Annotated in this window: 103 protein-coding genes, 5 tRNA genes and 1 pseudogene (2 of these 109 running past the window's edge); 55 read left to right on the forward strand and 54 right to left on the reverse strand. The window is 54.1% G+C overall.

What is annotated here, in order from left to right; genetic code table 11:
• The 5 genes from AC6I8T_RS06850 to AC6I8T_RS06870 all read left to right on the forward strand — a co-directional run.
• Nucleotides 1–2,950: the 3' portion of a DNA translocase FtsK 4TM domain-containing protein gene (locus AC6I8T_RS06850; RefSeq protein WP_497833625.1), read on the forward strand. 419 nt of this gene lie to the left of the window's left edge; 2,950 of the gene's 3,369 nt are visible here — the last part of the coding sequence; the start codon falls outside the window, past its left edge; its stop codon occupies nt 2,948–2,950.
• A 175-nt stretch (nt 2,951–3,125) separates the two neighbouring features.
• Nucleotides 3,126–3,737, forward strand: a complete 612-nt coding sequence (gene lolA / locus AC6I8T_RS06855) for an outer membrane lipoprotein periplasmic chaperone LolA (RefSeq protein WP_497833626.1) — start codon at nt 3,126–3,128, stop codon at nt 3,735–3,737.
• A gap of 7 nt (nt 3,738–3,744) precedes the next feature.
• Nucleotides 3,745–5,094: a replication-associated recombination protein A gene (locus AC6I8T_RS06860; protein WP_497833627.1), complete on the forward strand. Its 1,350-nt coding sequence runs from the start codon at nt 3,745–3,747 to the stop codon at nt 5,092–5,094.
• A 93-nt stretch (nt 5,095–5,187) separates the two neighbouring features.
• The gene (gene serS, locus AC6I8T_RS06865) at nt 5,188–6,480 is read left to right on the forward strand and encodes a serine--tRNA ligase (protein ID WP_208725121.1); all 1,293 of its coding nucleotides are present in this window, start codon (nt 5,188–5,190) and stop codon (nt 6,478–6,480) included.
• 313 nt (nt 6,481–6,793) lie between these two features.
• Nucleotides 6,794–7,945, forward strand: coding sequence for an MFS transporter (locus AC6I8T_RS06870; RefSeq protein ID WP_036624587.1), 1,152 nt, complete (start codon nt 6,794–6,796; stop codon nt 7,943–7,945).
• Between the two features lie 70 nt (nt 7,946–8,015).
• Here AC6I8T_RS06870 and pflA read toward each other — a convergent pair whose 3' ends face one another.
• The 4 genes from pflA to ycaO form a co-directional block, all read right to left on the reverse strand.
• On the reverse strand, nt 8,016–8,756 hold the full coding sequence (gene pflA / locus AC6I8T_RS06875) for a pyruvate formate lyase 1-activating protein (RefSeq protein WP_021182597.1): 741 nt from the start codon (nt 8,754–8,756) through the stop codon (nt 8,016–8,018).
• 155 nt (nt 8,757–8,911) lie between these two features.
• Nucleotides 8,912–11,197 carry a formate C-acetyltransferase gene (pflB, locus tag AC6I8T_RS06880; protein ID WP_021182598.1) on the reverse strand — a complete coding sequence of 762 codons (2,286 nt, stop codon included), beginning with the start codon at nt 11,195–11,197 and terminating at the stop codon, nt 8,912–8,914.
• Nucleotides 11,198–11,270: 73 nt separating this feature from the next.
• A complete protein-coding gene (focA, locus tag AC6I8T_RS06885) occupies nt 11,271–12,131 on the reverse strand; it encodes a formate transporter FocA (protein WP_021182599.1) in 861 nt (286 codons plus the stop codon).
• Between the two features lie 352 nt (nt 12,132–12,483).
• A complete protein-coding gene (gene ycaO, locus AC6I8T_RS06890; RefSeq protein ID WP_415174073.1) occupies nt 12,484–14,247 on the reverse strand; it encodes a 30S ribosomal protein S12 methylthiotransferase accessory factor YcaO in 1,764 nt (587 codons plus the stop codon).
• A gap of 314 nt (nt 14,248–14,561) precedes the next feature.
• Here ycaO and serC point away from each other — a divergent pair, with 314 nt between their 5' ends.
• The 12 genes from serC to AC6I8T_RS06950 all read left to right on the forward strand — a co-directional run bounded on the left by serC (nt 14,562) and on the right by AC6I8T_RS06950 (nt 28,551).
• Nucleotides 14,562–15,647: a 3-phosphoserine/phosphohydroxythreonine transaminase gene (gene serC, locus AC6I8T_RS06895; protein WP_021182601.1), complete on the forward strand. Its 1,086-nt coding sequence runs from the start codon at nt 14,562–14,564 to the stop codon at nt 15,645–15,647.
• Between the two features lie 83 nt (nt 15,648–15,730).
• Entirely contained in the window at nt 15,731–17,017 is a 1,287-nt protein-coding gene (gene aroA, locus AC6I8T_RS06900) for a 3-phosphoshikimate 1-carboxyvinyltransferase (protein ID WP_208725123.1), read from the forward strand.
• A gap of 199 nt (nt 17,018–17,216) precedes the next feature.
• Nucleotides 17,217–17,897: a (d)CMP kinase gene (cmk, locus tag AC6I8T_RS06905; RefSeq protein ID WP_021182603.1), complete on the forward strand. Its 681-nt coding sequence runs from the start codon at nt 17,217–17,219 to the stop codon at nt 17,895–17,897.
• A gap of 123 nt (nt 17,898–18,020) precedes the next feature.
• A complete protein-coding gene (gene rpsA, locus AC6I8T_RS06910; protein WP_021182604.1) occupies nt 18,021–19,694 on the forward strand; it encodes a 30S ribosomal protein S1 in 1,674 nt (557 codons plus the stop codon).
• Between the two features lie 86 nt (nt 19,695–19,780).
• Complete coding sequence (gene ihfB, locus AC6I8T_RS06915) at nt 19,781–20,065, forward strand: integration host factor subunit beta (RefSeq protein ID WP_013508512.1); 285 nt, start codon at nt 19,781–19,783, stop codon at nt 20,063–20,065.
• A 195-nt stretch (nt 20,066–20,260) separates the two neighbouring features.
• Nucleotides 20,261–22,519 (forward strand): DNA internalization-related competence protein ComEC/Rec2, encoded by a 2,259-nt coding sequence (locus tag AC6I8T_RS06920; RefSeq protein WP_208725124.1) that lies wholly within the window; start codon nt 20,261–20,263, stop codon nt 22,517–22,519.
• 34 nt (nt 22,520–22,553) lie between these two features.
• Nucleotides 22,554–24,302: a lipid A ABC transporter ATP-binding protein/permease MsbA gene (msbA, locus tag AC6I8T_RS06925; RefSeq protein WP_021182607.1), complete on the forward strand. Its 1,749-nt coding sequence runs from the start codon at nt 22,554–22,556 to the stop codon at nt 24,300–24,302.
• Nucleotides 24,299–25,300, forward strand: coding sequence for a tetraacyldisaccharide 4'-kinase (lpxK, locus tag AC6I8T_RS06930; protein ID WP_208725125.1), 1,002 nt, complete (start codon nt 24,299–24,301; stop codon nt 25,298–25,300). The genes msbA and lpxK overlap by 4 nt, the downstream gene beginning before the upstream one ends.
• A 21-nt stretch (nt 25,301–25,321) precedes the next feature.
• The gene (locus AC6I8T_RS06935; RefSeq protein ID WP_497833628.1) at nt 25,322–26,539 is read left to right on the forward strand and encodes a winged helix-turn-helix domain-containing protein; all 1,218 of its coding nucleotides are present in this window, start codon (nt 25,322–25,324) and stop codon (nt 26,537–26,539) included.
• Nucleotides 26,540–26,616: 77 nt separating this feature from the next.
• Nucleotides 26,617–26,799, forward strand: a complete 183-nt coding sequence (locus AC6I8T_RS06940; RefSeq protein ID WP_013508517.1) for a Trm112 family protein — start codon at nt 26,617–26,619, stop codon at nt 26,797–26,799.
• The gene (gene kdsB / locus AC6I8T_RS06945) at nt 26,796–27,545 is read left to right on the forward strand and encodes a 3-deoxy-manno-octulosonate cytidylyltransferase (protein ID WP_208725127.1); all 750 of its coding nucleotides are present in this window, start codon (nt 26,796–26,798) and stop codon (nt 27,543–27,545) included. Before AC6I8T_RS06940 ends, kdsB begins: the two co-directional genes overlap by 4 nt.
• Nucleotides 27,546–27,657: 112 nt before the next feature.
• Complete coding sequence (locus tag AC6I8T_RS06950) at nt 27,658–28,551, forward strand: YcbJ family phosphotransferase (RefSeq protein WP_497833629.1); 894 nt, start codon at nt 27,658–27,660, stop codon at nt 28,549–28,551.
• Here the strand turns inward: AC6I8T_RS06950 and elyC are convergent.
• Nucleotides 28,531–29,316, reverse strand: coding sequence for an envelope biogenesis factor ElyC (gene elyC / locus AC6I8T_RS06955; RefSeq protein WP_208725129.1), 786 nt, complete (start codon nt 29,314–29,316; stop codon nt 28,531–28,533). The two genes, AC6I8T_RS06950 and elyC, sit on opposite strands and share 21 nt — an antisense overlap.
• A 124-nt stretch (nt 29,317–29,440) precedes the next feature.
• On the opposite strand from elyC, the gene cmoM reads away from it, so the two are divergent.
• The 7 genes from cmoM (at nt 29,441) to AC6I8T_RS06990 (ending at nt 40,081) form a co-directional block, all read left to right on the forward strand.
• Nucleotides 29,441–30,211 (forward strand): tRNA uridine 5-oxyacetic acid(34) methyltransferase CmoM, encoded by a 771-nt coding sequence (cmoM, locus tag AC6I8T_RS06960; protein ID WP_497833630.1) that lies wholly within the window; start codon nt 29,441–29,443, stop codon nt 30,209–30,211.
• A gap of 11 nt (nt 30,212–30,222) precedes the next feature.
• Complete coding sequence (gene mukF, locus AC6I8T_RS06965; protein ID WP_021182614.1) at nt 30,223–31,545, forward strand: chromosome partition protein MukF; 1,323 nt, start codon at nt 30,223–30,225, stop codon at nt 31,543–31,545.
• Nucleotides 31,526–32,245: a chromosome partition protein MukE gene (gene mukE / locus AC6I8T_RS06970; RefSeq protein WP_021182615.1), complete on the forward strand. Its 720-nt coding sequence runs from the start codon at nt 31,526–31,528 to the stop codon at nt 32,243–32,245. Before mukF ends, mukE begins: the two co-directional genes overlap by 20 nt.
• On the forward strand, nt 32,242–36,708 hold the full coding sequence (mukB, locus tag AC6I8T_RS06975) for a chromosome partition protein MukB (protein ID WP_208725130.1): 4,467 nt from the start codon (nt 32,242–32,244) through the stop codon (nt 36,706–36,708). Before mukE ends, mukB begins: the two co-directional genes overlap by 4 nt.
• Before the next feature lie 156 nt (nt 36,709–36,864).
• On the forward strand, nt 36,865–38,673 hold the full coding sequence (ldtD, locus tag AC6I8T_RS06980; protein WP_497833631.1) for a L,D-transpeptidase: 1,809 nt from the start codon (nt 36,865–36,867) through the stop codon (nt 38,671–38,673).
• A 189-nt stretch (nt 38,674–38,862) separates the two neighbouring features.
• On the forward strand, nt 38,863–39,414 hold the full coding sequence (gene mepK, locus AC6I8T_RS06985) for a peptidoglycan L,D-endopeptidase MepK (RefSeq protein WP_021182618.1): 552 nt from the start codon (nt 38,863–38,865) through the stop codon (nt 39,412–39,414).
• Nucleotides 39,415–39,451: 37 nt separating this feature from the next.
• A complete protein-coding gene (locus tag AC6I8T_RS06990) occupies nt 39,452–40,081 on the forward strand; it encodes an MBL fold metallo-hydrolase (RefSeq protein ID WP_021182619.1) in 630 nt (209 codons plus the stop codon).
• Nucleotides 40,082–40,166: 85 nt separating this feature from the next.
• Here AC6I8T_RS06990 and AC6I8T_RS06995 read toward each other — a convergent pair whose 3' ends face one another.
• From AC6I8T_RS06995 to pncB, 4 genes are all read right to left on the reverse strand, one after another.
• On the reverse strand, nt 40,167–41,357 hold the full coding sequence (locus AC6I8T_RS06995; RefSeq protein WP_021182620.1) for an amino acid aminotransferase: 1,191 nt from the start codon (nt 41,355–41,357) through the stop codon (nt 40,167–40,169).
• Between the two features lie 200 nt (nt 41,358–41,557).
• Entirely contained in the window at nt 41,558–42,637 is a 1,080-nt protein-coding gene (gene ompF / locus AC6I8T_RS07000; RefSeq protein ID WP_302474906.1) for a porin OmpF, read from the reverse strand.
• Nucleotides 42,638–42,937: 300 nt separating this feature from the next.
• Nucleotides 42,938–44,338, reverse strand: coding sequence for an asparagine--tRNA ligase (gene asnS / locus AC6I8T_RS07005; protein WP_021182622.1), 1,401 nt, complete (start codon nt 44,336–44,338; stop codon nt 42,938–42,940).
• 159 nt (nt 44,339–44,497) lie between these two features.
• On the reverse strand, nt 44,498–45,718 hold the full coding sequence (gene pncB / locus AC6I8T_RS07010; protein WP_021182623.1) for a nicotinate phosphoribosyltransferase: 1,221 nt from the start codon (nt 45,716–45,718) through the stop codon (nt 44,498–44,500).
• Nucleotides 45,719–45,949: 231 nt separating this feature from the next.
• On the opposite strand from pncB, the gene pepN reads away from it, so the two are divergent.
• Entirely contained in the window at nt 45,950–48,565 is a 2,616-nt protein-coding gene (gene pepN, locus AC6I8T_RS07015; RefSeq protein ID WP_497833632.1) for an aminopeptidase N, read from the forward strand.
• A 41-nt stretch (nt 48,566–48,606) separates the two neighbouring features.
• On the opposite strand, the gene ssuB is transcribed toward pepN, so the two are convergent.
• The 5 genes from ssuB to ssuE are packed head-to-tail and all read right to left on the reverse strand — an operon-like array spanning nt 48,607 to nt 52,862.
• Nucleotides 48,607–49,398, reverse strand: a complete 792-nt coding sequence (gene ssuB, locus AC6I8T_RS07020) for an aliphatic sulfonates ABC transporter ATP-binding protein (RefSeq protein ID WP_208725134.1) — start codon at nt 49,396–49,398, stop codon at nt 48,607–48,609.
• Nucleotides 49,395–50,180, reverse strand: a complete 786-nt coding sequence (gene ssuC / locus AC6I8T_RS07025; RefSeq protein ID WP_208725135.1) for an aliphatic sulfonate ABC transporter permease SsuC — start codon at nt 50,178–50,180, stop codon at nt 49,395–49,397. The genes ssuB and ssuC overlap by 4 nt, the downstream gene beginning before the upstream one ends.
• A gap of 10 nt (nt 50,181–50,190) precedes the next feature.
• Nucleotides 50,191–51,336: an FMNH2-dependent alkanesulfonate monooxygenase gene (ssuD, locus tag AC6I8T_RS07030; RefSeq protein WP_208725136.1), complete on the reverse strand. Its 1,146-nt coding sequence runs from the start codon at nt 51,334–51,336 to the stop codon at nt 50,191–50,193.
• Nucleotides 51,337–51,346: 10 nt separating this feature from the next.
• Entirely contained in the window at nt 51,347–52,300 is a 954-nt protein-coding gene (locus tag AC6I8T_RS07035; protein ID WP_208725137.1) for a sulfonate ABC transporter substrate-binding protein, read from the reverse strand.
• Nucleotides 52,301–52,310: 10 nt separating this feature from the next.
• Nucleotides 52,311–52,862, reverse strand: a complete 552-nt coding sequence (gene ssuE, locus AC6I8T_RS07040; RefSeq protein WP_021182629.1) for an NADPH-dependent FMN reductase — start codon at nt 52,860–52,862, stop codon at nt 52,311–52,313.
• 747 nt (nt 52,863–53,609) lie between these two features.
• Between ssuE and AC6I8T_RS07045 the strand changes: the two genes are divergently transcribed.
• From AC6I8T_RS07045 to AC6I8T_RS07060, 4 genes are all read left to right on the forward strand, one after another.
• The gene (locus tag AC6I8T_RS07045) at nt 53,610–54,617 is read left to right on the forward strand and encodes a glycosyltransferase family 2 protein (protein WP_497833633.1); all 1,008 of its coding nucleotides are present in this window, start codon (nt 53,610–53,612) and stop codon (nt 54,615–54,617) included.
• Between the two features lie 58 nt (nt 54,618–54,675).
• The gene (locus tag AC6I8T_RS07050) at nt 54,676–55,980 is read left to right on the forward strand and encodes a flippase (RefSeq protein WP_021182631.1); all 1,305 of its coding nucleotides are present in this window, start codon (nt 54,676–54,678) and stop codon (nt 55,978–55,980) included.
• 131 nt (nt 55,981–56,111) lie between these two features.
• Nucleotides 56,112–57,122, forward strand: a complete 1,011-nt coding sequence (pyrD, locus tag AC6I8T_RS07055) for a quinone-dependent dihydroorotate dehydrogenase (protein WP_208725140.1) — start codon at nt 56,112–56,114, stop codon at nt 57,120–57,122.
• Between the two features lie 152 nt (nt 57,123–57,274).
• Nucleotides 57,275–57,817: a cell division protein ZapC gene (locus tag AC6I8T_RS07060; protein ID WP_021182633.1), complete on the forward strand. Its 543-nt coding sequence runs from the start codon at nt 57,275–57,277 to the stop codon at nt 57,815–57,817.
• Nucleotides 57,818–57,821: 4 nt separating this feature from the next.
• On the opposite strand, the gene AC6I8T_RS07065 is transcribed toward AC6I8T_RS07060, so the two are convergent.
• Nucleotides 57,822–58,931, reverse strand: a complete 1,110-nt coding sequence (locus AC6I8T_RS07065) for a YcbX family protein (RefSeq protein ID WP_497833634.1) — start codon at nt 58,929–58,931, stop codon at nt 57,822–57,824.
• Between the two features lie 109 nt (nt 58,932–59,040).
• Here AC6I8T_RS07065 and rlmKL point away from each other — a divergent pair, with 109 nt between their 5' ends.
• From rlmKL to rmf, 6 genes are all read left to right on the forward strand, one after another.
• The gene (gene rlmKL / locus AC6I8T_RS07070; protein WP_208725142.1) at nt 59,041–61,152 is read left to right on the forward strand and encodes a bifunctional 23S rRNA (guanine(2069)-N(7))-methyltransferase RlmK/23S rRNA (guanine(2445)-N(2))-methyltransferase RlmL; all 2,112 of its coding nucleotides are present in this window, start codon (nt 59,041–59,043) and stop codon (nt 61,150–61,152) included.
• Between the two features lie 5 nt (nt 61,153–61,157).
• Complete coding sequence (locus AC6I8T_RS07075; protein ID WP_208725143.1) at nt 61,158–63,071, forward strand: ABC transporter ATP-binding protein; 1,914 nt, start codon at nt 61,158–61,160, stop codon at nt 63,069–63,071.
• A 17-nt stretch (nt 63,072–63,088) separates the two neighbouring features.
• Nucleotides 63,089–64,372 (forward strand): membrane integrity-associated transporter subunit PqiA, encoded by a 1,284-nt coding sequence (gene pqiA / locus AC6I8T_RS07080; protein WP_497833635.1) that lies wholly within the window; start codon nt 63,089–63,091, stop codon nt 64,370–64,372.
• Nucleotides 64,344–65,987: an intermembrane transport protein PqiB gene (gene pqiB, locus AC6I8T_RS07085; protein WP_021182638.1), complete on the forward strand. Its 1,644-nt coding sequence runs from the start codon at nt 64,344–64,346 to the stop codon at nt 65,985–65,987. Before pqiA ends, pqiB begins: the two co-directional genes overlap by 29 nt.
• Nucleotides 65,984–66,550, forward strand: a complete 567-nt coding sequence (gene pqiC, locus AC6I8T_RS07090; RefSeq protein ID WP_021182639.1) for a membrane integrity-associated transporter subunit PqiC — start codon at nt 65,984–65,986, stop codon at nt 66,548–66,550. Before pqiB ends, pqiC begins: the two co-directional genes overlap by 4 nt.
• Before the next feature lie 277 nt (nt 66,551–66,827).
• Nucleotides 66,828–66,995: a ribosome modulation factor gene (rmf, locus tag AC6I8T_RS07095; protein ID WP_013508548.1), complete on the forward strand. Its 168-nt coding sequence runs from the start codon at nt 66,828–66,830 to the stop codon at nt 66,993–66,995.
• Nucleotides 66,996–67,103: 108 nt separating this feature from the next.
• On the opposite strand, the gene fabA is transcribed toward rmf, so the two are convergent.
• Both fabA and AC6I8T_RS07105 read right to left on the reverse strand, forming a co-directional pair.
• The gene (gene fabA, locus AC6I8T_RS07100; protein ID WP_021182640.1) at nt 67,104–67,622 is read right to left on the reverse strand and encodes a bifunctional 3-hydroxydecanoyl-ACP dehydratase/trans-2-decenoyl-ACP isomerase; all 519 of its coding nucleotides are present in this window, start codon (nt 67,620–67,622) and stop codon (nt 67,104–67,106) included.
• Nucleotides 67,623–67,688: 66 nt separating this feature from the next.
• Nucleotides 67,689–69,547 (reverse strand): annotated as a pseudogene (locus AC6I8T_RS07105) (AAA family ATPase).
• A 53-nt stretch (nt 69,548–69,600) separates the two neighbouring features.
• Between AC6I8T_RS07105 and matP the strand changes: the two are divergent.
• Nucleotides 69,601–70,068: a macrodomain Ter protein MatP gene (gene matP, locus AC6I8T_RS07110; RefSeq protein ID WP_208725147.1), complete on the forward strand. Its 468-nt coding sequence runs from the start codon at nt 69,601–69,603 to the stop codon at nt 70,066–70,068.
• Between the two features lie 67 nt (nt 70,069–70,135).
• On the opposite strand, the gene ompA is transcribed toward matP, so the two are convergent.
• Together ompA and sulA are read right to left on the reverse strand one after the other, a co-directional pair.
• The gene (ompA, locus tag AC6I8T_RS07115; protein ID WP_208725148.1) at nt 70,136–71,206 is read right to left on the reverse strand and encodes a porin OmpA; all 1,071 of its coding nucleotides are present in this window, start codon (nt 71,204–71,206) and stop codon (nt 70,136–70,138) included.
• 349 nt (nt 71,207–71,555) lie between these two features.
• The gene (gene sulA / locus AC6I8T_RS07120) at nt 71,556–72,047 is read right to left on the reverse strand and encodes an SOS-induced cell division inhibitor SulA (RefSeq protein WP_208725149.1); all 492 of its coding nucleotides are present in this window, start codon (nt 72,045–72,047) and stop codon (nt 71,556–71,558) included.
• A gap of 223 nt (nt 72,048–72,270) precedes the next feature.
• On the opposite strand from sulA, the gene AC6I8T_RS07125 reads away from it, so the two are divergent.
• On the forward strand, nt 72,271–72,870 hold the full coding sequence (locus tag AC6I8T_RS07125) for a TfoX/Sxy family DNA transformation protein (RefSeq protein WP_021182645.1): 600 nt from the start codon (nt 72,271–72,273) through the stop codon (nt 72,868–72,870).
• Between the two features lie 7 nt (nt 72,871–72,877).
• Here the strand turns inward: AC6I8T_RS07125 and yccS are convergent, their stop codons facing one another.
• Both yccS and AC6I8T_RS07135 read right to left on the reverse strand, forming a co-directional pair.
• Complete coding sequence (gene yccS / locus AC6I8T_RS07130; protein ID WP_208725150.1) at nt 72,878–75,016, reverse strand: YccS family putative transporter; 2,139 nt, start codon at nt 75,014–75,016, stop codon at nt 72,878–72,880.
• Nucleotides 75,017–75,025: 9 nt separating this feature from the next.
• The gene (locus AC6I8T_RS07135) at nt 75,026–75,469 is read right to left on the reverse strand and encodes a YccF domain-containing protein (RefSeq protein WP_021182647.1); all 444 of its coding nucleotides are present in this window, start codon (nt 75,467–75,469) and stop codon (nt 75,026–75,028) included.
• A 123-nt stretch (nt 75,470–75,592) separates the two neighbouring features.
• Between AC6I8T_RS07135 and helD the strand changes: the two genes are divergently transcribed.
• Nucleotides 75,593–77,647 carry a DNA helicase IV gene (gene helD / locus AC6I8T_RS07140; RefSeq protein WP_497833636.1) on the forward strand — a complete coding sequence of 685 codons (2,055 nt, stop codon included), beginning with the start codon at nt 75,593–75,595 and terminating at the stop codon, nt 77,645–77,647.
• 4 nt (nt 77,648–77,651) lie between these two features.
• Here helD and mgsA read toward each other — a convergent pair whose 3' ends face one another.
• Complete coding sequence (gene mgsA / locus AC6I8T_RS07145; protein WP_021182649.1) at nt 77,652–78,113, reverse strand: methylglyoxal synthase; 462 nt, start codon at nt 78,111–78,113, stop codon at nt 77,652–77,654.
• 68 nt (nt 78,114–78,181) lie between these two features.
• Nucleotides 78,182–78,820 (reverse strand): YccT family protein, encoded by a 639-nt coding sequence (locus AC6I8T_RS07150; RefSeq protein WP_208725152.1) that lies wholly within the window; start codon nt 78,818–78,820, stop codon nt 78,182–78,184.
• Nucleotides 78,821–78,996: 176 nt separating this feature from the next.
• Here AC6I8T_RS07150 and AC6I8T_RS07155 point away from each other — a divergent pair, with 176 nt between their 5' ends.
• Entirely contained in the window at nt 78,997–79,419 is a 423-nt protein-coding gene (locus AC6I8T_RS07155) for a CoA-binding protein (protein WP_208725153.1), read from the forward strand.
• Nucleotides 79,420–79,451: 32 nt separating this feature from the next.
• Here AC6I8T_RS07155 and hspQ read toward each other — a convergent pair whose 3' ends face one another.
• Together hspQ and rlmI are read right to left on the reverse strand one after the other, a co-directional pair.
• Nucleotides 79,452–79,769: a heat shock protein HspQ gene (gene hspQ, locus AC6I8T_RS07160; RefSeq protein WP_021182652.1), complete on the reverse strand. Its 318-nt coding sequence runs from the start codon at nt 79,767–79,769 to the stop codon at nt 79,452–79,454.
• Between the two features lie 59 nt (nt 79,770–79,828).
• Nucleotides 79,829–81,019: a 23S rRNA (cytosine(1962)-C(5))-methyltransferase RlmI gene (gene rlmI / locus AC6I8T_RS07165; protein WP_497833637.1), complete on the reverse strand. Its 1,191-nt coding sequence runs from the start codon at nt 81,017–81,019 to the stop codon at nt 79,829–79,831.
• 85 nt (nt 81,020–81,104) lie between these two features.
• Between rlmI and yccX the strand changes: the two genes are divergently transcribed.
• On the forward strand, nt 81,105–81,383 hold the full coding sequence (gene yccX, locus AC6I8T_RS07170; protein ID WP_208725154.1) for an acylphosphatase: 279 nt from the start codon (nt 81,105–81,107) through the stop codon (nt 81,381–81,383).
• Here the strand turns inward: yccX and tusE are convergent, their stop codons facing one another.
• Nucleotides 81,384–81,710, reverse strand: coding sequence for a sulfurtransferase TusE (gene tusE / locus AC6I8T_RS07175; protein WP_021182655.1), 327 nt, complete (start codon nt 81,708–81,710; stop codon nt 81,384–81,386).
• Between the two features lie 100 nt (nt 81,711–81,810).
• On the reverse strand, nt 81,811–82,467 hold the full coding sequence (yccA, locus tag AC6I8T_RS07180) for an FtsH protease modulator YccA (protein ID WP_021182656.1): 657 nt from the start codon (nt 82,465–82,467) through the stop codon (nt 81,811–81,813).
• A gap of 224 nt (nt 82,468–82,691) precedes the next feature.
• Here yccA and AC6I8T_RS07185 point away from each other — a divergent pair.
• From AC6I8T_RS07185 to agp, 3 genes are all read left to right on the forward strand, one after another.
• Nucleotides 82,692–82,779: transfer RNA gene (locus tag AC6I8T_RS07185), tRNA-Ser, on the forward strand.
• A 35-nt stretch (nt 82,780–82,814) separates the two neighbouring features.
• Nucleotides 82,815–82,902: transfer RNA gene (locus AC6I8T_RS07190), tRNA-Ser, on the forward strand.
• A 256-nt stretch (nt 82,903–83,158) separates the two neighbouring features.
• Nucleotides 83,159–84,760 (forward strand): bifunctional glucose-1-phosphatase/inositol phosphatase, encoded by a 1,602-nt coding sequence (agp, locus tag AC6I8T_RS07195; RefSeq protein WP_497833638.1) that lies wholly within the window; start codon nt 83,159–83,161, stop codon nt 84,758–84,760.
• Between the two features lie 50 nt (nt 84,761–84,810).
• Here agp and AC6I8T_RS07200 read toward each other — a convergent pair whose 3' ends face one another.
• From AC6I8T_RS07200 to wrbA, 3 genes are read right to left on the reverse strand one after another with little or no spacing between them, the layout of a single operon-like run.
• Nucleotides 84,811–86,184 carry an NAD-dependent succinate-semialdehyde dehydrogenase gene (locus tag AC6I8T_RS07200; protein ID WP_208725156.1) on the reverse strand — a complete coding sequence of 458 codons (1,374 nt, stop codon included), beginning with the start codon at nt 86,182–86,184 and terminating at the stop codon, nt 84,811–84,813.
• Nucleotides 86,185–86,239: 55 nt separating this feature from the next.
• Entirely contained in the window at nt 86,240–86,470 is a 231-nt protein-coding gene (locus tag AC6I8T_RS07205) for a YccJ family protein (RefSeq protein ID WP_013508568.1), read from the reverse strand.
• A gap of 20 nt (nt 86,471–86,490) precedes the next feature.
• Nucleotides 86,491–87,090, reverse strand: a complete 600-nt coding sequence (gene wrbA / locus AC6I8T_RS07210) for an NAD(P)H:quinone oxidoreductase (protein WP_497833639.1) — start codon at nt 87,088–87,090, stop codon at nt 86,491–86,493.
• A gap of 314 nt (nt 87,091–87,404) precedes the next feature.
• Here wrbA and AC6I8T_RS07215 point away from each other — a divergent pair, with 314 nt between their 5' ends.
• Nucleotides 87,405–87,569, forward strand: coding sequence for a con-10 family general stress protein (locus AC6I8T_RS07215; RefSeq protein WP_013508570.1), 165 nt, complete (start codon nt 87,405–87,407; stop codon nt 87,567–87,569).
• 110 nt (nt 87,570–87,679) lie between these two features.
• A complete protein-coding gene (locus AC6I8T_RS07220; RefSeq protein ID WP_208725158.1) occupies nt 87,680–88,603 on the forward strand; it encodes a DMT family transporter in 924 nt (307 codons plus the stop codon).
• On the opposite strand, the gene rutG is transcribed toward AC6I8T_RS07220, so the two are convergent.
• The 6 genes from rutG to rutA are packed head-to-tail and all read right to left on the reverse strand — an operon-like array spanning nt 88,600 to nt 93,528.
• Nucleotides 88,600–89,928, reverse strand: a complete 1,329-nt coding sequence (gene rutG, locus AC6I8T_RS07225; protein ID WP_021182661.1) for a pyrimidine utilization transport protein G — start codon at nt 89,926–89,928, stop codon at nt 88,600–88,602. The two genes, AC6I8T_RS07220 and rutG, sit on opposite strands and share 4 nt — an antisense overlap.
• A gap of 45 nt (nt 89,929–89,973) precedes the next feature.
• A complete protein-coding gene (rutF, locus tag AC6I8T_RS07230) occupies nt 89,974–90,498 on the reverse strand; it encodes an NADH-dependent FMN reductase RutF (protein WP_208725159.1) in 525 nt (174 codons plus the stop codon).
• The gene (gene rutD / locus AC6I8T_RS07235; protein ID WP_208725160.1) at nt 90,485–91,282 is read right to left on the reverse strand and encodes a pyrimidine utilization protein D; all 798 of its coding nucleotides are present in this window, start codon (nt 91,280–91,282) and stop codon (nt 90,485–90,487) included. Before rutD ends, rutF begins: the two co-directional genes overlap by 14 nt.
• Entirely contained in the window at nt 91,282–91,677 is a 396-nt protein-coding gene (gene rutC, locus AC6I8T_RS07240) for a pyrimidine utilization protein C (protein ID WP_021182664.1), read from the reverse strand. Before rutC ends, rutD begins: the two co-directional genes overlap by 1 nt.
• Nucleotides 91,678–91,726: 49 nt before the next feature.
• Complete coding sequence (gene rutB, locus AC6I8T_RS07245; RefSeq protein WP_021182665.1) at nt 91,727–92,437, reverse strand: pyrimidine utilization protein B; 711 nt, start codon at nt 92,435–92,437, stop codon at nt 91,727–91,729.
• Nucleotides 92,437–93,528 (reverse strand): pyrimidine utilization protein A, encoded by a 1,092-nt coding sequence (gene rutA / locus AC6I8T_RS07250; protein ID WP_021182666.1) that lies wholly within the window; start codon nt 93,526–93,528, stop codon nt 92,437–92,439. The genes rutB and rutA overlap by 1 nt, the downstream gene beginning before the upstream one ends.
• A 306-nt stretch (nt 93,529–93,834) precedes the next feature.
• Between rutA and rutR the strand changes: the two genes are divergently transcribed.
• Nucleotides 93,835–94,470 (forward strand): HTH-type transcriptional regulator RutR, encoded by a 636-nt coding sequence (rutR, locus tag AC6I8T_RS07255; protein WP_021182667.1) that lies wholly within the window; start codon nt 93,835–93,837, stop codon nt 94,468–94,470.
• An 82-nt stretch (nt 94,471–94,552) separates the two neighbouring features.
• On the opposite strand, the gene cycA is transcribed toward rutR, so the two are convergent.
• Nucleotides 94,553–95,944: a D-serine/D-alanine/glycine transporter gene (gene cycA, locus AC6I8T_RS07260; protein ID WP_497833640.1), complete on the reverse strand. Its 1,392-nt coding sequence runs from the start codon at nt 95,942–95,944 to the stop codon at nt 94,553–94,555.
• 285 nt (nt 95,945–96,229) lie between these two features.
• On the opposite strand from cycA, the gene AC6I8T_RS07265 reads away from it, so the two are divergent.
• Entirely contained in the window at nt 96,230–96,928 is a 699-nt protein-coding gene (locus AC6I8T_RS07265) for an extensin-like domain-containing protein (RefSeq protein ID WP_208725161.1), read from the forward strand.
• Between the two features lie 2 nt (nt 96,929–96,930).
• Here the strand turns inward: AC6I8T_RS07265 and AC6I8T_RS07270 are convergent, their stop codons facing one another.
• Nucleotides 96,931–97,605 carry a DUF4396 domain-containing protein gene (locus AC6I8T_RS07270; RefSeq protein WP_021182670.1) on the reverse strand — a complete coding sequence of 225 codons (675 nt, stop codon included), beginning with the start codon at nt 97,603–97,605 and terminating at the stop codon, nt 96,931–96,933.
• A 564-nt stretch (nt 97,606–98,169) separates the two neighbouring features.
• Between AC6I8T_RS07270 and AC6I8T_RS07275 the strand changes: the two genes are divergently transcribed.
• Both AC6I8T_RS07275 and AC6I8T_RS07280 read left to right on the forward strand, forming a co-directional pair.
• Nucleotides 98,170–98,892: an autoinducer binding domain-containing protein gene (locus AC6I8T_RS07275; RefSeq protein WP_021182671.1), complete on the forward strand. Its 723-nt coding sequence runs from the start codon at nt 98,170–98,172 to the stop codon at nt 98,890–98,892.
• 124 nt (nt 98,893–99,016) lie between these two features.
• Nucleotides 99,017–99,628 (forward strand): acyl-homoserine-lactone synthase, encoded by a 612-nt coding sequence (locus tag AC6I8T_RS07280; protein WP_497834280.1) that lies wholly within the window; start codon nt 99,017–99,019, stop codon nt 99,626–99,628.
• 33 nt (nt 99,629–99,661) lie between these two features.
• Here AC6I8T_RS07280 and AC6I8T_RS07285 read toward each other — a convergent pair whose 3' ends face one another.
• Nucleotides 99,662–99,886 (reverse strand): DUF2594 family protein, encoded by a 225-nt coding sequence (locus AC6I8T_RS07285; protein ID WP_013508585.1) that lies wholly within the window; start codon nt 99,884–99,886, stop codon nt 99,662–99,664.
• A 429-nt stretch (nt 99,887–100,315) separates the two neighbouring features.
• On the opposite strand from AC6I8T_RS07285, the gene uvrY reads away from it, so the two are divergent.
• The 6 genes from uvrY to AC6I8T_RS07315 all read left to right on the forward strand — a co-directional run bounded on the left by uvrY (nt 100,316) and on the right by AC6I8T_RS07315 (nt 103,860).
• Nucleotides 100,316–100,975 (forward strand): UvrY/SirA/GacA family response regulator transcription factor, encoded by a 660-nt coding sequence (uvrY, locus tag AC6I8T_RS07290; RefSeq protein ID WP_013508586.1) that lies wholly within the window; start codon nt 100,316–100,318, stop codon nt 100,973–100,975.
• Entirely contained in the window at nt 100,968–102,800 is a 1,833-nt protein-coding gene (gene uvrC, locus AC6I8T_RS07295; protein ID WP_021182673.1) for an excinuclease ABC subunit UvrC, read from the forward strand. Before uvrY ends, uvrC begins: the two co-directional genes overlap by 8 nt.
• 68 nt (nt 102,801–102,868) lie before the next feature.
• Nucleotides 102,869–103,417 (forward strand): CDP-diacylglycerol--glycerol-3-phosphate 3-phosphatidyltransferase, encoded by a 549-nt coding sequence (gene pgsA / locus AC6I8T_RS07300; RefSeq protein WP_208725162.1) that lies wholly within the window; start codon nt 102,869–102,871, stop codon nt 103,415–103,417.
• Between the two features lie 150 nt (nt 103,418–103,567).
• Nucleotides 103,568–103,643 (forward strand) — tRNA-Gly (locus tag AC6I8T_RS07305).
• A 45-nt stretch (nt 103,644–103,688) separates the two neighbouring features.
• Nucleotides 103,689–103,762, forward strand: a tRNA-Cys gene (locus tag AC6I8T_RS07310).
• A gap of 11 nt (nt 103,763–103,773) precedes the next feature.
• Nucleotides 103,774–103,860: transfer RNA gene (locus AC6I8T_RS07315), tRNA-Leu, on the forward strand.
• Nucleotides 103,861–104,071: 211 nt separating this feature from the next.
• On the opposite strand, the gene AC6I8T_RS07320 is transcribed toward AC6I8T_RS07315, so the two are convergent.
• The 15 genes from AC6I8T_RS07320 to AC6I8T_RS07390 all read right to left on the reverse strand — a co-directional run.
• Complete coding sequence (locus AC6I8T_RS07320) at nt 104,072–104,290, reverse strand: ogr/Delta-like zinc finger family protein (protein WP_497833641.1); 219 nt, start codon at nt 104,288–104,290, stop codon at nt 104,072–104,074.
• A gap of 82 nt (nt 104,291–104,372) precedes the next feature.
• Nucleotides 104,373–105,533 carry a phage late control D family protein gene (locus AC6I8T_RS07325; protein ID WP_497833642.1) on the reverse strand — a complete coding sequence of 387 codons (1,161 nt, stop codon included), beginning with the start codon at nt 105,531–105,533 and terminating at the stop codon, nt 104,373–104,375.
• Complete coding sequence (locus AC6I8T_RS07330; RefSeq protein WP_497833643.1) at nt 105,530–106,036, reverse strand: phage tail protein; 507 nt, start codon at nt 106,034–106,036, stop codon at nt 105,530–105,532. The genes AC6I8T_RS07325 and AC6I8T_RS07330 overlap by 4 nt, the downstream gene beginning before the upstream one ends.
• A gap of 3 nt (nt 106,037–106,039) precedes the next feature.
• Nucleotides 106,040–108,502 carry a phage tail tape measure protein gene (locus tag AC6I8T_RS07335; RefSeq protein ID WP_497833644.1) on the reverse strand — a complete coding sequence of 821 codons (2,463 nt, stop codon included), beginning with the start codon at nt 108,500–108,502 and terminating at the stop codon, nt 106,040–106,042.
• Nucleotides 108,492–108,617 carry a GpE family phage tail protein gene (locus tag AC6I8T_RS07340; RefSeq protein ID WP_497833645.1) on the reverse strand — a complete coding sequence of 42 codons (126 nt, stop codon included), beginning with the start codon at nt 108,615–108,617 and terminating at the stop codon, nt 108,492–108,494. The genes AC6I8T_RS07335 and AC6I8T_RS07340 overlap by 11 nt, the downstream gene beginning before the upstream one ends.
• Nucleotides 108,618–108,649: 32 nt before the next feature.
• Entirely contained in the window at nt 108,650–108,928 is a 279-nt protein-coding gene (locus tag AC6I8T_RS07345) for a phage tail assembly protein (RefSeq protein WP_497833646.1), read from the reverse strand.
• Nucleotides 108,929–108,987: 59 nt separating this feature from the next.
• A complete protein-coding gene (locus AC6I8T_RS07350) occupies nt 108,988–109,497 on the reverse strand; it encodes a phage major tail tube protein (protein WP_497833647.1) in 510 nt (169 codons plus the stop codon).
• A gap of 12 nt (nt 109,498–109,509) precedes the next feature.
• Nucleotides 109,510–110,679 carry a phage tail sheath protein gene (locus AC6I8T_RS07355; RefSeq protein WP_497833648.1) on the reverse strand — a complete coding sequence of 390 codons (1,170 nt, stop codon included), beginning with the start codon at nt 110,677–110,679 and terminating at the stop codon, nt 109,510–109,512.
• A gap of 106 nt (nt 110,680–110,785) precedes the next feature.
• Nucleotides 110,786–110,965, reverse strand: coding sequence for a hypothetical protein (locus AC6I8T_RS07360; protein ID WP_497833649.1), 180 nt, complete (start codon nt 110,963–110,965; stop codon nt 110,786–110,788).
• The gene (locus tag AC6I8T_RS07365; protein WP_497833650.1) at nt 110,962–112,527 is read right to left on the reverse strand and encodes a phage tail protein; all 1,566 of its coding nucleotides are present in this window, start codon (nt 112,525–112,527) and stop codon (nt 110,962–110,964) included. Before AC6I8T_RS07365 ends, AC6I8T_RS07360 begins: the two co-directional genes overlap by 4 nt.
• On the reverse strand, nt 112,524–113,132 hold the full coding sequence (locus tag AC6I8T_RS07370; RefSeq protein WP_497833651.1) for a phage tail protein I: 609 nt from the start codon (nt 113,130–113,132) through the stop codon (nt 112,524–112,526). Before AC6I8T_RS07370 ends, AC6I8T_RS07365 begins: the two co-directional genes overlap by 4 nt.
• Nucleotides 113,125–114,033 carry a baseplate assembly protein gene (locus AC6I8T_RS07375; protein ID WP_497833652.1) on the reverse strand — a complete coding sequence of 303 codons (909 nt, stop codon included), beginning with the start codon at nt 114,031–114,033 and terminating at the stop codon, nt 113,125–113,127. The genes AC6I8T_RS07370 and AC6I8T_RS07375 overlap by 8 nt, the downstream gene beginning before the upstream one ends.
• 4 nt (nt 114,034–114,037) lie before the next feature.
• The gene (locus AC6I8T_RS07380; protein WP_497833653.1) at nt 114,038–114,388 is read right to left on the reverse strand and encodes a GPW/gp25 family protein; all 351 of its coding nucleotides are present in this window, start codon (nt 114,386–114,388) and stop codon (nt 114,038–114,040) included.
• Nucleotides 114,385–114,975, reverse strand: coding sequence for a phage baseplate assembly protein V (locus AC6I8T_RS07385; protein ID WP_497833654.1), 591 nt, complete (start codon nt 114,973–114,975; stop codon nt 114,385–114,387). The genes AC6I8T_RS07380 and AC6I8T_RS07385 overlap by 4 nt, the downstream gene beginning before the upstream one ends.
• Nucleotides 114,976–115,050: 75 nt before the next feature.
• On the reverse strand, nt 115,051–115,343 hold the 3' portion of the coding sequence (locus AC6I8T_RS07390) for a hypothetical protein (RefSeq protein ID WP_497833655.1). 517 nt of this gene lie beyond the right edge of the window; the window shows 293 of its 810 coding nt (coding positions 518–810); its start codon lies beyond the right edge, outside the window — the gene reads right to left on this strand; the stop codon is at nt 115,051–115,053.

Consider the following 115,343-nt stretch of genomic DNA (forward strand, 5'->3'; position numbering starts at 1 on the left):
CGCCTCCGGTGGTGTGATCGGCAGTCTGATCAGCAACGCGATGGCACCCTGGTTCAGCTCCGCAGGTGGCACTTTAACGCTGCTGTGCGTCTGGGCGGCGGGGATTACCCTCTACACCGGTTGGTCATGGTTAACGATTGCCGAAAGAATCGGCGGTGTTGTGATGGGCGTGCTGACATTTGCCAGCAATCGCTCCCGCCAGGATGAACCCTGGCAGGAAGAAGATGAATACGAGGACGAGCAGGAGCCGGCCGATGAGGCGGTACCCGCATTGCGTGCGGCTGCATCTGATGACGATGATGTGCTGCTGGCAAAACCGCGTAAGGTGAATGAGGCACCGCTTGATGCTGCTGGGGATGATCCCCTGTTGGCGAAAGCCAGTGCCGCTACGGCAGCAGCGATTGCGGTGAGCAGCGAAGCGGCTCGCCAGGAACCCGTAGTACAACCGACAACGTCGCCAGCGGTTGTGCCCGCAGCGCCGCAGCCGGTGGTGCAATCGGTCCAGCCTGCGGCTACGGTTCCTCCTGCTCCGACAACACCGGTGGTGGCTGAAACTCCCGCCGCGCCGCCGTTATACCGTTTTGAAGTGCCGGCGGAAACCTCGCCGTTCTCACCGGTCGACGAGGACGATGGCCCGAGGATGGGGAACTGGCAGGATGCTACGCAGGCACCCTCCGCGCTCAATACCACCGCCAGTGTGGCGCTGGCCGCCGGAGCGGCAAAAGTTGCTGCTTCCAGTGCGCCTTATACGCCAGCTTTCGATGTGGTGCCGGAGCGTGATTACAATCCGCAAGTTAAGCAGGGTATTGGCCCGGAGCTGCCTCGTCCGAACCCGGTGAAATTACCTACGCGCCGTGAGCTGGCTTCTTATGGCATCAAGCTTCCGTCACAGCGGATGGCTGAAGAGAAAGCTAAAGAGTCAGAACAGCAGGCTACCGCCGCGCTGGATCCTGTCGCGGCTCAAGATGCTGCGGCGTTACAGGAAGCGCAATTGCGTGACGCTTTTCAGTCTCAACAGCAGCAGCGTTATGGCGAAAGTTGGCACACGGATGCGGAAGACGAAGATGCGTTGCAGCAGGCACAACTGGCGCGTCAGTTTGCTGAACAGCAGCAACAGCGTTACCGTGCAGAAAAAGAAGCTGAAGCGGATGACGGGCCGGTATTTAATCTCGACACATCGTCGGCCTTTGATTTCTCACCGATGAAAGATCTGGTGGATGACAGCCCGAGTGAACCGTTATTCACCATTGCGGCCACGCCAGAACCTGAAGCTCCTGCACCTGCACAGTGGCAGCAGCCGGTTGCGCCGCAGCCGGAGGTGATGCCCTCCTTCGATGAAGAGAGCAGCCCGTGGTCAGCCGCTGAAGAAGCGGAACCGGTTGAGGAAGAGAAACCGGCCAAATCGGTACACGATAGCCTGTTCCATCCCTTCCTGGTGCGCCATGAACAGCCGCTGGAGCGTCCATCCACGCCTTTGCCAACGCTGGATCTGCTGACGCCACCACCCTCGGAAGAAGAGCCGGTAGATATGTTCGCGCTGGAGCAAACGGCGCGATTGGTGGAAGCGCGCCTTGCTGATTACCGCGTGAAGGCGGAGGTCGTCGGTATCTCGCCGGGGCCGGTCATCACCCGCTTTGAGTTGGACCTCGCGCCAGGCGTCAAAGCCGCGCGTATTTCCAACCTGTCGCGTGACCTGGCCCGCTCGTTGTCGGCGGTGGCGGTACGTGTGGTAGAGGTGATTCCGGGCAAACCTTATGTTGGTCTGGAACTGCCGAACAAGCATCGTCAGACGGTCTACCTGCGTGAAGTGCTGGATTGTGCCAAATTCCGCGACAATCCTTCCCCACTTGCAGTGGTGCTGGGTAAAGATATTGCCGGTCAGCCGGTGGTGGCCGACCTGGCAAAAATGCCGCACTTACTGGTGGCGGGTACCACCGGCTCGGGTAAATCGGTCGGCGTGAACGCTATGATCATCAGCATGCTGTACAAAGCCACGCCGGAAGAAGTGCGCTTTATCATGATCGACCCGAAAATGTTGGAGCTTTCGGTGTATGAAGGCATTCCGCACCTGCTGACAGAAGTAGTGACCGACATGAAAGATGCGGCGAATGCGCTGCGCTGGAGTGTGGGTGAGATGGAGCGTCGTTATAAGCTGATGTCTGCGCTTGGCGTGCGTAACCTTGCCGGTTACAACGAAAAAGTGGAACAGGCTGAGGCGATGGGCCGTCCGATTCCTGATCCATTCTGGAAGCCTGGTGACAGTATGGACACCACGCCACCAGTGCTGGAAAAACTGCCTTACATCGTGGTGATGGTAGATGAATTTGCCGACCTGATGATGGCGGTAGGCAAGAAAGTGGAAGAACTGATTGCCCGTCTGGCGCAGAAGGCGCGTGCGGCAGGTATCCATCTGGTGCTGGCGACCCAGCGTCCGTCAGTGGATGTGATTACCGGGTTAATCAAAGCTAACATCCCGACACGTATCGCCTTTACGGTATCGAGTAAAATCGACTCGCGTACCATTCTTGACCAGGGCGGTGCGGAATCGCTGCTCGGCATGGGTGATATGTTATATATGCCGCCCAACTCGTCGATGCCAATGCGTGTACATGGCGCATTTGTTCGCGATCAGGAGGTTCATGCGGTGGTGCAGGACTGGAAAGCGCGTGGTCGCCCACAGTATATCGATAGCATCACGGCAGGCGAGGAGAACGAAGGCGGTGCCGCCGGTCTGGAAGGCGATGAAGAGCTGGATCCGCTGTTCGACCAGGCGGTGGCTTTTGTGGTGGATAAGCGTCGTGCATCGATTTCTGGTGTGCAACGCCAGTTCCGTATCGGTTATAACCGCGCCGCGCGCATCATTGAACAGATGGAAGCGCAGGGGATTGTGTCTGAACCTGGACATAATGGTAACCGTGAGGTGCTGTCGCCACCGCCGCATGAGATGTAACTGCTTACTCTCCAACAGTTAATCCCGGGCCAGTATTTACTGGCCCATTGTTTATCTGGCAGTCGATCCCCATATCAACGGGAGCTTTCGGCTTTTTCTCCTGTCGAAGAGACAGTGCGGCAACTACGTTTAATGCAGTAAGTGTCGGGAAACAATGAATAAGGAATCGAATCAGATGAAATTACGCGTGATTGCCTGCGGTCTGCTGGCCTCTTTTCTTTCCGCTTCCGTGCTGGCTGATGCTTCCAGCAATTTGCAGCAGCGTCTGAATAAAGTGAATAGCTTCCATGCCAGCTTTAGCCAGAAAGTGACCGATGGTAGCGGAGCGAACGTGCAAGATGGTGAAGGTGAGTTGTGGGTAAAACGTCCCAGCTTGTTTAACTGGCATATGACGGCACCGGACGAAAGCGTGATCATTTCCGATGGTAAAACCCTGTGGTTTTACAATCCGTTTGTCGAGCAGGTTAGCGCCAGTTGGCTGAAAAATGCCACCAGCAACACCCCGTTTATGTTGATCGCCCGTAACCAGCCGAGCGACTGGAAGCAGTACAACATCAAACAGCAGGGCGATAATTTTGAGCTGACGCCAAAAAGTAGCGACGGCAATCTCAAGCAGTTCACCATCACGGTCACGCCATCTGGCACCATCAATCAATTCAGTGCGATTGAACAGGATGGACAGCGCAGCAGCTATCAGCTGAAAAGTCAGACCAATGGGGCAATTAGCCCGGATAAATTCACCTTTACGCCGCCGAAAGGGGTAACGGTAGACGATCAACGTCAGTGAGGTCACGGTGAGTAATCTTTCCCTGGATTTCTCCTCCAGCAATGAGTTTCAGCCACTGGCCGCACGTATGCGGCCAGTGACGCTGGCACAATACATCGGTCAGCAACATCTGCTGGCAGCAGGTAAACCGTTGCCCCGCGCGATTGAGGCGGGGCATCTGCATTCGATGATTTTGTGGGGGCCGCCAGGGACAGGGAAAACCACCCTGGCCGAGATCATCGCCCATTATGGCAAAGCCGATGTTGAGCGCATCTCCGCTGTGACATCCGGCGTGAAAGAGATCCGTGAAGCGATTGAACGCGCCCGGCAAAATCGCCAGGTTGGGCGTCGCACCATTTTATTTGTGGATGAGGTGCACCGCTTTAACAAAAGCCAGCAAGATGCGTTTTTGCCGCATATTGAGGATGGCACCATCACCTTTATAGGTGCTACCACCGAAAACCCCTCGTTTGAACTGAATTCAGCGTTGTTGTCACGGGCGCGCGTCTACCTGCTGAAATCATTAACCACTGCGGATATTGAGCAGGTTTTACAGCAGGCGATGCAGGACAGCGCGCGCGGTTACGGTAATAGCGACATTTTATTGCCTGATAATACGCGCCGCATGATTGCTGAGTTGGTGAACGGTGACGCTCGCCGCGCGCTGAATACGCTGGAAATGATGGCAGATATAGCGGAAACCAACGGCGCTGGCCAGCGTGAGTTGACGCCGCAGTTGCTGAATGAGGTTTCCGGGGAGCGCGCCGCGCGTTTTGATAACAAAGGCGATCGCTTCTATGACCTGATTTCAGCCTTGCATAAGTCGGTAAGGGGGTCGGCACCGGATGCCGCCCTTTACTGGTATGCGCGTATTATCACTGCCGGTGGCGATCCACTGTATGTGGCGCGTCGTCTGTTAGCCATCGCCTCGGAAGACGTTGGCAATGCCGACCCGCGTGGTATGCAGGTGGCGATTGCGGCCTGGGATTGCTTTACACGCGTCGGGCCAGCCGAAGGGGAACGCGCCATTGCTCAGGCGATTGTGTATCTCGCCAGTGCGCCGAAAAGTAATGCCCTTTACACCGCTTTCAAAGCGGCAATGCGTGACGCACGCGAATTTCCGGATTATGACGTCCCCGAACATCTGCGCAACGCGCCGACCAAATTGATGAAAGAGATGGGGCTGGGCAAGGAGTATCGCTACGCGCATGACGAGCCGAATGCATTTGCCGCTGGTGAAGTCTACTTTCCGCCAGAAATGGCACAAACACGCTACTATCATCCCACCAATCGTGGTCTTGAAGGGAAAATTGGCGAAAAACTCGCCTGGCTGGCTGAACAGGATCAAAATAGCCCGATAAAACGCTACCGCTCCTAAAGGCGTTACGGTAAGGTGATCCAGGAATTCAATGCATTCCAGAGGGATGCATCACTTCATTCGTTCAATCAACCTTAATTACACAGGATAAGCATGCTCGATCCCAATCTGCTGCGTAACGAGCCAGACGCAGTCGCAGAAAAACTGGCACGCCGGGGATTTAAACTGGATGTGGAAACGCTGCGCTCCCATGAAGAGCGTCGTAAAGTATTGCAGGTAGAAACCGAAAATCTGCAGGCTGAGCGTAACTCCCGATCCAAATCCATCGGTCAGGCTAAAGCCCGTGGGGAAGATATCGAGCCGCTGCGTCTGGAAGTGAACGCGCTGGGCGAACGCCTGGATGCCGCGAAAGCAGAACTGGATGCCCTGCAGAACGAAATTCGTGATTTTGCTCTGGCGCTGCCCAATCTGCCCGCCGATGAAGTTCCGCTGGGTAAAGATGACACGGAAAACCTCGAAGTTGCGCGCTGGGGTGAACCTCGTCAGTTCGATTTTGAGGTGAAAGATCACGTCTCATTGGGTGAGCAGGCGAAAGGTTTAGACTTCGCGTCTGCGGTCAAACTGACCGGCTCACGCTTTGTGGTGATGCAGGGGCAAATTGCTCGCCTGCATCGCGCCCTGAGCCAGTTCATGATTGATCTGCACAGCCAGCAACACGGTTATCTTGAAACCTACGTGCCTTATCTGGTGAATCATGACACGCTGTATGGTACCGGCCAGTTGCCTAAATTTGGTGAAGATCTTTTCCACACCAAGCCGCTGGATGAAGAAGCGGGCAGCAGCAACTATGCGCTGATTCCGACCGCAGAAGTGCCGCTGACTAACCTGGTGCGTGATGAGATCGTCGAAGAAGAAAACCTGCCGATCAAACTCACTGCACACACGCCATGCTTCCGTTCAGAAGCGGGCTCTTACGGTCGTGATACGCGCGGTTTAATCCGTATGCATCAGTTCGACAAAGTGGAGATGGTGCAGATTGTTGCACCGGAAACCTCCATGCAGGCACTGGAAGAATTGGTTGGTCACGCGGAGAAGGTGCTGCAACTGCTTAACCTGCCGTACCGTAAAGTGCTGCTGTGCACCGGCGATATGGGCTTTGGCTCAACCAAGACCTATGACCTTGAGGTCTGGTTACCGGCGCAAAATACCTACCGTGAAATCTCCTCTTGCTCCAACATGTGGGATTTCCAGGCGCGTCGCATGCAGGCACGCTGCCGTAGCAAGACTGAGAAGAAACCACGTCTGGTCCATACGCTGAATGGTTCTGGCCTGGCGGTTGGCCGTACGCTGGTTGCCGTGCTGGAAAACTACCAGCAGGCAGATGGTCGTATTGAAGTGCCTGAAGTTCTGCGTCCGTATATGGGCGGTATTGAATTTATTGGTTAATCTCCCGCTGTTTTTAAAAACCCGGCAATGCCGGGTTTTTTATTTCCCAAATAAAAAACTGATTTAATCTTTACCCGGAATTAATCAGAAATAAACGTTATCGTCATCTGAGAAGCCTGATCGTCTAAAAATCCACAAATTCATAGAGATAGCGAGACGGTTAAGAAAGTTCTTTCGTACTCTAACTAACTGAAGATAAAAAAATTAAATTGGTTAGCAGCAAAAAATGCGGCGGTGTTTTTTTGCACATTGACTTTAAAATAGCAACTGGCAAACTGCGCGCAATTCTCTCTATTCCTTTGGTTTTTTCCCTATGTCAACCTGGTCGCGCCCCGTCCTGCTGCTGCTTTGCGGTTTGCTGCTCCTGACGGTGTCTATCGCTGTGCTTAATACGCTGGTGCCGTTATGGCTGACGCATGATCAACTGCCAACCTGGCAGGTGGGTATGGTCAGTTCATCATATTATACCGGTAACCTTGCAGGCACTTTGCTGGCAGGCTGGTTGATTACCCACTACGGTTTTAATCGTTGCTACTATCTGGCGACGATCCTGTTTGCCGTGGCAACCGTGGGGATGGCGCTGCTGGGTGGATTTTACAGCTGGACACTGCTGCGTTTTATCGCCGGTGTCGGTTGCGCACTGATGTGGGTAGTGGTGGAAAGCGCTTTGCTTTGTAGCGGCACCGTGCGCAATCGCGGCCAGTTACTTGCTGCTTACATGATTATTTATTATCTCGGCACCGTGGCCGGGCAACTGCTGGTCAGCCGTGTTTCAACCGAATTGTTGCATGTTATTCCGTGGGTAACGGCCCTGGTGCTCTGTGCGGTGTTACCAGTGGTGTTTGTTCGCGTGAATGCCGGTCATGCCAGCGAAGATGCGTCGCCAGGACGTATCTGGCCGATGATGCGCCGTCGCAGTTCCCGTCTGGGTATTAACGGCTGCATTATCTCCGGGATTCTGTTGGGTTCACTGTATGGCTTAATGCCGCTTTATCTGGCGCATCAGGGTATGAGCGATGCCACGGTAGGTTACTGGATGGCGCTGCTGGTCAGTTCCGGTATCGTTGGGCAGTGGCCGGTGGGGCGTCTGGCCGATCGCTTTGGCCGTTTGTTGGTGCTGCGTGTCCAGGTGTTTGTCATCATCCTCGGAGCGATTGCGATGCTGAGTGATGCGGCAATGGCCCCGGCCTTATTCGTACTGGGACTGGCTGGGTTTACGCTCTATCCGGTGGCGATGTCCTGGGCGTGTGAAACGGTGGCACATCACGAACTGGTGGCGATGAATCAGGCACTGCTGTTCAGCTACACCCTGGGCAGTCTGGTTGGACCGGGCACCACGGCGATGTTGATGCAGAGCTACTCAGATCGTCTGTTGTTTGTGATGATTGCGGGTGTGGCGCTGGTTTATCTGGTGATGCTGCTGCGCAAAGCCGACCATCACGCCACACCTGTGGCGCACGCGTAGAGCGTGTCTGCACACCTCCGTACCCGCGCGATAAATCGCGCCGCTATGGAGGTGTGTTGGTCCGGCAGGGTTAATACATCACCTGATGACCATATCCAGCCAGAATGTTCTTCACCCGTTCCATCGTTTCTTTCGTCGGTGGCTTCACACCTTCCAGCTTGTACTCTTCACCCATCGCAATCCATTTATGCTTACCTAATTCGTGGTAAGGCAATAATTCAATCTTCTCGATGTTGTCCATGTCCTGGGTGAATTCACCCAGGCGATGTACCGAATCATCATCGTCGGAATAGCCGGGCACCACGACATAGCGAATCCAGGTGCGAACACCTTTCTTCTGCAAATAGCGGGCAAAGTCCATGGTACGGTGATTCGAGACACCGACCAGAATCTGGTGGATATCATCATTGATCTGTTTGAGATCGAGCATCACCAGGTCAGTGACTTCAAGCAGTTCATCAATAACCGGATCGTAACGTCGCACAAAACCATTGGTATCGAGGCAAGTATGGATACCCTCGGCGCGGCAGGCGCGGAACCAGTCGCGTACGAACTCTGCCTGGAGAATCGCTTCGCCGCCGGAAGCTGTCACGCCACCGCCAGAGGCATTCATAAAATGGCGGTACGACAGCACATCTTTCATTAAATCTTCTACCGTCACCTCTTTGCCGCCGTGGGTATCCCAGGTATCACGGTTGTGACAATAGAGGCAGCGCATCAGGCAGCCCTGGAAGAAGGTGATAAAGCGGATTCCCGGGCCGTCAACGGTGCCGCAGGATTCGAAGGAGTGAATACGACCGATGGTTGACATTGCGATGAGTTCTCCAATTTGGCCTGGTATCAGGCGGCACAATCTGTGTTGTGCTCTGAGGTTTAAGTCGGTTTTGCCAGAGAGCCTCGGTTAGCCTTCTGGCAAAACGACCTGGAGAAAAGGCTCCCGTAGGAGCCTTTTTTTAGCGGGACGAATTACAGGGACTTGGTGAAAGTACGGGTAATCACATCCTGTTGCTGCTCTTTAGTCAGCGAGTTAAAACGCACGGCGTAACCGGAAACACGGATGGTCAACTGCGGATATTTTTCCGGGTGATCCATCGCATCCAACAGCATTTCACGGTTCATCACGTTAACGTTCAGATGCTGACCGCCCTCGATATTGTTGGCTTCATGGTGGAAGTAGCCATCCATCAGGCCCGCGAGGTTGGTTTTACGTACGTTATCATCTTTACCCAGCGCGTTCGGTACGATAGAGAAGGTATAAGAGATACCATCTTTGGCGTAGGCGAACGGCAGTTTAGCAACCGAGGTCAGTGAGGCAACCGCACCTTTCTGGTCACGTCCGTGCATCGGGTTAGCACCCGGTCCGAACGGTGCACCTGCGCGACGGCCATCCGGGGTATTACCGGTTTTCTTACCATAAACCACGTTAGAGGTAATGGTCAGCACTGACTGAGTCGGAACAGCATTGCGATAGGTCGCCAGTTTCTGAATTTTTTTCATGAAACGTTCAACCAGGTCACAGGCCATATCATCGACGCGAGCGTCGTTGTTACCAAACTGCGGGTATTCACCTTCGATCTCGAAATCAATCGCCAGGCCATCCGCATCGCGCACCGGTTTCACTTTGGCATACTTGATAGCCGAGAGTGAGTCAGCAGCTACAGACAGACCGGCGATACCACAAGCCATAGTACGGTAAACGTCACGGTCATGCAGAGCCATCAGCGACGCTTCATAGCTGTATTTATCATGCATGTAGTGGATAACGTTCAGGGCGGTGACATACTGTTTTGCCAGCCAGTCCATGAAGTGGTCCATACGCGCCATGACGGTTTCGAAGTTCAGTACGTCATCAGTGATCGGCGCTTCTTTCGGGCCAACCTGCATTTTCAGTTTTTCGTCAACGCCACCGTTGATTGCGTACAGCAGGGTTTTCGCCAGGTTAGCGCGGGCACCGAAGAACTGCATTTGTTTACCGATCACCATCGGGCTAACACAACAAGCGATGGCATAGTCATCGTTGTTGAAGTCAGGACGCATCAGGTCATCGTTTTCATATTGCAGTGATGAAGTATCGATGGAGACTTTTGCCGCATATTTTTTAAAGTTAATCGGCAGTTTTTCTGACCACAGGATGGTCATGTTTGGTTCCGGTGATGGACCCATGGTGTACAGCGTGTTCAGGAAACGGAAGGTGCTTTTGGTGACCAGAGTACGACCGTCGACGCCCATACCTGCCAGGGACTCAGTTGCCCAGATCGGGTCGCCAGAGAACAGCTCATCATATTCCGGCGTACGCAGGAAGCGCACCATACGCAGTTTCATGACCAGGTGGTCAATCAGTTCTTGCGCTTCGGCTTCATTCAGCTTGCCTGCTTTGATATCACGTTCGATGTAAACATCAAGGAAGGTAGACACGCGACCAAACGACATCGCCGCACCATTCTGTGATTTAACCGCAGCCAGGTAGCCGTAGTAAGTCCACTGCACCGCTTCCTGCGCCGTGGTGGCAGGCAGAGAGATATCGTGACCATATTTAGCCGCCATCTCTTTGATCTGTCCCAGCGCACGGTGCTGTTCAGAAATCTCTTCACGCAGACGGATAGTGGCTTCCAGATTGACGCCGTTTTCCATGTCGCTTTGCAGTGAATTGAACTGCGCAACTTTGTCTTTCATCAGGTAGTCGATGCCATACAGCGCAACGCGACGATAGTCACCAATGATACGACCACGACCATAAGCATCTGGCAGACCGGTCAGTACACCGGATTTACGGCAACGCAGGATGTCAGGGGTATAGACATCAAACACGCCCTGGTTATGGGTTTTACGGTAATCAGTGAAAACTTTTTTCAGTGAGGCATCCAGCTCACGGCCATAAACCTTACAGGAGCCTTCCACCATTTTGATACCGCCAAACGGGATGATGGCGCGTTTCAACGGGGCTTCAGTTTGCAGACCAACGATTTTTTCCAGTGACTTGTTGATGTAACCGGCATCGTGTGAAGTGATGGTAGAAGCAAGGTCGGTATCGAAGTCAACCGGAGCGTGAGTACGGTTTTCAATCTTGATGCCTTCCAGCACGTTATCCCACAATTTAGTGGTTGCCGGGGTTGCACCCGCGAGGAATGACTCGTCGCCTTCATAAGGGGTGTAATTTTTCTGGATGAAATCGCGTACGTTGACACCGTTCTGCCATTCGCCCGCGTTAAATCCTTCCCAGGCTGCCGCCAATTTTTCATTCAGTTCGGTCATGATATACCTGCCTTTATTTAGGGAAACTTTCACGTTTGGCACGCGATCAGGCGTGCCCGTACTCAATACTTAATTAATGTACCGGGTCATCACCGCGCAGGTAGATAACCCAGTAGGTCAATCCGACTAACAGGCCACCACCAATGATGTTGCCGATGGTGACAGGAATAAGGTTGTCGACAATAAAGTTACCGACACTGAGCGCCTGGAATTGTGAGGCACTGGCTCCGGCCATTTGCCAGAACTCCGGGCTGGCGAAGTCGCGAATCATGATCGCCATCGGAATCAAAAACATGTTAGCGATACTGTGCTCAAAGCCGCTGGCAACAAACATAGCGACAGGCAGAATCATCGCCACCATTTTGTCGAGAAGGCTGCGGCCGGAGTAACTCATCCATACCGCCAGGCAAACCATCAGGTTGGCAAGGGTGCCAAGGCTAACGGCTTCAATAAAGCTATGATGCATTTTATGGTCAGCAGTTTGCAGAACGTTTAAGCCCCACGCGCCGTTTGCAACCATATGTTCGCCAGAGAGCCAAATTAGCGCGACAAAAAACAGTGCGCCAATCAGGTTACCGATATAAACATTTAACCAGTTACGCCCCAGCTGTGCCCAGGTGATGCGACCGCTGGCTTTAGCCACCACAATCAGCACGGTGGAGGTGAAAAGGTCAGCACCGCACACCACCACCAGCATTAATCCCAGAGAGAAGCAGATGCCGCCAATCAGTTTTGCCATGCCGTAAGGCATCGCGCCGCTACCGGTGGTGGCGGTGATATAGAACACAAAAGCGATAGAAATGAATACGCCAGCGGTTATGGCAAGAAAGAAGGTGGTTAAGGGGTGTTTAGTGGCTTTATAAACCCCGGCATCTTCAGCAACCTTTGCCATTGCCGCCGGTAATAATGAATTAAACGGGTTGTCAGTTTTCACACTAACGCTCTCCAGGAATTATCTGGGATTAATACTAACAAAGGAGTATAGGACAGGATTTGATATGGATCATATTTGGCCGGTGGGGTGGGGGTGTCAGGGGCTTTTGGATAAGCGAAACCGAATTAACTAATTGAATATTATCAAATAAATATTTTTTAATATTTGCAAATATTGTTGAGAAACGCAACGATGGAAAAGTTGAATTGTTAACGAATATTATTGCTTGAGTCTAAAATGTTATCTGAAATTTTCCTGAGAAAGGTAAAGCCTCTGAGAATAAAAAAAGGCGCTGAAGTTATTCAGCGCCTTTTTGGGCATTATCTGACCTTTTACAGCAAAATAAGGCTATTTATTTCGCTAACCAATAACGACGTTTGGCCGCCTGTAACTTTTCATAAGCTGCCAGCAACGACTGATGAGCCGGGAAGGCTTTCAAATCTAAATCCACGGCTTGCAGGCCGTAGAACGGCGCTTCACCGCTGATAGCGGCTGATGCCGCGTCAACGGCTGCTTCACCGTACATACGGATAAACGCGCGGTGGTATTGAACCGGATCGCGTTCCTCTTCCATAGCCAGCAGCAGCAGGGTTTGCAGGCAACGGTAGTAGTTAGCACGCTCAGCACTGAAGATTGACTGGTTAAATTCCATCGTCCATTCAGTCCAGATCAGTGCCTGATCGAGGTCACCACCAGCCAGTGCCAGCATGGCTTTCAGCTCGCCAATACGCAGCGTAAACCAGCCATTGTCTTTGCCCGATGCCAGACCCAGCAATTCGCGAACACGGGTGAAGTCATCGTGACCTTCTTCATCCAGTTGGGTGATCAGATCCAGATAGGCTTCCGGCTCCCATTGGCTCGCCGGCAGGGCCAGCAGGGTTTCACGCAGCGGTGCGCCCATGTTGTTGTTTGCCAGCAGCAAGTCTTCCGCCGGGTAAATATCAGACATGCCCGGTACAATGATGCGGCAGGCATACACGCTCAAATGCTCGTAATCGGCGATGTACACTTCTTTATCTTCAGCGCGGAAGATAGCCATCAGCGTGTCAAACTCTTCGTGTGTGCTGCCAGCAAAGCTCCAGTCAACAAACGGATAGTCGGCATCGTCTTTGAACATATCCCAGGAAATCAGACCGCTTGAATCAATAAAGTGGGTTTCCAGGTTGGCATGCTCGGCAACTTCTTCATCATCGAAGGTTGGCGGCGTGAACACGTCGAGATCTTTCAGGCCACGACCTTGCAGCAGCTCGGTAACGGTACGCTCCAGCGCCACACCAAAATCAGGATGTGCACCAAATGAAGCGAAACAGGTGCCGTTCGCTGGGTTGAACAGCACCACACAGATCACCGGGTATTTACCGCCGAGGGAGGCGTCATAGGCAAAAATCGGGAAGCCTTCAGCTTCCAGACGTGCGATGGCCTCAACCACGCCAGGATAGCGCTGCATAACGGCTTCAGGAATTTCTGGCAGGCTGATGGATTCAGCAATGATGCGGTTTTTAATATGGCGCTCGAACACCTCGGACAGTCCCTGTACACGCGCTTCGTTAGCGGTGTTACCTGCTGACATTCCGTTGGACACATACAGGTTGCCGATAATATTCATCGGAATATAGACGGTCTGCTGGTCTGACTGACGTGTAAAGGGCAGGCCGCAAATGCCACGCTCAGCATTGCCGGATTGCAGGTCGATCAGGTCACTCGCGCTCAGGCTATCTTCAGGATCATAGAATTTACGCAGGCGAGTATCGAGGATCCCTGCTGGCAGGCTGCCATCTTCAGGTAAGGGGAACCACTTCTCGTTGGGATAGTGGACAAACTCGCCGTTAGCGATGGACTCACCCAGCCAGAAGTCAGCAAAGAAGTAGTTGGTTGAGAGGCGCTCAAAGTATTCGCCCAGCGCAGAAGCCAGCGCGGCCTTTTTGCTGGCACCTTTACCGTTGGTAAAGCACAGCGGGCAGTCACGATCGCGAATATGGACTGACCACACATGAGGGACAGGGTTCAGCCAGGAGGCTTCTTCAATGTTAAAACCCAAATCCTGCAATTTTTGCTGGAAACGTGAAATGGAGTCTTCCAGTGCAGCGTCTTTACCTGGAATAAAAGTTTGCGTCATGATGGCGCTCTCTAAGTCAATGGGGTGGGCGTAAAGCGCGCAATAATACGGGTTTTGCACGCAATTCGCTATTCGGTTGGCGAAGTTTCTCTCTCGCTTATGTTACGGGTTTTTATCCGCCTGGCGGCATTCTGATTTTACTTCGCAGATAAACCTCACAAAATTCCATTGTCGATTACATTTATGACATAAGCTGCGGTGGAGCTGGCTCTGGAAATGTGATCGCGGTTGGATAAATGATTGCAGCCATCCAGAGGCAATGATAAAACCGGTAGGGTATTCATAACCGTTCGATATGACAGTGGTGAGGGGAAATGACGCAGGTTTATAATTTTAGCTCCGGTCCAGCGATGCTGCCGGTTGAAGTGCTCCGTCGTGCAGAACAAGAATTGACAAACTGGCACGGGTTAGGCACCTCGGTGATGGAAATCAGTCACCGTAGTAAAGAATTTATTCAGGTGGCGGAAGAGGCTGAGAAAGACTTTCGCGATCTGCTGAAAATCCCCGCCAACTACAAAGTTTTATTCTGTCATGGCGGTGCGCGTGCGCAGTTTGCGGCTATCCCTGGTAACCTGCTGGGTGCTGCTAAATCTGCTGACTACATTGATGGCGGCTATTGGGCGCACAGTGCAATCAAAGAAGCGGAAAAATACTGCTCGCCAAATACCATTGATGTAAAAACCACCCGTGATGGTAAGCGTGCGATTCTGCCGATGCGCGAATGGCAACTGAGCAATGATGCGGCCTATGTGCATTTTTGCCCAAATGAAACTATCGATGGTATCGCGATTGATGAACAGCCAGACTTTGGCGACAAAGTGGTGGTGGCCGACTATTCATCAACCATCCTGTCACGCCCGATTGATGTCAGCCGTTATGGTGTGATCTATGCGGGTGCGCAGAAAAATATCGGTCCGGCAGGCCTGACGCTGGTTATCGTACGTGAAGATTTGCTGGGCAAAGCACACAGCTATGTGCCGTCCATTCTCGATTACAAGGTGCTGGCGGAGAACGATTCCATGTTCAACACCCCACCGACATTTGCCTGGTATCTCTCTGGCCTGGTCTTCAAATGGCTGAAAGAGAAAGGCGGTGTGGCCGATATGGACAAGCAGAATCAGGCTAAAGCTGATCTACTTTACGGTGTGATTGATCGCAGCGACTTCTACCGTAACGATGTTGCGGCGGAAAACCGTTCACGTATGAACGTGCCTTTCCAGTTGGCAGATGCTGCGCTGGATAAAGTATTCCTCGAAGAATCGCTCAAAGCTGGCCTGCATGCGCTGAAAGGTCATCGCGTGGTTGGTGGTATGCGTGCCTCGATTTACAATGCGATGCCGCTGGAAGGTGTAAAAGCCCTGACCGATTTCATGGTCGATTTTGAGCGTCGCCACGGTTAATTATTCATATATGCCAGTTTGACTGGTACCAGACCCCGTTGTTTTCAGACGGGGTTTCTTCTTTTCTGGAGATTGAGTTTCACATGCAGGACTCCCTGACACTACAACCCATTGCTCGTGTTGATGGCACGGTAAACCTACCGGGTTCCAAGAGCGTATCTAACCGTGCACTGCTGCTGGCAGCGCTGGCAAAAGGTACCACACGCCTGACCAACCTGCTGGATAGTGATGATGTTAAGCATATGCTTAACGCGCTGAAAGCGCTGGGTGTGAGCTATACGCTCTCTGCGGATCGCACTGTTTGTGAGGTGACCGGTAATGCTGGTCCACTGCACGCAGATCAACCGCTGGAACTTTTTCTGGGTAATGCCGGCACAGCGATGCGTCCACTGGCTGCCGCATTGTGCCTTGGCCAGCAATCTATCGTGCTGACCGGTGAGCCGCGGATGAAAGAGCGCCCGATTGGTCACCTGGTTGATGCACTGCGTCAGGGCGGAGCAAAAATCGATTATCTGGAGCAGACCGACTATCCACCGTTACTGCTCAAAGGGGGCTTTAACGGCGGTGAAGTGAGTGTTGACGGTAGTGTTTCCAGCCAGTTTTTGACGGCGTTATTAATGACGGCGCCTTTAGCAGAGCAGGACACCACCATCACGATCAAAGGTGATCTGGTATCAAAACCCTACATTGATATCACATTGCATCTGATGCGTTGTTTCGGTGTTGAAGTTGATAACCAGAATTACCAACGCTTTGTCGTTAAAGGGCAGCAGCAGTACCAATCACCGGGCGATTATCTGGTCGAAGGTGATGCCTCTTCAGCTTCCTATTTCCTCGCTGCTGCGGCAATTAAAGGCGGGACCGTGCGTGTTACGGGTATTGGACGTAACAGCGTGCAGGGTGATATCCGTTTTGCCGATGTGCTGGAAAAAATGGGTGCCACCGTTGAATGGGGTGAGGATTACATTGCCTGTACTCGCGGTTCTCTGAACGCAATCGATATGGATATGAACCATATTCCTGATGCCGCGATGACCATTGCGACCACGGCATTGTTTGCTAACGGTACCACCCTGATGCGCAACATCTATAACTGGCGCGTTAAAGAGACTGACCGTCTGGCCGCGATGGCGACTGAACTGCGTAAAGTCGGTGCTGAAGTTGAAGAAGGGCACGATTTCATTCGTATCACCCCGCCTGCGCAGTTGCAGCATGCCGATATCGGCACCTACAACGACCACCGCATGGCAATGTGTTTCTCGCTGGTCGCTCTGTCAGATACGCCTGTGACAATCCTTGATCCAGGTTGTACCGCAAAAACCTTCCCTGACTATTTTCAGCAGTTGGCGAAAATCAGCCACACGTCCTGATACTGACACCCGGTGGCTTTCCCTACCGGGTGACTTTACTTTCTCCTGGCCTTAGTACCGGAAATTCCTCCGATTCTGCCCAAATTTATAACGCTGTCTGCGCTAAGGGGTAACGAACCTGACGCGGTCAGCGTATAATGCTGCGCAATCCGCACAGCCATGCCGGCTGAAAATACGCATTCAGCAACAGGAGAAAACAATGACGGCAATCGCCCCGGTTATTACCATCGATGGGCCTAGTGGTGCAGGGAAGGGAACCTTGTGTAAAGCGATGGCGGAGTCATTGCAGTGGCACTTGCTGGATTCGGGCGCGATATATCGCGTCCTGGCTTTGGCTGCGATCCATCATCAGGTGGATATCGAGTCTGAAGAGGCCTTAGTTCCGATGGCTGCTCACCTCGACGTGCGTTTTCTTTCCGTTGATGGTGAGATGCAGGTCATTCTGGAAGGTGAAGACGTGACCGGTGAAATCCGTACTCAGGAAGTGAGCAACACCGCGTCACGCGTTGCCGCCTTCCCACGGGTACGTGAAGCGCTGTTACGTCGTCAGCGGGCTTTCCGTGAGGAGCCGGGTTTAATTGCTGATGGTCGTGACATGGGGACAGTCGTTTTCCCCGATGCACCGGTAAAAATCTTCCTTGATGCCAGTTCAGAAGAGCGTGCTCATCGCCGTATGCTACAGTTGCAGGAGAAGGGCTTTAGTGTTAACTTTGATCGCCTTTTAGCCGAGATAAAGGAACGCGACGACCGCGACCGTAACCGCGCAATCGCCCCTTTGGTGCCTGCTGCCGATGCTCTGGTGCTGGATTCAACCAGCATGTCAATTGAGCAAGTCATTGAAATGGCACTTGATTATGCCCGCCAGAAGCTGGGCATTTAATATTTTCGGTAACCGAATTGCTGTAACCCTGTACCACGGATCCGGTGCCGGGCATGTGAAACAACCCCATCCGACAATGACGTCAGGTGGACGTTAAATTGAAGAATCCTGAAGATTATCAATATGACTGAATCTTTTGCTCAACTCTTTGAAGAGTCCCTGAAAGAAATCGAAACCCGTCCGGGTTCCATCGTTCGTGGCGTCGTTGTTGCTATCGACAAAGACGTAGTTCTGGTTGATGCGGGTCTGAAATCTGAATCTGCAATCCCTGCAGAGCAGTTCAAGAACGCAGCTGGCGAACTGGAAATCCAGGTGGGCGACGAAGTTGACGTTGCTCTGGACGCAGTAGAAGACGGCTTCGGTGAAACCCTGCTGTCCCGTGAAAAAGCTAAACGTCACGAAGCTTGGATCACGCTGGAAAAAGCTTACGAAGATGCTGAAACTGTTACCGGTGTTATCAACGGCAAAGTTAAAGGTGGCTTCACAGTTGAGCTGAATGGTATTCGTGCGTTCCTGCCGGGTTCACTGGTAGACGTGCGTCCAGTTCGCGACACCCTGCACCTGGAAGGCAAAGAGCTTGAATTCAAAGTAATCAAGCTTGATCAGAAACGTAACAACGTGGTTGTTTCTCGCCGCGCAGTTATCGAATCTGAAAACAGCGCTGAACGTGATCAGCTGCTGGAAAACCTGCAGGAAGGCATGGAAGTCAAAGGTATCGTTAAGAACCTCACTGACTACGGCGCATTCGTGGACCTGGGCGGCGTTGACGGCCTGCTGCACATCACTGACATGGCCTGGAAACGCGTTAAGCATCCGAGCGAAATCGTCAACGTGGGCGACGAAATCACTGTTAAAGTGCTGAAGTTCGACCGCGAGCGTACCCGTGTATCTCTGGGCCTGAAACAGCTGGGCGAAGATCCGTGGGTAGCTATCGCTAAACGCTATCCGGAAGGCACCAAGCTGACCGGTCGTGTAACCAACCTGACTGATTACGGCTGCTTCGTAGAAATCGAAGAAGGCGTTGAAGGTCTGGTACACGTTTCTGAAATGGACTGGACCAACAAAAACATCCACCCGTCTAAAGTTGTTAACGTGGGCGACGTGGTTGAAGTTATGGTTCTGGACATCGACGAAGAACGTCGTCGTATCTCCCTGGGTCTGAAGCAGTGCAAATCTAACCCATGGCAGCAGTTCGCAGAGACCCACAACAAAGGCGATCGCGTTGAAGGTAAAATCAAGTCAATCACTGACTTTGGTATCTTCATCGGCCTGGACGGTGGCATCGACGGTCTGGTTCACCTGTCTGACATCTCCTGGAACGCGACTGGCGAAGAAGCCGTTCGTGAGTACAAAAAAGGCGACGAAATCGCTGCCGTTGTACTGCAGGTTGATGCAGAGCGTGAGCGCATCTCTCTGGGTGTGAAACAGTTGGCTGAAGATCCGTTCAACAACTACATCACCCTGAACAAGAAAGGCGCTATCGTGACTGGTAAAGTCACTGCAGTTGACGCGAAAGGTGCTACAGTAGAATTAGCTGATGGCGTAGAGGGTTACCTGCGCGCTTCTGAAGCTTCACTGGACCGTATCGAAGACGCAACTCTGGTTCTGAGTGTTGGTGACGACGTTGAAGCTAAATTCACTGGCGTTGACCGTAAGAACCGCGTTGTAAGTCTGTCTGTACGTGCGAAAGACCAGGCTGACGAGAAAGAAGCTATCAACACTGTTAACACCAAACAGGAAGAAGGCAACTTCTCTAACGCTATGGCTGAAGCGTTCAAAGCGGCTAAAGGCGAGTAATCGACCCGAAGCACCGGGCGGCGTAAGCTGCCCGGTTTCGGTAAAAGCTGTCATACCTTTCCAAACAGGGATTAACCGGAGGTTACATGACCAAGTCAGAACTGATTGAAAGACTTGCTGGCCAGCAGACTCATATTCCGGCGAAAGTCGTTGAGGATGCGGTTAAAGAGATGCTCGAGCATATGGCCACAACGTTGGCACAAGGCGAGCGCATTGAAATCCGGGGATTCGGCAGCTTTTCTTTGCACTACCGCGCACCGCGTACCGGACGTAACCCGAAAACGGGTGACAAAGTGGATCTGGAAGGTAAATACGTTCCCCACTTCAAACCGGGCAAAGAATTGCGTGACCGTGCGAATATTTACGGCTAAGCCGTTACCGAACAGTGAAAACGACACCATCTGGTGTCGTTTTTTTTTGCCTGATGACAATCGAGCTCCAGAATTAATGTAATACCACTGCAAAAGCCTGATTATCTCTGGAGCTGCCTCCAGAATCGTTAACGCCTGGCGCGAATAACGCGATCACCTCTGGCACACTCTGTTCTCCTTTCACGGAGAAGAAAGATGCAGATAACATGGATAGTGCTGGCGCGACTGATGATGCTTGCTGCATTGCCATTAGGATTGATACCTGACTTACCCGGTAATGACATCCTGTGGGCGATGGGGGGCAGCGCACTGTTACTGAGTCTGCAACCTCTTCCCTGGTTACGTCTCGTCGGCGTGACTTTACTCCTGATGACCTGGGCATTGGCTGAGGCCCGGCAAATGGTCAGCACTATTGACCAACTGACGCAGGCACCGGTAGACGCTATCGTACGGGTAACGGATGTGCGTCAGGACAATAAACAACTGACGGTTCAACTGCTGCAAATTAATGGGCGATATCAGTTTCCACCGCTCTTTGCCACGCTAAACCACAGCGGGGAAGGGGAACCCTTTTGCAGCGGACAGCGCTGGCGTATGCAATTACGTTTACGTGCCGTGCATGCGCGCCTCAACGAAGGCGAGTTTGATGCACAGCGCTTTGCCCTGGCACAACACAAACCTGTGCAGGGCGTTATCGCGGCACGCCAGGTGTTGAATCCAACGTGTAGTTGGCGCGCCCGACTGATCAATTATCACCTTCCGGCATTTGCGGTGATGCAAGCCCCGGCAATTGTCCAGGCGCTGGCTTTTGGTATGCGGGAATCGATGACAGAAGATCAGCGTCGCATTCTACGCGAAACGGGAACAGCGCATCTGATGGCAATTTCGGGTATGCATATCGCACTGGCAGCCAGTGTTGGTTGGCTATTTATGCGGATGCTGCAATGGGTGCTCCACGCCCGACGGATTAATTATCTGTTTCCTTTGATAGCCAGTGGGTGCACTGCCGCGATTTATTGCTGGATATCTGGCAGCCATCCACCGGCACAGCGTGCCTTGCTCGCCCTGACGCTATGGATAGGACTACGCATTGCGGGCTGGCAACTGAGTGGCTGGCAGGTGTGGACATTATGTGTTGGCTTGTTGCTGGCGCTGGATCCGCTCACTGTTTTGTCAGAGAGTTTTTGGTTATCAGCCCTGGCTGTAGCGGCGCTGCTAATCTGGTATCAATGGTTTGCATTACCTGCAAGGTTTCGTAACGGGCGTCGCTGGTGGGGTTTGCAATTGCTGCATTTGCAATTGGGGATGATGTTGCTGATGGCGCCACTGCAAATATGGCTGTTTCAGGGCATTAGCCTCAGTGCGTTGCTGGCTAATCTGCTGGCAGTACCGATAATCTCATTTATCACGGTGCCGCTGATATTGCTGGCGATGGTGATGCCTGTGACTTCGTTTGCCAGTGGATTATGGTGGCTGGCGGATCAGTCGGTCCACCAAGTGATGTCTGGGCTGGCATGGCTTCCCGCGGGTTGGTTGCCATGGAGTGATGCATTGCCAGCGATGCTGTTGCTGTGGGGCGGGATGTTTGCCTGGCGTAGTGGCATTGTTTTTCGCGCCCCCCTGCAATGTTGCAGTATTGCCATCACTTTGCTGCTGTGGCGCGTCAGTGAGCCACGAGATGACTGGCAAATCGATATGATCGATGTTGGGCATGGCCTGGCGATCGTCATTTCTCAGGGGGATGAGGCAGTGTTATACGATACAGGCCCTCGCTGGACATACGGTGATGCAGGGAGCCGGGTCATCCTTCCCTGGTTGCAGCGTAAAAACAGAGTCTTACAGTCAATAATTTTGAGCCATAAGCATCTGGACCATCGTGGTGGGCTGGCATCAATTATCGCCGCTCACCCTGGCACACCCGTGCGTAGCGCATTGGCTGAACCCAACCATCTCACCTGTTATCAAGGGGAAGAGTGGCACTGGGGGAAACTGCGTTTTAGCGTACTCTGGCCGCCTCGTGGCTCCTCCAGAGGCGAAAATAACGACTCCTGTGTGGTACGGATCGATGATGGCAAAGTGAGTTTACTGTTGACGGGGGATATTGAGCGGGAGGCTGAAAGGATGCTGGTCGCGCAGCAAAAGCAGGCACTGGCCTCAACCATTTTACAGGTGCCTCATCATGGTAGTCGAACCTCTTCCAGCGCGTTGTTGTTGCGTAATGTCTCCGGGGAGGTCGCGATTGCCTCTGTGGCACGTTATAACGCCTGGCGGATGCCAGCGAAGACGGTGATTAGCACCTATCAGCAGCAGGGTTATCATTGGCATGACACCGCCCAATCCGGCCAGATACAGATAGGGATCCGTGCAGGTCATTGGCAAATAAAAGGGTTAAGAGAGCAAATAAAGCCCCGCTGGTATCATCAGTGGTTTGGCGTCAAACGTGAATCCAGGTAGAATGAGCGGCTATTTCAAACAGCGTGACTAAATAATGCAACAAGACAAAGATCTCTCAACGTGGCAGACATTTCGCCGACTCTGGCCGATGATTGCGCCCCACAAAGCTGGCTTATTCGTGTCTGCTGTGGCGCTGATACTCAATGCGGCAGGCGACACCTTAATGCTCTCCCTGTTGAAACCTTTACTGGATGACGGCTTCGGTAAAGCTGACAAATCCGTGCTGTTGTGGATGCCGCTGGCGGTAATCGGTTTGATGCTGATGCGCGGAATAACCAGTTATATTTCTAGCTATTGCATTTCGTGGGTTTCCGGCAACGTAGTGATGAATATGCGTCGTCGCCTGTTCAGTCACATGATGGGTATGCCGGTGGCCTTCTTTGACCAGCAGTCGACAGGTACGTTGCTGTCTCGTATCACTTATGACTCCGAGCAGGTCGCTTCATCGTCTTCCAGTGCGCTGGTTACGGTGGTGCGTGAAGGTGCATCGATCATCGGCCTGTTCATCATGATGTTTTACTACAGCTGGCAGCTGTCATTGATCCTGATTGTTCTGGCACCGATCGTTTCCTTTGCGATTCGCAACGTCTCAAAACGCTTCCGTAATATCAGCAAAACCATGCAGAACACCATGGGACAGGTGACAACCAGCGCCGAGCAAATGCTGAAAGGGCACAAAGAGGTGCTGATTTTTGGCGGCCAGGAAGTAGAGTCCCAGCGATTTGCACGCGTCAGCAATCAGATGCGTCAACAGGGCATGAAACTGGTTTCTGCCTCGTCTATCTCTGACCCGGTTATTCAGCTGATCGCTTCTCTGGCGCTGGCTTTTGTGCTGTATGCTGCCAGCTTCCCAAGCGTAATGGATACATTGACCGCCGGTACCATCACGGTGGTGTTCTCCTCGATGATCGCCCTGATGCGCCCGCTTAAGTCGCTGACTAACGTTAATGCGCAGTTCCAGCGTGGTATGGCGGCTTGTCAGACGCTGTTCAGCATTCTGGATAGCGAGCAGGAGAATGACAGCGGTACGCGTCAGCTGGAACGCGCTAAAGGTGATGTGGAATTCCGTCATGTAACCTTCACTTACCCTGGCCGTGATACTCCGGCGTTGCGCGATATCAATCTGAGCTTACCGGCCGGAAAAACCGTGGCACTGGTGGGTCGTTCAGGTTCAGGTAAATCTACCATGGCGAGTCTGCTGACCCGCTTTTACGATATTCAACAGGGTGAAATCCTGCTGGACGGACACGATTTACGCGAATACACCCTGGGTTCGTTACGTAACCAGGTGGCGTTAGTGTCGCAGAATGTGCATTTGTTCAACGACACCATCGCGAATAACATCGCTTATGCACGCAATGAACAGTACAGCCGCGAAGAGGTTGAGCGGGCTGCGACTATGGCGCATGCGATGGATTTCATCAAAAAAATGGATAACGGGCTTGATACCGTCATCGGCGAAAATGGTGTGCTGCTCTCCGGCGGCCAACGTCAGCGTATCGCCATTGCCCGTGCTTTATTGCGTGATTGCCCAATCCTGATCCTTGATGAAGCGACTTCTGCTCTGGATACCGAGTCTGAACGTGCGATTCAGTCGGCGTTGGATGAATTGCAGAAAAATCGCACCTCGGTCGTGATTGCGCACCGTCTTTCAACCATCGAAAAAGCGGATGAAATCGTGGTGGTTGAAGATGGTCGTATTGTTGAGCGTGGTACGCATGAGGTTCTGCTGGCCGAAAAAGGAGCTTATGCACAACTTCACAAATTGCAGTTTGGCCAATGATTGAACGCATCTGGAGTGGGCGTTCGCCGCTGTGGCTGCTGTTATGGCCGCTCAGCCTGCTGTATGGGGCAGTCAGCTGGCTGATTCGCCTCAGTTTCCAGCGTGGCTGGCGTAAAAGCTGGCGTGCGCCCTGTCCGGTGATTGTGGTGGGTAATCTCACTGCTGGCGGTAACGGCAAAACACCGGTGGTTATCTGGCTGGTGCAGGCGTTGCAACAACGAGGTCTGCGTCCTGGGATAGTGTCGCGCGGCTATGGTGGTAAAGCTGAACGTTATCCACTGTTAGTCGATGCCGAAACGTCCACCGAGCTGGCAGGTGATGAGCCGGTGTTGATAGCTCAACGTACCGGTGCGCCGGTCGCGGTGGCCCCGCAACGTCGTGTTGCCGTCGAGGCCTTATTGTCCCGGCAGCAGCTGGATGTGATTATCACCGATGATGGATTGCAGCATTACGCTCTGCAACGTGACCGCGAGTGGGTCGTGGTGGATGGCGTACGTCGTTTCGGCAATGGCTGGTGGTTGCCCGCCGGGCCAATGCGCGAACGAGCTTCCCGTCTTGATCAGGTTGATGCCGTTATCGTGAACGGTGGTGAAGCCAGTGGTCGTGAAATCGCTATGACATTACAACCAGGTCAGGCGATAAATCTCGTTACCGGGCAAAGCGCCAGCCTGGCACAGTTGCCATCGGTGATCGCCATGGCCGGTATTGGGCATCCGCCTCGTTTCTTCACTACCCTGAAGCAGCAAGGGTTACAGCCTGTTGCGGAAATCGCTTTTGCTGACCATCACGCTTATAGCGAAGCCGAATTAAGCAGCCTGACGCAACAAGGGCAGTGTCTGCTGATGACGGAAAAAGATGCAGTGAAATGCCGCGCGTTTGCGCGTGAAAACTGGTGGTATTTACCCGTCGATGCGCATCTTGCAGGGGCGTCCTTGCCTGTGCTGTTAGATGACATCACGCAACTTTGTCTCAACGCCCGCGACGCAAAATCGCGCTAAAACTGACAGGGAAACTGAGTAATGACCCGCGCTGATTCCCTCTCTTTACAGACCGCTCGCAATCTCCATCTTTCCGCTCAGGGGCTGCTTCGGCCTGCCGGGCGGCGGGCCCGTTTCGCTGATATTCATGCCACTATCCGTCAGATGTCATTGCTGCAAATTGACACCATCAATGTGGTGGCGCGCAGCCCCTATCTGGTGTTATTCAGCCGTCTTGGTGACTACCCGATAACCTGGCTGGATGAGTCGCTGGCATCGGGCGAGTTGTTTGAGTACTGGGCGCATGAAGCCTGTTTTATCCCGCGTGAAGACTACCCGTTGCTGCGCCATCGCATGCTCGATCCTTCGCGACTTGGCTGGAAATATAACGCGCAGTGGGTTGAAGAGCATCAGCAGGAGATTGCCGACCTGCTGGAGCATATCAACGCTAACGGTCCGGTGCGTGCCGCTGATTTTGCCACGGAAAAGCACAGTAAACCGGGCTGGTGGGCGTGGAAGCCGCATAAACGCCATCTGGAAAACTTGTTTAGTGCAGGGGAGTTGATGGTGGTAGAACGCCGCAATTTCCATCGAGTGTATGACCTACAGCAACGGGTGATGCCGGACTGGGATGATGAGCAGCACGCGCTCAGTGAAGAGGACGCTGTGGTCAGTATGCTCAACCACAGCGCGCGTAGTCTGGGTATTTTCCGCCCCACCTGGTTGGCTGATTACTATCGGCTGAAGCGGGTTGCATTGAAACCCTGGCTTGAGGCCGCGCAGGAGCGGGGCGAGATTATTCCGGTGCAGGTTGAGCAACTGGGCGAGATGTGGCTGCATCATGAGTTACTCCCGCAACTGGAAAAATCGTCGGCAGCCACCCATACCGCGCTGCTTTCTCCCTTTGACCCGGTGGTATGGGATCGACGCCGGGCGCTGGAACTGTTCAATTTTGACTACCGCATCGAATGCTATACGCCAGCGGAGAAGCGTAAGTTCGGCTACTTTGTGCTGCCGGTTTTGCATCGTGGCGTACTGAAAGGTCGGCTCGATGCGAAGATGGATCGCCAGGCGCAGCAATTGGTGATCCGCGCTTTCTGGCTGGAGGAGGGGGTGCGTGTGACGGCCAGCTTTGTCAATGACGTTCAGCGTGCCATCACGCGATTTGCCCAATGGCAGGGGGCCAGTGAAGTGTTGATTGAACTGGCACCATCGGCATTGCGTGCTGCCTGGTCAGATCGCTGGACAATAACTGCGTAGTGGATTCCGGCACGTTGTCTCGCGCTACGCTATGGTATGCTTATTACCTGACGAATCGATCCGGTATGGAGGAGATTATGGATCACCGTTTGCTTGAAATTGTGGCCTGCCCGGTTTGCAATGGAAAACTGTACTACAACAAAGAACAGCAGGAGTTAATCTGCAAACCCGATGGGCTGGCATTCCCGGTGCGCGATGGTATTCCGGTATTACTGGAAAACGAAGCGCGAACCTTGTCTGTTGAAGAGATCCATCCATGAGTTTCGTCGCCATTATTCCGGCGCGCTACGCTTCTACGCGTCTGCCGGGCAAGCCATTGGTGGATATTCTCGGTAAACCGATGGTGGTGCATGTGATGGAACGTGCGCGTGAATCCGGTGCCGATCGGGTGATTGTTGCCACGGATCATCCTGATGTTGCGGCGGCGGTAGAAGCGGCAGGTGGTGAAGTCTGCATGACGCGTGCTGACCATCATTCCGGTACCGAGCGCCTGGCGGAAGTGATTGAAAAATATCAGTTCCCGGATGACACCATCATTGTCAATGTGCAGGGTGACGAGCCGATGATCCCGCCAGCGATTGTGCGCCAGGTGGCGGCAAACCTGGCTGAGGCTGATGCGGGTATGGCGACCCTTGCGGTGCCCATCCGTGATGCGGAAGAAGCGTTCAACCCAAATGCGGTAAAAGTGGTTACTGATGCGCAGGGTTATGCACTTTACTTCTCGCGCGCCACCATTCCGTGGGATCGCGAGCGTTACGCGAAATCGCGCGAGCAGGCTGGCGATACGCTGCTACGTCATATTGGTATCTATGCTTACCGCGCTGGCTTTGTCCGTCGTTATATCTCGTGGCAACCCTGCCCGCTGGAGCAGATTGAGTTGCTCGAGCAGTTGCGTGTCTTGTGGTATGGCGAGAAGATCCATGTCGCCGTAGCAGAAACGGTGCCCAGCGTTGGTGTTGACACCCCGGAAGACCTGTTGCGCGTTCGCGCTGCCATGCAGGCTTAATCCCGCAGCGGCCAGCTTTTGCGGCTGGCCCTGCTGTTCTTTGATCTGGCGCATCGCTCTGCGCTACCGTGACCTCCAGGATATTTAAGTCACTTTCTCAGGAGGATGACGCATGGAACAGCTTCGCTCAGAACTCACGCTGGTGCTTGGTGAAAGCGTCGGCCGTCTTGAAACCATCAGTGAACAATCCCAATCGCGGCTTTACGCGTTATATGACGCCGCCGATAAACCGATGCCGGTTGTCGCGAAATATTTCCGTCATCAGGGGCGCGCAGCGTTGGAAGCCAAAAAGCTGGCGATGCTGGGCCGCGATGGATTAATTGCAGTACCGGCGGTGTTTGGCCTGGTACTCAGCCAGCAGAAACCGGTACACGAAATGTTGCTGATGGCACGTCTCAATGGTGTGTCTGCCGAAGCGCCCGCGCGAACGGCTGCACGTTGGGGGCAGCTTTGCGAGCAGGTGGTTGAAGGCTTACTGGCGTGGCATCGCATTGACAGTCATGGACTGGTCGGCAGCATCGACAGCATTCAGGAAAACAACTGGCCTGCCTGGTATCAGCAGCGGGTCGAGGTGTTGTGGTCAACGTTAGGCTACCTGTCGCCCCCCGATTTCACCCTCGACGATCGGCAAATTCTGTTTCGTAGCCGTCAGCAACTGACCCGATTATTTCAGGGGTTTGACGATCCCTGCGTGCTGATCCACGGCAACTTGCGGCTGGCGAGTATCATGAAGGATGTGCGCAGTGATCAACTGGTGGCAATGACACAACCCGGCAATGTGTTGTGGGCGCCACGCGAATTTGAACTGATGCGGCTGGGTGACAACGGGGCAGAAGCCTCGCTGTTGCAGCACTATTTGCGGCGTGCACCGGTCGCAGAAGGATTTCTCTGGCGGCGCTGGCTGTATCAACTCTGGGATTGTATTGATACCCTGGTCAGCACCGGCCAGTTCGACCGTCCACGCTTTGATAACGCGCGTGAACAGTTACTCCCCTGGCTGGGATGAGGTGAGGTCATCACCGCGTAGCGACTGCCACGCCTGCCCCAGGGTTTCATAAATTGCCCGCTCGCTATGGCTGAGCCACAATGGTGAAGGGATCGCGCGCTCCCAGCCGTTTAATGGCGAGGTGATGGCCAGTTGATTGGCCGGGGCAGCCAGTGGATTAAGTCCGGCACGCTGGAAGAACTGCATCGCCCGTGGCAGATGATTGGCGGATGTCACCAGCAGGAAGGGATGTTGCCCCACGGCGATTTTTACGGCCTGCGCTTCTTCCCGGGTATCTTTAGGCTGGTCCAGCACGATAATTGCGCTGTCGGGGACGCCGAGGCTCTCCGCCACCATCGCTGCCACGCGGCCATTGCTCATGGGGTTATCTCCTGCTGCCGCACCGGTAAAAATCATCTTCGCCTGCGGATAACGTCGCCATTGACGCACCCCTTCAGCCACCCGAGGCAGACTATTCCCAATCAGGTTCGAACTGGGTGCCCATTCCGGATTAAAGGTGTATCCGCCACCCAACACCACGATATAATCGACGCTGACAGAACGGTTCCAGGTCGGATAGGCCTTTTCCAGTGGCAGCAACAGGCGATCGGCTACCGGTTGCAGGCTGAGTAACAGCAGCAACAGCCAACTGATTGATATCAGGATTTTGCCGCTTTTCTGCCAGCGGCTGAACCAGAGCAATAAAAGTCCGGCTGCCATCAACGACAGCAGCAGTGGCAAGGGCAGTAACATTCCCCCGATCACTTTTTTTAACGTGAAAAACATCGAAAATTGCTCCTTTTGGCCGAAAAAACAGCAGCCAGACACTAACCACGGGATGAAAGGTTCATTCTTATTGCGCCTGTGACAAAATAGCACAAGTTGAAGGCAGCAGAACGGAGCGACCAGCATGCAGGATCGTAACTTTGACGATCTCGCGGAGAGATTTTCAAAGAACATATATGGCACCAATAAAGGCATGGTGCGTCAGGCGATCCTGTGGGATGAGCTGGATACGTTGTTGCCGACGCTGCCCGCCGGGCCGCTGTCGGTGCTGGATGCCGGTGGCGGAGTAGGGCAAATCTCCAGCGGTCTGGCGGCGCGCGGCCATCAGGTGTTGTTGTGTGATCTGTCTGCGGAGATGTTGAAGCTGGCGGAAGCGCATGCCCTTGCCGAGGGTGTGAGCCACAACATGCAATTCAAACAAATTAGCGCGCAACAGGTCGGCGAACATTTGGATAAGCCAGTTGATCTGGTATTGTTTCACGCTGTGCTGGAATGGGTCGCGCAACCCGAGGTGGTATTGCAGGCGTTATGGCACACCCTGAAGCCCGGTGGCGTGTTGTCGCTGATGTTTTTTAATCGCCATGCCTTAACCATGCGCCTGCTGACCCTTGGCAATTTCGGCTATCTACAGGCCAATATGTCCAAGCGCAAGAAGCGCACGCTGTCGCCCGATTACCCACGCGATCCCGAAGAGGTGTATCGCTGGCTGACAGATTGTGGATTTGAGATTGAACAGCGCGCTGGCATTCGTGTCTTTTGTGACTACATGAAAGAACAGTCTGCCGCCGTGAAAGACGTTGAGTCCATTATTGAGATGGAACGGCGCTACTGTCGCCAGGAGCCCTTTTTAAGTTTAGGGCGTTATATCCATGTGACCGCGCGCAAACCCAGGTAGAAGGACCAACTATGAGCGATTTTTCCCAGACGGTGCCCGAACTGGTGGCATGGGCGCGCAAGAACGATTTTTCGCTTGCGCTGCCGGTTGAACGTCTGGCGTTTTTGCTGGCTATCGCCACCCTGAACGGTGAGCGGATGGACGGTGAGATGAGTGAAGGCGAGTTGATTGACGCATTTCGTCATGTCAGTAAAGCGTTCGAACAAACCCACGAAACCGTTCAGGTGCGTGCCAATAACGCCATCAACGATATGGTGCGGCAGCGTCTGCTCAACCGTTTTACCAGCGAACTGACGGAAGGCCATGCGATTTACCGCCTGACGCCGTTAGCTATCGGTATCACTGACTACTATATTCGCCAGCGTGAGTTTTCCACCCTGCGTCTGTCGATGCAGCTGTCGATCGTGGCGCAAGAGCTGAAACGTGCGGCGGATGCTGCGGAAGAAGACGGTGATGAATTTCACTGGCATCGCAACGTGTTTGCGCCGCTGAAATATTCGGTGGCGGAGATCTTCGACAGTATCGACATGACGCAACGCCTGATGGATGAACAGCAGCAGGCGGTGAAGACCGATATCGCCGATCTGCTGAACAAAGACTGGCGCGCGGCGATCTCCAGTTGTGAAATGCTGCTGTCAGAAACCTCCGGCACCCTGCGTGAGTTGCAGGATACGCTGGAGGCGGCGGGCGATAAGTTGCAGGCCAATCTGCTGCGTATCCAGGACGCTACCCTGAGCAGCCCGGATCTCGGTTTTGTCGACAAGCTGGTGTTTGATCTGCAAAACAAGCTGGATCGCATTATCAGCTGGGGCCAGCAGGCTATTGACCTGTGGATCGGTTATGACCGCCATGTTCACAAATTCATTCGTACCGCCATCGACATGGACAAGAACCGCGTATTCGCCCAGCGTTTACGTTTGTCGGTACAAAACTATTTCGACCAACCCTGGGCGCTGACCTACGCCAATGCCGACCGCCTGTTTGATATGCGCGACGAAGAGATGACGCTGCGTAACGACGAGGTGATGGGCGAGCTGCCGGCGGAGCTGGAGTACGAAGAGTTTAACGAGATTCGTGAGCAGCTGGCGGCGATGATTGAAGAAGCCTTACAGGTGTATAAGCAGGAACACAAACCCCTTAACCTCGCGACGGTGATGCGTGACTATCTGGCGCAATATCCGCGCGCGCGTCATTTTGATCTGGCGCGCATTGTCATCGATCAGGCGGTTCGTCTTGGCGTCGCCGAGGCTGATTTAGCCGGTCTGCCTGCGGAATGGCAGACCATTAATGAATACGGAGCCAAGGTGCAGGCACATGTCATCGACAAATATTGAACAAGTGATGCCAGTCAAACTGGCGCTGGCACTGGCAAATCCCCTTTTTCCTGCGCTCGATAGCCAGTTACGCGCAGGACGCCATATTGGCATCGAAGAGCTGGATAATCATGCTTTCCTGATGGATTACCAGGAGTATCTGGAAGAGTTTTATGCGCGTTACAACGTGGAACTGATCCGCGCGCCGGAAGGTTTTTTCTATTTGCGCCCGCGTTCAACCACGCTGATCCCGCGCTCGGTACTGTCCGAGCTGGATATGATGGTCGGCAAAATCCTGTGTTACCTCTATCTCAGCCCGGAACGTCTTGCCAACGAAGGCATTTTCACCCAGCAGGAGCTTTACGATGAGCTGCTGTCGCTGGCGGATGAGAGCAAACTGCTCAAGCTGGTGAACCAGCGCTCCACCGGTTCTGACCTCGATCGTGCCAAGTTGCAGGAGAAGATGCGTGCTTCACTGAACCGCCTGCGTCGTCTCGGCATGGTGTGGTTTATGGGCAATGACAGCAGCAAATTCCGTATCACCGAATCGGTGTTCCGGTTCGGGGCGGATGTGCGCAGCGGTGATGATGCCCGCGAAGCGCAGCTGCGTCTGATTCGCGATGGTGAAGCCATGCTGATTACAACTGCTCCGGCCACCGAAGAAAGCGACAACGACGCCGAGAATGAAGCGAGTGATAACGCGGAGGATGAACAGGCATGATTGAACGCGGTAAATTTCGTTCGCTAACGCTGATCAACTGGAACGGCTTCTTTGCCCGTACCTTTGATCTTGATGAATTGGTGACCACGCTGTCAGGCGGCAACGGTGCGGGTAAATCCACCACGATGGCGGCCTTTGTCACGGCGTTGATTCCGGATCTGACGCTGCTGCATTTCCGTAACACCACCGAAGCCGGGGCGACCTCCGGTTCGCGCGACAAAGGTTTGCACGGTAAATTGCGTGCGGGCGTCTGCTATGCGGTGCTGGATGTCGTCAACTCACGTCATCAGCGCGTAGTGGTGGGTGTGCGTCTGCAACAGGTCGCCGGGCGTGATAAGAAGGTGGATATCAAGCCGTTCAGCATTCACGGCCTGCCCACCGATACACAACCTACCGATATCCTGACTGAGATCCTCGGCAGTCGCCAGGCGCGTGTGTTGCCGCTGACCGAAGTGAAAGATCGTGTCGAGGCGCAGGAAGGCGTGCAGTTCCGCCAGTACAGCTCGGTAACGGATTATCATGCCACGTTGTTCGAACTTGGCGTGGTGCCGCGCCGCCTGCGTACCGCGGGCGATCGCAGCAAATTCTATCGTCTGATTGAAGCGTCGTTATACGGCGGTATCTCCAGCGCCATTACCCGATCGTTACGTGATTACCTGCTGCCGGAAAACAGCGGCGTGCGTAAAGCCTTCCAGGATATGGAAGCGGCACTGCGTGAAAACCGCATGACGCTGGAAGCGATTCGCGTTACCCAGTCAGACCGCGATTTGTTTAAGCATTTGATCTCCGAAGCGACCAGCTACGTTTCGGCGGATTACATGCGTCACGCCAATGAACGTCGCATCCACCTGGATGGCGCATTGCAACTGCGTAATGAGCTGTTTACCAGCCGTAACCAACTGGCGTCGGAACAGTATCGCCACATCGAAATGGCGCGAGAGCTGTCTGAGCACAGCGGCGCGGAAAACGATCTGGAAACCGATTATCAGGCAGCCAGCGATCACCTGAATCTGGTGCAGACGGCGATGCGTCAGCAGGAGAAGATCGAGCGTTACGATGCCGATCTGGAAGAGCTGACTTACCGTCTCGAAGAGCAGAACGAGGTGGTGGCTGAAGCGCGTGAAGTGCATGAAGAAAATGAAGCACGCGCCGAAGCGGCAGAAGTGGAAGTGGATGAGCTGAAAAGCCAACTGGCCGACTTCCAGCAGGCGCTGGATGTGCAGCAAACCCGCGCCATTCAGTATCAACAGGCATTGCAGGCACTGGATAAAGCCCGTACACAGTGTCAATTGCCGGATCTGTCCATCGATAACGCTGCGGAGTGGCAGGAAACTTTTCAGGCTCGCGAAGAAGAAGCGACCGAAAAACTGTTGCGTCTGGAACAGAAACTCAGCGTTGCTGAAGCGGCGCACAGCCAATTTGAACAGGCACTGGCGCTGGTTATCAGCATTGCTGGTGACGTTAACCGTCAGGATGCCTGGCAGGTCGGGCGTGAATTGCTGCGTGATGCGGCCAATCAGCGCCATCATGCCGAACAACTCTCCTCGCTGCGTCTGCGTCTGAACGAGCTGGAACAGCGTCTGCGCGAGCAGAACGAAGCCGAGCGTCTGCTGGCAGATTTCTGTAAGCGTCAGGGGCAGCAATATGATGCCGATGCGCTGGAAGGCTTACAGCGTGAGCTGGAAGCGCAGATTGAGCAGCTGAGCAGCAGCGTTGCCGATGCCGGTGAACGCCGTATGCTGATGCGCCAGGAGCTGGAGCAACTGCGTGAGCGTATCACCGCGCTGACCGCGCGCGCGCCGCACTGGCTGGCTGCGCAGGAGATTCTGACGCAGCTGAGCGAGCAAACCGGACAGCAGCTGACCAGCAGCCAGCAAATCACCGAATTTATGCAGCAGTTGCTGGAGCGCGAGCGCGAAACCACCGTCGAACGTGATGAGGTGGCGGCACGTAAACGTGACGTTGAGAAGCAAATCGAACGTCTCAGCCAGCCGGGTGGTGCAGAAGATGCACGTCTGACACAGCTTGCTGAGCGTTTTGGCGGCGTATTGCTGTCTGAAATTTATGATGATGTCACGCTGGACGATGCGCCGTACTTCTCCGCGCTCTATGGTCCATCGCGCCATGCGATTGTGGTGCCGGATCTCTCACTGGTGCGTGAGCTGCTGAATGGCCTGGAAGATTGCCCGGAAGATCTGTATCTGATTGAAGGGGATCCGCAGTCATTTGATGACAGCGTTTTCGGCGTTGATGAGCTGGAAAACGCGGTAGTGGTGAAGGTGGCCGAGCGTCAGTGGCGCTACTCCCGCTTCCCGAAGGTGCCGCTATTTGGCCGTGCCGCGCGTGAGAATCAGCTGGAGCTGTTAAACAACGAACGCGATCAACTGGCGGAACGTTATGCAACGCTCTCCTTTGATGTGCAGAAAACCCAGCGCCTGCATCAGTCATTCAGCCGCTTTATCGGCAGCCATTTAGCGGTAGCGTTTGACGAAGACCCGGAAGCCTTGATTCGCCAGCTCAACAGCCGTCGCGGCGAACTGGAACGCGCGCTGAGTCAGCATGAAAACGATAACCAACAGCAGCGCATGCAGTACGAACAGGCGAAAGAGGGCGTGGCCCAACTGAACCGCCTGCTGCCGCGCGTGACGCTGCTGTTGGATGATACGTTGGCGGATCGCTGTGAAGAGATCCGTGAGCGCGTCGAAGAAGCACAGGAAGCGGCGCGTTTCCTGCATCAGCACAGTAACAAACTCGGCAAACTGGAGCCGTTGTTGCCGGTGCTACAGAGCGATCCGCAGCAGCATGATCAGCTGGAGCGTGATTATCAGCAGGCGCAGCAGTTGCAGCGTGAGGCGCGTCAGCAGGCGTTTGCGCTTACCGAAGTGGTTCAGCGTCGCGCACATTTCAGCTACGAAGACTCGGCTGGCATGCTGACCGGTAACAGCGACCTCAACGAGAAGTTACGTCAGCGTCTCGAGCAGGCAGAGGGTGAGCGCAGTCGCGCCCGCGAACGTCTGCGTGAACATCAGGCTCAGTTGACGCAATATTCCCAGGTGCTGGCTTCCCTGAAAAGTTCGTATGACGCTAAGCGCGATATGTTGAAAGAGTTGCAGCAGGAGATGCAGGACATCGGTGTGCATGCCGATGCCAGCGCCGAGGAGCGTGCACGCGCCCGCCGCGATGAACTCTATACCGCGTTAAGCCATAACCGTGCGCGTCGTAACCAGTTGGAAAAACAGCTCACTTTCTGCGAAGCAGAAATGGACAGCCTACAGAAGAAATTGCGCAAGCTGGAGCGTGATTATCACCAGATACGCGAGCAGGTTGTCACGGCGAAAGCGGGCTGGTGCGCGGTGCTGCGCCTGGTGAAAGAAAATGGTGTCGAGCGACGCCTGCATCGTCGTGAACTGGCTTATCTGAGCGGCGATGAATTGCGTTCAATGTCGGATAAGGCGTTGGGCGCCCTGCGTCTGGCGGTGGCGGATAACGAACATCTCCGCGATGTATTGCGGATGTCGGAAGATCCGAAACGTCCGGAGCGTAAAATTCAGTTCTTTATCGCGGTCTACCAGCATCTGCGTGAGCGTATTCGTCAGGACATCATTCGTACCGATGATCCGGTGGAAGCGATTGAGCAGATGGAGATTGAGCTGAACCGCCTTACGGAGGAGCTGACGGCGCGCGAGCAGACGCTGGCGATCAGTTCGCGCAGCGTCGCCAACATCATTCGTAAAACCATTCAGCGTGAGCAGAACCGTATTCGTCAGCTTAACCAGGGCTTGCAAGCGGTCAGCTTTGGTCAGGTGCGCAGCGTGCGGCTGAACGTGAACGTGCGTGAAACGCACTCGATGCTGCTGGAAACGCTGTCAGAGGAACATGAACAGCATCAGGATCTGTTTAACAGCAATCGCCTGACCTTCTCTGAAGCGCTGGCGAAGTTGTATCAGCGCCTGAATCCACAAATCGATATGGGCCAGCGTACGCCACAGACCATTGGTGAAGAGCTGCTCGATTACCGCAACTACCTGGAGATGGAGGTTGAGGTTAACCGTGGCTCCGATGGCTGGCTACGCGCGGAAAGTGGTGCGCTCTCAACCGGTGAAGCGATCGGTACCGGTATGTCGATTCTGGTGATGGTGGTGCAGAGCTGGGAAGAGGAGTCACGCCGTTTGCGTGGCAAAGATATTTCCCCATGCCGTCTGCTGTTCCTCGATGAAGCCGCGCGTCTTGATGCGCGTTCCATCGCCACTTTGTTTGAGTTGTGCGAGCGTCTGGAAATGCAGTTGGTGATTGCCGCCCCGGAAAATATCAGTCCGGAAAAAGGGACCACTTATAAACTGGTGCGTAAGGTATTTAACAACACCGAACACGTTCATGTAGTGGGCCTGCGTGGCTTCTCAGCGGATCCGGCACCGGTGAAGCGAGAAAATAACGCGCCGGACCTGGAAACAGAAAATTCGTAGCGGGAATTGTGGTTAAAATTCATCGCTACAGTTAATGTGTAAACGGCATTTGCTACCAGAGGCAAATGCCGTTTTTATTTGTATACTCAAAAATATGTATAAGGTAGTACACAGCATAGCGAGTCGGCTGTGTCTTAGGCGAGAAGGGGGCCAGGGATGTTGCTGAATAATAAGAGCAGATTTAATCGTGCTGTCATAGCACTCAGTTTGTCACTGGTATTGTCGCCACTGGCGGCCAGCCATGCGGCAATTATCGCAGCGCTACCGGGTACGACGCACCATACTCTGTCGGTCGCGGATAGCCAGCGTCAGATTCAGCAGGTTTTCAGCCCCAGCGAACAACCGTTCTATCTTCCCGGGCTGGCAGGCATTTATGCCGCCCGTAATATGGCGCCGTTGTGGCAGGACCGCACGGCGGTGCAGGCGTTTCAGCAGCAACTGGCGGAAGTGGCATTATCCGGGGTACAGCCGCAGTTTACGCGCTGGGTAGGGTTACTGACCAACCCAGCGATAAAAGGGCTGGCACGCGATATCGTGCTGAGTGATGCCATGTTGGGCTATCTGCAATTTGTCTCCGGCGTGCCGACGCAGGGCGAAACCTGGTTGTACAGCAACGTGCCGTACAAGATGGTGATGCCCACCATTGCGACGATTAACCAGTGGCAAAACGCGGTAAATGGTGGTGGAAGCCGTGCCTTTGTCATCTCGCTTGAGCCGCAACATCCGCAATACGCTCCCATGCACGCAGCGCTGAAAACCCTGTTGACCGACAACCGCCCGTGGCCGCAATTACGTGATAGCGGTACGCTGCGGCCCGGCCAAATCAGTAATGATGTGCCTGCCCTGCGTGAGATTTTACAACGTACCGGCATGTTGACCGGGCATAGCGCGACACCGACGCCCGCAGACGATGCTGTGCCTGTGGCACCGGTGCCGGTCAGTCAGAGTGCGCAGCCCGTTGCGGTCAGCCCCTCGGCAGCCAACGTGAATGATCTCTCCGCTCAGGCACCACAAGCGCCGGGCAATGTCGCAGCGAATCCCGTGCAATCGGCCAACAATGTCTATGATGCTGCGCTGGTGGACGGCGTAAAGCGCTTTCAGCATTGGCAAGGCCTGGCCGATGATGGCGCGATTGGTCCGCGCACTCGCGAATGGTTGAATGTCTCACCGCAAATGCGCGCCGCCTTGCTGGCACTCAATATCCAACGGCTGCGTTTGCTGCCGGATGATATGCATAACGGTATCATGGTCAATATCCCCAACTATTCACTGACCTACTACAACAATGGTGCCACCATCCTGTCGTCACGCGTGATCGTCGGACGTCCCGATCGCAAAACGCCGCTGATGCGCAGCGCATTGAATAATGTGGTGCTCAATCCGCCGTGGAATGTGCCGACTTCGCTGGTGCGCCAGGACATTGTGCCGAAGGTCAAACAGGACCCGGGTTATCTTTATAAACACGGTTATACCCTGTTGTCAGGCTGGAGCGCTGATGCGCAAGTCATCGATCCCTCCACGCTCGACTGGAATATGGTTTCAGCCGCCAGCTTCCCTTACCGTATCCGTCAGGCTCCTGGCGCAATGAATTCGCTGGGGCGTTATAAATTCAATATGCCCAGCTCGGATGCCATTTATCTGCACGATACGCCGAACCACAACCTGTTTCAGCGTGATATTCGTGCGCTCAGCTCTGGCTGTGTCCGGGTGAATAAGGCGTCTGAACTGGCGGATTTGTTGCTTCAGGATGCGGGGTGGAATGACAGCCGTATCTCTGACACCCTGAAAGAGGGTAGCACGCGCTACATCCCGATTCGTCATCGTATCCCGGTTAACCTCTATTATCTGACGGCCTGGGTGGCGGAAGATGGTCAACCGCAATATCGTACAGATATTTACAATTATGATAATCCGGCCCGTTCGGGGAGTCAGGTGCTGACCAAAGCTGGTCAATTGCTACTCTAGTGATTGATTTAATTCATCTCCTTTCTGGTTAACTTTCATACAACCGGCAGCAAAATTGCGATTTTGCGCCGGTTCTGCATTTTCTTTCCCTTATTCTGGGTTGACTGAGTCTGAGGCTAACGTTAATGTTCCGCCTTGTGTGCTTTTTACACATTTTTTTATCGCTTTAATCTCAGGTAACCCCGTTTCATGGCTAATTTTGATTCTCAGCGTCGCAAATTGCTCCTGATCGGAGGCGCAACGGCAGGTCTGGCACTTCTTCCTGGCTCTGCACTGGCCTCGATGTCCACCTCCCGGCCGCGTATTTTGACGCTTAATAACCTTCACACCGGTGAAACCCTCAAAACAGAGTTTTTTAACGGCAAGAGTTATGACAAGGATGAGTTAGCTCGCTTAAATCACTTCTTCCGTGATTACCGCGCCAATCAGATCAAAACCATCGATCCACATTTGTTTGATCAGATTTATCGCCTCCAGGCCGCGCTGGGAACACGTAAACCGATTCAACTGGTTTCAGGCTATCGCACCATTGCTACCAACAATATGTTGCGTGAGTCCGGTCCTGGCGTGGCGAAACACAGTTATCACACCAAAGGTCAGGCGATGGACTTCCATATCGAAGGCATTTCCCTGAGCAATGTTCGCAAAGCGGCGTTATCTCTGCGTGCAGGTGGTGTAGGATATTACCCGCGCAGCAACTTTGTTCACATTGACACCGGTCCTGTAAGGCACTGGTCGTAAAAACCGACAGCGCTGCGTGTGTCGGTCATGGAGCGCTATGAACTACCTCATCATTCCAGTCACCGCATTTTCCCAGAATTGTTCTGTCATCTGGGGTGACGATACTCAGCAGGCTGCGCTGGTGGATCCGGGCGGCGATGCTGCAACCATTATCGCCGTACTTTCAGAGCGTGGTATCACGCCGACGCAGATTCTGCTGACGCATGGGCATCTCGATCATGTGGGTGCTGCGGCTGAACTGGCAGCACATTTTCAGGCGCCGATTGTCGGACCACAGTTACTGGATGCTTTCTGGCTGGAGGCATTGCCGACTCAGAGTCGCATGTTTGGTCTGCCGGAATGTGCACCGTTAACGCCAGACCGCTGGCTGGAAGAGGGTGAAACGGTGCAGGTCGGTGAAGTGACACTGGAAGTGCTGCATTGTCCGGGACATACTCCAGGCCATATCGTGTTTTTTGACCGCGCCGGTCGTCTGTTGATCTCAGGTGATGTGATTTTTAACGGTGGTGTCGGTCGAACCGATTTTCCGCAGGGCAGCCACAGCGATTTAATCGCGGCTATCAAAACCAAACTGCTGCCGCTGGGCGATGATGTGACTTTTGTACCAGGACATGGCCCGATTTCCACGCTGGGCCGCGAACGTATCAGTAATCCATTTCTGCAATAAAATTGCATGCTTAAACCGTAGCGGCGTAATTTATCACGCGTCTTTTTCGCAATGCGTGATAAATCGCGCCGCTACGGGTTAATCCTTACAGCACTGCCACAATCGCTTCGCACAACGCCGACATATTGTCTGGCGTCATTCCCGCGACGTTAACTCGTCCTGAATTCACCGCGTAAACCCCAAACTCTTCACGCAGACGCACCACCTGATCTTTGGTCAGGCCGCTGAACGAGAACATGCCGTTCTGCTTAATGATAAAGCTGAAATCCTGCTCTGCGCCGCTTGAGGCCAGCGTGTTAACGAACAGCTGACGCATACGCTGAATACGCTGGCGCATATCGGTCAGTTCCTGCTCCCAAATGGTACGCAGCGCGTCATTGCCCAGAATGGTCGCCACCACCGCCGCACCGTGGGCCGGTGGGTTAGAGTAGTTAGCGCGAATGCTGTACTTCACCTGGCTGAACGCAGTTTTTGCCACATCGCTATTGGCGGCAACCACCGTCAGGGCACCCACACGTTCGTTATACAAGCCGAAGTTTTTTGAGTATGAGCTGGCAACAATCAACTCCTGATGCGAAGCGGCAAAAATGCGCAGGCCTTCTGCATCTTCATCCAGACCACGGGCAAAGCCCTGATAGGCGAAATCAAACAGCGGCAGCCAGCCATTTGCCTGAGACAGGGCGGCCAGTTGCTGCCATTGCTCGGTTGTAGGATCAATACCGGTTGGGTTGTGACAGCAGCCGTGGAACAGCACCACATCACCGGCTTTCGCTTCACGCAGTGACGCAACCATGCCGTCAAAATCCAATGTATGGTTAGCGGCATCGTAATACTGATAATCGCAGACCTCGAGACCCGCAGCGTTGAAGACGTTTTTGTGGTTCGGCCAGCTTGGATTGCTCACCCAGACACGTTTTACGCTGGTCTGATTGGCGAGGAAATCGGCAGCAACGCGCAGTGCGCCGGTACCACCCGGCGTTTGAGCGGTGCAGGCACGCCCAGCGGCAATCAGCGCGCTCTCTTTACCAAACAACAGTTCCTGCGTGCAACGAGCAAAATCAGCCAGGCCATCAATGCTGAGGTAATTCTTGGTGGTCTCATTTTCCAGCAAGTATTGTTCAGCTTTTTTCACACTGGTGAGCACCGGCGTTTTTCCGGTTTCATCTTTATAAACACCAATGCCAAGGTTGATTTTATTCGGGCGGTCGTCGGCGCGAAACAGGTCGGCCAAACCAAGGATAGGATCGGCGGGTGCGGCAGAGATCGATTCAAACATGAGTCAGGTCCAGTTGCGTGAACTTTAGCGAAATGAGCTATCAGGTTAGCGTCAGTCGCCACTGTTGCCAACCGTTGAGACGAAAAAGAAATAATGCCACGGCTGCGATTAATGCCGCTTATTGCGAAGTGGATCACTGAAAAGCAAAACGGAGCCTTCAGGCTCCGTTTTAAAGGTATTACGCGTTACTAATCGGCAGATTAGAACTGGTAAACCAGACCCACTGCAACTACGTCGTCGGTAGCCAGACCCAGCGGGTTGTTGTCGTCCAGCTGGTTGATTTTGTAATCAACATAGGTAGACATGTTTTTGTTGAAGTAGTAGGTTGCGCCCACTTCAACATATTTGTACAGGTCAGCATCGCCGATACCTTCGATGTCCTTGCCTTTAGACTGTACGTAGGCGATAGACGGACGCAGGCCGAAGTCGAACTGGTACTGAGCAACGAATTCCATAACCTGAGTTTTGTTAGCAAAACCGTCAGCACCGGTGATTTCGTTGCTGATGTAGGTTGCGTTACGGGTTTCGCTGTACATTGCTGCCAGGTATACGTTGTTCGCGTCATATTTCAGAGCAGTTGCCCACTGCTGAGCTTTGTCGCCACGACCGTAGGTCGCTGAGTTCTGCGCGTTGGTGCGGTCGCCTGAACCATAAGCACCTACGATGCCAACACCGATCGGAGAGGTATAGGAGATTGAAGTACCCCAGCCGTCACCGTTAGCACGACGAATTTCGTCACGATCGTTTTTGCCCTGGTACTGAACAGCGAAGTTCAGGCCATCAACCAGGCCGAAGAAGTTGCTGTTACGGTAGGTAGCCAGACCAGTAGAACGGCCAGCCAGGAAGTTGTCAGAGTAACCAGAGTCACCGCCGTATTCCGGCAGCATATCGGTCCAGCCGATTGCATCGTAAACCACGCCGTAGTTACGACCGTAGTCGAAAGAACCTGCGTCAGCAAATTTCAGACCTGCAAAGCCCAGACGGGTTTTGTTGCCATTTTGCGCGTCAGTTGAACTTTCTGAGTTGTTAGCCTGGATGTTGTATTCCCACTGGCCGTAACCGGTCAGTTGGTCGGTGATCTGAGTTTCACCTTTGAAGCCGAAGCGCACATAAGTCTGGTCGCCATCGTTGTCTGTGTCGTCAGAGAAGTAATGCAGACCATCAACTTTACCGTACAGGTCTAATTTGTTGCCATCTTTGTTGTAGATTTCTGCTGCGTTTGCTGCACCAGCAGCTAACAGAGCAGGGATAACCACTGCAAGAATGTTGCGCTTCATCATTTTTTATTACCCTCATTGGAGTTATTTGGACACCTGCCACTGCCGTCAAGAAACCTTTACGGGAACCTTGAAAGAAGTTTGGTGTCTCCTGTGTCTGCACGCATCTTTCCATCCCGGGGTTGGTAATTCTACCCCGAAAATGCTACTAATCTCGCAATTAGGTATCAAAAAGAAAAATTGTATTACAAGATGTAAATTTTCGGGAACTTTGTGAGAGAACTCTAAATTTACAAAAATAAAAAAAGGCCGGCATAGCCGACCTCGTTATATATATGAATTACTTATAATTAATCGCGAATTTTAGAAATTGGCGTTGCGCGGCGTACGTGGGAAGGGGATAACATCCCTTACATTTTGTACACCAGTGACATACGCGATTAATCGTTCGAAACCTAAGCCGAAGCCAGAGTGTGGCACGGTGCCGTAACGACGTAAGTCACGGTACCACCAGTAATCTTCTTTGTTCAGACCCATCTCAGCCAGGCGTGCATCCAGAACATCCAGACGTTCTTCACGCTGCGAACCACCGATGATTTCACCGATGCCAGGCGCCAGGACATCCATCGCTGCCACGGTTTTACCATCGTCATTCATACGCATGTAGAACGCTTTGATATCCTTCGGATAGTTTTTCACCACCACTGGGGCTTTGAAGTGTTTCTCAGCAAGGTAGCGCTCGTGTTCTGACGACAGATCGACACCCCAGGAGACCGGATTTTCGAAGCTCTGGCCGCTTTTCAGCAAAATCTCGATCGCATCGGTGTAGTCCACCTGAGCGAAATCTGCATTAACAAAACGTTCCAGGCGAGAAATCGCATCTTTGTCTACGCGCTCTGCAAAGAACGCCAGGTCATCAGCGCGCTCTTCCAGCACCGCCTTAAACACATACTTCAGCATGGCTTCCGCCAGGGCCGCGGCATCATCCAGTGTCGCGAACGCCACTTCCGGTTCCAACATCCAGAACTCAGCCAGATGGCGACTGGTGTTGGAGTTTTCAGCACGGAAGGTTGGGCCGAAGGTGTAGATTTTGGACAGCGCACAGGCATAAGTTTCGCCGTTCAACTGGCCGGACACCGTCAGGAAGGCTTCTTTACCAAAGAAGTCTTTGTCGTAATCGACTTTGCCCTGCGGGTCACGCGGCAGGTTTTCCATGTCCAGCGTAGAGACGCGGAACATCTCACCGGCACCTTCGGTATCCGAAGCGGTGATCAGCGGCGTGGAAACCCAGAAATAACCGTTTTCATGGAAGAAGCGATGCAACGCCTGCGCCAGGGTGTGACGAGTACGTGCCACCGCGCCAATCAGGTTAGTGCGCGGGCGCAGGTGCGCCACTTCACGCAGGTATTCGATGCTGTGACGTTTGGCAGCCATCGGATAGGTGTCCGGATCGTCCACCCAGCCCACTACTTCAACCTGAGTGGCTTGCAGTTCAAACGCCTGACCTTCACCCGGCGATTCCACCACTTTGCCGGTCACAATCACCGAGCAGCCCGTGGTCAGACGCAGCACTTCGTCCTGATAATTATTCAGAGAATTATTGACGACAGCCTGAACGGGATTAAAGCAGGAACCGTCATAAACGGCGATAAAGGAAAGACCGGCTTTGGAATCTCTTCGGGTACGCACCCAACCACGTACGGTGACTTCACTGTCAACCGCGACACGGCCGTGCAGTACATCCGCTACAGGCACTACGCTCATAAATATCTCTCTATATATTAGGATGAAGTCAATTTATACATTCCCCATACCGGGGTTTTGCTATGTTACTTACGAGCCATCAGGAAACAAGCAAAATTGCCGGGATACGGGGAGATTTGTTGCAGCACAGCAGGGTACAGGTACCCTGCTGTCGGGTGGTTAGCTGGCTCTTTTCACCAGCGGCAGGTCGAAGGCTTTACGCAGAGCGCGAACGAAGGCTTTATCCTGGCAGATAGTTTTACCGGGGCTGTCGGAAAGTTTAGCCACCGGCTTGCCGTTGCAGCTCACCAGTTTGATCACGATATTCAGGGGGGTTACGCCCGGAATATCGCAGGTCAGGCGCGTGCCGATACCAAACACCACATTGGCGCGCTGACCAAAGTGGCGATACAGCGCCAGCGCTTTGTCCAGATCGAGATTGTCGGAGAACACCAGCGTTTTGCTTTTCGGATCGATATCCAGTCGCTGATAGTGGGCGATGGCTTTCTCCCCCCATTCCACCGGATCGCCGGAATCATGGCGCAATCCCTGATAGCGGTTGGCAAAGCCGGGACCGAAATCGCGCAGGAAGGCATCCATAGTGATGCAATCGGTCAGTGCGATGCCGAGCTGCTCGTCGTACTCATCCAGCCAGGATTGCAGCGCAGCACGCTGGCTATTGGCCAACACCGGGCTGATCTGCTGATGTGCCTGGAACCACTCATGCGCCTGGGTGCCGACCGGGTTAAGTTGCAGACGACGGGCCAGATCATAGTTGCTGGTACCCACCAGCCACGGGAAATCCTGCTTCAGGGTGCTGACGATGGCTTCCTGCACTGGCTGGGAATAGCGGCGACGCGTACCGAAGTCCATCAGATGGAAGCGGGACATATCCAGGTCGCTGACCTGCCGGCGAAAGTCCGTCAACTTTTGTTGCAGGTGATCGACTGCCTGCGCGACACCGATCTGCGGGGTGCGGTGACGGTGCACCAGCTCACTAATCAGTGCCAGCAATGGCACTTCCCACAGAATCACCTCACGCCATGGACCGCTAATCTGGATCGCCAGCTTACCGTGATCATTACGCACCACGACCTGGCTGGGATCGAAGCGGAAACCGCGCAGCCAGCTGAGATAGTCAGCGTCAAAAAAGGGAAGGGCAGAAAGATAACGATATTCCTCTTCACTCAGGGCGAGAGAGTGCATCGCATCAATATGGGTGCGGAGTTCATCCGTGTAGACGCCGAGTAACTCGGTGCCGCGGCAGCGAAATTCCGCCGTGACCGGGACATCGTAGTAACGATGATATACGGCCTGCTGCATATGAAGCTTGTAGGCATCGGTATCAAGCAGCGTGGTCAAAATCGGGGAAGCGTGTCCTGTCATGGTGCGTTTCAGCATCCTCTTCCGCGGAGCATAGCCCGGTGTTCAACAAAGTCATAAAGACGCAGGAGTATAAAACAGTAATAGACCGCGATCACACCATATTTGCAGGGGGCAGGTCGATGGTCATTTGTGCCATTGTTAATAAATTGTAGCATTTTCTGCTAAGGCACGCATTGTGCGTGGCAAGTGAGGCCCAACCCGCTTAGACTTTGACGGGTATACCTTTTAACGATGCGAGAAGGATTTATGACGCAACAGCCGCAAATAAAATATCGTCACGACTACCGTGCACCCGATTTCACCATCACTGATATCGATTTGACGTTTGACCTTGATGCGGCCACCACGCGCGTCACCGCGGTCAGCCAGGTGAAGCGTTTAGGCAACAGCCAGGCTGAGCTGCGTCTGGATGGGGAAGATTTGACCCTGGTATCACTGGCGGTGGACGGCACTCCGTGGACGCATTATCGCGAAGAAGAGGGCGCGCTGGTGTTGAGCCAGGTGCCAGACACCTTCACCCTGACCATCATCAATGATATCCACCCGGACCAAAACACCGCGCTGGAAGGTTTGTATAAGTCAGGTGAGGCGCTGTGCACGCAATGTGAAGCCGAAGGTTTCCGTCATATTACCTGGTATCTGGACCGCCCGGATGTGCTGGCGCGTTTTACCACCACCATTATCGCCGATGCCACGCGCTATCCGTACCTGCTCTCCAATGGCAACAAGCTGGAGAGTGGTCGTCATGAAGATGGTCGCCACTGGGTCAAATGGCAGGACCCGTTCCCGAAACCCTGTTATCTGTTTGCGCTGGTCGCTGGTGATTTTGATGTGCTGCGCGACAGCTTTACCACCCGCTCAGGCCGTGATGTGGCGCTGGAGATCTTTGTCGATCGCGGCAACCTTGACCGTGCCGACTGGGCAATGACCTCGCTGAAAAACAGCATGAAGTGGGATGAGGAGCGTTTTGACCTCGAATATGACCTCGATATCTTTATGATCGTCGCGGTGGATTTCTTTAATATGGGCGCGATGGAGAATAAAGGGCTGAACGTCTTTAACTCTAAATACGTGCTGGCGAAAGCGGAAACCGCCACCGACAAAGATTACCTCGGTATTGAAGCGGTGATTGGTCACGAATATTTCCACAACTGGACCGGCAACCGCGTCACCTGCCGTGACTGGTTCCAGCTCAGCCTGAAAGAGGGGCTGACAGTGTTCCGCGATCAGGAGTTCAGCTCAGATCTCGGTTCCCGCGCGGTGAATCGCATCGATAATGTGCGCGTGATGCGCGGCGCGCAGTTCGCTGAAGATGCCAGCCCGATGGCACACCCGATTCGCCCGGATCAGGTCATTGAGATGAACAACTTCTACACCCTGACGGTGTATGAAAAGGGTTCAGAAGTGATTCGCATGATGCACACCCTGCTGGGCGAAGAGAATTTCCAGAAAGGGATGCAGCTCTATTTTGAGCGCCATGATGGTAGCGCGGCGACCTGCGACGATTTCGTGCAGGCGATGGAAGATGCGTCTAATGTTGACCTGTCACAGTTCCGTCGCTGGTATAGCCAGTCTGGTACGCCGGTGCTGACGGTGCGCGATGATTACAACCCGGAGCTGGAGCAATATACGCTGCACGTTACCCAGCACACGCCACCGACCGCCGAGCAGAAAGAGAAGCTGCCGTTACATATCCCGCTGGATATTGAACTGTATGACGGTGAAGGCAAGGTGATCCCGCTGCAACACAATGGTCATCCGGTGCACCATGTGCTGAACGTCACCGAAGAGTTCCAGAGTTTCGTATTCGATAAGGTTTATTTCCAGCCAGTGCCCTCATTGCTGCGCGAATTCTCTGCGCCGGTGAAGCTCGACTATAAATGGAGCGATGCACAACTGACGTTCCTGATGCGTCATGCCCGTAACGACTTTTCCCGCTGGGATGCAGCACAAAGCCTGCTGGCAACCTATATCCGCCTGAATGTCGCGCGTCATCAACAGGGGCAACCGCTGTCGCTGCCGCTGCATGTGGCTGATGCCTTCCGTGCGGTGTTGCTGGATGAGCAGGGCGATCCGGCGCTGATGGCGCTGATTCTGACGCTGCCTTCGGAGAATGAAATCGCTGAGTTGTTTGAGGTGATTGATCCGCAGGCCATTGCTGAAGTGCGTGAGGCGCTGGTGCGCACCCTGGCGAAAGAACTGAGTGATGAGTTCCTGGCGGTTTATCGTGCCAATCAGAGCCATGAGTACCAGGTTGAGCATGCGGAAATCGGTAAACGCGCGCTGAAGAACGTCTGCCTGAGCTACCTGGCCTTTGCTGACGTCGAACAGGCTGACAAGCTGGTACAGGCGCAATATCAACACGCCACCAACATGACTGATGCGCTGGCGGCAATGTCGGCGGCGGTTGCTGCACAACTGCCGTGTCGCGATAGCTTAATGGCGGCCTATGACGAGCGTTGGCATCAGGATGGTCTGGTGATGGACAAATGGTTTGTGCTACAGGCCACCAGTCCGGCGTCTGACGTGCTGAGCAAGGTGCGTGAACTGCTGCATCATCGCTCTTTCACCATGGGTAACCCCAACCGCATTCGTTCGTTGATTGGCGCTTTTGCCTCGGCTAATCCGTCGGCCTTCCATGCCAAAGATGGCAGCGGTTATCAATTCCTGGTGGAGATGCTGACCGATCTCAACACGCGGAACCCGCAGGTTGCAGCGCGCATGATCGAGCCGCTGATTCGTCTGAAGCGTTACGATGCCGGGCGCCAGGCGTTGATGCGTCAGGCGCTGGAGACGTTGAAAGGACTGGATAAGCTGTCTGGCGACCTGTATGAGAAGATCACCAAAGCGTTGAATGCGTAATTAACCGTAGCGGCGCAATAAATTGCGCCGCTACGGGGCGATTATCGCTGTTGTGCAAAGCGTAGCGGCTGTTCGCTGGAGCTACGCTTCATCACCCGATCCAGCACTTCCGCTTCCAGTTCGGCCAGTCGGGCAGAACCGCGACGGCGTGGACGCGGCAGATCAACCGTTAAATCCAACCCGATTTGTCCTTCTTCAATCAGCAATACCCGATCCGCCATCGCCACCGCTTCGCTGACGTCGTGCGTCACCAGCAACACGGTAAAGTTATGCTGTTGCCACAGCGATTCAATTAATCCCTGCATCTCAATACGCGTTAAGGCGTCCAGCGCACCGAGCGGTTCATCCAGCAGCAGCAGACCGGGACGGTGGATCAACGCACGCGCCAGTGCGACACGCTGTTTCTGCCCGCCGGACAGCGCGGCGGGCCATTCGTTGGCACGTTCCGCCAGGCCCACGGCTGCCAGCGCTTCCAGCGCATTGTCCCGCCAGGCTCGACCTTTTAGCCCAAGCCCGACGTTATCAATCACCTTTTTCCACGGCAGCAGACGCGCATCCTGAAACATCAAACGCGTATCATCGCGTGCCGACGCCAGCGGGGCATTTCCGGCCAGTAATTCGCCTTGCGTGGTGGATTCCAGTCCGGCCAACAGGCGCAGCAGGGTGCTTTTGCCGCATCCGCTGCGGCCCACCACCGCGACAAATTGTCCGGCGGGAATATGCAGATCAATATGGTTCAGGATGGTGCGGTCACCATAGCGTTTGACTACGCCGTTAACGCCCACCGGTGTTCCGCTGTTAAGCCGCGCCGGAGTGAGGGTTGCAGTACTCATGCGTTAGCCTCCTTCAGTTGATAAGCCGGATGCCAGCGTAGCCAGACGCGCTCCAGCAGTTGGGCCGCGACATCGGCCAGTTTGCCGAGCAGGGCATAAAGAATGATGGCGACCACCACCACGTCGGTTTGCAGAAATTCACGCGCGTTCATCGCCAGATAACCAATGCCCGAGTTGGCAGAAATGGTTTCGGCAACGATCAATGTCAGCCACATCAGGCCCAGGGCAAAACGTACCCCCACCATAATAGAGGGGAGGGCACCGGGTAGAATCACCTGAATAAACAGGCTCCAGCCGGAAAGGCCATAACTGCGCGCCATCTCCACCAGCCCCCGATCAATATTGCGGATGCCGTGCCAGGTGTTGAGATAAATCGGAAACAGCGTGCCGAGCGCGACGAGGAAAATTTTCGCCGCCTCATCAATGCCGAACCACAGGATCACCAGCGGAATCAGCGCCAGATGCGGCACATTTCGCAGCATCTGCACCGAGGTATCGAGCAGGCGCTCACCCAGACGTGAGGTGCCGGTAATCAGGCCCAGTATCAGCCCGATCGAGCCGCCGATACTGAAACCAATCGCGGCGCGCCAGCCGCTGATGGCGAGGTGCTGCCACAATTCGCCGCTGGCCGAGAGATTCCAGAAGGTGATCAGGATATTCTCCGGCGACGGCAGAATGCGCGTCGATAACAGCCCGGTTTGGGAAGCCAGTTGCCATACCGCGACTAACAGGACCGGCAGCGCCCAGGGCAGCAAGGCATTACTCAGGTGTTTCTTTGTCATGATTGCCTCCTCAACTCTGCGACACTTTTTGCGGCGCGAAGTCATGGGCGACAGCCTCACCACGCGCTTTAATCGTCGACGGCTGCGGGATCTGCGGCACGGCCAGGTCAAGATGCGGGAACAGCAACTCGCCGACGCGATACGCCTCTTCCAGATGGGGATAGCCGGAAAGAATAAAGGTTTCGATACCGAGGTCGGTGTATTCCTGCATACGTGCGGCGATGGTCGGTCCATCGCCGACTAAGGCTGTACCAGCACCACCGCGCACCAGACCGACACCGGCCCACAAATTAGGGCTGATCTCCAGTTTGTCACGGCGTCCACCGTGCAACGCGGCCATGCGCTGCTGACCGACGGAATCGGTGCGGGCTAACGCAGCCTGCGCTTTGGCGATGGTGGCATCATCCAGATGGGCGATCAGCCGGTCTGCGGCACGCCACGCCTCTTCATTGGTTTCACGTACAATCACATGTAAACGGATGCCAAAACGTACCTTGCGCCCCTGAGCTTCTGCTTTCGCGCGGACCTGGGCGATCTTCTCCTTAACCTGGGCGGGCGGTTCACCCCAGGTGAGATAAACATCGACCTGCTCGGCCGCCAAATCCTGAGCTGCATCAGACGATCCACCGAACCACAACGGGGGACGGGGCTGCTGCACCGGTTTAAACATCAGCCGCGCACCGCGCACCTTGACGTGTTTGCCTTCATAATCAACGGCTTCCCCTTCCAGCACGCGCCGCCAGATACGGGTGAATTCAGCCGATTCAGCATAGCGTTCGCGGTGATCGAGGAACACGCCATCCCCCGCCAGTTCTTCCGGGTCACCCCCGGTTACCAGGTTAAACAGCGCCCGGCCATTCGACAGGCGATCGAGCGTGGCGGCCTGGCGCGCGGCCTGCGTTGGGGAAATCACGCCGGGGCGTAGCGCGACCAGAAAACGCAGACGTTGCGTCACCGGAATCAGCGATGCTGCCACCAGCCAGGCATCTTCACAGGAGCGACCGGTTGGGATCAGCACGCCACCAAAACCGAGGCGATCGGCGGCCTGCGCCACTTGTTGCAGGTAGGCATGGTCTACCGGGCGCGCACCTTGATCGGTGCCAAGATAGTGGCCATCACCGTGGGTCGGGAGAAACCAGAATACGGATACGCTCATTATTCACTCCTTAAGGCTGAGCCGACAGTGGTTGCCAGATGCGATCGGCGATCGTCACTTTTACCGGCATCAAATGGTTGGCATAGAACAGGTCGGCCGTTTGCTGTTGGGCCTGCGCGGTATGGGCGCTGACCGGCGTAATGGTAGTGGGTGGTCGATGGTCGAGATAGCTTGCTATCACCGGCTTGGGCAGCCCCATCGCCTGCGCCAACAGGTCGATGCTCTGGTCACGCTGACTACGCGTTAACGCATCGGCCTCACTGAAGGTTTGCAACACCTGCTGCACAAAGTTGCCATTGGCGGCGGTGAATTTACGGGTGGCGAGATAGAAGGAACCGGTTTGATTCAGTTTGCTGCCATCGGCCAACACCCGCACATTGCCCTGTAACAAGGCGGCGGAGTAGTAGGGATCCCAGATCGCCCAGGCATCCACATCACCCTGCTGAAAAGCGGCGCGAGCATCGGCAGGCGTCAGGTAAGTGGGTTGAATATCTTTAAAGCTCAGACCGGCCTGCGCCAGTGCGCGTAATAACAGGTTGTGGGAACTGGAGCCTTTCTGAAATGCCACTTTGTGGCCTTTCAACTCGGCCACGCTGTGAATCGGGCTATCTTTGGGAACCAGAATCACTTCTGCCTTTGGTTTAGGAGGTTCCGAGCCGACATACAGCAAATCCGCCCCCGCAGCCTGGGCAAAAATGGGCGGGATATCGCCGGTGCTGCCGAGGTCGATACTGCCGACATTCAACGCTTCCAGCATCTGTGGTCCGGCGGGGAACTCAATCCACTGAATCTGCGTATGCGGGAAACGTTGCTCCAGCAGCCGATGCGATTTAGCCAGCACCATGCTGACGGACCCTTTTTGATAGCCAATACGAAACTGCGCGGGTGCGTCAGCGGCACAGGTACTCAGGCTCAGCAGCGCGGTAAAGGTTGCGAGCAGCAGACCGGATAGCATCCTTTTCATACATCTTCCTTTATACAGCTTTAGCAAAGGGTTGGTGGCGGCGATGCAGCGCATGCCAGAAGGTATCCAGTGCTTCATCAATGCGCGCGGCCAGCAACTGATCCAGTTCCGGCTGGCGGTCATAGTGTTGAATCTGGCTGTCATCAGCGAACACACCGTGCAGGACTTCCTGCGCTTTCAGCGCATTGAGTACCGGTTTCAGGGCGTAATCCACTGCCAGCATATGTGCCACGCTGCCGCCGCTTGCCAGTGGCAGCACAACTTTATGTTCCAGGGCGCGCTCCGGTAACAGGTCCAGCAGCGTTTTCAGGGCGCCAGAAAATGAAGCTTTATAAATGGGGGTGGCGACAATCACACCATCTGCCTGCGCCAGATCCTCTTTCAGGGCCTGCAAGGCCGGGGAATCAAAACGCGCATACAACAAATCTTCCGGTTGGAAGTTGTGAATATTCCAGGGAATGACTTCTACGCCGCGAGCTTCCAGCGCCTGCTGGCACAGGCTTAGTAACGCCGTGGAACGGGACGGAAATCGTGGGCTGCCTGCCAGCGTAATAACCCGCATAGTCACTCCTTATAACTGAAAGTTATTGATTATCTGATATTGAGAACTGATGTGGTAATCCTGACAGAGCGGGGGGCAGGGCTTAAATGATTTATCCGGCAATGATAAGCCGGAATCTGCAAATAAACGGTGGGCATCAATATCAGGTGGTGGGGAATCGATACGACAATTCCGAAAACTGCTGAGTCACAAAATTGAAATGATTCACTCTCTTTAAGCAATGACATGCCGTTGAGTCGATTTATTAGTGTGCAAAAGGATAACAAATGTATCGCTACCCATTATAAGTGATGTCAGCACCATACCAGATTACCACGCCGCTATATTTCCGGAGACACGGCAACTTCTCGTAAAAACAACGATGATGCGGTTAACCGCGAGGGCATCAGTTATGTCTGGTTGTATCTCCCGGTATCAATTTAATCAACTCTGTCAAAATCGATACCAATAACAAACAAGGCGATTTTAAATAATTTTTTGTTCTAAATTACAAATGGAAAAATGTCATCCAGGTGAGAAAAATAAACCACAACTCAACGGTGCAAAAATAATAAATAAATACATCATGGCTGATAAACATTATTTCTGATTAGCCCTGGGTCTGGTTGAGAAACGGAACTGTCAAAACCTGCGGCCACTGATTAAGCTAGCGCTAAATGATTCTTGTGATAATGCATTCTGTGCGTTGTGGCGTACAGGGATGTGGTTGCTATTTTTCTTTTTACAAAGTTCAAAAAGAGAGTGCTTATGTCAGAGAAACAACTGTCCGTTATCATTCCTACTTATAACGTAGAGAAATATATTGTTGAATGTGTGGATTCTCTGTTAGCGCAAATATCCACGCCCAATGAAATCATTATTGTGAATGACGGTTCAACCGATGGTACCCTGGCACTCCTCAATCAACATTATGCCAGTCAACCTCAGATCCAGATTGTTACCGTCCCTAACGGTGGCGCCGGACTGGCGCGCGACAAAGGGATTGAGCTGGCACAAGGGGAGTTTCTGTTCTTCTGCGACCCGGATGACCGTGTGGCACTGGGCCTGGTGCAGGAGTTGCAACAGGTGGCGCAGAGGCATCCCGATGTGGAGCTGTTCTGCTTCAGCTCGACCACCTTTGACCACGAACAGCCGCAGCGTTGTGCCTCTAAAGTGAAGCATGACCTGGCTGGCCTGCAACCGGCGCAGCAGGTCCTTTCCTCTTTATTACGTAATGGTACCTATACCTCGGCGGCCTGGAACTACATCCTGAAACGCACGGTTGTCGATAATCATCAGCTACGCTTTGAACAACGGGTGCATGAAGATCACTGTTTCAGTCTTGGCGCTTTCCTGAAAAGCCGTCAGGCATGGGTGAGCGAGAAAAGCTATTATCAACAACGCGTACGCGTGGGTTCATTAACCAACGGCAGCAAAAATAGCGATTATTTTCTGCAACGTTACCATGCCTTTATGCAGGCGTATCACGATTTAATGACCACGCTGGAAAAAAATACCTGGCGCGATCGGCTACAAAAAGAATATTTGTTACATTCCTTCCGCTTGATGATTTATCTCTCGTTATATAACCGTACTCCGGTGCCGCATTACGTGATTAATGCTATCCGTTTTCTCGGCCGGGAAATCAAAGTTACCGGGTTTAAAGAGTGGCTTTTATTGAATCAACCCGAGCTGTTTATTCGTCTTCAGAATTACAAAGTGGTAAAGGAGATGAAGAAAATCAGCCTTATTCCGAAAAGTGTTCCGGTGGTTTGATTGCACCAGAAATAAGTGCGAAAGTCATTGCAGGTCTGAGCATTAAGGTTGTTGCGTCATGGCGAAAACACTCGATAAGAGTTTAGTGATTAATATTTTATCTTTACTGGCCTATCGGGGAGCGTCCTTTCTCTTCCCATTAGTCACCTTGCCCTATCTGGCGCGTATTTTGGGCGTCAACCAAATGGGGGTACTGGCGCTGGCGATTGCCTGCGTGATGTATTGCAGCACCATTTCAGACTGGGGTTTTAACGTTTATACCACCAAGGATATTGCTCACCATCGTGAAGATAAAACGCGGGTGACGCAAATCTTCTGGTCAACCTTCAACGCCAAATTACTGTTAATGCTGTCCACCAGTGGCGTGCTGCTGCTGACGACCTGGCTCAATCCAGGCTGGCATTATCTGTTCTGGGTAGTGTTGGCGAATTGCACCACGCTGCTCGGTTCACTGTTCTCCTTTGGTTGGTTGATGCAGGGGTTCGAAAAACTGGGCAAAACAGCGGTGATCGCCACCTTTGGTAACTTCTGCGCCATCCCACTGACCTTCCTGTTGGTGAAAACCCCGGATGATACCTGGCTGGCAGCGTTGATCCCGGGTGTGGTGTCAATGATCAGCGCATTGATTACCCTTCGATTTGTATTGATGATGAAGGTGATTGGTCGCTATCGTTTCGAACCCAGCGAAATCAAGCAACGCCTGAAAGATAGCGTGCACGTTTTTATTGCTATCGCGGGTGCCAACCTGTTTAACAGCGTCAACGTGGTGATCCTGGCGGCATTCACCTCGCATTATGCGATTGGTATCTATAACGGGGCTGATCGTCTGCGTAAGGCGGCAAATTCGGTGCCGGAGCAGATTGGCAATGCATTTTTCCCCCGGGTCAGTTATCTGTTTGCCCGCGATAAAGCGGCGGCGATTGCGGCGACGCGCAAAAGTTTGCTGATCTCGTTCCTGCTCAGCCTCGGTATTGTGATCTTTACCTGGTTCTTCGCCGATGACGTGGTGCGCATTCTACTGGGTCAGGAGTTTGTGGCCTCGGCTGACGTGCTGCGCGTGTTTGTGCTGTGTTTCCTGTTTGGCAACATTGCTTATCCGGCGGGGTTGCAAGTGTTGATCCCCCACGGTCTGGCCCGTCAGCGTATGCTGGTGATGTTGGGACCGGGAATTATTAATATCCCGGTTTGTGCGTTTCTTGCCTGGAAATATGGGGCGATTGGCGCAGCCTGGTCGATGGTGATTGCTGAATTCCTCGTCTGCGTGGGGATTTTTTGGGTGATGGCGCGGCACGGTATTTTGCGCGAATACCTGCATAATTCACCGTCTACCCGCACAGCGATTAAAGATACCGCAAGTGAATGATGATGCAGGTCAATCTGACCTGCGTTTCCTCGCGCTGCAATTTACTTTTGTGCCAGAGGCCTTTACCATTCTGGCGCACATTTTCCCGTGCACCCCGACTTTCACGAAGCTTCCGCCATTCAGGAGAGTGCATGTTATATCCTATCATCCGGCCGGCGCTGTTTAAGCTCGATCCAGAGCGTGCGCACGAACTTACCTTTCAACAATTGCGTTTTATCAGCGGCACCCCGCTGGAAGGGTTTATCCGCCAGTCGTTACCTGCGCGTCCGGTGAACTGCATGGGGCTGACCTTTCCTAATGCTTTGGGGCTGGCAGCCGGTCTTGATAAAAATGCCGAATGTATTGATGCCTTTGGTGCTATGGGCTTTGGCTTTGTCGAAGTGGGCACCGTGACACCCCGCGCGCAACCCGGTAATGACAAACCGCGTATGTTCCGCCTGGTGGAAGCGGAAGGCATAATTAACCGCATGGGATTTAATAATCTGGGTGTCGATCACCTGGTTGAGAACGTTAAAAAGGCGCGTTTTAAAGGAATCCTTGGTATCAATATTGGTAAAAATAAAGATACGCCAGTTGAACAAGGTAAAGACGATTATCTGATCTGCATGGAAAAGGTGTATGCCCATGCCGGTTATATTGCCATCAATATTTCGTCACCTAACACGCCAGGATTACGCACACTGCAATATGGTGAAGCGCTGGATGATCTGCTGTCAGCGATCAAATTAAAGCAAAAAGAGTTGCAGGAACGGCACCTTAAATATGTTCCCGTCGCGGTGAAGATCGCGCCGGATCTTTCTGAAGAGGAATTGATCCAGGTGGCGGACAGTTTAGTGCGTCATGAAATTGATGGCGTGATTGCCACCAATACCACGCTGGACCGCTCACTGGTGGCCGGGCTGAAATACAGTGAAGAAGCCGGTGGTTTAAGTGGCCGTCCGGTACAAACGCGCAGCACCGAAATCATTCGCCGCCTGTCACAGGAACTGCAAGGCCGTCTGCCTATTATTGGTGTGGGTGGTATTGATTCGCTGGTGGCCGCGCGTGAAAAAATCGCCGCCGGTGCCACGCTGGTCCAGATATACTCCGGATTCATTTATAAAGGACCTGGTTTAATTAAAGATATCGTGACCCACCTCTAAGACATTTCCCACATTCCCGCGCCAGGGGGTTTATTTATCCCTCTGGCTCGTTTATATTTTGTTCTGCTGGTGCATTTTTCAGCTTTTCCTTAGCGTTATTTTTCTTTGCTGTGAACCGCAATTTTGCGCAGCGATAAACCACAGGGCACATCATGAAAATCAAACCCGATGACAACTGGCGTTGGTATTTTGACGCGGAGCATGACCGGATGATGCTTGATCTGGCTGATGGCATGTTATTTCGCTCGCGCTTCTCACGCAAAATGCTGACGCCAGATGCCTTTAATGAAAGCGGTTTTTGCGTGGATGATGCCGCGCTTTATTTTACCTTTGAAGAACGTTGTCGTCTGAGCGGATTAAAAGGCGATCAACGTGCCGAGCTGGTATTAAATGCGCTGGTTGCTAGCCGTTTTCTAAAACCGCTGATGCCAAAAAGTTGGCACTTTACCAGCCATGCTCACAGCTGGCAGCCTGCTGCGGGTGATATGGTGGCGGTGACATTGGCCGATAGCGGTGAGCAGGCACAATTGCTGGTGGTGGAGAGTGGTGAGAATGCGGCGCTGTGTTTGCTGGCACAACATGCGCTAACCGTGGCGGGTAAAGGTATGGTGTTGGGTGATGCGATTAAAGTGATGAACGATCGCCTGCAACCTTGTCAGCAGGAATCATCCGCCCCGTTTGCCAGGGCGGTATAACGCGTTACGCCAGTTCAATATCGCCAGCGGGAATACAACTACAACTCAGAATGGTGCCATCCTGACGTACGGCACTTTTCTTCAATGCTTTCACTTCCCCCGATACCAGCGTCATTTTGCAGCTGCCGCATATCCCGGCACGGCAGGAGTAGGGGATACGAAAGCCCTGCATCTCCAGCTGCTCCAGTAAGACTTGCTGATTGTCGCCGGTGAAGGCATTGCCCTGATAACCAATGGTGACAGGGCTGGTCGGGCTGGCGGTGGTTGCCAGTGTCTCCACGACCTGACCAGCACCATAGGCGCGAGCCGGTTGCTTCTCCACAATGGTGACGGGATCGCCCACCCGGATCACACCGCTGTTCAGCGCAATTAAATTCAGACCGAAATCGATGTCGCCACTGCCATCCTGCGCGCTGCGGAAACGTTGCAGGGTTGCCAGTGGTTCACCCTGCGGATGTTTCTGGCCACTTTCTGTTCCCACCGTGGTGAAGACACAGCGACTACAGGGCTTCGGCATCTCAAAGGTGATATCGCCAATTTTCAGGGTCTTCCAGCTATCTTCTTCCCATGCCTGCGCGCCGCTGATCACCAGGTTAGGGCGGAACTGTTCCACGCGCACGCTGGCGGGGCAGCGTTGTTGCAGATCCTGCAATGATGCCATGTTTACCAGCAGATAAGGAAAACCATCGGCGAAGCTGAGTGGCACCTGGTCAAAGCGTTTAACGCGCCGGGTCGGTTGGGAACCGGTCCAGCGTAGCTGCACCGGGCGTGGAAAAAAGCCGCTCAGCCATTGGTTGATCGCATCCGGGGCAACATGAGAAGTAAAGTGATTACCCCATACTTCGGTGGGCGCATCATCGGCGGCAAAATCGGTGAAGCGAATCAGCGCCTGGCTGCCATCGGGTGCCTGTAAAAACAGGCCGTCCGGCAACAGCGCCGGGGTGAAGCGCACCATCTCCGGGTACTGGCGAGCTGTGATAAAGGTGCCATCGGTTTCGGTGACCATAAAGATGCGATCAAATCCCAGGCCGCTATCCAGCACCTGGGCATGCGACAACTGAAGACCGCGCATCGATTTAACCGGATGGATATATAGACGGGACAACGTAATCATCACCACTCCCTGAAAGCCGTCATGCAGGACAAAAAGAAGCTAACTTTAGGACATAGGACGCTGATTCGCTATAATGCGCAACAATTTTATCAAGGGTATAAGTGACGATATGAATTCTCTGTTTGCCAGTACGGCGCGTGGGCTCGAAGAGCTGTTGAAAACTGAGCTGGACGCGCTGGGTGCGCAGGATTTGCAGGTGGTGCAGGGCGGGGTGCATTTTGAGGCCGATGACCGCGTGATGTACCAAAGCCTGCTGTGGAGCCGTCTGGCTTCGCGTATTTTACTGCCGCTGGGAGAATTCGGCGTCTGGAGCGATCTCGATCTGTATGTCGGCGCCCAGAGTATTCCGTGGTGTGACATCTTCGACAGCAACACCAGCTTCGCCATCCACTTCAGTGGCACCAACGAGGTGATCCGCAACAGCCAGTTTGGTGCGCTGCGTATCAAAGACGCCATTGTTGACAGCTTTACGCGACAGAATCTGCCGCGCCCGAATGTGGATCGTGAACAGCCGGGCATTCGTATCAATGCCTGGCTGAATAAGGATCGCGTCAGCATCGCGCTGGATCTGAGCGGTGATGCGCTACATCAGCGTGGTTATCGCCAGCAAACCGGCCAGGCGCCATTGAAAGAGAATCTGGCGGCGGCGATCGTGATGCGTTCTGGTTGGCAAAAGGATACGCCACTGATCGATCCAATGTGTGGTTCCGGCACCCTGTTGATTGAAGCAGCGTTGATTGCCTGCGATCGCGCGCCTGGCCTGTTGCGTTCGCGCTGGGGCTTTACTGACTGGAAAAAACATAATCAACCGCTGTGGCAGGAGTTGCGTAGCGAAGCACAACAGCGCGCACGCACGGGTACGGCAGCGACCAGTGCGCGTTTCTTTGGTTATGACAATGATGGTCGTGTGCTGGAGTGGGCGCGCGCCAACGCGCGTCGTGCCGGTGTGGCCGAGCTCTTCACCTTTGCGCAACAGGATGTCCTGAAGCTGAGCAATCCGTTACCGCCGGAGGTGACCGGTACGGTGCTGAGTAACCCACCGTATGGTGAGCGTCTGGAGAGCGAACCGGCGCTGATTGCGTTGCACAGCCAGTTAGGCCGCATCATGAAGCAGAAGTTTGGTGGCTGGAACCTGTCGTTGTTCAGTGCCTCACCCGAGCTGCTGAGCTGCCTGTCGCTGCGTGCCGACCGTCAATTTAAAGCGAAAAACGGCCCGCTCGAGTGCGTGCAGAAAAATTATCAGCTGGCGGCCAGCAGTGGTGAAGGTACCGCGCAGATCGCGGAAGATTACGCTAACCGCCTGCGCAAGAACCTGAAAAAACTGGAGAAGTGGGCGCGCCAGTCGCACATCGATTGTTATCGTCTTTACGATGCCGATCTGCCGGAATATAACGTGGCGGTGGATCGCTATGCCGATTGGGTGGTGATTCAGGAATACGCAGCGCCGAAAACCGTGGATGCCAACAAGGCGCGTCAACGCCTGTTCGACGTGATCAGCGCCACGCTTAGCGTGCTGGAGATCCCGGCGAACCGTCTGGTGCTGAAAACCCGTGAGCGTCAGAAAGGCAAAAACCAGTATCAGAAGCTGGCGGAGAAGGGCAACTTCTTTGAAGTGCAGGAATTTGATGCCCGTTTCCTGGTTAACCTCACCGATTATCTCGATACCGGCCTGTTCCTCGATCACCGCATCGCGCGTCAGATGCTGGGTAAAATGAGCCAGGGCAAAGATTTCCTGAACCTGTTCTCGTACACCGGCAGCGCCAGTGTCCATGCTGGTCTGGGTGGGGCGAAATCCACCACCACGGTGGATATGTCGCGTACCTATCTGGAATGGGCTGAGCGCAACTTGCGCCTCAACGGGCTGACGGGCCGCCAGCATCGCCTGATGCAGGCCGATTGTCTGAGCTGGTTGCGTGACAGCAACGAACAGTTTGACTTGATCTTCATCGACCCGCCGACCTTCTCCAACTCGAAGCGTATGGAAGACGATTTTGACGTGCAGCGCGATCACCTGATGCTGATGCAAAACCTGAAGCGTCTGCTGCGTCGTGGCGGTACCATTATGTTTTCCAACAATAAACGCGGCTTCAAAATGGATCTTGATGGTTTGCAGCGTCTGGGCTTGCAGGCGCAGGAAATCACCCAGAAGACCCAGTCGCAGGATTTTGCCCGTAATCACATTCACAACTGCTGGCTGGTCAGCCACGCCGGTAAGGAATAAGTTTTATGTCATTGATCAGTATCCACGGCGCTTATCTCTCCTTCAGCGATGCGCCGTTGCTGGATAACACCGAGCTGCACATTGAAGAGGGTGAGCGCGTCTGTCTGGTGGGGCGCAACGGGGCCGGTAAATCTACGCTGATGAAAATCATCAACGGTGAACAGCCGCTCGATGATGGTCGCATCATTTATGAAACCGACCTGGTGGTGGCACGTCTGCAACAGGATCCGCCGCGCAACATCACTGGCTCGGTGTATGACTTCGTCGCCGAAGGGGTGGAAGAACAGGCGGAACACCTGAAGGCGTACCACGCTATCTCCCATGTGGTGATGGAGGATCCCAGCGAGAAAAACCTCAATGAGATGGCGCGTTTGCAGGGCATCCTGGATCACCACAACCTGTGGCAGCTGGAAAGCCGCATCAATGATGTGCTGGAAAAAATCGGTTTACAGGCGGATACCGAACTGTCGTCATTGTCCGGTGGCTGGTTACGTAAAGCGGCGCTGGGACGTGCGCTGGTCAGCAATCCACGCGTGCTGATGCTGGATGAGCCCACCAACCACCTCGATATCGAAACCATCGACTGGCTGGAAACCTTCCTGAAAACCTTCACTGGCAGCATCGTGTTTATTTCGCACGACCGTTCGTTTATCCGCAATATGGCGACGCGCATTGTCGATTTGGATCGCGGCAAGCTGGTCTCCTGGCCGGGTGACTACGACCAGTATCTGCTGGGTAAAGAAGAAGCGCTGCGCGTGGAAGAGATGCAAAACGCCGAATTTGACCGCAAGCTGGCGCAGGAAGAGGTGTGGATCCGTCAGGGCATCAAGGCGCGTCGTACCCGTAACGAAGGTCGTGTTCGTGCCCTGAAAGCGTTGCGCCGTGAACGTTCTGAGCGTCGTGAAGTGATGGGCAAAGCCAATATGCAGGTGGGTGAAGCCTCACGCTCCGGCAAGATTGTGTTTGAGCTGGAGAATGTCAACTACGCTGTAGATGGCAAGGTGCTGGTGCAGGATTTCTCATCACAGGTGCAGCGTGGTGACAAAATTGCGCTGATTGGCCCCAACGGCTGTGGCAAAACCACGCTGTTGCGTCTGATGTTGCAACAACTGAAGGCGGATAGTGGTCGCGTGCACTCCGGAACGAAGCTGGAAGTGGCGTACTTTGACCAGCATCGTGCAGAACTTGATCCTGATCGCACCGTGATGGATAACCTGGCGGAAGGCAAGCAGGAAGTAATGGTGAACGGTAAGCCGCGCCATGTACTGGGTTATTTGCAGGACTTTTTGTTCCATCCGAAACGCGCCATGACGCCGGTGCGTGCGCTTTCCGGCGGTGAACGTAATCGTCTGCTGCTGGCACGTTTGTTCCTCAAACCCAGTAACCTGATGATTCTCGATGAACCGACCAACGACCTCGATGTGGAAACGCTGGAGCTGCTGGAAGAGTTGATTGATGGCTATCAGGGTACCGTGTTGCTGGTGAGCCACGATCGTCAGTTTGTCGATAACACCGTCACTGAATGCTGGATTTTCGAAGGTAACGGCGAGATTGGGACCTTTGTCGGCGGTTATCATGATGCGCAGCAGCAGCGTGCCGCGTATAAGCAGCTGAAGACCGCGCCGGTGGCGAAATCTTCCGTCACGGCAAAACCTGCGGAAAAAAGTGATGCCAGTAAACGTAACGCAACCAAGTTAAGTTACAACCTGACGCGTGAGCTGGAGCAGCTGCCGCAAAAACTGGAGCAGCTCGAAACGCGTATTGGCGAGTTGCAGGCGCAAATGAGTCATCCGGATTTCTTCAGTCAGCCGCACGATAAAACGCAGCCGGTGCTTGATGCGCTGGCGCAGACCGAGCAGGAACTGGAAACAGCGTTTGAACGCTGGGAAGAGCTGGAAGCACTGAAAAACGGCGCTTAATACAGAAGGAAACCGGTATGTGTGCAGCGGATAATCCGCAATCGTGGGTGCTATGCCCACAATGCGATTTAACGGTTAAATTGCCTGCTGTGCCGATCGGCAGCCGGGCGCGTTGCCCGCGCTGCCATACCACGTTGACAGCAAACTGGCACGAGCCGCAAAAGCGGCCGACCGGCTATGCATTTGCCGCGCTGTTTATGCTGGTGCTGGCGAATCTGTTCCCTTTCGTCAACATGCATGTCGCCGGTTTGAGTAGTGAAATCTCGCTGCCGGAAATCCCCAATGTGATGGTGCGTGAGGATTACAGCAGCCTCGCCACCCTGTTCCTGCTATTTGTGCAGGGCATTCCCGCATTCTGTATGGTGACCATTATCCTGTTGGTCAACCGCATCAGAATGCCTCACCACCTGCGGCTGGTGCTGGCACGCATTTTGTTCCAGTTGCGTAACTGGGGCATGGCGGAAATCTTCATGGCCGGGGTGTTGGTCAGCTTTGTCAAACTGATGGCTTACGGTGAACTGGGTCTGGGGATCAGTTTCTGGGCCTGGTGCCTGTTTTGCGTGTTGCAACTGCGCGCGTTTCAGGTGGTGGATCGCCGCTGGGTGTGGCAGCAGATCGCACCCTTGCCAGCGCTGCCACACGCACCGAAAGCAGGCATCAGTGGTTTACAACATGGGATGAAACGTTGTTCGTGCTGCACCGCCATTTTGCCTGTTGCGCAGAATCACTGTAGCCGCTGTGGTGTGGTGGTGCATGCGCGCCGACCGCACAGCCTGCAATGGACGCTGGCGTTGCTGGTGACTTCACTGCTGCTTTACCTCCCTTCGAATATTATGCCGATCATGGTGACGGAGACGTTAGGCACGCAATATCCCTCTAACATTATGGCAGGGGTGATTTTGCTATGGAGTGATGGCTCCTGGCCGGTGGCGCTGGTGATTTTTATCGCCAGCATCATGGTGCCGTCGTTGAAAATGTTGGCGATTGGTTGGTTATGCTGGGATGCCAGTGGACGCGGCCAGCATGACAGCGAAAAGATGCATCTGGTTTATGAGGTGGTGGAGTTTGTTGGCCGTTGGTCAATGATTGATGTGTTTGTGATTGCTGTCCTTTCCGCATTGGTCCGGATGGGGCGGCTGATGAGTGTTTACCCGGCGCCAGGCGCGCTACTGTTTGCGCTGGTGGTGATTCTCACCATGTTTGCAGAGTTGGCTTTTGATCCGCGCCTGACCTGGGATCGTGTACGGAAAACCGAACGTAAGGAGCCGCGTCTTGACGGACAATCATCAGGGCATTGCTAACGTCGACCAGATTAAACGCTGGTCGCCGGTCTGGATTGTACCCATCGTTACGCTGTTGATCGGCGGATGGATTCTTTTTTATCACTTCAGCCATCAGGGGCCGCAAGTCACGCTGATCACCGAAAATGCCGAAGGTATTGAAGCAGGTAAAACCACGATTAAAAGCCGTAGTGTGGATGTCGGCGTGGTGGAAAGTGCGGTGCTGACTGACGATTTGCATCATGTAGAAATCACCGCGCGCCTGAATTCTGGGATGGAAAAACTGCTTCATAGCGATAGCGTGTTTTGGGTGGTCAAACCGCAGATTGGCCGTGAAGGAATTACCGGCCTCGGTACCTTGCTGTCTGGTGCTTACATCGAATTGCAGCCGGGCACCAAGGGCGACAAGCCGACGAGTTACCAACTGCTGGACGCGCCGCCGCTGGCACCGCCCGATGCCAAAGGTATTCGCGTCACGCTTGATAGTAACAAAGCGGGGCAATTGAATCCGGGGGATCCGGTGTTGTTCCGTGGCTACCGGGTGGGATCGGTAGAAACCAGCAGTTTTGATACCGACAAACGTATGATGACGTATCAGCTGTTTATCTCAGCGCCTTATGACCGACTGGTGACCACCAATGTGCGTTTCTGGAAGGACAGCGGCATCGCCGTGGATATGTCTTCCTCAGGTATGCGTGTCGAGATGGGATCATTGACCACGCTGTTCAGTGGCGGTGTGAGCTTTGATGTGCCAACTGGCTGGGAGCTGGGCGAAGTGGCGCAGAACAAGGCGGAATACCATCTGTTTGACGATCAGCGCAGTATCCAGGATTCGTTGTATACCAAGCATATCGATTTCCTGATGTTCTTCTCTGACTCCATTCGAGGTCTACAGGCGGGAGCACCGGTGGAGTTTCGCGGTATCCGGCTTGGCACGGTGGCGAAGGCACCGTACATGATCCCGGGCCTGGATCAGGCGCTGGACAATGATTATCGTGTGCCGGTATTGATTCGTATTGAGCCTGATCGCTTCATTACCCGTCTGGGCGGAGATTTTAACCTTGAGCAACATCTGCAAGATGGTAAAAAGCGCGGCCTGCGTGCCACGTTGAAAACAGGGAATCTGCTTTCCGGCGCACTCTACGTTGATCTGGACTTCTATGACAACGTGGCGGCGTATAAAGGGCCGAATAAAGTTGCCGGTTTCGAAGTGATTCCGACGGTCAGCGGCGGCCTCAGTCAGATTCAACAAAAACTGATGGCGGCATTGGATAAGATTAACAATCTACCGTTGAATCCGATGATCAATGAGGCAACCGGTACGCTGAAAGAGAGTCAGAAAACGTTGCAGCAGTTGCAAAAAACGCTGAATAACCTGAATCAGATCACTGCCAGCCCGGCGATGAAGACGTTACCGGCTGATATGCAGCAGACATTGCGTGAGCTGAACCGCAGCATGAAAGGGTTGCAACCGGGATCGCCTGCTTATAACAAGCTGGTGGGCGGTATGCAGCAACTCGATAAGACGCTGCGTGAATTGCAGCCGGTGTTGAAGACACTGAACAGCAAAAGCAACGCGCTGGTGTTTGAAGCCAAGCCGGGTGAGGACCCACAGCCAAAGAGGGCGAAACAGTGAAAAAAGGGTTGATGATTGGGGCGATGCTGCTGCTGGCGGGTTGCAGCAGCACCGTTGAAACGACGTACTATCAACTCCCGACAGGTGCCGCTATGGCACCTGTTAGCAGCGATGCCAGCAGTAAGCAGCCGATGCTTTGGGTTCAGCAGGTCAGCGTGCCGGATTATCTGGCAGGCAATGGTTTGGTGTACCAGACCAGCGACGTGAAATACGTCATTGCCGCTAATAATCTTTGGGCCAGTCCGCTTGACCAGCAATTGCAGCAAACGCTGGTGAATAATCTGAGCCGTGCGTTGCCGGGCCGCCTGGTATCAGGCTCGCCGTTGGCTGAGACGCACGATACCCTGACCGTCAATGTGACCGGTTTTCAGGGGCGCTTTGACGGTAAAGCCATTGTGAGCGGGGAGTGGGTGCTGCAACATGAAGGGCGTCTTATCAAACATGGCTTTAATCTGACGCTGCCACAGACTGAAGACGGTTACGATGCCCTGGTGCGTACCCTGGCGCTTGGTTGGCAACAAGTCGCTCAGCAGATAGCGAATAATGCGATCGCGTTAAATTAAGAATTGTTCGAAGCTTATCTAAGTCCTTGATTTGTCATTAACGAGTGGCGAAAATATCAGGGGCTTTTTTATTGTCTAATCAGCCAGATAAGAGATTTTTCCGAAAATTTACCTCATTCTGTGATGTCGGTTTCAGGTCATATTTATGACATTGGCGTGAAATTTGCGCATTGATCTTTTCGGCGCATGGCGTTAGAACGTTAGAGTGGTTGAACATTTTTCCGCCACTCTATCTTTCCACCAGATTCCACCAGACCTGAAATGAGGGAAACGAGGTATGAAGAGACAGAAACGAGACCGCCTGGAACGAGCACATTCACGAGGCTATCAGGCCGGTATTACGGGACGCTCAAAAGAGATTTGCCCGTATCAAATGATCGACGCACGGTCTCACTGGTTGGGAGGTTGGCGACAAGCCATGGAGGACAGGTCGGCGGTGGCTTAGCACTGCCGGATGTCTATCAATAAGGAACAAACCTCCGCGTAATGCGGAGGTTGTCATTTATACCCGTCATAACCTGAGATACCTCGAGTCATTTCGGGTATAGGGAGATTAGAAAGCGGTGGTGTCTTTGAACAGACCCACTTTCAGGTCAGTTGCCGAGTAAATCAGATTACCGTCGACAAATACCTCGCCATCAGCAACGCCCATCACCAGTTTGCGGTTGATGACACGTTTGAAGTGAATTTTATACGTCACTTTCTTCGCTGTTGGCAGCACCTGACCGGTGAATTTCACTTCGCCCACGCCCAACGCGCGGCCTTTGCCTTCGGCACCCAACCAACCCAGATAGAAGCCAACCAACTGCCACATGGCATCCAGGCCCAGACAACCCGGCATAACGGGGTCGCCGATGAAGTGGCAATCAAAGAACCACAGGTCAGGACGGATATCCAGCTCGGCTTCGACAAAGCCTTTGTCGTATTTGCCGCCGTCTTCGGTCATTTTGACCACGCGGTCCATCATCAACATATTGCCTGATGGAAGCGGCGGTCCGTTTTCGCCAAACAGTTCTCCGCGACCTGAGGCAACCAGGTCTTCTTTGCTATAGGATTCGCGTTTATCTACCATGTTCTCAATAAGCCTTATTTAGTGAAGCCCGAATATTAGCGAACAGTTGTACGCCGGGCAATGCTATCAGCTGTGGTTGAACCAGTTAAGCCAACGTAAGGGCCACGGACGCTGACGCGTCTCCTGCTGATTCAGCTGCGCGATACGTTCCTGGATAGTGCTCAGCAGGGAGTCCCCGCTTTCACTTTGCCACACCACACCGGTTAGCAGTGGTAATGCCTCATCGACGCTCTCAATCGCCCAGATATGGAACTGGCCCTGCTGGACCGCTTCAATCACCGCAGCGTTGAGACTCAGATGGCGGACATTACTGGCGGGCAAAATGACGCCCTGCTGGCCGGTAAGACCACGTTCGTGACAAATACTGAAGAAGCCCTCAATTTTTTCATTGAGGCCACCCACTGGCTGTACATTGCCAAACTGATCGACCGAACCAGTGACAGCGATTTGCTGATTGAGCGGTTGATTAGCCAGTGCACTGATCAGCGCGCAAAGCTCGGCCAGTGATGCGCTGTCACCATCGACTTCAGAATAGGATTGTTCAAACACCAGTGAAGCAGAGAAGGGGAGCTGCTGCTCCAGCTCCAGCTCGGCAATCAGGTAAGCCTGCATAATCATCATGCCTTTCGCATGGATATTGCCGCCCAGTTCCGCTTTGCGTTCGACGTCAGTGAACTCGCCATCACCCGGATGCACTACGCAAGTAATACGCGACGGTTCGCCCCAGGGACGCGGATGGCCAGGAAACTCAATCACAGACAGGCCATTGATCTGCCCAACCACTTCCCCTTCCGTTTCGATCATGATCTGGTTTAGCAGAATTTCATCACGCATGCGATCGGCGAGGAAACTTTCGCGCCACTGACGCGCTTCCAGTGCATCCTTTAGGGCTTCGGCATTGAGCTCGTCGCCGTGCAGCGCGGCTTCCTGCATCTGGCGGCGCAACCAGCGTGGGCAGAGCGGTAAGGTGTCCTGATCGCCAGTGTTACGTACCGCCTCATTGATCAGTACAGGCCAGAAATCTGCTTCAGGATCCGGTAAACCGGCCAGACCGGCCTGGGTGAGTGTCCACTGACACCAGGCGGTCATATCGTCTTCATCGACCAACTGCAAGCTTTCTTCAAACTCACTGTAAAGCGCCATTTCGTGCGCTTCGGCATCCAAAGCCTGAAAATCAGCCAATGCATCACGTTCGCCACACAGGATCAGGCGTAGCTGAAACGGTAACGCTGGAATCGTGACCGGTAATGGCTGACGTTCATCTGATGAATACCATTCAAAACGGCCCTGCTCGATACATTTTTTCAGTCGTAACCACATCAGCGGCTGAGCCAGCAATGTATTGACGCTGAGGATCAGGGTGCCGCCATTGGCGCGATGAATTAAGCCTGGCTCGAGCTGGACCCGATCTTTGTATTGACGGACGCAGCCGAACAGTTGTTCAAATTCGATCCAGTCTGCATAGTGCACGCCACCCTGGCTGGTGAAAGGGCGGTTTTCTGCCGCTGGCAACAGGCTGACATTGTCACCCATCACCAGATAATCACCACCAAACAGGGCGGTTTCATCAGGCTGAAAGCGCTGTGCAGCCGAGGCAATCCAGGCGAGGTAGTCGTTATTTTCCTGACTGCGTAACAGCAGCAGTGGAAAACCCTGTTGTTGATGATGTAAATGCGCCAGGGCATTCAGCAGACGCGGCTGGACCGCGGCTAGACTATCGCTATCTTCCAGTGAAACATTGGAGAAAATGGATTGGTAGCGGGTGCTATCCGGCTGCAGGGCTTGCCACGTAAGTTGAGAGCTGGTCAAAATATTCCATTCGTCGAATTCGGGAAAAGCGCGATTATACAGGAATCAACCAGGTTAAGCACTGCGGAGTTCCGGCCCGAATTGTGATGACCGCAACATGTTTTTCCTTGCTGCATCCAGGAAAAAAGCTGTTATTCTTAGTTTGTTACGTGATCACGATGAGATTCCGATGAAATACCAGCAGCTCGAAAATCTTGAAAGTGGATGGAAGTGGAAATACCTGGTGAAAAAGCATCGGGAAGGTGAGCTGATCACCCGTCATCTGGAGCTGAGTGCTGCTCAGGCCGCGGTAGACCTGCTGTTGGCGATGGAAAATAGCCCTGTCGAAGTCAACGCATGGATTGACCAGCATATTCATCCGGATTTGGAAAATCGTCTTAAGCAGACGATCCGTGCTCGTCGTAAGCGCCACTTTAATGCGGAGCATCAGCATACCAGGAAGAAATCAATCGATTTGGAATATCTGGTGTGGCAACGGCTGGCAGGACTGGCGCAGCGTCGCAGCAGCACGCTTTCTGAAACGATTGTGCAGTTGATTGAAGATGCGGAACGCAAAGAGAAGTATGCCAGCCAGATGTCGACACTGAAGCAGGACTTGCAGGCTATTCTGGGTAAAGGTGATGCAGGTAGCGAGTAATCTATTGGTTGCCATCTGCCAGGTATAAAAAAACCCCGCCGAAGCGGGGTTTTTATTACGCGAAAACTTAAGCCTGCGGCTGAGTTACCACGTCTTTGATACCTTTCACGTCGATTTCAACGCGACGGTCCGGCGCCAGGCAGTCGATCAGGGCGTTGCGGCCTTTCACGCTGTCACAGGTGTTGCCAGTAACCGGGTTAGATTTGCCCATGCCACGTGCAGAGATTTTGTTGGACGGGATACCTTTAGAAACCAGGTAGTCGACAACAGATTGAGCACGTTTCTCAGACAGTTTCTGGTTGTACTGCTCTGAACCGATACGGTCGGTGAAGCCCAGAACCACAACTGAACCGTCTTTCGGGTCCAGTGAGCTCAGCTGGCTGTACAGCTGATCCAGAGCCTGCTGACCTTCCGGCTTCAGGGTTGCTTTGTTGAAGTTGAACAGAACGTCAGACTTCAGGGTGAAACGCTTGGTTTCAACAACCGGAGCTGGGGCCGGAGTCGGAGCAACAACCGGTGCAGCAGCTTCGTCCTGACCGAAACGGTAAGAAACACCGACGCTCAGCATGCTGTTGTCAGGGCGTGCGCCAACGGTGCCTGCGTCGCCGATGTTGTTAACCCACTGGTAGTCCAGACGAGTAGCCCAGTTTTTGGTCAGTGCGTATTCAACACCAACAGCAGCCAGCGGAGAAACGCCGGTGTCATGGTCGCTGATGCGGCCAGTAGTCGGGTTGGTCTGAGTTGAGTCAGCACGCCATACCATGCCGCCCAGACGGGTGTACACGTCCAGATCGTCAGTGATCGGGTAGCTCAGTTTAGCAGCCAGCTGAACGCCTTGTGCTTTGAACGCGCCGTTAGTCACGCTGCCTTTGTTCGGCATACGGCCCAGCCAGTCGTAGCCCAGCTCGAAGCCCAGGTACGGGTTAGCCTGGTAGCCCAGGAATGCACCTGCGCCCAGCTGACTTTCGTGAGTCGGACCGTTGTTGTTCTCATAACCGTTACCGTAGTAACCAGTATCGTGATACTGAGACCAGCCCAGTTTAGCACCGGTATACCAGGTGTCATCTTTAGGAGCGGCCTGCGCTACGGTAGCGAAGCCAGCCAGTGCCACTGCAATTGCGATAGCTGTCTTTTTCATTTTGCGCCTCGTTATCATCCAAATAGGCAATGAGCAAAAATAGTTTGCTCTTGGTTTAATCCTTCGCCGGGTCAAAACGCTCGCTTATGACTCTACCGAAAAAACGGAGGTTATTGAGCACCCTGGCGAGGTAAAGTCTACAACGAGATTGGAAAGTTACAAGTATGATGTGACGCCAGGCGATAAAAAAACAGGGATTTATACACACATTTTAACAATTGACACGGCATAATCTTCGTGATCAGAAATGAAAAAATCGGCTAAGCCATTGTCTAAGCTGGCGGGACAAGAATCAGTGGCTTAGCGTCAACTTCCGCAAAAAACAGCGTGAGAAAAATCCTAATTTTACTTAATGAAACAAATCTGAGGGAATTTTTGACGCAGATGGTTGTCTGCACAAAACCCCATCGTGTCCCTGAGGACGCATCACCAAACCCAAAGCTTCCCCTTCAGCAGCAGCCTGTTTGAGTTCACGACGTTCATCATCATTCAGCTCATAAGGGATCCACGCCAGCACGACGCTATAGTTACCGGTGCGCAGAGCTTTAACCATGCTTTCAACCGTACTGTAGCGTTCAGATTCAGTGATGTGCATGCTCTTTTCCAGCGGCAAACCAGATTGTTGCATCCAATGGCGATTCAGCTTATGTGCAGGTGTTAACCACAGCTGCCAGCGTGATTGTAAGCTCAATTGTTTTAGCACCGGCAGCAGCAGTAATTGCATCATGCCAGGTTGCTCGCTGTAGCGAAGTTCTGTAATGCCACCCAAAGAAGGTTGCGCTACGTCTGAAGTCGCAAAACGGTGAGAACGATCAGCGGTGCCAGAGAATTGAGTACGCATAATTTAATCACTCAGTAATGAACTGTATGAATATACAGTAATGAGTTCCTGGATAAAGATCAACCTCAATTTCTGAAAACGTCTCGCAAAATCGGACAAATTTTCACCTCGAATGCATTTATTCATTGAACAGCTGGAACGTTTTCAATATCTTCTAACCTGATGAATACATGAAGTATTTATTAGGACAGTTCTGGTAAAAGGAATTCAGGAAGGTATCAGGATGAAAAAATCTCACCCAATCGTCGAACAATCGAAAGCACAATTAGCCGCGCTAGGCGAAATTGAATCCCGCACGCAGTTTGGTGGTTATACGCTCTCAGTGGAAAAGGTTGTCTTTGCGTTTATCAATGAAGATGCACTTTATCTACGTGCCTGTGAAGCGGTGACGACCTATGCGACGCAATGCCCGATGGAGCCGCTGATATACAGTAAACGCGGTATACCGGTGACACTGAGTTATTACAAAGTCGACAAACGTCTTTGGCAGGAACCGGAACAGTTAATGCGGCTATCCTCTGGGGCGCTACACGCTGCGCGTGAGGAGTTGCAAACCCGTTATGTCTCACTGCGGCTGAAGGATTTGCCCAATCTCAGCCTGCGTATGGAAATGATGCTACACAAGGTCGGCATCTGCTCGGTCAAACATCTGTGTGAAACAGGTGCCAAGAAAAGTTGGCTGAAACTTCGCACCATCAATAAGCATATCGGCCTGAAGACGCTGCTGGCTCTCGAGGGAGCGATTTCGGGCCATCACGAGGCGGCATTGCCTCGTGAGGTCCGGGAGGAGTTATGCGCGTGGTATCAAAAAACGCTCCGCTAACAGCGGTTCAATCTGCTGCGAGGGTGCGGCGTAGGCGCGCAATTTCAGGTAACAGCGCAATTAATAATCCCAACTGCTGCAAAACTAACGGAGCTTGCGTCTCCGGGCTGGATTTCATTTCCGCCAGTCGATGCAGCAGGGTCTGCTGCATCTGCGTTGCCTCAGCATCGCTGACGCGTTCAATTTGCAAAACATCATCAACAAAGCACACCGCATCATCCAGCAACGTTAATAGTCGGGTGTCATTTAACCTGACCCGATGAGCGCCCAGCGCGGATATATAGCTGAGAAAGGAGTGATTCAGACAAAGTAACCGAAAGGCGTTTTCACGTAATGATTGCTGATGACGTGCTTCATTGCTCATATTTGACACAACTGAGGCCAGTTCGGCATCGGCATTGTGCGCATCTCGCCGCGCAACACGATAAGCCAGACGATTATCCTTGCCCTGATGATATTGCTCCATAATGGCATCAAGGTAGCGGCAGTTGGCATTGAGCGTACGTTCGGCTACCGCAGGCAACTGGCGGAAGCGCCAGTCTGGCCAAACGAAAGCGACAGCAAGCCAGGCTAAGCCACACCCCAGCAACGTATCCACCACTCGCGGCAGGGCGACTTCAAAGCCCTCGCCCAACAGATTGAAGCAGAGGAGCACCAGCAGGGTAATGAAGAGCGTTGCCTGAGCATATTGTATCTGGCGAAACGCGAAGAACAGCACACCACTGAGCACAATCAATACCAACTGTCCTTCGATGGAAGGCACCAGCCAGAGCACCGGTAAACCGATGGCAATCCCTGCCAGCGTCCCGCCAATACGCAACGCCAGTCGCCGTCGGGTGGCATTATAATTCGGCTGACAGACAAACAGGCTGGTAAGCAAAATCCAATAGCCGCGATGTACACCGGTGATCTGGATAAATCCGTAGCCGATGCACAACACCAACGACATTCTTACGGCATGGCGGAACAGGGCGGAGGTTGGCGTGAGATGCCGGCTAATGCGCAGCCGAATATCCGCCCAACCGCCTGGTCCATCATTGGAAAGATTATCGTCGCTGGATGGGGCAGGTTGCGCCAGTTTCTGTTCCGATTCGATCGATGTCAGTTGGGCATCTATGGCGCGCAAATTACGCAGCAGCCAGAATAACGCACGAATATGGGCGTCGTCCGGGGCATTTTGTTGCAAGCGTTCCAGTGCGGTTTCCAGCCGCTCAAAGGCGCGTTCGACATGGGTGTCATGATGCCAGGGCTGACGCAAAAAAATGGCCTCCGCTAACTGTCGGCATGCCTGTGCCTGCATATTCAGCAGTCGCTGGAAGCGAAAAAGCACCTCGTTATAGCGCCAGTCATCGCGCAGTTGATGATATTGCAGGTGGGAGGAACTGGCCCGCTCATGAATATCCTGCGCCACAAAATAGTAATGCAGGCTGCGGCGAGTGCTGCGTGAACCCCGGTCGCCGCGTAACCGGCTTTGGATAGTGCTTTTCGTCAGATTAAGTTGGGCGACTAACTGGCTATTCACCATTGCGGTGGCAATCAGGTTGGCATCATCCTGCTCACCGCCATCGGGATCGAACAAGTTGGCTTTGGCATCCAGATAACGCGCTAACTGAGAAAAGCTGGCCGCCAACTGCTCCTGAACCGGACGCACCGGAAACATCACATGCCCCACCAGGGTCAGCAGGTTGTACCACAAGGCCCCCACCAGCAGCAGCGTTGGTTGCATCCACCACTGTGGAAACAAACCTACGCCGAGCATGGTATACACCGCAATAAGCAATGCACCAAAGGCGATAGTGGCATAACGCTGCCCGAGGGCACCCAACAGAATAAATCCCCAGGTTGAGAGCGCCAGGCCGAGGACGAATGCCCAGGGGTGGGGAAACAGTAATTCGACGGATACCGATGCGATACAAAAGCAGATCAACGTAATCAATAGATTGCGCAGGCGGCCTGCCAGGCGATCGTCAAGATCGGCCAATGCAGCGGCAACCACGCCGAGAGTGAGGGGGATCGTCCACTCAATTTGCTGTAACCACCACGGAACGGCGGCACAACCGGCAAGGGCGAAAAAAATGCGCAGCAAATAGCGCAAGCTGCTGTTAAACAGATAACGGCGCCAGCCGGGTAAGGCTTCAGGCATCATGGCATAGTCTCAGTAACGGCGACGAGCGTTGGCTTCCCGCGCCGCCTGCGCTTCTTCAACTGAAACAACGCGTCGTCCCACGGGCCACAGGGCAATGGCGGCAATCTTGAAATTAGCAATGCCAACAGGAATCCCGATGATAGTCAGGCACTGCACGATACCCGCAGAGATGTGCATCAGGCACAGCCACCAGCCGAAAAACACCAGCCAGAAGAGGTTAAGAAAAGTGCCTCCGGCGTTCATCACCTGATTTTTACTGTCTGGTCGCAGTACATCGACATGAACCGCTTCGTTGCCAAATGGCAGCAGCGAGAGTTTAGTGATCTCCCAGCAGGAACGCGTCAATGGCAATGTGAAGATGAGAACGATGCTGACCAGCGTAGCCAGTAACCAGCTCAGGGTGGTGAAAACGCCACCCAGCACAAAGTTGAGAATGTTGAGCACGGTGCGCATAACACGATTTTCCTTTTGCAATCCGCAATATGTGTTGCCCAGTTTAGCCTGTTTTAAGGCTGGAGCGCCAAGGGTCTGACAGGTAAACTGCGCGATAATCCTCTTGCTGAACACGGTGCGGACATGGAACTGAAAGCAACATCAATGGGTAAACGTCTGGCTCAGCACCCTTATAATCGCGTACGTCTGCTGGAAGCCGGAGTGGAAGTCAGCGGCGATCGTCACGAATACCTGATCCCTTTCAATCAATTATTGGATATCGCCTGTAAGCGTGGGTTGGTGTGGGGCGAGCTGGAATTTTTGCTGCCAGACGAGAAAGTGGTGCGGTTGCACGGTACGGAATGGCAGGAAACGCAGCGCTTTTTTCATTACCTGCAACAAGCCTGGCAGCAATGGAGCCAGGAGATGAGCGAGGTTTGTGTCGGGGTGCTGACCGGGTTACAGCAGGAGATTTTCGCGTTTACCAGCCAGGACCGTTGGCTAAAGCGAAGCGAACTCCAGACGGTAAAAGAAAACATTGCCCGGCAGTTTTCTGCCTTACCGTTACCGCTATCACGGCTGGACAAGTTCGAGAATTGCCGCGAATTGTGGCAGTTCTGTCAGCAATGGCTGAATCAGGGTGAAACGGCGATTCGCCAGCGCAACCGTGAGTGGACAGCAAAAATCTTGCAGGAGTACCAGACCTTTTTCTCCACGGTTGAAACGACGCCGCTCAATCCTTCGCAGTGTGAGGCGGTGGTGAATGGCGAAGACGCGTTACTGGTGTTAGCCGGGGCGGGAAGTGGAAAAACGTCGGTGCTGGTGGCGCGTGCTGGCTGGTTGTTGCAGCGTAAACTGGCGCAGCCGGAGCAGATTCTGCTGCTGGCATTTGGGCGTCAGGCGGCAGACGAGATGAACGATCGCATCCAGTCGCGGCTGGGTGAAAGCGCGATTCAGGCGCGCACTTTTCACGCGCTGGCGCTGCACATTATTCGTGAAGGCAGCAATAAACAGCCTGTCATCAGCAAACTGGAAAGCGACAGCAAAGCCCGTCGTCAGTTGTTAATTGAGAGCTGGCGTGAACAATGTAGCAGCAAAAAGGCGCAGGCCAGTGGTTGGCGTCAGTGGTTGCAGGAAGAACTGAAGTGGGACGTTGCCGAAGGGCCATTTTGGCAGGATGATAAACTGGCACAGCGTTTGGCGTCCCGTCTGGAGCGCTGGCTGGGGTTGATGCGTATGCATGGCGGTACACAGGCCGCCATGATCGCCGATGTACCTGAGGAGCAACGCGATCAATTTAGCAAACGCGTTAAGTTGATGGCACCGATCCTGAAAGCCTGGAAAAGTGCGTTAAAAGACGAGGGCGCGGTCGATTTTTCCGGCCTGATTCATCAGGCAATCGCTATTCTGGATAAGGGACGCTTTATCAGTCCGTGGAAGCATATTCTGGTGGATGAGTTTCAGGATATCTCACCGCAGCGTGCCGCCTTGCTGACGGCACTGCGCCAACAAAATAAGCGAACCTCACTGTTTGCTGTCGGTGACGATTGGCAAGCCATCTATCGTTTTAGCGGTGCAGAGATGAGTCTGACTACCGCCTTCCATCACTATTTCGGCGAAGGTGATCGCTGTGTGTTGGATACCACCTACCGACTCAATGATCGCATCGGTGAGATCGCCAACCGATTCGTGCAACAAAATCCACATCAGCTGCGCAAGCCACTGAATAGCCTGACTAAAGGCAATAAAAAATCGGTGATATTGCTGGCGCAGGAACAACTTGAAGCCTTACTCGATAAGTTGAGTGGTTATGTGAAACCCGATGAGCGGGTGCTGCTGCTGGCACGCTACCATCACCTGCGGCCTGAGGTGCTGGATAAAGCCAAAACCCGTTGGCCGAAGCTGCATCTGGATTTCATGACCATCCATGCCAGCAAGGGGCAGCAGGCGGATTTTGTTATTGTGCTGGGCCTGCATGAAGGCCGTGATGGTTTCCCGGCTGCCGCTCGCGAGTCGATCATGGAACAGGGATTGTTACCGCAACCAGAAGCGTTCCCGGACGCGGAAGAACGCCGCCTGGCGTATGTAGCGCTGACGCGGGCACGTCAGCAAGTTTGGTTATTGTTCGATAAGGAACGGCCTTCCGTGTTTGTCGATCATTTCCGCGATTTAGGCGTACCGCAGAGCAGGAAGGCCTGAGGCATTACGACTTCAGGCGTTCAGCCAGGTAACGCGGATAATCAGGGATCTGAATCTCGACTTCGCTGGCAAACAGCGGTGACTGGATCAGGAAATCTGCGGTGGAGCGGTTGGTGGCAACCGGAATGTTCCATACCGTTGCCAGACGCAGCAGCGCTTTGACATCCGGGTCGTGCGGCACGGCATTGAGCGGATCCCAGAAGAAGAACAGCACATCAATTTTCCCTTCGGAAATCAATGCGCCTACCTGCTGGTCGCCGCCCATTGGGCCGCTCAGCATTGCGTTCACCTCAAGGCCGGTGTGGCGATTGATCAGATTACCGGTGGTGCCGGTGGCATATAATACATGCGACTGTAGTGCGCTTTGGTTCTTCTGGACCCAGTCCAACAGCGAGGCTTTGCAATGATCGTGGGCGACGAGGGCAATGTGTTTCTGAATATTGAGGGTACGAACGGTCTGCTCCATAGGGCTTCCTGACTCTTCTCGGGCTAGGTTAAGTGATGCTCGAGTTTACCCCTGGCGTTTCGTTCCTATCAACTTGCGCGTAAGGTTTTCATCCAACTAAGAAAACGCAGACGGGTGGCCGCATCGAAACGTTCAAACCATCGTTGTAGTGAGGGCAGGTTGCTGGCTTCCTGCCAGGCGAAATCGGCGTTCAACTGGACATCTGGCGTACTGCTGGTTTGCACGGCAAAACGGGGGACGGATGCGACCTGACCATTGCGATTATAATTCAACATGGCCTGCTCAAGATCGCCTCCCGACGGCATGGGCAGGTGGTCACGGATGCTGGCAATCTCTTTGCCCTGTTCATCAATTAGCTGAAAATTGAGAGATTTATCGAATGCATGGCGTTCGCGACGGCTGTCCAGGGCAGGCAGGCGGATAGCCACGGTTTTGCCACTGGCGGTAAAGGTCACAATCATCGGGACAGATTGATAATGTGGGCCATTGTTTGAGGCAGAGGCCGGTGCTTTATCAACCCGAAACAGGAATTGATGTTGACCGCGATCCAGCTCCAGACCATCGGCCCCTTTCAGCAGAGAACCCGAAATTTTGCGCCCATCCAGCACCAGAAGATCGATCTCCGGATCAAGTTTCAAGGTTATGGCATGGCAGGATGCTGAGACGAGCAAGATAAACAGACTCGTCGCAGCCAAAAACAGCTTCATTTCAACTCCCGTAAGCTGGGCGCAAATCAGTGATGTGTAGCAAATTATTACATTATGGCAGTAAATTTACATTTTAACATATTTATTCGTGCTGCCGCGCAAAGTTTTCTGACACGGGGGTTGCGCGGTGTAACCTGATGCCATCTACACTCAGGCGAGTGAAAAAGGAGAGAGGCATGAACGATCAAACCATTCGTGATGTTTTGACGCGCACCAAACGTATTGCGCTGGTTGGCGCCAGCGATCGTCCCGATCGTCCCAGCTATGGCGTGATGAAGTTTTTGCTCGATCAGGGTTATGAGGTGGTGCCGGTGAGTCCGAAGCTGGCCGGGCAACAACTGTTGGGACAAACTGCCTATGCGACTCTCGCTGACATCCCGGGTCCGGTGGATATGGTGGATGTGTTTCGTAATGCCGAAGCGGCATGGGGGGTCGCGCAGGAAGCCATCGCCATCGGCGCGAAGACGTTGTGGCTACAACTGGGCGTGATCAATGAACAGGCGGCGGTACTGGCGCAGGATGCTGGGTTGACGGTGGTCATGGATCGATGCCCGAAGATTGAGATACCACGGCTCGGGCTATCGCAGCCGGTGCACTAAAACAAACGGCGACCGAGGGTCGCCGTTTTTGATCAATGACGCAGGCGTGGTGCCTGAAGCTGTTGTCGGATTGACGCGGCCAGCTCATCCATCGAGGGTTGTTCTGGATGTTCGAAAGATGTTTCACCGGACAGCTGAATTTCGGCAACGTAAGTGTGGACCTGTTCACCGTCCTCATCTTCCATCACCACATGATACCAGGGTGCAGCGCGTAACTTCTCGGCAGCCCCGACTTCTTCGAGCTTAGGTTCTTCCAGCGAATACTCCGGATCAACATCCACAATTACGCCAAGCACCCCGGAGAGACGATGCCGGACCTGCTGTCCAATTCCAAACTTACTGGCAATCATAGTGACCTCCCAAAATACTGCCCTGCGTCAGATATGGAGGCAGGGGCAGAATTTTCAAGTCACAGTACGCGGCAAGCGAAGCCTTTCAGATAAAGCCCTTCAGGATAGCTGGCAATCACGGGATGATCGGCTGCCTGACGGAACTGTTCTACAAATTGTACATCACGCCCCGCATCGACGGCGGCATCGGCGATAATCTTCTGGAACAGATCGGTTGCCATCAGGCCGGAGCAGGAGAACGTCATCAGAATCCCGTTGGGATTCAACAGCTGCATCGCCAGCATATTGATATCTTTATAACCACGGCAGGCACCCGCCAGCTGATTCTTGTTCTCAACAAATTTCGGTGGATCCATCACGATAACATCAAACTTTTCACCGCTGTCACGGTAGCGACGCAGCAATTTGAACACGTCATCACGTAAGAATTGTGCACGGGATACATCCAGACCGTTAAGTTCCACATTCTGTTTGGCAACATCCAGCGCGTCCTGAGAGGTATCTACGCTGATTACCTCACGGCAACCGCCCATCAGTGCCGAGACGGCAAAGCCGCCGGTATAAGAGAAACAGTTCAGCACGCGGGCATTTTCGGCATAGTGGCGCGTAGCAAAGCGGCTGTCACGTTGGTCAAGGTAATAACCGGTTTTGTGGCCGCCCTGGATATCCACCAACAACTTCATGCCGTGTTCAGTAATCGGCAGCAGTGGCGGTGGCAACTCGCCAGTGACCGGACCCTGCGTCAGCTCCAGACCTTCTTTTTTACGTACCGCCACATCGGAACGATCGTAAATCGCACACTGCGGGAAACATTGTTGCAGGGCGGAGATGATCGCCGGGCGCTGATATTCAGCACCGGCAGACAGCAATTGAAGCACCAGGAAATTGCCGAAACGGTCAATGGTGACGCCAGGCATACCATCAGACTCACCTGCAATCAGGCGGTAGCTATCCAGCCCGTCACGTTGCGCCAGCCAGGCACGCCATTGCTGCGCTTGGGTGAGACGGCGAACAAAGAAGGCAATGTCGATTGACTCATCCTGTTGCCAGCTCCAGACGCGCGCCCGAATTTGTGATTGCGGAGAATAAGCGGCACGAGCCAGCCATTTGCCATTGCTGTCGCAGACATCAATGGTTTCCCCTGATTGGGCTTTGCCTTCCATACGGGCAACAGCACCAGAAAAAACCCAGGGATGACGGCGGAGCAGGGATTTTTCACGTCCCTTAGTGAGAATCAATCGAACAGTCATAGTTTGCTATGCTTACCTGAAAAAATGAGGCGTCATTTTCCGGTGGATGGCGGCAAAATGCAATGAACAGTGAGGGGAGAGGAAAATGGCCACAACCTGCTTCAAAATCTGGGTTCATGGTCTGGTACAGGGGGTTGGTTTTCGTTATAGCACCCAGGCACAGGCCAGAGAGTTGGATGTAAAAGGTTATGCACGTAACCTGAACGATGGCAGCGTAGAGGTGTTGGCATGGGGGGAAGAACCCCAGGTGAACGCATTGATTACGTGGTTAAAGGCCGGTGGCCCGCGCAGCGCGCGCGTGGAAAAAGTGCTGGTGGAACCGCATCAACCGACAGAAGCCCCCAGCCGCTTTACCACCGGGTGATTACAAACACTTCGCAGGTTTTGGTAATCCGGCAATTTTCGTTGCCTGTTTAGCCGGGCCTTCCGGGAACAAACGAAACAGATAACGGCTGTTGCCTTTCTCCTCGCCATATTTCTGCGCCATCGCTTTGACCAGCATACGGATCGCTGGCGAGGTATTAAACTCCAGATAAAACGCCCGGACAAAATGGACCACTTCCCAGTGCGCCTCACTTAGGGTGATGGCTTCGGTAGCGGCAATGGCTTCCGCCAGGGGTTCGCTCCAGTCGGCGCTGTTTTTCAGATAGCCTTCCGCATCGGTGGCAATCTCTTTACCGGCAAAAATCACGGTGACTCCTCAGATTCAGTTTGCGCATATTGTAGGGCGGCGTAGCCAGAAAAAGCAAAACCCCGCCGAAGCGGGGTTTTCATTTACGTCCGGCCTGAGATTAGTCGCGGCTGGCAAAGCCCAGCAAACTGAGCAGGCTGACAAAGATGTTATACAGCGAGACATACAGGCTGACGGTGGCACGGATGTAGTTCGTTTCGCCGCCGTGGATGATGTTACTGGTCTCCCACAAGATGGCTCCGGCAGAGAACAGAATAAACAATGCGCTAATGGCCAGGTGCAGAGCCGGTAATTGCAGGAAAATATTAGCCACAACCGCGACCAGCAGCACCACAAAGCCAGCCATCATCATGCCGCCGAGGAATGACATATCGCGACGGGTAGTCAACACATAAGCTGAGCAGCAGAAGAACACCAGCGCAGTTCCTCCCAGCGCCATACCAATCACGTCGCCCATTCCTGCCGACAGGAACGAGTTAAGGATTGGGCCAAGGCAGTAGCCGAGGAAGCCGGTAAAGGCAAAAGCGGCCAGAATACCGGTTGGGCTGTTCGCCAGGCGATAGGTCAGAAACATCAACCCATAAAAGCCGACCAGCATCAGAATCAGCCCCGGAGAGGGCAGGGCAAAGACGGTGCTCAGCGTGGCGGTCAGCGCGGAAAACGCCAGCGTCAGACCAAGTAAGAAGTAAGTATTACGCAGCACTTTATGTGTGCTGATTAGCGACTGCCGCTGCGACGAGGCAATAATTCTATCCATCATGCGCTCCTTTAATTGAAAGAACACTAAATATGCCAAGAAGAATACGCAGCGCTACCGGGGCAGAAAAGGCGTTTTACCCTTCTTTACGCGATAAATTGCTGTTTCCCTGAGCGGAATGGCGATTATGACGCCGATTAAATAGTTTTTGGCTGTTTTTCAGGCGAATGAATCACTCCAGGCTTTACATCTTTCAGGGGGATGTTTATAGTGCGCGTCATTGCGGAGGGGTGGCCGAGCGGCTTAAGGCAGCGGTCTTGAAAACCGCCGATGGGAAACCATCCGAGAGTTCGAATCTCTCCTCCTCCGCCACTTAACTCACTCAGAGTTAAGTAACTGCTTTATCCGGAGGGATGGCCGAGTGGCTTAAGGCAGCGGTCTTGAAAACCGCCGATGGGAAACCATCCGAGAGTTCGAATCTCTCTTCCTCCGCCAAATTAAAGAAGCCCGCAGCGATGCGGGCTTTTTGCTTTTCTGCTTCAGAGATTCCGAAAAACATCCCGTTGCTTTTCAATCTGCTGCCTCAGTCCACCGGCAGCCCCCATGTCTGCTATAGTCCATTCACGGTTTTTGCAAACATCTGGCGATTTTCCCAGGCAAGCTGGGTTACACTGTGGGGCATTTCGCTCTGTGGCCGAGCTAATCGTTTGAATGCCAGAGTGTTTCACTGATGAATTATGGAATAGGCACAATGATCAAGAAACTGAGTCTTTGCGCGTTGTCAGTCATCGCTGCGTTACCGATGTGCATGGCAGCGCAGGCTGCAGAAGGGGACATGCAGCTCCAGCAGGTACTGATGCTGAGCCGTCACAATCTGCGCGCCCCGCTGGCGAACAATGGCAGCGTTCTGGAGCAATCAACCAAGAAAAGCTGGCCACAATGGGATGTACCTGGTGGGCAGCTCACCACTAAAGGTGGTGTGCTGGAAGTCTACATGGGTAATTACACCCGTCAGTGGCTGGCACAGCAGGGTCTGGTTGAAAACGGCACCTGCCCGGACAGCAACAATGTCTTTGTCTACGCTAACAGCCTGCAACGTACCGTGGCGACCGCCCAATTCTTTGTTAATGGTGCCTTCCCTGGATGTGATATCGCGGTGACGCATCAGGACGCGATGGGCACCATGGACCCGGTGTTTAACCCGGTCGTGACCGATGGTAGCGACGATTTCAACAAGAAAGCGCTGGCGGCGATGACCGCAGCCAACGAGAAACTGGCGTTGAAACCGGCATACCAGCAGTTGGAAAAAATAGTCGATTACAAATCGGCGCCGGCCTGCAACGGCAAGAAACAGTGTGATTTGAGCAGCGGGCAGAACACCTTTAGCGCCGATAACGGTAAAGAACCGAACGTCAGTGGTCCGCTGAAAGTGGGCAACTCGTTGGTTGATGCCTTCACGCTGCAATACTATGAAGGCTTCCCGCTGGACCAGGTGGCCTGGGGCCAAATCAAAACCCCTGAACAGTGGAAAGCGCTGGCAGCCATTAAAAACGGTTACCAGGATGCGTTATTCGCCTCACCTGAAGTGGCGCGTGAAGTGGCAGCTCCACTGGTGGATTACATCCGTAGCCAGTTGATCGATCAGGACAAAGCCAACGCGCCAAAAGTAACGCTGATGGTGGGGCATGATTCGAATATCGCTTCGCTACTCAGTGCGCTACAGGTTAAACCCTATGAACTGCCGGGCAATGATGAGAAAACACCGATTGGTGGCCAGGTGGTGTTTGAGCGCTGGCACGATGCGAAAAACAACAAAGATTTGCTGAAGGTCGAATACGTTTATCAGACCAGCGATCAGTTGCGCAATGCCGACGTACTGAGCCTGAAGAATCCGCCGAAACGTGTCACGCTGCAACTGGCGGGTTGTGATGCTGATGCCAACGGTTATTGCAGCTGGGATCAGTTCGCCGGTGTGCTGAACAATGCTTTGCAGGGTACGCCGTTGCAGCCAGCCGCACCTGAGCCTGCTGCTCAGCCAGCGCAACCGGAACCGGCTACGACTAACGATGATGCGCAGGTACAAGCGGATCAGGCGGCGGCTGATCAGGCAGCAGCGGATAAAGCGGCAGCAGATAAAGCCGCTGCGCAGAAAGCGGCTGATGCGAAAGCAGCAGAAGACAAAGTTAAAGCTGACAAAGCGGCTGAAGCAAAGGCGAAAGCCGAGAAAGCCACTGCGCAGAAAGCGGCGGAAGAGAAAGCGAAAGCCGATGCAGCGGCGGCAGAAAAGGCGAAAGCTGATGTCCCGGCCAAAACGGACAAGAGCAACGCAGCTACAGCACCGGCCAGTAACTAACAATGCGATAAAACCAACACCCCGCTCCCGCAGCGGGGTTTTTTATGCCCTCAACTTGCCACCACCACCAGTTTCTGATTGGCAAACTCTTTCAGCCCGAGGTCGGACAGCTCACGTCCATAGCCTGAACGTTTTACCCCACCGAACGGCAATTCTGCGGCCGTGTCGCTTTGTGAATTGATAAATACCATGCCGGTTTCAATTTGCGACGCCATTTTACGTCCGCGTGCGATATCCCGTGTCCACACCGAGCCGCCCAGGCCATAGTGCGAGTCGTTTGCCAGCGCGACGGCAGCACTGTCACTCGCCACCACATAGACTTGGGCTACCGGGCCAAAAAATTCCTGATAATAGGCCGGGTTGTCAGGTGTCAGACCGGTGAGAATGGTTGGCTGAAAGTAACATCCCACGCCGTCAATCGGTCGTCCGCCGCACTCCACGCGCGCGCCATGCTGTACCGCATCCTCAACCTGCTTAATCAGCCGCTCGCGCGCATCACGCGACGATAGGGGACCAAGCGTGGTTTTCTCATCCAGCGGATCACCCGCGACTGCGGATTGCAATGCGGCGCTGAACTTCGCCATAAACTGCCCGGCCACCTTTTCATGCACGATAAAACGTTTCGCGGCAGTACACACCTGGCCGCAGTTGCTCAGACGGGCCTGCGCGCCCTGGCGCACCGCCTCATCGAGGTCGGCATCATCCAGCACCACAAACACATCGTTACCGCCCAGTTCCAGCGTCGATTTCTTCAGATATTTTCCCGCCTGTTGCGCGACGGCACTGCCCGCGCGCTCTGAACCGGTGAGCGCTACCCCCTGTACCCGATGATCAGCGATCAACTCGGCAACCTGTTCATTGGAGATGAACAAATTGGTCCATGCTCCCTGGGGAGCGCCCGCCTCCAGTACCAGTTTTTCGAACGCATCCGCGCAGTGCGGCACGATGGGGGCGTGTTTAGCCAGCACCGGGTTACCGAGTGCCAGATTCGGTGCCAGTACGCGCATCAACTGGTAATAAGGGAAATTCCACGGTTCTACTGCCACGATCACGCCGATAGGATGGTATTCCAGCCACGCATCCCCCACGTCGCTGGGATAGGCTCGCGGCTGGAGCAGGGTGGCGGCGTGTTCTGCGTAATAGCGGGCGATTTGCGCACAAATCTTTACTTCACCCCGACTTTGACCAATCAGCTTACCCATCTCCTGGCTGGCAATGGTTGCCAGTTGCTCAACGTTGGCATCAATCAGCTCCGCCAGACGTGTCAGCACCTGTAATCGCGGTTGCATATCTCCTTTGCACCAGTCGGAATGGTAAAGACGATCGGCGGTTTCCAGTGCTTGCTGCATCCAGGCGTCGTCATGCGAGGGCCAGGTTTTCAGCAGTTGGTTATTGGCTGGATTGATACTTTGATAGGAAGACATACAACGCTCCTTGGTCAATTAAAATGACAAAGGCGGGGACTGGCCCGCCTGAGATTCAAATGTTTTTACGCTCGACCGTCTTATCGTCCCACGTCAGAACGTCTTGATCGGTCTTATCAAAGGCGCGAAATAGCACTTCATCGCTGCCCTGCTGACGCCAGATTTCTTCTGCCAGACGCTCGTCATAGTTAGCGACCTCAAATATCGCTTCGGCGATTTCGGTCGAGGTGTGGCGCAAGGTGGCCCATTCGCCCACATGGTGAGCTTTAGACTGTTCTGTTGCCATAAAGGTCTCCTGTTGTGGATTTATCCTTTCAGTTTTACCGCCAGACCGGCGACATGTTCGCCCTGAAAACGGGCGATATTGAGCTCCTCCGCAGAAGGCTGGCGCGATCCGTCGCCCCCTGCAATGGTGGTGGCACCGTAAGGCGTGCCGCCGCGCACATGGGAGATATCGAAAAGTTCTTTGGTGCCATAGCCGATGGGGACAATCACCATGCCGTGGTGGGCGAGGGTGGTCCAGACTGAGGTGATGGTTTGCTCCTGACCGCCGCCGGTGCCGGTAGAGGCAAAGACGCTGGCGATCTTGCCGTACAGCGCCCCTGACGCCCACAATCCGCCGGTACGGTCGAGAAAGTTACGCATTTGCCCCGCCATATTCCCGAAGCGCGTGGGCGTGCCGAGAATAATGGCATCATATTGCGGTAAATCTTCGGGGGTTGCTTCAGGCGCGGCCTGATGTACTTTTCCGCCGACCTGCGCAAAGCGCTCGGCGTCCATGGTTTCCGGTACGCGCAGGATGGTGACCTCCGCGCCGCTAACCCGACGCGCACCCTCCGCAACTGCCTGCGCCATGGTTTCAATATGTCCATACATGGAGTAATAAAGCACCAGAATTTTCGCCATCTTCTTCCTTCCTGTGGGTTTGAACACACGATCTGAAGTATAGAAGAGCCTGCGTGACCTGCTGCTCAGCAATTTGCCAGGGAAAACTACGGCTTCGCTTAATCCTCCGCTAAGCGTTTGTTGAATGGCGTAAAATGCCAACTTAGGTTAAAAAATGAGAGGAATATGTGTTTCAAAGTATAAATATTCACCATAAACGTAACGCTATTGGCTATTCTTTGTACGGGTGGTACGGAAAGCGTGCCACCTTGCTTTTCACCCCGTGCATGTGAAAAGTCCTGACCACTGATGAGAAAACTCTATCGGAGGAAATGATGGCACAACATCGTGGAGGATCAGGTAATTTCGCCGAAGATCGCGAAAGAGCCGCGGAAGCAGGCCGTAAAGGCGGTAAAAATAGCGGCGGGAATTTCAGAAATGACCCGCAGCGCGCTTCCGAAGCAGGTGAAAAAGGGGGACGCAGCCGCAATAAAAAATAACCCGGCTGCGACATAAAGCCCTCCGCCGCCGGGTACGCCCGGCGGTGACAATCATTGCAATTCCTTCCGACTCTGCGAAAATGGCGCCCGAATCCTCACGATGGTGCTTTATGTCTGTTCCTGCTTCTCGCCTTTTCCTGCGCCTGTCGCGTCAGGAACTTGTTCTGATCTTCATTACGATGGTCTGGGGTGGCACCTTTTTGGTGGTGCACCGCGCGATGGCGCACTCCGGTCCGTTCTTCTTTGTCGGTTTGCGCTTTGCCACCGCGGCGTTGCTGCTGGCTTTTTTCTTCCGTCGCTACCTCCGACAAACCACCTGGCTGGAGTGTAAAGCTGGCGCGTTGATTGGCCTGGCGATTGCGGGCGGCTATGGCTTACAAACCTGGGGTATGCAAACCATTTCCAGCAGCCAGTCTGCGTTCCTGACGGCGTTATATGTGCCGGTGGTTCCCTTGTTGCAGTGGCTGTTTTTACGCCGTCCTCCAGGGATGATGGCCTGGCTGGGCATCCTGCTGGCGTTTATCGGCTTGCTGCTGGTGGCCGGTCCACAGAATGGAGAACTGGCGCTGAACGCGGGTGAAATGGCGACATTGCTTAGCACCCTGGCGATTGCGGCGGAAATCATCCTGATCAGTCGCTTTGCCGGGCGGGTTGACGTGCGTCGTGTCACCCTGATCCAACTGGCGGTGGCCTCGGCTTGTGCCTTTATCTTTATGATTCCGAACGGGGAGTCGCTGCCAAGCCTGAGCATACCGCTGCTGTTGAGCGCGCTGGGTCTGGGGGCGGCCAGCGCATTGATTCAGGTCACCATGAACTGGGCACAGCGTAGCGTCTCGCCGACACGAGCCACCGTGATTTATGCCGGTGAACCGGTATGGGCAGGGGTGGTGGGGCGCATTGCGGGCGAACGCCTGCCTGCGGCAGCGCTACTCGGCGGTGCGTTGATTGTCTGCGGGGTGATCGTCAGTGAGTTGCGTATCAGGCGCAAAAAAGCGGTGCCGGATGTGGCACCGCAGGAGATACAGGAACCTTAACTGTTTTGCCGTGCCGTCTGGTTCTCACCCACACCGGTTCCACGACGGCGCAGAATGGCGTTGAGAATGATCGCGCCAAAGGTGGCGGTGCCGATGCCCCCGAGGGTGAAGTTGCCAATTTTCAGCGCGAAATCCCCGGCACCCAGCACCAGCGTGGTCGCCACCATAATCAGGTTGCTGTTCTGGCTGAAATCCACATGGTTTTGCACCCAGATACGGGCGCCAGCCACGGCAATCAAACCAAACACCACAATCGATGCGCCACCAATCACCGGGCCGGGAATGGTATGGATCAGCGCGCCAAATTTCGGTGAGAAACCCAGTACCAGCGCAATCAGGGCCGCCGCGACAAACGCCAGCGTTGAATAGACTTTGGTAACGGCCATCACGCCGATATTTTCCGCATAGGTGGTGACGCCGCTGCCGCCGATCGATCCGGAAAGCATGGTGGCGAGGCCATCACCGACAAAGGCGCGTCCCATCCAGGGATCGAGATTGCGCCCGGTCATACCTGCTACCGCCTTGATATGTCCGAGGTTTTCCGCCACCAGAATGATCGCCACTGGCGCTATCATGACAATCGCCTGCATATCGAAAACCGGTGAGGTGGTATGCGGCAAGCCAAACCAGGCGGCATTGGCTACCCCGCTAAAATCGACCGGTTTGCCCAGCCCGAGACCATTGGTGAGCAGCGCGTAGATTGCCCAGGCGACAATCAACCCGACCAGAATCAGCAAACGTTGCACCATGCCGCGGGTAAATACCGCCACCAGACCGATGCACAGCACCGTCATCACCGCCATCCAGCTATCGAACATGGATGATGATACGCTGTGTACCGCAATCGGTGCGAGGTTCAGGCCGATTGCCATAACCACTGCGCCCGTCACCACCGGCGGCATCAGCCGTTCAATCCAGCCCGTCCCCGCCTTCATCACCACAAAACCGATCAGCGTGTACAGCGCACCACAGGCGATCACGCCACCGAGCGCCAGCGCCAGGTTGGGGTTCAGTCCCTGACCGTTGAAACCGGTGATGGCGATAATTACCCCAACAAAAGCGGCGCTGGAACCAAGATAGCTGGGTACGCGCCCGCCGGTGACCACAAAGAACAGCAGGGTGCCGATACCGGAAACCAGAATAGCCAGGTTTGGATCCAGCCCCATTAACAACGGCATCAGCACCGTTGCACCAAACATCGCCACAGCATGTTGCAGGCCCAGAATTAACGTCTGCCCGAGCGGCAGTGTTTCGTCCGGTGCAATCAACCCATTTTCAGTTAAGGCTGACTTTTTCTGCCAGCGGGGAAACCAGGAACTCGCCATCGTCTTCTCCAGAGTGTCTGTGGAACCGGGCCGCACAGGGCGGCGTTAGCGGGCTTCCTGCCGTAAAAGATGCTGATATCCACGGTCGAACCAGGCCAGGCCGTGCGGCTCATCATTGCGCACCAACGCCATGACCTCACAAAACAAAATGTCGTGCGTTCCTACGCTCACCACCTGGGAGACTTTGCAATCAAACGACACCAGCGCGCCATTCAGCAGCGGTGAACCGCTGCTGAGCGTATGCCAGCGGGCGGCGAGAAAGCGATCCGCCATTGGTGTTTTACCGCCAAACAGGGTGGAGAGATCTTCGTGCCCGGCGGCCAGCGTGTTGACGCACAGATAACCGTTATCGCGGAACACCGGCCAGACCGAAGCGGAGCGGTTGAGGCAAACCAGCAGCGTTGGCGGTGTGTCGGTAACGCTGCACACCGCGGAGGCGGTGAAACCGGCACGTCCGGCGGGGCCGTCGGTGGTAATGATATTTACGGCGGCACCGAGGCGTGACATCGCATCGCGAAACACCTGGCGCTCGACCAACGGTAAATCAGGCGAGAGTTCATGCGTACTCATCTTTGGCCTCCTTACGGGTTAGCCATTGCAGCAATAACGCATTGAAGTTTTCAGCATCGGTGACGCTCATGGCATGTCCTCCCCAGGCCATTTCGATCAGGCTGGCATTCGGCAAGGCGGCGGCCAGTTCGGGTGAGCAGCTCCACGGCACCAGCAGGTCATCCTGGCTGTAGATGGCCAGCACCGGTTGAGTGATCTTCGCTGCATGAGGACGAAAATCGGCGCTTTTCAGGGCATGCAGCCGGCGTAACAGGTTTTCCATGCCCTGAAAATGTTGCACATGATGCGTGTCCTCTTGCTCCAGACGAGCCTGATTGCGCGCCATCCACTCCGCCGGATAGAGAAACAACGGCTGGGCACGGACAAAGGCTTCCACTCCGACATTCAGCAACAGATCCTGGCGAACCTGGAAGCAACGACGGGTATGGGCATTCAGCGATAACCAGCCGTTAATGACCACCACGCGTCCAACGCGTTGCGGATAATCCAGCGCCAGTTGCAGACCAATCAAACCGCCAAGCGCGTGACCGATCAGATCAAAGCGCTCAATACCCTGCTGCTCCAGCGCTTCGGCCAACTCGGCGGCCATCATCGCCATGCTGTAGCCTTCCGGTAAGGTATCAGCACTGCGACCGGTGCCGCGTTGATCGTAGGTGACAACGCGATAATGCTGCTCCAGCGCCGCCAGTTGGGGCCGCCAGAAACCCGCAACGCCGCCTAGACCAGAAGAGAGCACCAGGGTGGGCGCGTCTGCCGTCTGCAATCCCTGAATTTCCAGATGCATTACGCCTCCTGTTTGCCGATGTGCGCCACGGTGGCGATTTCGATCAGCGCATCAGGTTTCACCAGGCCGCATTGAATGCAGTAACGCGCCGGTTTATCACCGGGGAAATATTCGGCATACACCTGATTAATCGCGGCGTAGTTACTCCAGTCGGTGAGGAAAATCGAGTTGAAGGTAACGTCGTCCATAGTACCCCCTGCGGTTTCAATCACTTTTTTGATGGTCTCAAGGACGTGGCGCGCCTGGGCCGCGGCATCACCGACGTGGACGACGTTATTTTGCGCATCAAATGGCAGGGTGCCGGAGACATACACCACACCATCGGCGAGCGTACCAGGGACAAACGGGGCAATTGGCGTGGAGGTTCCGGGCGGAATAATGACACTTTTTGGCATGGCGAAGTCTTCCTTATCGTTGTTTTTGCAGGTGAAAATTATCGGGATATCAGGCTTTTAATGCTTCACAGAACGTCTCGGTATCACTGACCCAACCGAAAAACGTTTCGATATTAAAGATGGCTGCCTGCTGGGCGAAGGGCGGGCCAGCCTGATAGGTAGCGTCTTCCAGCACGACGCCAAAATATTCCAGGAAGAAGCCATCTCGCAGCGTCGATTCCACGCAGACATTGGTGGCGATGCCGGTAAACACCAGATGGCGAATGCCACGGCTGCGCAGCATGCTGTCGAGCGGGGTATTGAAAAAGCCGCTGTAGCGCGGTTTAGGCAGCACGATATCACCGGGTTGCGGCACCAGTTCATCCACCAGCGCATAATCCCAGCCGCCTTTCGCCAACAACGTGCCCTGCAATTCCGGGCGTTTACGCATGGTTTTTAACGCATTGGATTTGTGAAAGTTGGGTGAACCGGCATCGCCCGCTTCGACATATTGGTTATCCCAGCCATTCTGAAACCAGATGATCTGGATGCCTGCTGCTCGGGCAGCGGTCACCGCCTGGTGAATTTTGGCGATCACCGGTTTAGTGGCGGAGACATCAAAACCCGCCAAATCGAGGTAGCCGCCTTCGGTGGCATAGGCGTTCTGCATATCCACCACAATCAACGCGCTCTGCGCAGGGGGGAAGGCGATCGCTTCCGGGCGGGCTGGCAAGGTGACCTGCGGTAAAGTCGAGGTATGGGCGCAAACAACGGTATTCATCAGGCAACCTCCTTCTGCGATTCAATCAAAGCATGACGGCACTGCATCAAGGGCTGAATAAATTGACCAAACTCTTCGATTCCTTGCAGGAAATCGTCAAAAGTCAGCAGCACACCCTGGGTTCCTTCTACCTCTGCAACTTCATCCAACATTCGTGCCACGTTGGCATAAGAACCGACCAGCGTGCCCATATTGATATTCACCGCAGAGGTGGGATCGGCCATCTGGCGCACGTTGGTATCACTGCCGGATTTCGTGTCCTGCTGGCTTTGCGTGGTCAGCCAGGCGAGGGCCTCTTCATCAGCCCCGGCTTTGTAGTGCTCCCATTTGGCGCGTGCGGCTTCATCCGTTTCTGCGGCGATGATCATAAACAGCACATAGGAACCGACATCGCGGCCTGCCTGGTCGGCAGCCTGTTTCATGCGTGCGGCCGTCGGGGCGAAGGCGGTTGGCGTGTTAACACCTTTGCCGAAGCAGAAGTTGTAGTCAGCGTGCTGGGCAGAAAACGCCATCCCGGCATCGCTTTGTCCCGCGCAAATCACCTTCATCGGTTTTTGCGGCTGCGGGCTGAGGCGGCAGTCATTCATGGTGAAAAACTCACCTTTAAAATCACTCTGGCCATTGCCCCATAAATCTCGCAGCACGGTGACGTATTCGGTGAGGTATTGGTAACGACTGGCGAAGTAGTCATCACCGGGCCACAGGCCCATTTGCTCATACTCTGGCTTTTGCCAGCCGGTCACGAGGTTGACGCCAAAGCGGCCATTGGAGATTGAGTCGATGGTCGAGGCCATGCGCGCCACAATCGCCGGTGGCAGCGTCAGGGTGGCGGCGGTGGCATAGATTTCAATACGCGAAGTCACCGCCGCCAGTCCGGCCATCAGGGTGAAGGATTCGAGGTTATGGTCCCAGAACTCGGTTTTACCGCCGAAGCCGCGCAGTTTGATCATCGAAAGCGCGAAGTCGAAATGGTAGTGCTCCGCTTTCTGCACAATCGCTTTGTTCAGCTCAAAAGTCGGCTTGTACTGGGGGGCATGGGTGGAGATTAACCAGCCATTGTTACCAATCGGGATAAAGACGCCAATTTTCATGTGAAACCTCTCAGCAAAGAACGGGGGTTGTTTCACGCGCTGCGTTGCGTCCTGCTTGCTCCCTGCCGGCGGCGCTCGTTCACAAAATTGCAAAGCCTGTGCCACATTTTTAAATGCCATATATAACAATGTGTTAAAAATGACGCTTAAGATAAATTGGATTGAGTGGTCCGTTTTGGACCATCCGGTCAAAACAATCTGCACATTTTTCATGCGTGAGTGGTCAAAAAAGGTGCAGGGTCATTATTAGGCAGGAGCGGAGGCCTTTGTTATGATGCCTCTACGCAGGATGGATGAGGTAACAGTGTGAAAAGCGATGAAAAAAAGCCCACGCGTCGGTCACGCGCGGTTGCGGCAAAACGGGCGGCGATTCTTGAAGCGGCGCTGACCTTCTTTTCGCAATACGGTATTCATGGCACCAGTCTCGATAAAGTGGCCGAGCGTGCCGATGTGTCAAAAACCAATCTGCTTTATTACTATCCCTCAAAAGAAGCCCTCTATATTGCGGTACTGAAAGAGATTCTGGATGTCTGGCTGGCTCCGCTGCGCGCACTGCGCCACGATCAGGAGCCACTGACCGCGATCCGCCGCTATATCCGCCTGAAACTGGAAGTCTCACGCGACCACCCTCAGGCGTCACGCCTGTTCTGCCTGGAGATGTTACAAGGTGCTCCTCTGCTGAAAGGTGAACTGGCGGGCGATTTGAAAACGCTGGTGGATGAAAAGGCGGCGATCATTGAACAGTGGATCGCGGAAGGACGGTTGGCGGGCGTACGGCCACAGCATCTGTTTTTTCTGCTGTGGGCAACCACCCAGCATTACGCCGATTTCGCCTCGCAGGTTGAGGCTATCACCGGGCAGACGCTGAATGATCCCGCGTTCTTTGAGCAGACCGTCGATAACGTGCAGCGCATGATCATAGAAGGTATCCGCGTGCGTTAAACCGGAGAGGGCACTGAGGACGTTGCAGGAAAGATGATTAAAATTAAGGCCCGATGATCGGGCCTTAATTTTTTCAGGGATATCAGGCTTTACGACGACGCAGTAACCAGCCCATGGTCAGGATGACAAACCACAACGGCGTTACCATCAACGCCTGACGGGTATCCTCCTGGAGGGTCAGCAACACCAGTACAAAGGCGAAGAATGCCATACACACCCAACACATGAATTTGCCCAGCGGCATTTTAAAGGCAGATTCAGCGTGACGTTGTGGATGTTGTTTACGGTAAGCCAGATAGCTACACAGAATGATGGTCCAGACAAACATAAACAGAATCGCTGACACCGTGGTCACCAGTGTGAACACCGTCATCACATCCGGAATCAGATAAATCAACGCGACGCCACCAAGCAGGCACAGGCAGGAAAAGAACAGGCCGGTGGTCGGTACAGCGCGAGCGGATAAACGTCCAAATGCCTTATGCGCAACCCCTTGTTCTGCCAGGCCAAACAACATCCGGCTGGTGGAAAAGATGCCGCTGTTAGCGGAGGAGGCAGCTGACGTCAGCACCACAAAGTTGACGATGCTGGCGGCGGCAGGCAGGCCGATCAGAACAAACATTTCTACGAACGGGCTGCGGTCGGCCAGTACCTGGTTCCAGGGTGTTACCGCCATAATCACCATCAGCGCCAACACGTAAAACATAATCACGCGCAGCGGAATCGCATTGATGGCGCGGGGCAATACTTTGTGGGGATCATGGGTTTCCGCCGCAGCCGTACCCACCAGTTCAATGCCGACAAAGGCAAAAACCGCAATCTGGAAACCGGCAAAGAAGCCGCTCAAGCCTTTTGGAAACATGCCACCATGATCCCAGATATTGCTCAGTGAGGCAGTGCCGCCACCAGGGGAGGGATAGTGCATGGCGATCAGCACCACACCGGTGATGATCAACGCAACGATAGCGACAATTTTGATGATGGCGAACCAGAACTCCATTTCACCAAACAGTTTCACGGTGGCGATATTCAGCGTCAGAAAAACGAAGACGCAGAGCAGGGCACTCATCCAGATCGAGAAGTCAGGGAACCAGAGCTGAAAATAGGCACTGATGGCGACCACATCGGCGATGCCGGTAACCACCCAACAGAACCAGTAGGTCCAGCCGGTGAAATACCCGGCCCAGGGGCCAAGCAGGTCGGCGGCAAAATCACTGAAGGATTTATATTCCAGGTTGGAGAGCAGTAGCTCACCCATTGCACGCATCACAAAGAACAGCATAAATCCGATGATCATATAGACGAAAATGATCGAGGGGCCGGCGAGGCTGATGGTTTTACCTGAGCCCATAAATAATCCGGTACCGATGGCTCCGCCAATGGCGATCAACTGAATATGGCGATTGTGCAGATTTCGTTGCAGCTTGTCGGGCTGCTCAGCGCTAAGCAGCGCCTCTTTAGATTGGTCAACCATAAAGATTTCTTTCCTGTCTTGATGTCGTGTCAGCTCTGCTGGCTGTTAGATAACGTGCTGTTGCACGTTGTGAGATGGCATAAGATAGTGGAACAGCAGCAACTTTCGGTAATTGTTTTTTAACAACTGTGACCTTTTACGCGCTTTGCTCTGTCAGTAAATATTTACACAGTACAATCTTCCGTCAGTATGGGTAAAAAGTCAGCAGTTTCAGTGCGTATCGTCCATTCCTCCTGCTATGAGCAGCTACCTTTGTGATACTCGCGGTATGACCAGAGGGGTGTTATGCGCATATTGCTAATGATTATTTTGTTGGTGCTTGCTGGCTGGTGGAGTCTGCCGTGGTTGCTACAGCATCTGCCGCCGGGCTGGAATCCCTTTACCCCGCTAGCCGTGACCGATCCACCGGGTTGGTTGACGCGTTACAAAATCAAACGACTGGCAGGTGATCCTGCTGCTTGTCTGGATGTGATGCGCCGGGCGCAGCGGAGTGGCAAGGTGCAGTTCAGTGAGGAACCCACACGGCAAGGGGCATGCCCGCTGGCGCAGCCACTGCGTGTTAGCAGTTTTGGTGCGGTGATGCTCAGCAGCAGTTTTCTCGCCAGCTGCCCACTGGCAGTGGCAAGTACGATGTATGTAGTGCAAAGCCAGGCGGAGTTACAACAGGCAGGGATCAACAGTCCATTGCAGCGTATTGCGCATGTTGGCAGTTATGCCTGTCGCAATATTTATCATCGTCAGGAGGGACGTTTAAGCGAGCATGCGACGGCAGATGCCTGGGATATTACGGGATTTCAACTGGCGAACGGACGTTGGTTACGGGTGGAGAAGCACTGGCAACAGCCGCAGGACGCCTCAGCCGCATTACATGCGCTATGGCAGAATGGTTGTGCCAACTTCGGCAATGCGCTTGGCCCTGATTACAATGCCGCGCATGCCAGCCATTTTCATTTTGGCATGCGCGGAAGCGGCTATTGTCGCTGAGTTTACACCGCGGGATTCAATCCACGTTTAATCAGGAAGTGGTTAGCCGGCCAGGAAAACAGAAAGCCAATCATCATGGCAAGTTGCAACATAAACCAGAAGCCGACCAACAGTGGATTGATTTGCTGATTTAGCACAAATTTCAGCGCCAATCCCATAAAGAGAAAGATACCTAATTGATAAATCAACAAGGGAAAGACTTCAGTTTTCAGGGCTAATAATAACGCACGGCCAAATGAACGTTTTTCACGTTGTCGAATTGCCAGAAATTGAAAAAATAAGCCCATCAATAACGAAATCCCAACGCAAATAATTGCCTCAAGCCACAATGCCGGATTAATGGCGAACTGATTTAGTAAGGTGATTATCGGGATTGTCATTATATTGCCAAATATACAGGCTGCGGCTGACAAGGAAGTCGAAATAAAGATGGTTTGCCAGCCTGCGTTGCGATGTAATTTTTGAGGAACCAGCAGGGCAAGTTTTACCTGGCGGGAAGGTTTTCTTCCCAGATACCACCAGGCCAGCCAACCAACGAAAGGCATATATAGCCCGGTTAATGGCCAAATGATATTCATCACCGCGACCGGGTGAGGGTGGCGGAAGAGGTCTTTTAAAATCATCAGGGCGGTGCAGCCACCCAGAACAAGGAAAGGTAATGCCAACTGGTTCAACATAGTCAGTCCCGCTTAGCTTCTCGAATACGCGCGACAATGCGGTCAGCCCGGCTGCGGCATTGTCTTCCCCTGCAAATCACCGTTGCGTGCTACGCTGCTCACAGCTAAAGAGTAGCCGGAAACGTGCCTGACTGGAATCACTGCGAGGGGTGAAAAAGCCACCACATGGCAGAAATAAATGGGATTAAGAATAAAGTGATGGGGAAATGTGGCATAAAATAACCGAGAGATTAAGGTTAAAACACTGTAAACAATCGATTTCAGTTAATGACGATGCTCAACGCTTATCACAGTATTGAAAATTTTCAATGAATGGGGATATTGAAACAACATCAGAAAAATCCTATTCTAAACCTCCGTCGCATTAAAAGTTGTGATGGTGTTAACAAAGATTTGAAAGCTCAATCCATTCCATTGTGGTAACACATTGAGCGCCGGATGTTTAAGATTGCGGCGGGTGGTTGGATCTCTTTCAATCAATATTTTTTCTCTAGTTAATTTAATTTTTGTGTTAACCGGACCGAATAACAAGGCGCAAGAGCGTTGCAAGACGCTGAGGCAATAATGACGACCGATAATTATTTCGTCTGGCGAGGCGAGACCGAAATTCAATTTCAGGCGGTGACGGCCGTGATGCAATTGAAACCGCTTTTACAGAAACACGTTGAAAACTTGGGTTTTGATCACTTTGCTTTTTTGATCCAGCATCCGGTGCCCTTTACCCGGCCACGACTTTTTTTGTTCAGCACGTATCCGGAAAACTGGGTTAAACACTACGAAAGTGAGAACTATTTTGCCGTCGATCCGGTGCTGCTACTTTGTCAGCAGCCAGGACGTGGGGTGGAGTGGACGCGCGATTTGTTTACCGGTGCGGGTAATTTATGGGCAGAAGCGAACGCTTACGGCCTCTTGAGTGGATTTTCCTGCTCGGCAATGGCATCAAATCGTGCCATTGGTATATTATCTATTGCATCTAAGCAACAGAGTAAGACCCAGCACTTACGTGTTGAGCTGGAAGTGAAACTACACTTTCTGGCGGAACTGAGCCTGCGTGTCCTGGAACGCCTCAACGATAACGCTATGGTGATTTTATCTAATGATTTCAGTCAGAGGGAGCTGGAAATTTTGAAATGGACGGCAGAAGGGAAAACCTCTGCGGAAATTTCACTTATTTTAGCGATTTCAGAACACACGGTGAACTTCCACCAAAAGAATATGCAAAAGCGCTTTAATGTTTCCAATAAAACGCAAATTGCCTGTTATGCCGCAGCAATTGGACTGATATAGCAAAAAGGCAACTACTAATTTTAGTAGTTCCCAGCCTGAAGCCAGTTGTCTACCCTGCGCCGGAACTTTGCCAGGCTGGCGCACATAAAAATCATTGCAAACATGGGGATGTCAGGGGCGCATGATGAAAATAATTCAAACCCAGTTAAAGGATATGCCGTCCTCTCTGCTGGCCGAATTGGGAACCTATCGCTACAGCGTATTTGCGCGCGGTGAAGGCTGGTCAATTCCACCCCGCTTGAGCACCCCGGGCCAGGAGTATGATCGTTTCGATCGCTCAGACGTGACCTGGATGATTGCCTGGAACGCGCGGCAGGGCATTTGTGGTTGTGCGCGTTTAATGCCGTGGCAAGAACCCGAAATGACCGAGGGGTTAATTTTGCCTTTTAGTCATGAAAAAGTTTGGGAGATGTCGCGTTTTTCCGCCCGACTGGAAGTGGATGCAGAGTTGCCCCTAAATATCCTCTGGCATTCGGTTCAGCTCGCTGAATTGAGCGGGATCGAGTTTCTTATCAGTTCCGCTACGCCGATGTTGGAGAAAATGTTTGAGCAACATCGGGTGGTCTATGAACCGTTGTCGCCGGGGCTGATTCAGTCTGAGGACAACCTGTTCGCCATTCGTATTCCGGTTCAGCAACCGGCGCTGGCTGAAAAGTACCGGGGTACACGTCGCTTCAGCCCTGAAGAGGTGCTGCCAACATTGGGCGTGTCCGTTAACTGGCAGTCGCACGGTTAAATCTCCCCGCGCATCAGGCGCGGGGCAGACCGCTTACTGGCGGTAGGCGGTTTTGATTTGGCGAATGGTGTTGCTGAACACTTCAGCCTGCGGTTTTTCCCCTAACGTTTGCACATAACGTTCCATATTGATGATCACTTTTCCGGCATCAGCCTGGCCCATCCCTTTCAGAATCAGTGTCACCATCATTTTCAGACAGGCGACTTCATCCGCCAGCTTCTGCGTTTCCTGCGAAGTTGCAAAGTCTTCATCACTCATAATTGACTCCCTGGTTGTGTTGCATGGTCTTGACACATTCTTCCTGTGCACGAAAAACAGAGTATATCATAGGGTTGTCAAAAGAATTTATTAGCACTGAAATCAGAAATTCATGTCAGAAATGGAATGAGAAATTGCTGTATTTATCGTCAATAAATAATGACGGAAGCGATTATTTATTTAAAGCAGGGCGTGGAAAAAGCGAAGCGACGCATAAATTATAACATAATGATATTAGTCATTATTTTACTTTTTTATTCTCGCATGATATCGCTGATGACTAAAAATACGTGGTCCTTAACATCTATTTGATGTGTGTCATTTCAACCAGGATTTATCTCCCCAGACGATGTTTTTTCACCGGAAAACCCGGTAAGATAAGCCTCCTGAAATATATTCCCCCATCACTAACCTGCGGAGTACGTCCCGTTGATCAGCTTGCTTCTTGTTGATGACCATGAACTGGTACGCGTTGGTATTCGTCGCATACTGGAAGATATGAAGGGATTGGTAATTGCCGGGGAAGTGGCTTGTGGTGAGGATGCGGTGAAGTGGTGCCGTAACAATCCGGTGGACGTCGTGCTGATGGATATGAACATGCCTGGCATTGGCGGTCTGGAAGCTACGCGTAAGATCATGCGTTACAACCCGGATATCCGCATTATCATGCTGACCATCCATACGGAGAATCCGCTGCCAGCGAAAGTCATGCAGGCCGGTGCTGCGGGTTACCTGAGTAAGGGAGCCGCGCCACAGGAAGTTGTCAGCGCTATTCGTTCAGTACATGCAGGGCAGCGCTATATTGCTTCTGATATTGCTCAGCAGATGGCGCTCAGCCAGATTGAGCCGCAGAAAGCCGAATCGCCCTTCAGTTGTTTGTCTGAAAGGGAATTGCAGATTATGCTGATGATCACGCGTGGGCAGAAAGTGACGGAGATTTCCGAACAGCTTAGCCTCAGCCCGAAAACCGTTAACAGCTACCGTTATCGTATGTTCAGCAAGCTGAACATCAGTGGCGATGTGGAGTTAACGCATCTGGCCATACGACATGGCCTGTTTAATGCGGAGCCGTTAATCAGTAGTGAGTGACGTTTTTAATTCAAAAGCCTTTCTCAGCACCGTGACCAGTCAGCCCGGCGTCTATCGTATGTATGACGCGACAGGCACGGTGATCTATGTTGGTAAAGCCAAAGACCTCAAAAAACGCCTTAGCAGCTATTTCCGTACACAGGTGGGGAGTCGCAAAACCGAAGCGCTGGTCAGTAACATTCAGCAAATCGATGTCACTGTGACGCACACCGAGACGGAAGCGCTGTTGCTGGAGCATAACTACATCAAGCTTTACCAGCCGCGTTACAACGTGCTGTTGCGTGATGACAAATCTTATCCTTACATCTTTCTCAGCGGCGATAGCCATCCACGACTGGCGATGCATCGTGGGGCGAAACATGCCAAAGGTGAATACTTTGGCCCGTTTCCCAACGGCTATGCCGTGCGTGAAACCCTGGCGCTGTTGCAGAAAGTGTTCCCGATTCGTCAGTGTGAAAACAGCGTCTACCGCAATCGCTCGCGACCTTGCCTGCAATATCAGATTGGTCGTTGCCTCGGCCCCTGTGTCGCCGGTTTGGTCAGTGAGGAAGAGTATGCCCAGCAAACCGATTATGTGCGGCTGTTCCTGGCGGGCAAAGATGACCAGGTATTAAATCAACTGGTAAAAAGGATGGAGGCTGCCAGTCAGGCGCTGCGTTTTGAGGAAGCGGCACGTTTACGTGATCAAATTCTGGCGGTACGTCGTATCACGGAGAAGCAGTTTGTCTCTAATCAGGGAGATGACCTGGATGTGATGGGCGTCGCCTACGATGCAGGTATGGCCTGTCTGCACGTATTGTTTATTCGTCAGGGTAAAGTGCTGGGAAGCCGCAGTTACTTTCCCAAAGTCCCGGCTGATACTGAACTGGCGGAAGTCGTGCAAACGTTTCTGGGGCAGTTCTATTTGCAAGGCAGTGAGGCACGAACCTTACCGGCAGAGATTTTGCTGGATTTCAGTCTTCCGGATCGCGAATTACTGGCGGAATCGCTCAGTGAAATGGCGGGACGCAAAGTCAATATCCAAAGCAAACCGCGTGGCGACAGGGCTCGCTATCTCAAACTGGCGCGTACTAACGCGGCGACCGCGCTAACAACTCGCTTATCACAGCATTCAACGATTCAGCAGCGTCTGGCGGCTCTGGCGGCGTTCCTGGAACTGGATCAGATCAATCGCATGGAATGCTTCGATATCAGTCACACGATGGGTGAGCAAACCATTGCCTCTTGTGTCGTGTTCGATCGCAACGGCCCGTTACGCAGTGATTATCGGCGTTACAACATTGAAGGCATTACGCCTGGCGATGATTACGCCGCAATGAATCAGGTATTGCGCCGCCGCTACGGTAAGGCGCTAGAAGAAGAGAAAATACCGGATGTGATCCTGATTGATGGTGGTAAAGGACAACTGGCGCAGGCGAAACAGGTGTTTGCCGAGCTGGATGTGCCCTGGGATAAAGATCGTCCGATTCTACTCGGTGTGGCAAAAGGCAGCGATCGTAAAGCGGGTCTGGAAACGCTGTTTTTCGAAGCTGAAGGAGAGGGGGTATCGCTGCCGCCGGACTCACCCGCGCTGCATGTGATTCAACATATTCGTGATGATGCTCACAATCATGCGATCTCGGGTCACCGTAAAAAAAGAGCCAAAGTTAAGAATACCAGCGCACTGGAAAGCATCGAGGGCGTTGGGCCAAAACGGCGTCAGCAGTTGCTTAAGTACATGGGGGGCCTACAGCCGCTGATGAATGCCAGTGTCGAAGAGATTGCCAGGGTGCCGGGCATTTCTTTCGCCCTGGCAGAAAAAATCTACTATTCCCTTAAACACTAACATTGAAACAGGGGGGGCAATGTAGGAACATACGTTAAATTCTACCCATACCAGACAGTTACTGGCATATGCAATTTAACATTCCGACATATCTGACCCTGTTTCGAGTTGTCCTGATTCCTTTCTTTGTGCTGGCATTTTATCTGCCATTTCACTGGGCGCCGTTCGTCACCGCGCTTATTTTTGTGGTCGCTGCGGTCACTGACTGGTTTGATGGTTTCCTGGCACGTCGTTGGAAGCAAACCACACGTTTTGGTGCATTTCTCGATCCTGTGGCAGACAAAGTTATGGTGGCAATCGCGCTGGTGTTAGTGGCGGAGCATTTCCACTCCTGGTGGATAACCTTACCCGCAGCCACCATGATTGCCCGTGAGATCATTATTTCTGCGTTACGTGAGTGGATGGCAGAAATTGGCAAGCGCAGCAGCGTGGCCGTCTCCTGGATCGGCAAAGTCAAAACCACCGCGCAGATGTTGTCTCTGGTCGCGTTGTTGTGGCGACATGATGCCACGGTGATTGGCGTTGGTGTGGTCGCGTTGTATATCGCAGCGGTGCTGACATTCTGGTCAATGTATCAATATTTGAACGCAGCGCGTGGCGATTTGTTCGAACGATGATCGATGCGATTTAAAAAGCAGCAAACGGACGCACTGTGTGGATAATTCTATTGACTCATTGCGCCAGTTCAGTAGAATGCATCGCATCGAACGGCAGCGAGTTTGCTAAAAGCTGAATAAAATCAGTAAGTTTGATAGTAATAAGAATATGCGGGAATAGCTCAGTTGGTAGAGCACGACCTTGCCAAGGTCGGGGTCGCGAGTTCGAGTCTCGTTTCCCGCTCCAGATTTAGCACTCTGTTTCAGTAACGGAATGCACATCAGATTAAAAGGCGCGTTGGCAGAGTGGCCATGCAGCGGATTGCAAATCCGTCCACCTCGGTTCGACTCCGGGACGCGCCTCCACTTTACACCCTGCCCGGGTGGTGAAATCGGTAGACACAAGGGATTTAAAATCCCTCGATCGTAAGGTCGTGCGGGTTCAAGTCCCGCCCCGGGCACCATATTTATCTACCGATAAAAACCGAATAAAATCAAAGCAATAAGCAGTGATGTCGTGACCGCCCAAGGGCGGTTTTTTTGCATTTGTCGTTTCTGTTAATCAGAAAGTGACTACAAAATGACTACATTGCGTCTACGGCTCAATTCTGCCCATATAAAACAAGATAACTGACTTTCAGCTTGATAGAAAAAAGCCCGCTTTCGCGGGCTGGATTAGTGGAGTAGGGAGGGTTGATGTTGTTGGTTGGAGTAAAGGGGTACTTTATTTATCTGACCGGGCGAAACAATGATCCCTGCAACAGACTCAAGCGTTTTGAATGTGCAACTGCAATTAATGTTCTGGCACTGGTGATAACGCTCTTTTGTTTCTTTTGAAACATAGCGGCTGCTTTTGGCGTGGGCTGCGGTCTGGCATAACGGGCAATGCATCATAGTCACGTTACCTGATTAAATTAGAGGTCAGAGAGGGTTCATTACCATTTTGATCATTGAAAGTGGCATTTGCAAACACAATCTAGTCATTTGTGAATAACTCATATTCCACATCACTGAGAAGCACCTCAAAATCGAGCTGTGTGGTGTAGCCGCTGCTGCTCAGGCTGTGCGTCACTTTGCTGATGAGCCACGGCTGCGCATCAATCACCGATTTAAATCCGCTCACTGCAACTGGTGTTTCCGGGTAAAGATCAGCCCGGCCCATTGCCAGCGTGATAGAGAACTCTGCGACACCGCGTTGCAGCTTCTCCCACTTCGCCTTAGCGGCGCGCATGGCCGTGGCTTTACTGGAATACACCGTTGTCAGCGTGAACACGTTATCCTCGCTGCCTGCCAGATAATCCCCCTCTTTCGCCTCCGGTGTTTTCGTGGCTTTAGCCGTGGTCTTTTTCGCGGCCGGGTGCTCCAGTGCACGCAGGTGCTTCTCTTTGGGTTTGCGCTGTAGCTTCACCTTCTTGGGCTTCGGGTCTTTGGTGTGCAGCCAGCTTGCTGATACACCGGTGTAGGCTCCCCGGTCGGCAATGCTGAAGCTGTGCCGGTCGCCATCCTGGCGGGTGATGGTCATCTGCGGGATGGGTTTGCCACTGATGGTGACGCCGTTCCCCGGCCGGATAAACAGCAGCCGCCCGGCCTTCACTGCGGCCACCGCGCCGTAAAGCGTGGCGAGACGCGTCAGAAACTTGGCATCAGTCTCCTGCGTCTGGTCGATATGCGCCACGGCAATGCCCGCAAAGCCATCGGCCAGCAGGGGTTTCAGGCTGTTGCGTCCGGCCACCTGCGTGACGATATCGCCCAGGGTGGTGTCGTGATAGGACACCTCACGGCGTGAATTCAGGGAACCACGAAAATCAGCGCTGCGGGCGCGGATAGTCATGGTATCCGGCGCGCCGTGGTGCTCCACCTCGTCAACGGTAAAACTGCCCTTACCGATAAGCGCCTGGCCTTTCCAGCCGAGAAACAACGTGACCACGGCACCGCGTACCGGCATCGCCAGTTGCCCGTCGGCGTCGTCCAGTTCGATATCGAGCTGGTCAGCTTCGAATCCACGGTTATCGGTCAGCGTGAGCGAAATCAGCCGGTCGCGGATATTGGCGGTCACATCTTTTGAATTCACCGTCAGCATAAAATCAGGCGTCAGGCGCGCCCCGGCCTGCACCGGCAGGCTGCTTATCCCTGTCATCCGGGTAATCCCCCGACAGATGAAACCGCGCTGCTGATGGCCGATGTCACCTGACCGGGCAGATTGCTGATGCCGCTGATTAAGCCGTCAGCCTGCTGTTTCAGGTCGCCAAACATCGACGTCAGGGACTCATCCACGCGCTTCAGGCTCAGGGTAAACATGATTTTACTGGCCGTGCCGTTGCTGAAAAACTCGCTGTGCGTGTTGGAAATGTTCTCGATCACGTACATGCCGTAAATCATGCCGTTACCGCCAATCAGCGGCCACGCCATCCCCTGATCGGCCAGCAGGCGAATCGTCATCAGGGAAATGGCCCCGCCCGTAATCTCCGGTCGCAACTCCCCCGACAGCGTGATTTTCTCATCACCCGGCCCGATAAACTGCGCCGCCGGGCGCAGACCAAAACGGCTGTTGGTCGGCCAGCGGTAATCGATATTCTGCTGCATCTCGCCGTAAGGCAGCGTCTGGCGCATAAACGGCATCATGCCGTAAATCATCATCACCGGTTAATCCTCCCAACCCATTTTGCTGCGGTTCTGTGCCTGGCGGCTGCGCTCCTGCTTCTGCTGATGCTGCGCCATCAGCGCCAGTGCATCGTCTTTGCTCATGCCTTCATGCATATTGATTTCATACTGATACGAATTCTGACTGCGGTCGGTGTAGCCGCCAGCGGCTGACGGTGACGACACCGGCCGGTAAGGTGCGCCGCCGGTTGCCAGGCTGTACTGAAGCCCGCCGGTATCCACGCCTGCGCCACCGGTCGCCACCGGGTCAGGTGAAGGCACTTTATCTTTCAGCCCGTCCGATTTGGTGTCGATGATGCCGAGCTTTTCCAGCACCCAGTCGATACCGCTGCGCAGCTGGTCGAGGGCATGACCGGGGATTTTCAGCGCCTCGGCCAGCATGTTGCCGAACTTCTTACCCATATCACCGGCTGATGCGAGTTCCGCCTGGGTGGATTTCACCGGCTCCAGCAGCTTGCCGAACCAGTCCCACAGCTCTTTGATTTTGCCACCGAGCCATTCAAACACCGGTTTCAGCGGGCCGAATGCATTGCTTATCGGCCCCATCGCGGCGGTAAACCCTTCGGCCACACCGGCGATAAAGGCGCTGATGGGTTCCCAGTATTTGCGGATGAGCAGCGCACCGGCAACAACGGCTGCGACCACGGCGACAACCGGCAGGGAAATCGCGCCAATGGCGGTCACAATCGCGCCACCTGCCACGCTGAATATCGTTCCCAGCAATCCGGCTCCGGCAATCAGGGCGTTAACCCCGGCGATAACCGGCCAGGCAACCAGCCCGATAGCACCAATCGCACCGACCAGCATCAGGCCCGCCATAGCGGCTTTAGCGATTCCGGATGAAAGCATCGGATTGGCCTTTATCCAGCCATCGACCTGCAACAGAAATTTCGTGGTGTCCTGCGTCAGCGTGCGCAGGCTGCTGTCCATCTGATCAAACAGGTCAGTGCCGATGGCCTCATACGCCGACTGCAATTCTTTGAAGTCACCGCCGAGGTTGTCCTGCTGTACGTTGACCAGTTTCTCAGTGCTGCCGTCCGACTGCTGAAAGGTTTTCGTCAGTTTGTCCAGTTCACCACTGGAGGCGGCTTTCATCAGCGTCACGGCAGACGATGCCGCTTCTTCGCCAAAGATGGTTTTCAGGTACTCCGCCTGCTGTGCCGTACCGAGTTTGTTTTTCTCAAAGGATTTTTGCATCTCCTTCAGCACGGTAAAGAACGGGCGCATGTTGCCCTTGCTGTCGGCGGTTTTGACGCCCAGCTCCTGAATGGCTTTGAATGCTGCGCCGGTGGGTGCCTGCACACGCAAGAGCATGGCGCGAACACCTGTCCCGGCCATACTGCCGGTGGTGCCGTTCTGCGCCAGCGCGCCAATCATCGCCGTGGTCTGCTCAACGCTGACGCCTGCGTTTTTCGCCACCGGCGCGATGTAGGTCAGTGCATCGTTCAGCCCGTCAAAGTCGGCTGCGGTTTTGTTAAGGGTTGCCGAGATCACATCACCCAGGTGCGCGACTTCGCTGTTCGCCATGCCAAACGCGTTTTTGGTGCTCATCAGCAGTTGCGCACTTTCTTCCATCGTGCGGTTGTTCGCCAGCGACATATTCAGCGTCACCGGCGTGGCGGCTTTGATGTCGTCAGTGCTGCCGCCCGCTTTGGCGATGATAATCTGCGCCTGTGCGGCATCGTTGGCCGAGGCGGCGGTGTTGTCGCCGATACTGCGCGCCTGCGTTCTCAGCGACTGAAACTCAGGTGAGTTCTTATCAAGGCCGAGCGTTGCCTGTAGCGTGGAGTTTGCCAGGGCAAAGTCATAGCCCGGACGCAGCACGGACGATGCGGCCACCGCGCTGACCGTGGCGGCACCGATACCGGCAGCACCCGCATTGCGCACTTTCGCCGACAACTCCTGGCCTTTGCGGTAACGCTCACTGGTCTGGTTCAGCCGCTCCTGCTGGGCATTGAGCCGCTGTAGCTCCATTTTCTGGCGGCTCAGACTGACGGTCGCCTGCGCCGAGGCGGTTTTGAGGCGTTGCTGTTCGGTGCTGAGATTACGGGTCGAAATGCCTGCGGCCGTCAGCGCCTCGCGCTGCTGCTGCACGGAAAGGCGCAGCGAGTTAGATTTGGTCTGTAATTCTGACGCCGCCTGGCGGGCTTTCTCCAGCGCGCGGGCCTGCTGCGTGGTCGGGCGCTCGGTGCTTTTGAACGTCACGGCCAGCGCCGCCGCTTCGGCTCTGGCGTCCTTGAGTTTCTGCTGCGTGACGGCCAGCTGCGCGCTGGTTTTGCGGAAACCGTCGATTTTCCCCGCCTGCGCGTCCAGCTCTTTGATGCTGGCCTGCGTCTGGCGGATTTCAGAGGTCAGTCCTTTGGTGGCGTTCAATACGGTTTTAAACGGGCGGGTGGCTTTATCGACCGCATTCAGCAGCACCTGTATTTTGAGGTTATTGCTCATCCGGGTTTGCTCCGCTGCGGATAAAGGCTTTCAGCCGCCAGTCCATCAGCTCGGCCAGCGGCATGTCGTACAGCTCGGAAGGGGGCCAGTGAAATATCGTGGCAACGTCGGCCATCAGGTCGTTAACCGTCAGGCCGCGCGGCCAGTCTACTCGTCCGACTTCGAGGACAAAAAACCGATCACCTTGCCCGCCAGCGTAATCAGGTCAGCCGGGTCAAGGTTGTTACAGTCTGCCTTGGTCAGCGCGGGAACGGTGATGCGCGGCAGGACGGTGATCAGCGAATCCACATCCGAGCCTGCAAGGTCGGACAGGCGCACGCCGCGCAGCGCGCCCGCGTTGGGTTTAATCAGTTCCACCTGGGTGATTTCACTCTCACCACGCTTAATCGGGGCTTCCAGTACGACGATCAATTCATTCTTTTCCATGTTCGATATCTCAGTTCACTGTAGTCAGGGAAAGCCAGCGCCGGGCGCTGGCTTCAGGGTTATACCAGGCCGATATTTTTGCGGCGCTGTTCGAGGCGGTCGGTGCCGTTGACCTTCTCCACCATGTTGACGGTGTCGATCTCAATCAGCTCTTTGCCGTTAAACGTCAGTTTGTAATAGGTGTTTTTGCTGGTGATTTTGGTTTCGGTGTCCTCACTGGTTTTCGCTTCGCCAAAATCAAACGTCTGGTGTTTACCGCGCACCTCGATTTCAACTGCGATTTCCTCGCCGGTGTCATCGCGCTGGTACGAGCCGGTAAAACGCAGCGGTACATCGGATGCACCCCACTGCGACAGCACCAGCTCATCAATGCCGCCGATACTCCATTCCATATCCAGCGCGTCATCTTCCAGACCGTTGTCGATATGCGCAGCCCCGTTCATGCCGCCTGCGCGGTACGGGTCGAGCTTGCGCGCCAGCTTCGGCAGGGTGACGGCCGTCACCACGCCCTGATAGCTGTTCGAATCATTGAAAAGGTTCATCGCCTTAAGTTTGCGTGGCAGTGCCATTTATCCGGCTCCTTAACTGTTCACGGATGCGGCGAAGGTCGCCAGATAAGTGTCAGTGATGCGCTGGCGGAAAGTCAGGTCTTCCAGCGGCGGCACCGGCGTGTAGTCGTAATCGATAAAGAGTTTGCCCGCCTTCAGGCTGTCTTTATCGTTGGCGCTTTCGTCATACCAGGCAGACGCGCCCAGCAGATAACCCGCGTTGACCATTTCGCGGAATTTGGCGTTGATACCGGCAATGATGTCTTTCACCAGTACCGGCGTCAGCGGCTTATCCACCGCCCACATGTGCGCTTCGGCGATGGTGTCGGCCAGCACCTGCGCGGTGCGGGTGTAGTTCTCAAACTGGAACAGCGGGTCATCGCTGCATGTCCGGTTGCCCCAGAAGCGGAAACCGTCCTTGCGGATCAGCGTGGTGACGTCGGCCTCGTTGAGCAGGTCGGCATCGGTGCCCACCTGTTGCAGATCCCAGAATACCGAGGCTGAAATCCCGGTCACGCCGTTGACGCCGACGTTCGACAGGGTTTTATGCCAGCCGGTGTCGTTGTCGATTTTGGCGCGCAGGCCCAGCGCGCGGGCGGTGGCGTAAGCCGTATCTGAGGCGCTGGTTGTGGTGTTCCAGGCGAGGAAATCCGGCCAGATGACCATGATTTCGCGCTGGCTGAAGTTCTGACGATAGAGGCGGGCCTCGGAAATGGTTTTGCAGTCCCACGCCGACACGTAAGCGAAGGCGCGCAGCTGCTGTGCGATGCTGGCAAGCGCGGTGGACACTTCCAGCGTGTCGAGGCCCGGCACGCCGAGGATGCGCGGCTTGACATCGAGTTCGGTCTGCGCAGCCAGCAGCGCTTTCATGCCAGTGTACTGGCCGTTGGCGTCGGTGCCGCCGATGATGTTGGACGTGGTTTCGGCTTCGTCGTCGCCTTCGGCCACGCGCACCACGACGGTGACGGGTTTCGACTGGTCGGCAATGGCCTGTAACGCCGCCGCCAGCGTGCCTTTGACGCCCGCCTTGCCGACTGCGCCCTGCACGTTGGTGATGAGTACCGGCTTGTTGAGCGGGAAGGTAGCCGCGTCCGCATCGTCGGCGGTGCAGACCATGCCGACGATTGCGGTGGATACGGTGGAGATGGTGCGCGTGCCGTCGTTCACTTCGACGACGCGGACACCGTGATGATAATCTGCCATCTGTTGCACTCCTGGTTAACGGTGTGCTCAGGGTGGCAGCTCAGGCAGGACGGCGCATGTGATTGCAGTCTGCTGATAACTCAGCGAACAGAAGCCGCGCCGGACGTTACAGACCGAAGGGGTTAACGGACGTATTGAGGAATTCAGCACAGAGGGCAGATCCCGCCGCGTCGTCCTCACCAATTTCCGCATAGTGCGGGTATGCATCAGGATCCTGCGGAGAGGAGAAAACCGCGCCAATCTCTGACCGTGTGTCGTCAGTGAACTGCACATAGACAGTAGTCATATTTCATATCCTGTGATGTAGATATAAGAGGTCTGCAACGCTGTCCCGGCCGCCAGGGTGTAATAAATCGTCTGCGGCGTTATCAGGGGCAGATTACTGAAGGGTGAGACAATCGCCGCACCGCCGCACCCGATATACACCGCCCCCACACCGTCCGCCGACGCCGCTATCGTCATGTTGGTGTTGTACTGATACCCGGAAATATTCGGGTTCCCAATCCCGCTGACGCTGAGGGCATTGAGCGGAACGATGGCCGCAATCCCCTGCGGGGTATACGACGGCGCAGAGATGCTGCTTGCCAGCGCCATCTGCTGCACAAAGCTGATGCGCCGCCCGCACTGCCATCCTGCGACAAACTGGCCGGAAGCGACGCGCCAGACGGAGACCAGGGCGCTGGCGGTATATCCGGCGGGCATGGCGCTGCCGGGACAGATTTCCGGTGCCTTCGCACTGGTTGCATTCCGGGCCAGTGCCGCCGGTGCTTTACCCGGCCCCCAGATGGCATAAACCGCCATAAACCCGCTGGCCGGAATACTGCCCGCAACGTCGACACCGCCTGCACCGATCACGGAGAGATCAACCGGCAGTGCCAGCCCGGACAATTTGTATTGCGTGCCGCCAGATGCCGTCTGCACGATCAGCTCGTCAGCCGTCCAGGTTGCGGTCGTTCCGGCCGTGGCAACGTGCATCAGCGCATTGCGTGACTGACCGACAACGCCGGTTAATCCCGTACCCAGCCCGAGATTTTTAACAAACGCCGCCACATCACCAATATCCGCGCCGTTCTGGTCGATCGCCATTTTTCCGGCGAGCGCATTCAGTACCGTTGCAGAAAAGTTCGGGTCATCGCCCAGCGCATCGGCCAGCTCTTTCAGCGTGTCGAGCGCTTCAGGGGCGGAGCCGGTCAGTGCAGCAAGAGCGGCGGTGACAAAGGCCGTTGTCGCCAGCTGCGTTGTGTTGTTGCCGGGTGCAGCGGTCGGCGCTTTGGGCGTACCGGTCAGCTGCGGGCTGGCAATCGGGGCATACTGCCGATGTGGATCCGCAGCGGCAAGGTGCTGCGCCATCAGGCTGTCGGCATACGCTTTAACCTCAATCACGGCGTTATCAACATACTGCCGCGTTGCCAGCACCACGGCCGGATCAATCTTCAGCGTCACCGCGCTGGTGCTGTTCACGATGAGGATCATGCGCACCGTCTGCGTGCGCCCGCTGCCCTCGGCCAGCAGCGGCTTGTAGGTTTCGGCACAGTTAGCCACGGCAATCAGGACGCCGTCGGCATCAAACAGCCCAATCTCGCGTATCCAGAAACCGCCTTCGCTCTCCGGGATAATCTGCTCGGCGATAATCTGGCTGCTGTTGGCCGTGTCGATACTCAGCGAGTTCAGCGCCGCCCGGCGTTTCTCACCGGTGAGCGCCGTCTGCGCCGGGTCAGGCGTGGGCAGCGTGCCGCCACCGTCACCGACCGCCATCTGGGTAATCTGTAATTTCGTGCCGAGCGCGGCTGCGTTCGCCAGTCTGGCCGCGCCCTGATTGGTCAGCAGGGCAAAATATTTTGTCGTCATGCGCTCACTTCCGTCAGGTCAATAAGATGCACCGCCACGCCGGAATAGCCCGCGCCGCCGGTACTGATAATTTCAGGGGTATAGGGATAAACGGTAAGCAGGTCGCCGCAGTAGCTGGCAGCGGCAACCGGGATTTCCCCGTTTGCATCAAGGTTGATGGACAGGCCGATCAGATGACGGCTGAGGGGCTTTGCATCCGCTATCAGCCGCTCCAGCTCGTTATACATTTCCTCGGTAATGCCGGTATCCAGCACGCCCACATCGAGCCGGAACGTGCCCGGCTCATCGTTGGTTTTCCACCACTCGATAACGCGGATCAGATAACCGAGCGGCTCCACCACGCGACGCACCGCGCCAATGGTGCCTTTGTGCCGGTGTACGTACTGCGATGCCGCCACGACGGCGCGTTTGGTGGACTCGCTCCAGCTGCTGTCCCAGCGGTCAACCGACCACGCCCACGCCAGATACGGCAGCAGCGCCACCGGGCAGGTGTACGGGTTCCACAGCTGACGCAACGGAACATTCAGATCGGTCAGCGAGGCCAGCGCCTGTGCGGCGGCAACCTCAAGCACCGATGAACCGGTGGGAACCAGGCGATCACTCATCCGATCCCCCCACGGTCAGCGCATAACCGGTGCAGTACGCCGCCTGCGTTTTATCCAGCACCACATCAGCAACCGGCTTAATCAGGTTGACGCGCTGCACGCCTTCAACGTGCATGGCGGCATACAGGGCTGAGAGGCGGATATCCCGCCCGAGGCGCTTCTGCGCGGTGATGTAGGTAACGAGTTTTGCCTCGGAAGCCGCGCGGATGGGTTCCGCTTCCGGCCCCGGATAGAGATACAGCTCTGCCTCAATGTCGTAATTCACGATGTCGGCTGACTGCACGCTGACGCGGTCGGCCACCGGCCGCACGTCCTCATCGTTCAGCGCGGCATCCACCACGGCCAGCAGGTCATCATCCGCCACGCCGTTACCCTCGCGGGCAAGGATGGTCACGGTGACAACCGCAGGCGACGGGCTGATGGCAGAGGCATCTGCCACCCGGCCATCGGCGCTTTTTGCGTGATACTCATAGGCACCGGTCGGCCCGGCCACACTCAGCCCCTCGAAGGCGGCCGCGATACGGGCGCGGAAATCGTCGTTGCCCTCCATCTCTGCCGCCGTGGGCGGAATGGTGGTGTCGTCGGCCGGGGTGATGGTCAGGCGGGTGACGCCATTGTTTGCGCCGAGCTGGTCAAGGTCGGCATCCAGCGCGTACGCCACCATGACCGCCTGCGCCGCTTCGTTGATGCGCTGGCGCAGGATCAGCTCACGGTAGGCGTTTTCCTCCAGAATCTTCACGATGGGATCAGACTCCAGCGCCAGCGTGGCGGCGATGGCGGCCTGCTGTTCTTCCGGGTAGAGAGAAATCAGCGTGGCTTTGCGTTCGGCCAGCAGGGTTTCATAGTCCAGCGTTTCCACCACGTCGGGCGCGGGCAGCTGGCTCAGGTCAATGGTTGCCATGTTCTCAGCTCACAGGGACGGTTAAGGAGAAGGTCTGTGCGGTGTCGGTACGGTTGCCGGTCAGCTCAACCACCATGCCGCCGTTAAAATCGGACTCGTAGCTGATGCCGGTCAGCTTTACGCGCGGCTCCCACTGGATGAGCGCCACATAGCAGGCCGACATAATCTGGAGGCGTAACGCCGCATTCTGTGGCTGGTCAATCAGTGCTGACAGGAGTGAGCCGTATTTGCGGCGCATCACCCTGGAGCCAATCGGCGTCACCAGGATGTCGCGTATGGATTGCTGGATATGTTCGAGGCCGGTCAGCGCTTTGCCGGTCTCGCGGTTCATGCCGATGTATTTTTCGGTTGTCACTCGGTGCCCTCCGTCATCGAGCCGCCGCTCTGCACTTTGCCGTGTTTATGGTCGTGCACGACAACACCGTTAGAGCTGAAATTCCCACCGCTGTGCATCACATTGCCTTTCATCGTGCCGCCCTGGGTGACTTCCAGCGTGGCGGTTTTGAGGAGTTTGGTGCACTCGACCTCTGGCACATCCAGCAGGATTTTGACGGCGGCTTTAATGGTGGCGGTCTGAATGCCGGTTGCCGTCAGTGCGCCGTTCTTTGGCTCATACTCGATCACCGCGCCGTCGGGAAAGGACCAGTGCAGCGCATCGGCGGAGGCAGACGGGGCCGGGTTGTCATCGGAGAAAATACCGGGCAGCACAAAGCCGGTGTCGAGTTCGCCACCAAGGCAGAGGACGAGCACCTGCTCACCCACTGACGGCGCATTCCACGAACGGGTTTTACCCGCACGGGCAGTCAGCCAGTGCAGCCAGCCGGTGGTGTTGTTTCCTGTATCGACGCGGCATAACCCGCCGTCCAGATTTACGGCGGAGACGGTGCCAATGCGGATCAGGTTGCGCAGCAGGCGCAGGATTTCGGAGAGTTGTTCGTTCATGAATTGAGAATGCCCATGATGCAGGACACTCTCAATTTAGGGATGTTTTATGGCTGATGAGCAAACAGAAAAAGGTTACTCCTTAAACCACACCTCTGGCCGCCGCAGTTTTTTCTCAGTAATGAAATAATCTAAATCCTCCCATGCGTCTTTTAAATTCATTTCAACTTCTTTTTTTTCTTCTTCGTCCAGAGTTGAAATTCCCATTAGAATGTCTTTTAAACGTAACGATAATTCTCTGAGTTCACGCACATCCATTAAATCAATAATTGAATCAATAGTTGCAAGCTCAGCATAAATTTTTGAAATCTCTTCAAGTGCTACATTGTGTTTAGCCACGACAGCTTTGCATTCATCTGAATTTCCTT

The sequence above is a fragment of the Pantoea sp. X-Soil-OKNW-556 genome, from assembly GCF_059730695.1.

Bases quoted from the DNA above. Each gene is read 5' to 3' on its own strand.
- lolA (WP_497833626.1), top strand. From the start codon at position 3,126: ATGAAATTACGCGTGATTGCCTGCGGTCTGCTGGCCTCTTTTCTTTCC.
- serS (WP_208725121.1), top strand. From the start codon at position 5,188: ATGCTCGATCCCAATCTGCTGCGTAACGAGCCAGACGCAGTCGCAGAA.
- AC6I8T_RS06870 (WP_036624587.1), top strand. From the start codon at position 6,794: ATGTCAACCTGGTCGCGCCCCGTCCTGCTGCTGCTTTGCGGTTTGCTG.
- pflA (WP_021182597.1), bottom strand. From the start codon at position 8,756: ATGTCAACCATCGGTCGTATTCACTCCTTCGAATCCTGCGGCACCGTT.
- pflB (WP_021182598.1), bottom strand. From the start codon at position 11,197: ATGACCGAACTGAATGAAAAATTGGCGGCAGCCTGGGAAGGATTTAAC.
- ycaO (WP_415174073.1), bottom strand. From the start codon at position 14,247: ATGACGCAAACTTTTATTCCAGGTAAAGACGCTGCACTGGAAGACTCC.
- serC (WP_021182601.1), top strand. From the start codon at position 14,562: ATGACGCAGGTTTATAATTTTAGCTCCGGTCCAGCGATGCTGCCGGTT.
- aroA (WP_208725123.1), top strand. From the start codon at position 15,731: ATGCAGGACTCCCTGACACTACAACCCATTGCTCGTGTTGATGGCACG.
- cmk (WP_021182603.1), top strand. From the start codon at position 17,217: ATGACGGCAATCGCCCCGGTTATTACCATCGATGGGCCTAGTGGTGCA.
- rpsA (WP_021182604.1), top strand. From the start codon at position 18,021: ATGACTGAATCTTTTGCTCAACTCTTTGAAGAGTCCCTGAAAGAAATC.
- ihfB (WP_013508512.1), top strand. From the start codon at position 19,781: ATGACCAAGTCAGAACTGATTGAAAGACTTGCTGGCCAGCAGACTCAT.
- AC6I8T_RS06920 (WP_208725124.1), top strand. From the start codon at position 20,261: ATGCAGATAACATGGATAGTGCTGGCGCGACTGATGATGCTTGCTGCA.
- msbA (WP_021182607.1), top strand. From the start codon at position 22,554: ATGCAACAAGACAAAGATCTCTCAACGTGGCAGACATTTCGCCGACTC.
- lpxK (WP_208725125.1), top strand. From the start codon at position 24,299: ATGATTGAACGCATCTGGAGTGGGCGTTCGCCGCTGTGGCTGCTGTTA.
- AC6I8T_RS06935 (WP_497833628.1), top strand. From the start codon at position 25,322: ATGACCCGCGCTGATTCCCTCTCTTTACAGACCGCTCGCAATCTCCAT.
- AC6I8T_RS06940 (WP_013508517.1), top strand. From the start codon at position 26,617: ATGGATCACCGTTTGCTTGAAATTGTGGCCTGCCCGGTTTGCAATGGA.
- kdsB (WP_208725127.1), top strand. From the start codon at position 26,796: ATGAGTTTCGTCGCCATTATTCCGGCGCGCTACGCTTCTACGCGTCTG.
- AC6I8T_RS06950 (WP_497833629.1), top strand. From the start codon at position 27,658: ATGGAACAGCTTCGCTCAGAACTCACGCTGGTGCTTGGTGAAAGCGTC.
- elyC (WP_208725129.1), bottom strand. From the start codon at position 29,316: ATGTTTTTCACGTTAAAAAAAGTGATCGGGGGAATGTTACTGCCCTTG.
- cmoM (WP_497833630.1), top strand. From the start codon at position 29,441: ATGCAGGATCGTAACTTTGACGATCTCGCGGAGAGATTTTCAAAGAAC.
- mukF (WP_021182614.1), top strand. From the start codon at position 30,223: ATGAGCGATTTTTCCCAGACGGTGCCCGAACTGGTGGCATGGGCGCGC.
- mukE (WP_021182615.1), top strand. From the start codon at position 31,526: ATGTCATCGACAAATATTGAACAAGTGATGCCAGTCAAACTGGCGCTG.
- mukB (WP_208725130.1), top strand. From the start codon at position 32,242: ATGATTGAACGCGGTAAATTTCGTTCGCTAACGCTGATCAACTGGAAC.
- ldtD (WP_497833631.1), top strand. From the start codon at position 36,865: ATGTTGCTGAATAATAAGAGCAGATTTAATCGTGCTGTCATAGCACTC.
- mepK (WP_021182618.1), top strand. From the start codon at position 38,863: ATGGCTAATTTTGATTCTCAGCGTCGCAAATTGCTCCTGATCGGAGGC.
- AC6I8T_RS06990 (WP_021182619.1), top strand. From the start codon at position 39,452: ATGAACTACCTCATCATTCCAGTCACCGCATTTTCCCAGAATTGTTCT.
- AC6I8T_RS06995 (WP_021182620.1), bottom strand. From the start codon at position 41,357: ATGTTTGAATCGATCTCTGCCGCACCCGCCGATCCTATCCTTGGTTTG.
- ompF (WP_302474906.1), bottom strand. From the start codon at position 42,637: ATGATGAAGCGCAACATTCTTGCAGTGGTTATCCCTGCTCTGTTAGCT.
- asnS (WP_021182622.1), bottom strand. From the start codon at position 44,338: ATGAGCGTAGTGCCTGTAGCGGATGTACTGCACGGCCGTGTCGCGGTT.
- pncB (WP_021182623.1), bottom strand. From the start codon at position 45,718: ATGCTGAAACGCACCATGACAGGACACGCTTCCCCGATTTTGACCACG.
- pepN (WP_497833632.1), top strand. From the start codon at position 45,950: ATGACGCAACAGCCGCAAATAAAATATCGTCACGACTACCGTGCACCC.
- ssuB (WP_208725134.1), bottom strand. From the start codon at position 49,398: ATGAGTACTGCAACCCTCACTCCGGCGCGGCTTAACAGCGGAACACCG.
- ssuC (WP_208725135.1), bottom strand. From the start codon at position 50,180: ATGACAAAGAAACACCTGAGTAATGCCTTGCTGCCCTGGGCGCTGCCG.
- ssuD (WP_208725136.1), bottom strand. From the start codon at position 51,336: ATGAGCGTATCCGTATTCTGGTTTCTCCCGACCCACGGTGATGGCCAC.
- AC6I8T_RS07035 (WP_208725137.1), bottom strand. From the start codon at position 52,300: ATGAAAAGGATGCTATCCGGTCTGCTGCTCGCAACCTTTACCGCGCTG.
- ssuE (WP_021182629.1), bottom strand. From the start codon at position 52,862: ATGCGGGTTATTACGCTGGCAGGCAGCCCACGATTTCCGTCCCGTTCC.
- AC6I8T_RS07045 (WP_497833633.1), top strand. From the start codon at position 53,610: ATGTCAGAGAAACAACTGTCCGTTATCATTCCTACTTATAACGTAGAG.
- AC6I8T_RS07050 (WP_021182631.1), top strand. From the start codon at position 54,676: ATGGCGAAAACACTCGATAAGAGTTTAGTGATTAATATTTTATCTTTA.
- pyrD (WP_208725140.1), top strand. From the start codon at position 56,112: ATGTTATATCCTATCATCCGGCCGGCGCTGTTTAAGCTCGATCCAGAG.
- AC6I8T_RS07060 (WP_021182633.1), top strand. From the start codon at position 57,275: ATGAAAATCAAACCCGATGACAACTGGCGTTGGTATTTTGACGCGGAG.
- AC6I8T_RS07065 (WP_497833634.1), bottom strand. From the start codon at position 58,931: ATGATTACGTTGTCCCGTCTATATATCCATCCGGTTAAATCGATGCGC.
- rlmKL (WP_208725142.1), top strand. From the start codon at position 59,041: ATGAATTCTCTGTTTGCCAGTACGGCGCGTGGGCTCGAAGAGCTGTTG.
- AC6I8T_RS07075 (WP_208725143.1), top strand. From the start codon at position 61,158: ATGTCATTGATCAGTATCCACGGCGCTTATCTCTCCTTCAGCGATGCG.
- pqiA (WP_497833635.1), top strand. From the start codon at position 63,089: ATGTGTGCAGCGGATAATCCGCAATCGTGGGTGCTATGCCCACAATGC.
- rmf (WP_013508548.1), top strand. From the start codon at position 66,828: ATGAAGAGACAGAAACGAGACCGCCTGGAACGAGCACATTCACGAGGC.
- fabA (WP_021182640.1), bottom strand. From the start codon at position 67,622: ATGGTAGATAAACGCGAATCCTATAGCAAAGAAGACCTGGTTGCCTCA.
- matP (WP_208725147.1), top strand. From the start codon at position 69,601: ATGAAATACCAGCAGCTCGAAAATCTTGAAAGTGGATGGAAGTGGAAA.
- ompA (WP_208725148.1), bottom strand. From the start codon at position 71,206: ATGAAAAAGACAGCTATCGCAATTGCAGTGGCACTGGCTGGCTTCGCT.
- sulA (WP_208725149.1), bottom strand. From the start codon at position 72,047: ATGCGTACTCAATTCTCTGGCACCGCTGATCGTTCTCACCGTTTTGCG.
- AC6I8T_RS07125 (WP_021182645.1), top strand. From the start codon at position 72,271: ATGAAAAAATCTCACCCAATCGTCGAACAATCGAAAGCACAATTAGCC.
- yccS (WP_208725150.1), bottom strand. From the start codon at position 75,016: ATGATGCCTGAAGCCTTACCCGGCTGGCGCCGTTATCTGTTTAACAGC.
- AC6I8T_RS07135 (WP_021182647.1), bottom strand. From the start codon at position 75,469: ATGCGCACCGTGCTCAACATTCTCAACTTTGTGCTGGGTGGCGTTTTC.
- helD (WP_497833636.1), top strand. From the start codon at position 75,593: ATGGAACTGAAAGCAACATCAATGGGTAAACGTCTGGCTCAGCACCCT.
- mgsA (WP_021182649.1), bottom strand. From the start codon at position 78,113: ATGGAGCAGACCGTTCGTACCCTCAATATTCAGAAACACATTGCCCTC.
- AC6I8T_RS07150 (WP_208725152.1), bottom strand. From the start codon at position 78,820: ATGAAGCTGTTTTTGGCTGCGACGAGTCTGTTTATCTTGCTCGTCTCA.
- AC6I8T_RS07155 (WP_208725153.1), top strand. From the start codon at position 78,997: ATGAACGATCAAACCATTCGTGATGTTTTGACGCGCACCAAACGTATT.
- hspQ (WP_021182652.1), bottom strand. From the start codon at position 79,769: ATGATTGCCAGTAAGTTTGGAATTGGACAGCAGGTCCGGCATCGTCTC.
- rlmI (WP_497833637.1), bottom strand. From the start codon at position 81,019: ATGACTGTTCGATTGATTCTCACTAAGGGACGTGAAAAATCCCTGCTC.
- yccX (WP_208725154.1), top strand. From the start codon at position 81,105: ATGGCCACAACCTGCTTCAAAATCTGGGTTCATGGTCTGGTACAGGGG.
- yccA (WP_021182656.1), bottom strand. From the start codon at position 82,467: ATGGATAGAATTATTGCCTCGTCGCAGCGGCAGTCGCTAATCAGCACA.
- agp (WP_497833638.1), top strand. From the start codon at position 83,159: ATGATCAAGAAACTGAGTCTTTGCGCGTTGTCAGTCATCGCTGCGTTA.
- AC6I8T_RS07200 (WP_208725156.1), bottom strand. From the start codon at position 86,184: ATGTCTTCCTATCAAAGTATCAATCCAGCCAATAACCAACTGCTGAAA.
- AC6I8T_RS07205 (WP_013508568.1), bottom strand. From the start codon at position 86,470: ATGGCAACAGAACAGTCTAAAGCTCACCATGTGGGCGAATGGGCCACC.
- wrbA (WP_497833639.1), bottom strand. From the start codon at position 87,090: ATGGCGAAAATTCTGGTGCTTTATTACTCCATGTATGGACATATTGAA.
- AC6I8T_RS07215 (WP_013508570.1), top strand. From the start codon at position 87,405: ATGGCACAACATCGTGGAGGATCAGGTAATTTCGCCGAAGATCGCGAA.
- AC6I8T_RS07220 (WP_208725158.1), top strand. From the start codon at position 87,680: ATGTCTGTTCCTGCTTCTCGCCTTTTCCTGCGCCTGTCGCGTCAGGAA.
- rutG (WP_021182661.1), bottom strand. From the start codon at position 89,928: ATGGCGAGTTCCTGGTTTCCCCGCTGGCAGAAAAAGTCAGCCTTAACT.
- rutF (WP_208725159.1), bottom strand. From the start codon at position 90,498: ATGAGTACGCATGAACTCTCGCCTGATTTACCGTTGGTCGAGCGCCAG.
- rutD (WP_208725160.1), bottom strand. From the start codon at position 91,282: ATGCATCTGGAAATTCAGGGATTGCAGACGGCAGACGCGCCCACCCTG.
- rutC (WP_021182664.1), bottom strand. From the start codon at position 91,677: ATGCCAAAAAGTGTCATTATTCCGCCCGGAACCTCCACGCCAATTGCC.
- rutB (WP_021182665.1), bottom strand. From the start codon at position 92,437: ATGAATACCGTTGTTTGCGCCCATACCTCGACTTTACCGCAGGTCACC.
- rutA (WP_021182666.1), bottom strand. From the start codon at position 93,528: ATGAAAATTGGCGTCTTTATCCCGATTGGTAACAATGGCTGGTTAATC.
- cycA (WP_497833640.1), bottom strand. From the start codon at position 95,944: ATGGTTGACCAATCTAAAGAGGCGCTGCTTAGCGCTGAGCAGCCCGAC.
- AC6I8T_RS07265 (WP_208725161.1), top strand. From the start codon at position 96,230: ATGCGCATATTGCTAATGATTATTTTGTTGGTGCTTGCTGGCTGGTGG.
- AC6I8T_RS07270 (WP_021182670.1), bottom strand. From the start codon at position 97,605: ATGTTGAACCAGTTGGCATTACCTTTCCTTGTTCTGGGTGGCTGCACC.
- AC6I8T_RS07275 (WP_021182671.1), top strand. From the start codon at position 98,170: ATGACGACCGATAATTATTTCGTCTGGCGAGGCGAGACCGAAATTCAA.
- AC6I8T_RS07280 (WP_497834280.1), top strand. From the start codon at position 99,017: ATGAAAATAATTCAAACCCAGTTAAAGGATATGCCGTCCTCTCTGCTG.
- AC6I8T_RS07285 (WP_013508585.1), bottom strand. From the start codon at position 99,886: ATGAGTGATGAAGACTTTGCAACTTCGCAGGAAACGCAGAAGCTGGCG.
- pgsA (WP_208725162.1), top strand. From the start codon at position 102,869: ATGCAATTTAACATTCCGACATATCTGACCCTGTTTCGAGTTGTCCTG.
- AC6I8T_RS07320 (WP_497833641.1), bottom strand. From the start codon at position 104,290: ATGATGCATTGCCCGTTATGCCAGACCGCAGCCCACGCCAAAAGCAGC.
- AC6I8T_RS07325 (WP_497833642.1), bottom strand. From the start codon at position 105,533: ATGACAGGGATAAGCAGCCTGCCGGTGCAGGCCGGGGCGCGCCTGACG.
- AC6I8T_RS07335 (WP_497833644.1), bottom strand. From the start codon at position 108,502: ATGAGCAATAACCTCAAAATACAGGTGCTGCTGAATGCGGTCGATAAA.
- AC6I8T_RS07340 (WP_497833645.1), bottom strand. From the start codon at position 108,617: ATGGCCGACGTTGCCACGATATTTCACTGGCCCCCTTCCGAGCTGTAC.
- AC6I8T_RS07345 (WP_497833646.1), bottom strand. From the start codon at position 108,928: ATGGAAAAGAATGAATTGATCGTCGTACTGGAAGCCCCGATTAAGCGT.
- AC6I8T_RS07350 (WP_497833647.1), bottom strand. From the start codon at position 109,497: ATGGCACTGCCACGCAAACTTAAGGCGATGAACCTTTTCAATGATTCG.
- AC6I8T_RS07355 (WP_497833648.1), bottom strand. From the start codon at position 110,679: ATGGCAGATTATCATCACGGTGTCCGCGTCGTCGAAGTGAACGACGGC.
- AC6I8T_RS07360 (WP_497833649.1), bottom strand. From the start codon at position 110,965: ATGACTACTGTCTATGTGCAGTTCACTGACGACACACGGTCAGAGATT.
- AC6I8T_RS07365 (WP_497833650.1), bottom strand. From the start codon at position 112,527: ATGACGACAAAATATTTTGCCCTGCTGACCAATCAGGGCGCGGCCAGA.
- AC6I8T_RS07370 (WP_497833651.1), bottom strand. From the start codon at position 113,132: ATGAGTGATCGCCTGGTTCCCACCGGTTCATCGGTGCTTGAGGTTGCC.
- AC6I8T_RS07375 (WP_497833652.1), bottom strand. From the start codon at position 114,033: ATGGCAACCATTGACCTGAGCCAGCTGCCCGCGCCCGACGTGGTGGAA.
- AC6I8T_RS07385 (WP_497833654.1), bottom strand. From the start codon at position 114,975: ATGAACGAACAACTCTCCGAAATCCTGCGCCTGCTGCGCAACCTGATC.